General features: G+C 39.1%; 82 protein-coding genes, 3 tRNA genes and 1 pseudogene (1 of these 86 running past the window's edge). 60 read left to right on the forward strand and 26 right to left on the reverse strand.

Annotated features, from left to right (window positions below; translation table 11 throughout):
- Positions 1–867, forward strand: partial view of a class I mannose-6-phosphate isomerase gene (locus tag ABJD71_RS16095; RefSeq protein WP_348171713.1) — the 3' portion only. It extends 210 nt beyond the left edge of the window; 867 of the gene's 1077 nt are visible here — the last part of the coding sequence; its start codon lies off the left edge, out of view; the stop codon is at positions 865–867.
- 93 nt (positions 868–960) lie between these two features.
- Here ABJD71_RS16095 and ABJD71_RS16100 read toward each other — a convergent pair whose 3' ends face one another.
- From ABJD71_RS16100 to ABJD71_RS16135, 8 genes and pseudogenes are all read right to left on the reverse strand, one after another.
- On the reverse strand, positions 961–2043 hold the full coding sequence (locus tag ABJD71_RS16100) for a polysaccharide lyase family 7 protein (protein ID WP_348171716.1): 1083 nt from the start codon (positions 2041–2043) through the stop codon (positions 961–963).
- Between the two features lie 84 nt (positions 2044–2127).
- The gene (locus tag ABJD71_RS16105) at positions 2128–2616 is read right to left on the reverse strand and encodes a gluconokinase (protein WP_348171719.1); all 489 of its coding nucleotides are present in this window, start codon (positions 2614–2616) and stop codon (positions 2128–2130) included.
- A 13-nt stretch (positions 2617–2629) separates the two neighbouring features.
- A complete protein-coding gene (locus ABJD71_RS16110) occupies positions 2630–3070 on the reverse strand; it encodes a divalent metal cation transporter (RefSeq protein ID WP_348171960.1) in 441 nt (146 codons plus the stop codon).
- Positions 3071–3663, reverse strand: a pseudogene (locus ABJD71_RS16115) (DDE-type integrase/transposase/recombinase).
- Positions 3664–3917: 254 nt separating this feature from the next.
- Complete coding sequence (locus tag ABJD71_RS16120; protein WP_348171722.1) at positions 3918–4925, reverse strand: 2OG-Fe(II) oxygenase family protein; 1008 nt, start codon at positions 4923–4925, stop codon at positions 3918–3920.
- Between the two features lie 128 nt (positions 4926–5053).
- A complete protein-coding gene (locus ABJD71_RS16125; protein ID WP_348171725.1) occupies positions 5054–5836 on the reverse strand; it encodes an ABC transporter permease in 783 nt (260 codons plus the stop codon).
- The gene (locus ABJD71_RS16130) at positions 5826–6632 is read right to left on the reverse strand and encodes an ABC transporter ATP-binding protein (protein ID WP_348171728.1); all 807 of its coding nucleotides are present in this window, start codon (positions 6630–6632) and stop codon (positions 5826–5828) included. The genes ABJD71_RS16125 and ABJD71_RS16130 overlap by 11 nt, the downstream gene beginning before the upstream one ends.
- Before the next feature lie 2 nt (positions 6633–6634).
- Positions 6635–7687, reverse strand: coding sequence for an ABC transporter substrate-binding protein (locus ABJD71_RS16135; protein WP_348171731.1), 1053 nt, complete (start codon positions 7685–7687; stop codon positions 6635–6637).
- Positions 7688–8229: 542 nt separating this feature from the next.
- On the opposite strand from ABJD71_RS16135, the gene ABJD71_RS16140 reads away from it, so the two are divergent.
- Positions 8230–9630, forward strand: coding sequence for an amidohydrolase family protein (locus ABJD71_RS16140; RefSeq protein WP_348171734.1), 1401 nt, complete (start codon positions 8230–8232; stop codon positions 9628–9630).
- An 84-nt stretch (positions 9631–9714) separates the two neighbouring features.
- On the opposite strand, the gene ABJD71_RS16145 is transcribed toward ABJD71_RS16140, so the two are convergent.
- The 3 genes from ABJD71_RS16145 to ABJD71_RS16155 form a co-directional block, all read right to left on the reverse strand.
- Entirely contained in the window at positions 9715–12381 is a 2667-nt protein-coding gene (locus tag ABJD71_RS16145) for a M14 family zinc carboxypeptidase (RefSeq protein WP_348171737.1), read from the reverse strand.
- A gap of 91 nt (positions 12382–12472) precedes the next feature.
- Positions 12473–13924 carry a hypothetical protein gene (locus ABJD71_RS16150; protein ID WP_348171740.1) on the reverse strand — a complete coding sequence of 484 codons (1452 nt, stop codon included), beginning with the start codon at positions 13922–13924 and terminating at the stop codon, positions 12473–12475.
- Positions 13924–14856 (reverse strand): sugar-transfer associated ATP-grasp domain-containing protein, encoded by a 933-nt coding sequence (locus ABJD71_RS16155; protein WP_348171743.1) that lies wholly within the window; start codon positions 14854–14856, stop codon positions 13924–13926. Before ABJD71_RS16155 ends, ABJD71_RS16150 begins: the two co-directional genes overlap by 1 nt.
- Before the next feature lie 406 nt (positions 14857–15262).
- Between ABJD71_RS16155 and ABJD71_RS16160 the strand changes: the two genes are divergently transcribed.
- The 4 genes from ABJD71_RS16160 to ABJD71_RS16175 all read left to right on the forward strand — a co-directional run bounded on the left by ABJD71_RS16160 (position 15263) and on the right by ABJD71_RS16175 (position 19124).
- The gene (locus ABJD71_RS16160; protein ID WP_348171746.1) at positions 15263–16366 is read left to right on the forward strand and encodes a M20 family metallopeptidase; all 1104 of its coding nucleotides are present in this window, start codon (positions 15263–15265) and stop codon (positions 16364–16366) included.
- A gap of 527 nt (positions 16367–16893) precedes the next feature.
- Positions 16894–17259 (forward strand): response regulator, encoded by a 366-nt coding sequence (locus tag ABJD71_RS16165; RefSeq protein WP_348171749.1) that lies wholly within the window; start codon positions 16894–16896, stop codon positions 17257–17259.
- Entirely contained in the window at positions 17256–17837 is a 582-nt protein-coding gene (locus tag ABJD71_RS16170) for a chemotaxis protein CheC (RefSeq protein ID WP_348171752.1), read from the forward strand. Before ABJD71_RS16165 ends, ABJD71_RS16170 begins: the two co-directional genes overlap by 4 nt.
- Positions 17838–17843: 6 nt before the next feature.
- Complete coding sequence (locus ABJD71_RS16175; RefSeq protein ID WP_348171755.1) at positions 17844–19124, forward strand: ATP-binding protein; 1281 nt, start codon at positions 17844–17846, stop codon at positions 19122–19124.
- Positions 19125–19171: 47 nt separating this feature from the next.
- On the opposite strand, the gene ABJD71_RS16180 is transcribed toward ABJD71_RS16175, so the two are convergent.
- Complete coding sequence (locus ABJD71_RS16180; RefSeq protein ID WP_348171963.1) at positions 19172–19693, reverse strand: DUF2062 domain-containing protein; 522 nt, start codon at positions 19691–19693, stop codon at positions 19172–19174.
- 51 nt (positions 19694–19744) lie between these two features.
- Here ABJD71_RS16180 and ABJD71_RS16185 point away from each other — a divergent pair, with 51 nt between their 5' ends.
- The 16 genes from ABJD71_RS16185 (at position 19745) to ABJD71_RS16260 (ending at position 40162) form a co-directional block, all read left to right on the forward strand.
- Entirely contained in the window at positions 19745–22024 is a 2280-nt protein-coding gene (locus ABJD71_RS16185; RefSeq protein WP_348171763.1) for a DNA internalization-related competence protein ComEC/Rec2, read from the forward strand.
- A 305-nt stretch (positions 22025–22329) separates the two neighbouring features.
- Positions 22330–24102, forward strand: coding sequence for a lipid A export permease/ATP-binding protein MsbA (gene msbA / locus ABJD71_RS16190; protein ID WP_348171766.1), 1773 nt, complete (start codon positions 22330–22332; stop codon positions 24100–24102).
- Positions 24099–25106 carry a tetraacyldisaccharide 4'-kinase gene (lpxK, locus tag ABJD71_RS16195; protein WP_348171769.1) on the forward strand — a complete coding sequence of 336 codons (1008 nt, stop codon included), beginning with the start codon at positions 24099–24101 and terminating at the stop codon, positions 25104–25106. Before msbA ends, lpxK begins: the two co-directional genes overlap by 4 nt.
- 10 nt (positions 25107–25116) lie before the next feature.
- A complete protein-coding gene (locus ABJD71_RS16200) occupies positions 25117–25314 on the forward strand; it encodes a Trm112 family protein (protein ID WP_348171772.1) in 198 nt (65 codons plus the stop codon).
- A 48-nt stretch (positions 25315–25362) separates the two neighbouring features.
- Complete coding sequence (gene kdsB, locus ABJD71_RS16205) at positions 25363–26124, forward strand: 3-deoxy-manno-octulosonate cytidylyltransferase (protein WP_348171775.1); 762 nt, start codon at positions 25363–25365, stop codon at positions 26122–26124.
- A 2-nt stretch (positions 26125–26126) separates the two neighbouring features.
- Complete coding sequence (locus ABJD71_RS16210) at positions 26127–26789, forward strand: SDR family oxidoreductase (RefSeq protein ID WP_348171778.1); 663 nt, start codon at positions 26127–26129, stop codon at positions 26787–26789.
- A 317-nt stretch (positions 26790–27106) separates the two neighbouring features.
- Complete coding sequence (locus ABJD71_RS16215; RefSeq protein WP_348171781.1) at positions 27107–27724, forward strand: ANTAR domain-containing protein; 618 nt, start codon at positions 27107–27109, stop codon at positions 27722–27724.
- Positions 27725–27738: 14 nt separating this feature from the next.
- Positions 27739–28824: a CmpA/NrtA family ABC transporter substrate-binding protein gene (locus tag ABJD71_RS16220; RefSeq protein WP_348171784.1), complete on the forward strand. Its 1086-nt coding sequence runs from the start codon at positions 27739–27741 to the stop codon at positions 28822–28824.
- A 311-nt stretch (positions 28825–29135) separates the two neighbouring features.
- Complete coding sequence (locus ABJD71_RS16225; RefSeq protein WP_348171787.1) at positions 29136–30602, forward strand: NarK family nitrate/nitrite MFS transporter; 1467 nt, start codon at positions 29136–29138, stop codon at positions 30600–30602.
- Positions 30603–30694: 92 nt separating this feature from the next.
- Entirely contained in the window at positions 30695–32401 is a 1707-nt protein-coding gene (locus ABJD71_RS16230; RefSeq protein ID WP_348171790.1) for a bifunctional protein-serine/threonine kinase/phosphatase, read from the forward strand.
- Between the two features lie 324 nt (positions 32402–32725).
- Entirely contained in the window at positions 32726–34147 is a 1422-nt protein-coding gene (locus ABJD71_RS16235) for a CmpA/NrtA family ABC transporter substrate-binding protein (protein WP_348171792.1), read from the forward strand.
- 74 nt (positions 34148–34221) lie between these two features.
- The gene (locus ABJD71_RS16240) at positions 34222–35187 is read left to right on the forward strand and encodes an ABC transporter permease (RefSeq protein WP_348171966.1); all 966 of its coding nucleotides are present in this window, start codon (positions 34222–34224) and stop codon (positions 35185–35187) included.
- Between the two features lie 34 nt (positions 35188–35221).
- Positions 35222–36082, forward strand: coding sequence for an ABC transporter ATP-binding protein (locus ABJD71_RS16245; RefSeq protein ID WP_348171795.1), 861 nt, complete (start codon positions 35222–35224; stop codon positions 36080–36082).
- 125 nt (positions 36083–36207) lie between these two features.
- Positions 36208–37434, forward strand: a complete 1227-nt coding sequence (locus ABJD71_RS16250) for an alginate export family protein (protein ID WP_348171798.1) — start codon at positions 36208–36210, stop codon at positions 37432–37434.
- A 194-nt stretch (positions 37435–37628) separates the two neighbouring features.
- A complete protein-coding gene (locus ABJD71_RS16255) occupies positions 37629–39662 on the forward strand; it encodes a methyl-accepting chemotaxis protein (RefSeq protein WP_348171801.1) in 2034 nt (677 codons plus the stop codon).
- A gap of 146 nt (positions 39663–39808) precedes the next feature.
- Positions 39809–40162, forward strand: a complete 354-nt coding sequence (locus tag ABJD71_RS16260) for a VOC family protein (protein WP_348171804.1) — start codon at positions 39809–39811, stop codon at positions 40160–40162.
- Positions 40163–40194: 32 nt separating this feature from the next.
- Here the strand turns inward: ABJD71_RS16260 and rnhA are convergent, their stop codons facing one another.
- The gene (gene rnhA, locus ABJD71_RS16265) at positions 40195–40656 is read right to left on the reverse strand and encodes a ribonuclease HI (RefSeq protein WP_348171807.1); all 462 of its coding nucleotides are present in this window, start codon (positions 40654–40656) and stop codon (positions 40195–40197) included.
- A gap of 111 nt (positions 40657–40767) precedes the next feature.
- Here rnhA and dnaQ point away from each other — a divergent pair, with 111 nt between their 5' ends.
- The 8 genes from dnaQ (at position 40768) to ABJD71_RS16305 (ending at position 46713) form a co-directional block, all read left to right on the forward strand.
- On the forward strand, positions 40768–41475 hold the full coding sequence (gene dnaQ / locus ABJD71_RS16270; RefSeq protein WP_348171810.1) for a DNA polymerase III subunit epsilon: 708 nt from the start codon (positions 40768–40770) through the stop codon (positions 41473–41475).
- Positions 41476–41581: 106 nt separating this feature from the next.
- Entirely contained in the window at positions 41582–43003 is a 1422-nt protein-coding gene (locus ABJD71_RS16275) for a TIGR03503 family protein (protein WP_348171969.1), read from the forward strand.
- Between the two features lie 190 nt (positions 43004–43193).
- Positions 43194–43270, forward strand: a tRNA-Asp gene (locus ABJD71_RS16280).
- 87 nt (positions 43271–43357) lie between these two features.
- A tRNA-Asp gene (locus ABJD71_RS16285) sits at positions 43358–43434 on the forward strand.
- Positions 43435–43463: 29 nt separating this feature from the next.
- Positions 43464–43540 (forward strand) — tRNA-Asp (locus ABJD71_RS16290).
- Positions 43541–43705: 165 nt separating this feature from the next.
- Positions 43706–44770, forward strand: coding sequence for a CNNM domain-containing protein (locus tag ABJD71_RS16295; protein ID WP_348171813.1), 1065 nt, complete (start codon positions 43706–43708; stop codon positions 44768–44770).
- Positions 44771–44785: 15 nt separating this feature from the next.
- The gene (lolD, locus tag ABJD71_RS16300; RefSeq protein WP_348171816.1) at positions 44786–45478 is read left to right on the forward strand and encodes a lipoprotein-releasing ABC transporter ATP-binding protein LolD; all 693 of its coding nucleotides are present in this window, start codon (positions 44786–44788) and stop codon (positions 45476–45478) included.
- The gene (locus ABJD71_RS16305) at positions 45478–46713 is read left to right on the forward strand and encodes a lipoprotein-releasing ABC transporter permease subunit (RefSeq protein ID WP_348171818.1); all 1236 of its coding nucleotides are present in this window, start codon (positions 45478–45480) and stop codon (positions 46711–46713) included. The genes lolD and ABJD71_RS16305 overlap by 1 nt, the downstream gene beginning before the upstream one ends.
- Positions 46714–46781: 68 nt before the next feature.
- Here ABJD71_RS16305 and ABJD71_RS16310 read toward each other — a convergent pair whose 3' ends face one another.
- Positions 46782–48152 carry a dicarboxylate/amino acid:cation symporter gene (locus ABJD71_RS16310; protein WP_348171821.1) on the reverse strand — a complete coding sequence of 457 codons (1371 nt, stop codon included), beginning with the start codon at positions 48150–48152 and terminating at the stop codon, positions 46782–46784.
- 189 nt (positions 48153–48341) lie between these two features.
- Between ABJD71_RS16310 and ABJD71_RS16315 the strand changes: the two genes are divergently transcribed.
- Positions 48342–50525 (forward strand): Ig-like domain-containing protein, encoded by a 2184-nt coding sequence (locus ABJD71_RS16315; RefSeq protein WP_348171824.1) that lies wholly within the window; start codon positions 48342–48344, stop codon positions 50523–50525.
- A 65-nt stretch (positions 50526–50590) separates the two neighbouring features.
- Here ABJD71_RS16315 and astB read toward each other — a convergent pair whose 3' ends face one another.
- Positions 50591–51931, reverse strand: coding sequence for an N-succinylarginine dihydrolase (astB, locus tag ABJD71_RS16320; protein WP_348171827.1), 1341 nt, complete (start codon positions 51929–51931; stop codon positions 50591–50593).
- Between the two features lie 289 nt (positions 51932–52220).
- Between astB and topA the strand changes: the two genes are divergently transcribed.
- The 3 genes from topA to ABJD71_RS16335 all read left to right on the forward strand — a co-directional run bounded on the left by topA (position 52221) and on the right by ABJD71_RS16335 (position 56281).
- Positions 52221–54863, forward strand: coding sequence for a type I DNA topoisomerase (gene topA / locus ABJD71_RS16325; RefSeq protein ID WP_348171830.1), 2643 nt, complete (start codon positions 52221–52223; stop codon positions 54861–54863).
- A gap of 85 nt (positions 54864–54948) precedes the next feature.
- A complete protein-coding gene (locus ABJD71_RS16330; RefSeq protein ID WP_348171833.1) occupies positions 54949–55518 on the forward strand; it encodes a DUF2058 domain-containing protein in 570 nt (189 codons plus the stop codon).
- Positions 55519–55600: 82 nt separating this feature from the next.
- Positions 55601–56281, forward strand: coding sequence for a hypothetical protein (locus ABJD71_RS16335; protein ID WP_348171836.1), 681 nt, complete (start codon positions 55601–55603; stop codon positions 56279–56281).
- 45 nt (positions 56282–56326) lie between these two features.
- Here ABJD71_RS16335 and ABJD71_RS16340 read toward each other — a convergent pair whose 3' ends face one another.
- The 6 genes from ABJD71_RS16340 to ABJD71_RS16365 all read right to left on the reverse strand — a co-directional run bounded on the left by ABJD71_RS16340 (position 56327) and on the right by ABJD71_RS16365 (position 62929).
- Entirely contained in the window at positions 56327–58111 is a 1785-nt protein-coding gene (locus ABJD71_RS16340) for a sodium:proton antiporter (protein WP_348171839.1), read from the reverse strand.
- Positions 58112–58208: 97 nt separating this feature from the next.
- On the reverse strand, positions 58209–58460 hold the full coding sequence (locus ABJD71_RS16345) for a hypothetical protein (protein WP_348171841.1): 252 nt from the start codon (positions 58458–58460) through the stop codon (positions 58209–58211).
- Positions 58461–58622: 162 nt separating this feature from the next.
- Positions 58623–59390: a 3-hydroxybutyrate dehydrogenase gene (locus ABJD71_RS16350; protein ID WP_348171844.1), complete on the reverse strand. Its 768-nt coding sequence runs from the start codon at positions 59388–59390 to the stop codon at positions 58623–58625.
- A 2-nt stretch (positions 59391–59392) separates the two neighbouring features.
- Complete coding sequence (locus tag ABJD71_RS16355) at positions 59393–60391, reverse strand: prolyl oligopeptidase family serine peptidase (RefSeq protein WP_348171847.1); 999 nt, start codon at positions 60389–60391, stop codon at positions 59393–59395.
- Positions 60392–60411: 20 nt separating this feature from the next.
- Positions 60412–61572: a homoserine O-acetyltransferase gene (locus ABJD71_RS16360; protein WP_348171972.1), complete on the reverse strand. Its 1161-nt coding sequence runs from the start codon at positions 61570–61572 to the stop codon at positions 60412–60414.
- 61 nt (positions 61573–61633) lie between these two features.
- Positions 61634–62929, reverse strand: coding sequence for a GntP family permease (locus tag ABJD71_RS16365; RefSeq protein ID WP_348171850.1), 1296 nt, complete (start codon positions 62927–62929; stop codon positions 61634–61636).
- A gap of 183 nt (positions 62930–63112) precedes the next feature.
- Between ABJD71_RS16365 and ABJD71_RS16370 the strand changes: the two genes are divergently transcribed.
- Positions 63113–65443, forward strand: coding sequence for a TonB-dependent receptor (locus ABJD71_RS16370; protein WP_348171853.1), 2331 nt, complete (start codon positions 63113–63115; stop codon positions 65441–65443).
- A gap of 109 nt (positions 65444–65552) precedes the next feature.
- A complete protein-coding gene (locus ABJD71_RS16375) occupies positions 65553–66200 on the forward strand; it encodes a response regulator transcription factor (RefSeq protein WP_348171856.1) in 648 nt (215 codons plus the stop codon).
- A 24-nt stretch (positions 66201–66224) separates the two neighbouring features.
- Here ABJD71_RS16375 and ABJD71_RS16380 read toward each other — a convergent pair whose 3' ends face one another.
- The gene (locus tag ABJD71_RS16380) at positions 66225–66470 is read right to left on the reverse strand and encodes a Rho-binding antiterminator (protein ID WP_348171974.1); all 246 of its coding nucleotides are present in this window, start codon (positions 66468–66470) and stop codon (positions 66225–66227) included.
- 261 nt (positions 66471–66731) lie between these two features.
- On the opposite strand from ABJD71_RS16380, the gene dld reads away from it, so the two are divergent.
- Positions 66732–68435 carry a D-lactate dehydrogenase gene (gene dld, locus ABJD71_RS16385; protein ID WP_348171859.1) on the forward strand — a complete coding sequence of 568 codons (1704 nt, stop codon included), beginning with the start codon at positions 66732–66734 and terminating at the stop codon, positions 68433–68435.
- A 44-nt stretch (positions 68436–68479) separates the two neighbouring features.
- On the opposite strand, the gene ABJD71_RS16390 is transcribed toward dld, so the two are convergent.
- On the reverse strand, positions 68480–71851 hold the full coding sequence (locus tag ABJD71_RS16390) for a hybrid sensor histidine kinase/response regulator (protein WP_348171862.1): 3372 nt from the start codon (positions 71849–71851) through the stop codon (positions 68480–68482).
- A gap of 348 nt (positions 71852–72199) precedes the next feature.
- Between ABJD71_RS16390 and grpE the strand changes: the two genes are divergently transcribed.
- From grpE to dnaJ, 3 genes are all read left to right on the forward strand, one after another.
- Positions 72200–72817 carry a nucleotide exchange factor GrpE gene (gene grpE, locus ABJD71_RS16395; RefSeq protein ID WP_348171865.1) on the forward strand — a complete coding sequence of 206 codons (618 nt, stop codon included), beginning with the start codon at positions 72200–72202 and terminating at the stop codon, positions 72815–72817.
- Between the two features lie 154 nt (positions 72818–72971).
- Complete coding sequence (gene dnaK, locus ABJD71_RS16400) at positions 72972–74903, forward strand: molecular chaperone DnaK (RefSeq protein WP_348171868.1); 1932 nt, start codon at positions 72972–72974, stop codon at positions 74901–74903.
- Positions 74904–75072: 169 nt separating this feature from the next.
- On the forward strand, positions 75073–76212 hold the full coding sequence (gene dnaJ / locus ABJD71_RS16405) for a molecular chaperone DnaJ (RefSeq protein ID WP_348171871.1): 1140 nt from the start codon (positions 75073–75075) through the stop codon (positions 76210–76212).
- Between the two features lie 64 nt (positions 76213–76276).
- Here the strand turns inward: dnaJ and ABJD71_RS16410 are convergent, their stop codons facing one another.
- Positions 76277–76957: a Fe2+-dependent dioxygenase gene (locus tag ABJD71_RS16410; protein WP_348171874.1), complete on the reverse strand. Its 681-nt coding sequence runs from the start codon at positions 76955–76957 to the stop codon at positions 76277–76279.
- A gap of 143 nt (positions 76958–77100) precedes the next feature.
- Complete coding sequence (locus tag ABJD71_RS16415; protein WP_348171877.1) at positions 77101–79317, reverse strand: TonB-dependent siderophore receptor; 2217 nt, start codon at positions 79315–79317, stop codon at positions 77101–77103.
- A 312-nt stretch (positions 79318–79629) separates the two neighbouring features.
- Here ABJD71_RS16415 and ABJD71_RS16420 point away from each other — a divergent pair, with 312 nt between their 5' ends.
- From ABJD71_RS16420 to ABJD71_RS16475, 12 genes are all read left to right on the forward strand, one after another.
- Positions 79630–80391: a DUF3450 family protein gene (locus tag ABJD71_RS16420; protein WP_348171977.1), complete on the forward strand. Its 762-nt coding sequence runs from the start codon at positions 79630–79632 to the stop codon at positions 80389–80391.
- Positions 80388–81851: a MotA/TolQ/ExbB proton channel family protein gene (locus ABJD71_RS16425; RefSeq protein ID WP_348171880.1), complete on the forward strand. Its 1464-nt coding sequence runs from the start codon at positions 80388–80390 to the stop codon at positions 81849–81851. Before ABJD71_RS16420 ends, ABJD71_RS16425 begins: the two co-directional genes overlap by 4 nt.
- A complete protein-coding gene (locus ABJD71_RS16430) occupies positions 81851–82246 on the forward strand; it encodes a MotA/TolQ/ExbB proton channel family protein (RefSeq protein ID WP_348171884.1) in 396 nt (131 codons plus the stop codon). The genes ABJD71_RS16425 and ABJD71_RS16430 overlap by 1 nt, the downstream gene beginning before the upstream one ends.
- A gap of 5 nt (positions 82247–82251) precedes the next feature.
- Positions 82252–82659, forward strand: coding sequence for a biopolymer transporter ExbD (locus ABJD71_RS16435; protein WP_348171887.1), 408 nt, complete (start codon positions 82252–82254; stop codon positions 82657–82659).
- Positions 82656–83348, forward strand: a complete 693-nt coding sequence (locus ABJD71_RS16440) for an energy transducer TonB (RefSeq protein WP_348171890.1) — start codon at positions 82656–82658, stop codon at positions 83346–83348. The genes ABJD71_RS16435 and ABJD71_RS16440 overlap by 4 nt, the downstream gene beginning before the upstream one ends.
- A 32-nt stretch (positions 83349–83380) precedes the next feature.
- Positions 83381–84790, forward strand: a complete 1410-nt coding sequence (locus ABJD71_RS16445; protein ID WP_348171894.1) for a tetratricopeptide repeat protein — start codon at positions 83381–83383, stop codon at positions 84788–84790.
- Positions 84791–84831: 41 nt separating this feature from the next.
- Complete coding sequence (locus ABJD71_RS16450; RefSeq protein ID WP_348171897.1) at positions 84832–85416, forward strand: PepSY-associated TM helix domain-containing protein; 585 nt, start codon at positions 84832–84834, stop codon at positions 85414–85416.
- 22 nt (positions 85417–85438) lie between these two features.
- A complete protein-coding gene (locus ABJD71_RS16455) occupies positions 85439–85981 on the forward strand; it encodes a DUF2271 domain-containing protein (protein WP_348171900.1) in 543 nt (180 codons plus the stop codon).
- A 68-nt stretch (positions 85982–86049) separates the two neighbouring features.
- Positions 86050–86883 carry a DUF4198 domain-containing protein gene (locus tag ABJD71_RS16460; RefSeq protein ID WP_348171903.1) on the forward strand — a complete coding sequence of 278 codons (834 nt, stop codon included), beginning with the start codon at positions 86050–86052 and terminating at the stop codon, positions 86881–86883.
- A gap of 42 nt (positions 86884–86925) precedes the next feature.
- Positions 86926–88398 carry a flavodoxin domain-containing protein gene (locus ABJD71_RS16465; protein ID WP_348171906.1) on the forward strand — a complete coding sequence of 491 codons (1473 nt, stop codon included), beginning with the start codon at positions 86926–86928 and terminating at the stop codon, positions 88396–88398.
- A 236-nt stretch (positions 88399–88634) separates the two neighbouring features.
- Positions 88635–92441 (forward strand): bifunctional proline dehydrogenase/L-glutamate gamma-semialdehyde dehydrogenase PutA, encoded by a 3807-nt coding sequence (gene putA / locus ABJD71_RS16470; RefSeq protein WP_348171909.1) that lies wholly within the window; start codon positions 88635–88637, stop codon positions 92439–92441.
- 1 nt (position 92442) lies between these two features.
- Positions 92443–92925 carry an Lrp/AsnC ligand binding domain-containing protein gene (locus ABJD71_RS16475; protein WP_348171912.1) on the forward strand — a complete coding sequence of 161 codons (483 nt, stop codon included), beginning with the start codon at positions 92443–92445 and terminating at the stop codon, positions 92923–92925.
- A gap of 26 nt (positions 92926–92951) precedes the next feature.
- On the opposite strand, the gene ABJD71_RS16480 is transcribed toward ABJD71_RS16475, so the two are convergent.
- Positions 92952–93917 (reverse strand): integron integrase, encoded by a 966-nt coding sequence (locus tag ABJD71_RS16480; RefSeq protein ID WP_348171915.1) that lies wholly within the window; start codon positions 93915–93917, stop codon positions 92952–92954.
- A gap of 231 nt (positions 93918–94148) precedes the next feature.
- Between ABJD71_RS16480 and ABJD71_RS16485 the strand changes: the two genes are divergently transcribed.
- The 8 genes from ABJD71_RS16485 to ABJD71_RS16520 all read left to right on the forward strand — a co-directional run bounded on the left by ABJD71_RS16485 (position 94149) and on the right by ABJD71_RS16520 (position 99505).
- Positions 94149–94556: a hypothetical protein gene (locus ABJD71_RS16485; RefSeq protein WP_348171918.1), complete on the forward strand. Its 408-nt coding sequence runs from the start codon at positions 94149–94151 to the stop codon at positions 94554–94556.
- A gap of 691 nt (positions 94557–95247) precedes the next feature.
- Complete coding sequence (locus ABJD71_RS16490; RefSeq protein ID WP_348171921.1) at positions 95248–95532, forward strand: hypothetical protein; 285 nt, start codon at positions 95248–95250, stop codon at positions 95530–95532.
- A 108-nt stretch (positions 95533–95640) separates the two neighbouring features.
- On the forward strand, positions 95641–95934 hold the full coding sequence (locus tag ABJD71_RS16495) for a hypothetical protein (RefSeq protein ID WP_348171924.1): 294 nt from the start codon (positions 95641–95643) through the stop codon (positions 95932–95934).
- 143 nt (positions 95935–96077) lie between these two features.
- On the forward strand, positions 96078–96425 hold the full coding sequence (locus ABJD71_RS16500) for a hypothetical protein (protein WP_348171927.1): 348 nt from the start codon (positions 96078–96080) through the stop codon (positions 96423–96425).
- A 100-nt stretch (positions 96426–96525) separates the two neighbouring features.
- Entirely contained in the window at positions 96526–96792 is a 267-nt protein-coding gene (locus tag ABJD71_RS16505) for a hypothetical protein (protein WP_348171930.1), read from the forward strand.
- A gap of 154 nt (positions 96793–96946) precedes the next feature.
- A complete protein-coding gene (locus ABJD71_RS16510; RefSeq protein WP_348171933.1) occupies positions 96947–97543 on the forward strand; it encodes a hypothetical protein in 597 nt (198 codons plus the stop codon).
- 78 nt (positions 97544–97621) lie between these two features.
- Complete coding sequence (locus tag ABJD71_RS16515) at positions 97622–98239, forward strand: rhomboid family intramembrane serine protease (RefSeq protein ID WP_348171936.1); 618 nt, start codon at positions 97622–97624, stop codon at positions 98237–98239.
- A gap of 73 nt (positions 98240–98312) precedes the next feature.
- Positions 98313–99505, forward strand: a protein-coding gene (locus tag ABJD71_RS16520) for an IS3 family transposase (RefSeq protein ID WP_348171939.1) whose coding sequence is annotated in 2 segments (ribosomal slippage) — positions 98313–98618 and positions 98621–99505 — 1191 coding nt in all. Because the reading frame shifts where the segments join, the coding sequence is not laid out codon by codon here.
- The last annotated feature ends 36 nt before the right edge of the window (positions 99506–99541 follow it).

The raw sequence follows: 99541 nt of genomic DNA on the forward strand, positions 1-99541 counted from the left end.
CCTTTTCGTGAGCTTCTTAAAAATAATCAAGAATACTTCTTAGGAAAAAGTGGTTCAGAGGTACGTTCATTGGATGATATTCCTTTGGTCAAATATCTAGATAGCTCCACTCGTTTACATTTTCAAGCTCACCCAACCAGAGAATTTGCTAAAGAACGTTTAGGCTTACCTAGGGGTAAAACAGAAGCGTATGTTATTTTAGAAACCCGAGAAGACATAAGCGACCCTTATATTTATGCTGGCTTTCAGCGACCGCCCAGTCGCGAAAAACTTAAAGAGTGGATTGAGACGCAAGATATAGATTCTATCGAAAGTTGTTTTGATCGTATTCCTGTGAAGCCTGGTGATGTATTTCTATTACCGGGCGGCAGACCCCATGCATTAGGGGAGGGGATATTAATGTTAGAAATCATGGAGCCTTCTGATTTAGCCGTACGTTTTGAATTTGAACGTTGTGGTTACGAGATACCAGAAAAAGCAAGGTTTATGGATAGAGGCATTGAAACCGCATTAGACGTGTTTAACTTTGATCCTGTTACACCAGAAAAAACTGATGCTGAGTTCCGTTGCGAGCCAACTCTCTTGAGTTCAGATGGCAGTGGTAACAGTTTAGAAGAACTAATTGGTTCAGATAAGACGCCATGTTTTACGGTAAGAAGAGCATCAGTTAATGGCAGTTTTGAGCGAAAAGAGGAGACTTTCTTTTTCGGTATTGTGACAAACGGCTCAGGTTCAGTCAGAATTGGCGAAGACGTAATAGAGTTACAACAATGGGAGCGTTTTTTTTGCCCTGCAGGTATTACGGCTTTTGAATATCAATCTGATTCAGGTATGTCTATTTTAGAATGTTATCCAGGTAATACTTAAGGTTATTTCAACTAATAGAGTGGCTTTACTTTAGAAACGAAAAAGGGAAGTGGCATCGCCATTCCCCTTTTTGTAAAAGATTTTACTTATCAATTATTCTTTCGGTGCGGTCGCTGCACCAACTGTTAATTTCATAAACGTTACTTGGGCATAATCTCCATTTGCTTTATCCGTTTCCCAGTTACCCGTACCTAAACACGCAGGGTACCAAAATCCTGGTGCGTCTTTAATACTACACTGATCATAAGCTCCTGCCTTAAAGAAATTACCATCCCCAGTGTAACCATTTGGATGATCAAGCTCATCAACGTTACCATAGGCATCAACATTGTCAGCTAAGTTTATGGAATAGTTCACTGTGCCGTGGCGTTCTGTTGTGAAGGTTAAATACATGATGTTTTCATATACATTTACTTCATAACTGAATGTTTCATCTAAAGCGATGCCTTTTTCACCTGGTGCACTGCTATCTAACCAAGAGTTTCCCCAAACAGGGTAACTGATGTCTTTTCTATCTGGGTTCTCTTTTTCTAAATTACGCTCATAGTTCCAAAACACAGAGCCATATTTGTGGCCTGGCCATTTTTTGAAGTATATTTTTAATGGCTCATTACCATATCCGTATCCTTCACCTTCTGCCACAAAGTCTTTGTCTTTTGTTGCATGGATTTGTCCAACTACTACTGAATAAGCCGGTGCTTTTTCAATGTACTTAGCTCGCTTAGCGACGTGATTTACTTGTAGTGTTGCTTGTAAGTTACCGCCAATTTGCCCATATTTATCAGCGTCTTTATTGGCTCGAATGGTAAAATTGTTGTCGTATTTATCGCCTTTGTCTTTTAATCCTGCAACTACTTGATGTAACTCACTACGAGTATTAGAAGAATTAGGAGTAGTGAAGGCTTTATTAGGTGTAGTGAATACCAAATTTTCATTGGAATCTAAATAAAAGTAGTCTGAGTGTTGATAGGTTTGGATCGCTTGTGTGCTAACTGCATCTACCTTGCCATCATTGTTTATGTCTGTTGGAACAGTAATCTTCCAGTGAGTTAAATCAAATTTCTCAGCTGGTAATTTTGTATGTTTTGAAATATCTTCGCTAGAGTTACAACTAACAAGCGCTATTGAACTTAAGCCTGCCACTGTATACGCAATTAGGTTTTTATTGAAATTCATTATTAATACTCTGTCTATTTATATTGCAGTTAATTTGTAGGGGGTAAATAAAGCTAGTGGTGTTTTTAGCGCTTAGCCGAAAGATTATATATCTTGTAAGCGTGCTGAAACCGTATTCACTATCTCTTCTGGGGTTCCTTTTATATCAATTAACCATCCATATTCTGGTAATTCTAAAGTATTGAGTTGTGAGTCTAATAGGCTAGAGTCAAAGAAGTGTCCACTACGAGAATCTAAGCGTTCTATCAATAACTCACGGGATCCATTTAGCATAATCCAGTTTACTTGTGTATTTGTGGATGAAGCCAAAATTTTTCGGTAACTCTCCTTTAGAGCAGAACATGCTAACACGGCTCCTCCGTCAATTTCCCATGAAGCAATATGCTTAGCTAGAGACGCTAGCCAAGGTTGCCTGTCTTTATCATTTAAAGGGGTACCACTTTGCATTTTTTGAACGTTACTTTCAGGATGAAAATCATCTCCATCATAAAAAGGTAGTTCAAGCTTTTTTGCTAATTGACTCCCTATAGTTGATTTTCCAGTACCTGAAACACCACATACGATCAGGATCATTTAATTTCCTTTTTTATTGTCCAATAAGGGCGAGTACACCATTATACGAAATGATAACGGAGAAAAGAAATGCTAATCCCAATACAAAGTTGAGTAAATAACCTGCTGTGTGTTTAGCCATGATTTCTTTTTTATTTATTAGTAAAATAATACCCAAAATAACTAAAGGCAAAACAAATACGTTAAACACTTGTGTCAATATTTGACCTTTTACTGGGTTAAAGACCACCACAGGAATGGTAAGGGCAACAATGGCTGCAATACCAGTAATAATACGGAATTGTTTGGATTGAGTATCAAGTCTGCCCGAGCGGTAATCCTCAATTAAAAGAGGGGCAATTAACATACATGGGAATACAGAAGATAAACCTGCGGCAAGGGTACCAAAAAAGAACACTGTTAACGCGCCTTTACCAGCGATAGGCTCTAAGGCATTTTGTTCTGTACAAGTAATTCAGGACACTTTTCTTAATGAATTTTCCCATACTCTACTGGTAACAGATCACCATTAGTTGTATGAAGCCGCTCTAAATTGTAATAGCGCATGTACGCTGTCACATCATTTTTCATGTGCTCACGAGTTAGTTTCGGTATTTTCAATAGCCAATCGTGTTTTAAACTGCCAAAGAATCTTTCAACAACAGCATTGCCTTAACACGCCCTACATAACCCATGCTCGCTCTCATGCTATAGCTATTCAATAAATCCCAATATTGTTTACTGTTATATTGTGAGCCTCTATCGGAGTAAAAGACCAACCTTTTTGATGGTTGACATAGGTTGTTGGCTTTTATCATGGCTTTACTCACCAACTCAGTCGTCATGCGTTAATCAATATGCCACCCCACAATGCGACGAGAATGTAAATCCATCACATCGGTAACCTAAACTATTTCTGCTTTGCTCGAACAAAACTTTGGCTTTTCGATATAAATGCAGCTGCTCTACTTCGAACTTGGCTTTCCAATTATAAAGTAATTTATCAGTGATACTCAGAGAAGCCACCGCTTTAGATACGCTGTAGCCTTGGTCAATAATTAATGCCACGGCTTCTTTTTTATATTTAGCTGTATAGCTTCAGTTTGCTATTTTTGTCATTTTACACCTCAATAATTGGATTATAATCCATTATTAAAGTGGTCGGTTTAATTAGAGCAGAGCAGTATTCAACGCTGTAATCAGTGAGCAAAGTAACCGTCGTAATGCTAGTCGATACAACGGCAAATTGTTTGTTGGCAATCGCGTGGTGTTTTAACTCGCGATAGTTGTTGTTTTTTGTTGATACTAATTGTTTTGAAACTTTAATCACTAAAGTTTGCAGCAATTCGCATTTTTAAATACTCTTCTGCACTTATGGGAGGGTAGGTTTTTTTAGGGCCTTGAATTATGATATTTTTGTTGGCTTGACAGAAAAAAGCCATACTATAACGTGGAGTTTTATATTCTCCTTTATTTGGCATTCTTACTCGATGTAGTGTTGATTTGAGCTGGTCGTCACTCCAGCGCATTAACATGTCTCCTATGTTACAAGTGATCACATCATCCAAAGCTTCTACTTCACACCATGATTGATGGGTTGAAGCATCTTTTCCCGCACATACTTGCAATCCTGCTTGTCCCTTCTTTTGAAATACCATAGTCAAGCAGTCATAGTCTGTGTGCGCACCGGCACGCCATGTATTTTCAGGTAATTCAGTGTTTTCGGGTATTGGTAAGTAATGTAATAATCTTAAGGTACTTTGATAATCTGGTTGACTGCGGTCGTGGGCGTTTCTAAAAAAATCTCTTTCAAATCCAAGCTTGTAAGCAAAGCATTGTAAAACCCTCATTCCTAGTTCCCAAGATTGATGTTCTAGGGCGGTAATATTATTTTGGAAGGTCGCCATTTGATCAGTGGTAGGCCATAATCCCTGCATACGTGGGAGGGTGACTTGATATGATTCTTTTTGGTCGGCAACACCTGTAGAAGGGCGCACTTGTTCCATATATTCCCAACCCGCATTGGTTCCATTTTTTAGTGGATATTGGCTCTTAATCGGTTTTGGTAGGTCAAAAAAAGCTTTAGATTCAGCAAACCCTTGGGTGATACTAGAGTGTGGTAGGCCGTGATTCACTAGTTGAAAAAATCCTACTTCAGTAGCTGCATCCCATAATTGATTAGCTATATCTTCAAAACGATTTTCAAACTCAGTTAAATCAATTTTAGGAATGCTGACTTCTTGCATATCAGACTTTACTTGGCTAAATGCAGCTTCTAGCTGTAATTCTTGAAGCTCGTAATTAGATTGCTTTGTTTCTGTTTTTTTCATTTTTACTCTCTTAAGTTTATGTAATAAGAGCAATGCTGACCTTACCAGCGCTTCTACTCTGGTTGCCATTTATCATGGCGTGAAAATGGCTGATAAAATATATTGGTTATAAACCAATATATTTAGTGTCAGAATCTGTCTTTCGGTAAGCTCCAACGAAAAAACAAATATTGAATCAACTGAACTGTTTTAAATAATAACAAGCTTAATGTAGATAAAAGTAGCAGGGCTGCAAAAGCTTGGGGGATTTTAAAATATGAAGTAGAAAATTGTACAAAGTAACCTAGCCCTTGTTCAGCTGCGACAAATTCAGCCACCACTGCCCCGATGATCGCTAAGGTTATAGCGACTTTCATACCACTAAATATATGAGGTACAGCATAAGGTAAGCGAATATGCCACACCTCTTTTATTGCAGATGCTTTTAGAGATTTCGATAACTCTATCAACTCTTGAGGTGTTGACATCATGCCTGTAGTTGCAGATACCACCAAAGGGAAGAAGGTAATTAGACAAGTAATGGCCAGTCTTGGGGCTTCACCAGCCCCCATTATGACCACTAATAACGGAGCGATAGCAACAACAGGAGTCGATTGAATGACAACCAAAATCGGATATAAAGTTTTAGTGAGAAACTTAGACTTAACCATGAATATAGCCAGTGGCAAGCTAATGAATAATGATAAACAAAATCCCAGTATAGCAACCCTTAACGTTGCCCATAAATGTATGCCCCAACGAGAAAACTCGACGTCCATAAATGCACGGTAAATTACTGACGGTGCAGGTAAAAGAAAATTTGGAACATCAAATATTCTAACGGTAACTTCCCAGATTGGTATGAGAGCGAGTAACGTAACTACAGGAAGAAATTTACTAATGGATAAGTTGACTTTGTGTTTAATCATCATTCTCACCCGAATAAGAAGATTGAACATTGGCGTTTGGATGATAAATTAACTGACGAATATGGTCAGTGTAAGCGCTAAATCTTGAGGTGCTAATGGTATTTAACGTTCTAGGCCTAGGTAAGTTAATGGTTAAATCTTCAATTATTTGCGCAGGCCTTGGGCTCAACACTAACACTTTGTCGGCTAATAAAACTGCTTCGGATATTGAATGAGTAATAAAGAGTACTGTTTTGGGCTTTTGTCTCCAAATATCTAATAACTCAAACCCCATTTGTTCCCTAGTCAAGGCATCTAAGGCTGAAAAAGGCTCATCCATTATTAGGATTTCTGGATCCATTAGTAGTGCGCGAGCAATGCCAACTCTTTGTTGCATTCCACCCGATAGTTGATCTGGCAAATGCTCAGAAAATTCTGTTAAGCCCACCATATCTAACATGGCTAATGCAGACTCTTTATCTTTACGAGATACACGGCCTTGTTTATATTGAATAGGGAATAATGTGTTTTGTAGTACGTTTTTCCATGGCAGGAGGGTTGGCTTTTGAAACACTATACCAGTGTTGGACTGTGGCCCAGAAACGGGGTAGTCGTAGATAGAAACCTGCCCTTTTGTTGCTGTAAATAAACCAGATAATAATCTAAGTAATGTGGACTTTCCGCACCCAGAAGGGCCTAATACTGCTACAAACTCTCCTTGTTTGATTGTAAAATTTATATTTTCTAAGGCACAAACTGGCTTTCCGGCCTCTGTCTCGTAAGTATGGCCAACATCTTTAAAAGTAACGTGGGGAAGCATGTTTATTTATTCTCTACTTCAAATTCTTCTGTTGTCCCTTCACCATGTATCCCGATTGGAGCCATTGCATCCATAAAACTGCGATTAATAGCCGTTTCAGGCTCTATGGCGTCTAACGCAAAACCCTGAGATTGAGCTACGTAAGACCAAGATGTTGCCAATCGTTGTGAGTTAATAATACCTAAACCATGGGCGTCACTTGCATCGTTATACACTAGACTACGTATATTAATTATAGTGTCTAAGGCGATTTGAGTATCAACTTCAGGCACCAATTTATGCACAATGTCAGCTGATTCTTGGGGGTAAGCCCAGGTGTACTCTATGGCTTTTTGAAAGGCAATTAAAAAACGTTTAGCGACGTCTGGTTTAGCGTTTAGAAACTTATCAGTACCTACAATCACAGTGGAATAAAACTCTAAACCAGCGTCATACCAGGGCATTACATGAAGCTCTTTACCAACAGTGGCCACTTGTGATTGATACTTTACTGTATCGGTCATCCACGAAATAATTACATCGGTATTACCCGTAGCCAACATAGGCCCCAAGGCGCCAGCGTCTACTTTCATGATGCGGATACTATCTTCAGGTATGTTATTTAAATTTAGTAGCAGAGGTAAAAAAACCACAGATGAGCTAAAAGCTGAGGTAGCGACTCGTTTTCCTTTAACATCTGCAACTGAGCCAATACCGGAGTCTTTTAAAGAGAAAAATGCGTGGGGCGCTTTACTAAACACACTCATTATTGCTGAAACTGCTAACGGCTCTCTAGCTTTTGCAGCAAGTAAAGAAGATAGATCAGCGTAACCTAAGTCTGCGATACCAACACCTAATTTAGTCAGTGAGTCTGATGAACCTTTACCGTGTGAAATTTTAACTTTTATATTTTGTTCTTTGAAAAAACCTTTGCCAATGGCAACGTATAGTGGCGCTTTATCGCCACCTGGTAACCAATCTAGTTGAAAGGTGACTTCATCCATTTTTGCTCCATGAGAAGTAGCACAGAAAAAACATAAAGCTAAAATAACGCGGGGAAAATGCACTTTTTTCATTGTTGACCTCATTACAAACTAAGAAAAGACAGAGCCATGACTGTTATATGTCTGATGATAAAAAATGATTTCACGGAGGGTAAACAATGAGAGTTATAAATTATTTTATTCAACATACTCACACCCCAGTCAGTTAAATCACACTAACTAAACGTTGCGAGCAATGTCCTAGCGTAATAAAGATGTATACACACCCATATTTGTCACCTGACAGCTTCTACTCAAAGTTTATGAAATGATTTCACTACATAAAATGACCCATTTAGGGAAATCATTATCATGAGGTTTATAGCAGGTAGTGTGCCAAATACTATGTTTACTTAAATCGTTATGTTTACAGGTTATTGATGATGATTTGACTTTCATTGGTGCATTACCTTTGTGCAATTAGGGCACTTCGCCCCAAAAGTAATCATTAGTTTTGTGATTACGAATGCACTTTGCCTCTTTGCCGATATTCGATATAGTCAGATTTTTAGCTTGATACAATTTAGTCGTTAATATGTAACTAGTCGTTAGCGGTAAACCCCAAGGAATATTTTTTGAATTACCTTATTAAAAATGCGGCTGGGATTGTGGCGCTTTCCTCTGTAAGACCTGCAGATAAGCTTCAATTGCAATCACATGATATCGCGTCAGATATACGTATAAGCCAGGGCTTTATTAGTGAAATAGGGCAAGGGTTAGTGGCACGGAAAAATGAGACCCTTATTAATGCAACTAATTGTATTGCCTATCCTGGCCTAATAAACACTCATCATCATTTAGCTCAAAGTGTGCTTAAAGGAATTCCTGCGGGGTTAAATACCCGTTTGGGGGATTGGTTAGCTGCTGTACCATACAGGTTTTGGCCACATATAGATGCGCAACTTATGTACGACGCGGCAACATTGGGGCTGGCCGAGTTGTTACGCTCTGGTGCTACAACCTGTTGTGACCATCATTATTTATATCACGCATCTGTTAGCCCTGAAATTGAAGATGCACTTTGGCAAGCGGCCAGTGATATTGGTATGCGCTTGGTACTATGCCGTGGGGGAGCAACATCTATTGGGAGCCATAAGGGATTACAAGGAGGGTCTATTCAACCTGAAACCGTAACGAAAATGGTGAGCCGTCTTGATGATACTCGGTCTCGCTATCATCAAGTAGGTGCCAACGCAATGAGGCGTTTAGTGGTTGCTCCTACTAGTTTAATTCACAGTACTCAACCTGAAGATTTAAAAGTACTGGCGGCATATGCTAGAAGCAATAGTTTAAAAATGCATTCTCACTTACTAGAAGTGGATTTTGATGAGCAGCAGTCACGCACTTTATATGGTAAATCAGCGGTGCAATATGCTGAAGAGTGTGAATGGCTGGGCAAAGATGTATGGTTTGCGCATTTGGTAAAGGCCTCTACGCAAGATATTAATTTGTTAGCTAGAACTGGCACTAGTATCAGTCATTGTCCTACTTCTAATTGTCGCCTTGGCAGCGGTATAGCGCCTGTGATTGCCATGGAAAACTCTGGAATGAATATCACATTGGGCGTGGATGGCTCGGCGTCTGCTGAAAACGCCTCTATGATCCAAGAGCTAAACTTAGCTTGGTTGTTACATAGAAGTATTCATGGGCCCGAGGCTACCAGTGCAGAGCAAATAGTGAAGTGGGGGAGTCAAAATGCGGCAAAGCTTTTAGGGTTAGATGCGATTGGTGAAATAAAGGTCGGTAAAGCGGCAGATATAGTCTTGTTTGATATGAGCCATTATCGTTATTGGGGAAACCATAGCCAAACACTATCTCCTGTTATTGCTGGTGAGCCTGTGTCTGTCAAAACTGCTCTGGTTAATGGAGAAATGGTATTAAGCAACGGCGAAATTAAAGGTATTGACCTAGATAAAGTTCAAAACAGTTTGGTACATGGCTTCGCTAGGTTAAAACAAAAAGTAGGGAATTTTTAATCACTTAAGTGACATACCCAATAAGGTAAACCTTCCTTCTTCAATCATGATGGTTTTGTTAAAGAAGGAAGGAGAGCGAAACTTTTAGCTGTCTAAATAGCTCTCTAAGTCATCACCTTGTTGGCTTTCAACGTCTTCAGGATCTATTTCTATTACAGGGATGGTTTGATCCACAGTAAAGTGAACGCAACTTGGTTGAGAAAAGTTTGGTACGTTATCATAACTAAATACAGCATAATATTTAGGTTTGTTAGGGTTACCAAAGCTATCGTAGGTGTATTCATCTGGCCCACCGTATAACTTTACTCCGTCAAAAGGTGAACGCGGCGGATGAAAACAGTTTCTCACTACAAATGAGCCTACAAAATCAGGATCTTTAGGGTTATCCCAAAGGATTTTAACTTTGTTGTTTTCAATTTTGGTACGAATGTTCGTAGGTGACTCTAGCGGCGTTTTCTTGCGCTCAATATACTCTACTACTAATTTAGGTTGTAAGTTTTCACTAGGACTATTTACCCATTCAACTAATTCATCTTGGCCATCTCTAAAGCCTGAAGTTGCTCGAATTAAAAAGAAACCTTGTTTATTGTCTTGATAGAGGTTCTCTAACTCACCTCGGCTATAACTATCAAAGTCAAAATAATGGGTCTTTTTATTGCGAAGTTCTGCATTGCTGACTTCATAACCAATATATTGAATACTTTCCCTTTGTTTCATACTCTCGAAACTGAGTTCTTCAAAATCAGCCAATTCAACTGTAAATCGAATATCTTTTTTAGGGCCAAGAGAATTGTGATTAGATAACTGTAAGTAGGCATTGGTAATCACTGTTCGTTTAGGATCTGGCATTGAATGCATAGCAAACGCAAGTTGGCCGTATATTTTGTTGCCATCTTTGTCGTATCCAGTTTGTAATTTTCCGGTTACATTACCTTCAGCCATTATGGTATTGATACTAGTTGGCGATATCTCAACTTTATTTGCTTGACGGGTATAGATAATTTCAAGGTTAGGGCGGTAATGTATACCTGAACCAAAGCGGCCATAACCAATGTCAAACTGCATCATTTGAGAGTCTGCGCCATTGGGTAAAGTGGTTGGTCCGTCGATACGCATCAATACTTTCCCAGTTTTTAACTGTTCTTGCAGAATAGCGCGCTCTTTACCGTTTAAAGGCCAATCACTCCACACTCCCTGTGTTACTCTGTCAGATTCTATTGTTTGCCCAGAATGAATGACAGTCGCGTTAGCAATGTCGTTATAATCACGAATATTAGGCACACTGGACGCGTCTAAGAATGAGATCCCCCATTCACCATAGCCTTCTAATTTGGCACTGACTCGGTTCATTGGATACAAGGAGAAACATGCTTCTTTAATTTCTGCGTCGTCGGGTAACCTATCAAGAGAAAATTCGATTACCCCATAACAGGCCCCGCGAGATTTATTTACACCAATAAACAGCGAGTTTAATCCAAAGTGTTCATGGTTTTTTTCTTGGGTATACTGCCCTACGTAACCAATTTGGTTGGCTGGCGGAAACAAGGTCTTACTAAATTGCTCGTGGGCCAATAAAGTTCGAATTTTTACTTCAGGAGCGTATGGGCCTTTTATTTTGGTCTTTAAGGAAACACTACGAATTTTATAAAAATACAATTGCCCACTTTTAAGCTGAATGTCGCTAAAGCTCAAAGATTTAGTGATACCGACTAAATTATCATCAGTACAAGGGCTTTTATGATGAGTATTTCGATAGATTTCAAAATACACATTTGCATCTTCTGTGTATTCCCACTCGAGCATAATACTATTCTCGGTTACTTCAGACATATTGAAGTTATGAGGTCTACTGGGTGCGAGGGCTGAGTAATTTACTGCAGAGCGAAGGGCATGAACCAAGGCTGGTATGTTTTCGTTTACACTCTCAGACATGTTTTCCATATAGTCTGGAATATTTTTGGTACCCACTTCTACAACAGTGGCTAATATGCCCTTACTGTAATAATACTCGCGGCCACTGCCATTGATTAGGTTTGTGGGGGGCTTCCCTCTATGAATTCCGTATTTCCTGCCGGTTACTTTTTCAATTTCAAATGCCATGTTGGCACAAAGGGTATTTAGATCTGTGGTGTCGATTTCAGCTTCGTGATCAAATTTATGTGCGGGGAAAAACACATTCCCTTGGGAGTGGTAATCTAGAGAAACTGTAATATTGCTATGATCTGCTACAAAATCTCTTATAGCTTGGGTTTCTGGCTCTGAAAACGCACTTGGGCCACCATAAATGTTGGATGATGGGTCGCTTCGTTCTTTAAACCTCACACCAAAATTACGATTAAGATCTACGCCATAGGTACCGTCGCCGTTATTTCGGCGATTTTTACGCCAAAATGAAAAGTGGGTGCGGGAATATTCAAAACCATCAGGGTTTAAACAGGGCACTATATAAAGGGTATTTCTGGTTAAAGCATCTTGTAACTTAGGGTTAAACTGATAGTTATCAATTATATATTTAATAAAGCTATTGGCTAGTTCAATGCCTATCCATTCTCGAGCGTGAATAGTACCTGTATATAGTAGCGCAGGTTTCTTGTCGGCATTGTGTACGTCAAGACTAATGGTCGCCAACATAATTGGGCGTCCTTCCCATGTATTACCGATGCTTTGAACTTTTATCAAGTCTGGGTAATCCCGTGCTGCATCGCCTAAAAATGCCATAGTTTCTTTATACGAAAAATACTGTTTTTTCATCTTTTCTCTTAACTATTATTGAGCAATGCTTGGCCGACAGGCCTCATTAACTTCATAGGCGCAAATTAATGCGCCAATACTAGTTCCATAATTATTGAGGTGATGAGTGAATGTATTCTTGCCATGTTTCTAATATGCTGATTACTTTCTTCTCACCAATATTTTTTACTCTGTAAAATTCTTCACCATCACTTTGCAGTGCTTGGTGAATCGTTGGTAAATCTAATGTTTCAAATATTAGTGAAACCTGTTGTTTACCAAAGCCCTTAATACTACCAAAAAATTCGGAGAATGCCTCAGCACTAAACTCAACAGTTTCTACATTTTGCTCATTTTCTACTATCTCTGGCGATTCTTCTGCTTCGTCGGTTATTTTTATAGTCGCGGCTTCAGATGCGTCCAAGGTTCCTGTTTCTTGAGGTGGTGAAACTTTGGCCGTTGTATTCCCTTTGTTTTTTAAATAATTGTCTTGGCGGTTCCAAATATCACTTGGCCACTCTTCATCAGCCATGGCTGTGGTTGCTAATATTGGGTAGTTGTCATCACTGATTTGAGTGAATAATTCTCCGCCATCACAGCTTGGCATGACTTGTTTTCCAAAGGTTATGTGTCGCATTGTACGCAAAACATTGGAACTCATTTTGCTCAACTCTTCCCAATTAAATAATGGAATATAGGGAAGCTTGAACTGACCATTAGAAAACTTCCACATCAGGTATTGGCCAATCCAATCCCTAATGTAAGGAAATGCTGCAAAGGCTGTTGCACACTCTAGAATTCTGTACTTACCGTCTACACCCACCGCTACATCGCAAGCCCAATATTCGGCTTTTGCCGCTTTAGATACCTTAACCGATAAGTCTAATACTTCTTGAGGAACATCTTGGTAATCCATTGAGCCGCCTTGACTGGTATTGGTTAACCATTCTCCTTCCGGTGGGCGACGCCAAAAGGCACATACTGGCTTGTGACCAATAAGCATAACGCGAATGTCTGCTGCCATAGGCAAGAAGTCTTGTAAATAAACGGGGTAGTACTTTTTCTCATCAAGTAAGCTGCTGGCCTCTTTGTAACTATCTACTTTATGTACAAAGTAGCCACCATAATTTGATGGACCATAGGACTTCTTGATTATTTTTGGAAAATTAGTTTGTTTTAAAAAATCGTCAGCTTCTTGTTTTTCGTAAAATATGCGAGTTTTTGGAATAGGGATGTCGTATTTCTCACAAAATAGTGTCACATTTTCTTTTGATTTGTTTGAAAACTGAGTATCGAGTGAGGGTACAAATTGTACATTAGGCAATGCATTACTAATTTCTCTAAAGGTTTCGTAAGCAGTTGCTGGAATATTACCAATTAATATGTCTATCTTTTTTCGTTTTACTTCATTAATAAAACGCTGCTTATCCTTCCGCCAGTGATAAGTGACTATATCTATTTTGTCTGGCCAGCCTTTGAAATTTGACTTGTCAAAAAATCTCAAAACATGATCTAAATACAGCAGACCTATTTTAGGCAATGGTGCTTTTGCATTCTTTTTCATTACTGTTTCTCTTCTACAATTTTGTCGATTAAATTAACAATTTTTTCGATTTTAAGGGCATTAAAATCTAATCCTAATTTTTCTTGTTCTGGTGTAGCGAATGCTGGAATACCGTTTACTTCAAGTACGACATACTCTTCTGTGTCTAGGTCATATAAAAGGTCAACGCCAGCTATTTCTAAGCCTGTAACTTTTGCTGCTTTTATCGCCAACTCAATAATAGCGTCGTCAGGTTGACGTAATATGACAGAGCCGCCACTTGTCACATTTGTTTTCCAGTCATCTTCTGGGGCGCTTCGTCCGTAACAACCCACAAATTCGCCGTCGACCACATCTATGCGGTAATCTGTTTTGTCATAATTGATAAATTTTTCTAAATAGAAATGTTTCATATCCATTCTGTTGAGAAAAGGAATGAGAATATCTAGTGAGCGCTCGTCCTCTATTTTTACTATACCATTTCCACCCCATCCATCGGTAGGTTTATAGACAACGTGGCCTTGCCATTCACGAACTGTGTTTTTTAATAACTGAATGTCTATATGATTAATTAAACGGTAGTCTGCGGTGCGAATGCCAGCTCTGTTTAACATGTGAGCAGTAAGAAATTTGTCTTCTGTGAGGGCGAAAGCTTGGTAGTTATTAATCGTTGGGACTGAACGGCTTAAGGCATTGTATAAGTATACTTGATAGGCTGTTTGCCCCCCAGCATTGTATGAAAAGAAAGCTGATAATTCTTCCATGCAAATTCCATTGCAAACAATTTCCCCGCCATGAGCCGATGCATTAACTAAATCTAAGCTAGGAATAGTCTTTATGTTTTTTTGACTCAAAAGGTCAATGATTTGCCTTTGAATTTCATTGCCACCACTGTTTTGGTACATCCACATACCAATAGTTGGCTCAGACCCAGAACTTGTATTCGAATGCATATAAAACTTCTCCATTAAACTTAATAAGGCCCAGTCAGATTATAAAAAATGGATGTATTCACATCCTTTATTTCTGGGTTTTACAAATGCAGACCAGCAATTTTAGAGCCAAGAGAAAATATGAATTACCACCTAAGCCGTATATTGACAAATTGAAACAAAGAGAATCTAAAGTGTCATACATCATTTACTGAATTAAATTAAATCAAAATAAAATCAATTTAGTTGATAGGTACTATAAGTGTGCATCTATATTAGCCATGTCTGTACTTTGTTGGTGCGTAAACACTTGAAATTTTAACTTTCTAGATCAAAATTCCATAGCTAGCCGATGATAAGTCATGATTATGATGTTGGTATTTCAATTGCTTTACGTTAAGTGTTCACGTTTATTTAAAATGTAGGAGTGACTTTGGACTTTACTGAACTTGCACAAATAATTAACCTCAATTCTTACACTAAAAATAAGTTAGGCGTTGATGAAAATGGGAGAGTATTTACTCGGTGGATGGAGGAGATTGGTTTTAATACAGAGGTCTTTACTAGAGAGGAGATTGGAGACCACCTATTGTTTAAATCACCTATTGTTGAAGGTAAAAAACGGGTTTTACTATTGGGGCATTTAGATACTGTTTTTCCGCCAGGTACCTTTACTGACTTTTCAGAAGATAAAGATTGGGTTTATGGTCCCGGTGTCTGTGATATGAAAGGGGGGAATATTGTTGCGCTAGAAGCCTTACGTAACGTAAATGAGCAGCAAGGTTGTGTTACTAATATTGACATGTTGTTAGTTAGTGATGAAGAAAGTGGTAGTGATGATAGTAAATATTTAAGCGCTGAGTTGGGTGAAAACTATGATATTTGCTTGGTTTTTGAGGCAGCAGGTGTTGACCATGAAGTTGTTATTGCTCGAAAAGGTGTTGGGACTTTTTTTATTAACCTTGAAGGTAAAGCTGCCCATGCTGGTAACCATTATGTGGATGGGTGTAATGCGAATTTAGCGGCCGCACATATGATAATTGCTTTAACAGAATTAACGGACCTAGCAATGGGAACGACAGTCAATGCTGGGAAAATCAGTGGTGGTATAGGCGCAAATACTATTTCACCAAAAGCAGAAATAGTTGTGGAGGTTCGTTATACCCAGAAAAAAGAAAAGGAGCGGCTGTTAGCAAGCTTAGACTTAATATGTGCGAGCCCGGCGGTTGATGGCGTCAAAGCCACTTTGTCTGGGGGAATACAAAGAGATGTGATGCAAAGTTCGCCAAATCAAATGACGTTACTGGCGCAGATTGCAGGTATTTTAGGGTATCCCTTAAAAACTGAAAAGCGAGGTGGAGTAAGTGATGCAAACATTGTTTCATCTGTTGGTGTTGCAACCTTAGATGGTTTTGGTCCATTTGGCGACGGAGACCACACTGTTACAGAGCGCGCAAGTAAAGCTAGTTTTAAAAGACGTATAGATGAGGTGACTAAAATACTGTTAGGTGTGAATGTTGGCCAGTTTTAATTGCGTTAGTTAAACTCTGAGTGTTTATTCCAGTATTCAAACTCGTGAACTAGAATATTTTCTAATTGTATCCAGCTATTAAGCTGGCTACTTTGGATTTTTGGGTAAATTATGATGTGAACAATTTTTAGAAATGAAAACGATTAGGCAATATATTCAGATCTAACTGTTCTAGCTAGGTGGCAATAAGAAAGTCCAAAACATTTTAAACAAGTACAATTCATCTGTTCTTGTTGTTAAACCTTCCTAACAATTAACCTTCATATGACGATAAGGTATCAAAGCGACTCTGTTTGTATTGCTTTAATAAACATCACATGAAAGTGTATTTTTTACTTTTACTCTTCTTATTAAATCAATTCTGTTTTTCTTTTTCATTAGCTTGAGCATATCAATAATTGTTGTTTTTGTATGATATTTAGGCAATTGAACTGCATTTTTAAAAAAATTTTAAGCGTTTACTGATTTGTTCGACTATTAATTAAATATCTTTAGTTAATAATTTAAAACTTAACAGGACAAAAGTAATGGCAATACCTGTAACTATTGCAGACGACTCTGCACTCTCACGTAAAAATGTTCGACGTGCTATCCCTGAGGATTGGGATGTGACTATATCTGAAGCGACCAATGGACAAGAAGCCATTGATGCGGTTGAAGCAGGCTTAGCTGATATCTTATTTTTAGACCTTACAATGCCTGTTTTAGATGGGTTTGATGTACTTCGACATGTAAAAGATAATCATCAAAAAACCGTAGTTATTGTGATTAGTGCTGATATACAACCAAAATCAGTAGATCTCGTAAATTCCTTAGGTGCATTTCGTTTTCTTCAAAAGCCATTAAAAGCTGAGGAGTTAAAAGTGACGTTGCATGAAGTAGGTTTAATATGAAAAATATATTATTAACAGAGGACCAACGAGATGCCCTGCAAGAAATGATGAATATTTCAATGGGGCAAGCGGCAAAATCACTAGCACAGTTAATTGATGTGCAAATAATTTTATCAATTCCGACAATTAATGAAGCGAGTCCAGATGACTTAATTGAAATATTAAATCATAGTGATGACACTTGGTACGCGAGGCAATCGTTTTTAGGACAAATTAAAGGAGAGGTTCTTTCTTTAATAAGTAAAGAGGGCTGTGACGCCATGGCTGAGTTAATGGATTATGATAAACCATTGTGCGATGCCCAAACTCAAGAGTTAATTTTAGAGTTAACAAATATATTATCTGGTGCATGCTTGAGTGGCTTATCAAATCAGCTAGAGTTAAAATCTAACCTAAATATGCCGACTCTATTAACCCCCTCAACAAATGGTAAACCAAATTATAATTGGGCCACTGTGTTATTGGTTGAAGTATGTTTTAGCATCGAGAGTTTTAGTTTTAATGCAAGAGTTGTTATTTGCTTAGAAGAAAACTCAATTGTTTCATTGAAGACTAGTTTAGACGCTTTATTGAGTTGATAGTGAATGCATAAACCTGAATTATTAGAAAGTCTGTTACGTAAGTTACCCATGGGAGCTTGCATGGTAGACATAGAATACCGCATTGTCTTTCTCAATGACTTTTTTGCTGATCGAATGGATTGTGATGAAAAAGACGTTCTTGGAAAGTCCTTGTTGGAGCTCTTCCCCGAACAAGCTAGGTTTCTGAAAAAGAAAATCAATAGTGTCTTTATTTTAAAAAATGAAAGCTTTTCATACTGGGAACAGCGCCCACATATTTTCAACTTCTTGAGTTCTCGTCCAGTAACTGGCGAGGAGTCTTTGATGTTTCAAAATATGGAAGTACTGCCTCTTATGGATGACAGTAATGAGGTGCTTTATGCATGTATAACTATCCAAGATGTGACAGCACAAGCCAGTTATTACAATGATCTATCCAAAGTAGCTGATGAATTGGATTTAGAGCATAAAGCGCAAGCAAGTCTGATCAGTAAGTTGAAAAATACACAAAGTCAGTTAGTTCACTCTGAAAAGATGGCTTCTATTGGCCAGTTGGCTGCAGGTGTAGCCCATGAAATTAATAGTCCTATAGGGTTTGTTTATTCTAATATTGAAATCCTCCAAGATTACATTGGAAAGCTCGTTAAAATCACCCAGTTTTCAGATAAGTTGATAGATAAAATTGGACAAGAAATCCATCAGAAGTTGAAGAAAGATTTCTTTGAGCGACATGAGTTTGATTATATAAAAGAGGATGTAGTCGAGCTGGTAGATGAGTCGTTAGATGGTGTTAAACGTGTAAAAGTAATAGTTGAAAGTTTGAAGGAGTTCTCCCATGCAGATGCAAAACATTGGGCAGAAAGTTGCCTAGTTGAAGGTATTGAAAGCACACTAAAAATTGTTAGTAGCCAGTTTGATGCTAATGTCACGCTGCATAAAGAGTATGAAGAAGGCTTAACTCCAATATTTTGTATGGGGATGCAGTTAAACCAGGTTTTCATGAATTTACTTGTGAACGCATCTCATGCAGTAGGTGATAATGGTTCAATTTTTATAAAAGTGTTTAGCGACGGAGACTATCAAAAGGTAAGTGTAAGAGACACTGGTGTTGGTATTGACGCAAGCAACGTCTCTAAAATATTTGATCCATTTTTTACGACAAAGCCTGTAGGAAGAGGAACAGGATTAGGCCTTTCACTTTCTTATAATATCATTAAAAACCACAGTGGTAATATTGATGTTAACAGTGTGGTAGGAGAAGGAACTGAGTTCATTGTTAGTATTCCAGTTAAGAATGCAATCTAACAAAATCTGTGATTATTTTAAAATTTACTAGAGAATTAAAGATCTAATTAATTACGCTTTTTTTTGTGTTTTCGTTGATGCCATGCATTTGATACTGATAATCTCCACAAATAATTGAATACAAAGTATCCCACCGTACTAAAAAATACTGCACATATAAAACAGCCCACTAAAAAGGCTGGTCCAATAGTTTCCATACTTTGCACTACCCAGTGCCAACTTAACTCGAATGCAAACTCTTGTGTTGTGGTGCCTAGTACCGCTGATCCTACTAGGTAGGCACCATAAAAAATGGGCGGCATGGTAAAAGGGTTGGTGATCCAAACAGTAGCTATGGACAATGGTAAATTCACTCGCAGAGGGATGGCGATGCCTGCAGATAGCCACATTTGAAATGGTAGGGGAATAAAAGCAAAAAATAGCCCCACAGCAACGGCTCCAGCTGCAGAACGTCTATTTAAATGCCATAAATTTGGATCATGTAGTAATGTTCCAAAAATAGACAGTACCTTGTTTTCTTTTATTTTTTGCGGGCTAGGCAAAAATCGCTTAATTAACTTTTTCAGAATTATTCTCTATACTTATTTTAGTCAAGCAATGGAAGGCGTGATTCACCTAGTATGGACAGTAAACTTTTCAGTTTTATTGCAGCTGCAATTTCTAGTCTCGTTTGGACTAATTTACCTTCCATTTTTAGTCTTCTTTTACTTCTTGTCGTCGTTTTCTTATTTGCTAAACGATTTATTCATTTAGCTTATTTCTTTATTGGCATTATCTGGATGGCGAGTGTAGGTCATTGGCAATACTCTTTGCAACTGTCTTCAGAGCAGACCTCTAAACCAATTATTGTTTTAGGTGAAGTTATTACTCTAAATCATAAGGATCAACAGGTACGTTTCAATCTCAAAATATCACAAATAAATGCCAACAAACTTAAATTGACACGGATTATCAGAGTGAGTTGGCGTCATCCGTCTTGGCTAGTGCAGCAAGGTCAAGTCGTTAAACTTGAAGTGAAACTCAAACCACCAAATGGGCTAGCAAACGAAGCAGGATTTAATTATCAACAATGGTTATTTAGTAAAGGGATTGTTGCTACAGGGTACGTAAAAGAAAGCAGCGAAAGTGAATTGTTGCAAAATGTTATTACTAGCCGTCAAGCTTTGTTAAATAAGTTACTTAATTTAGATTTACATCATATTTCTTGGGTATCCGCTTTAACTGTGGGATATAGAGGGTTGTTAAAACAAGAAGATTGGATGTTGGTGCAGCAATCTGGTATCGCACACTTAATTGCCATATCTGGGTTACATTTAGCTATGGTTGCTAGTGCTAGCTATTTTTTATTTGTTTGGGTTTCTGCAGGCGTTGTTAGCCGGATATATAGGCTACACAAGGTAAATTTACATATAGTGGCTATGACTTTGACTACATTGGTTACTTTTTGGTACTCATCCTTAGCAGGATTTGGTTTACCCACACTCAGAGCCTGGTTGATGCTAACTATTGCAGCTTTGTTATTCGTAAATAATAGAAACATAAGGGTATCTAGGCAGTTATTGATTGGGTTCAGTATGTTTTTAATTTTATTTCCTCTGAGTATATATGGCTTGAGTTTTTGGTTGAGTTTTACGGCTGTTGCTATCATTAGTTTTATATTTTGGCGTTGGCCAGTTAAAAAAGCTGATTTTTCGATTACAACCGCGTTTTTCAGTATGTGGCGGATACAACTTTGCTTAACATTTTTAATGTTACCGATTGTTGCGTGGCAGTTTTCTTATGTCTCGATTATTTCCCCTTTTATTAACCTTATCGCGGTTCCTTTTGTAACTTTATGTTTATTGCCTCTTTGCTTATTGGCGACACTGTTGCTCTGGGTGTATCCAGATTTGGCAAAAGTACTATTTGGGTGGGTTGATTATTTAATTGGATTAAGTTTAGGCACTTTAAACAAGGTTGTAGTATTTCCATGGTCCTCAATAGATTTACCTGCTATGCCTTTTGTTGTCTGGGGATTGCTGTTTATTGCCATGATTTTATTGCTCCTACCTAAGTTTGGTGTATCTAGAAAATATATTTTTTTGTTATTTCTACCCTTTTTTAGTTATTTATTGGAGAGTAGAGATACAGACTGGAAAGTTGATGTTTTAGACGTCGGGCAGGGAACTTCTGTACTCATAACGAAAAACCTGAAGGCAATTATTTATGATGTAGGTGCAAGTTATCCTAGTGGTTTTAATATGGCAGACAGCGTGTTGTTGCCTATTTTAAAGTCTAAAGGTATCAAAGAGGTTGATGTGGTCATCGTCAGTCATGGTGATAATGACCACGCTGGTAGTTTATCGTTTTTGCTTCAAGGAGTCGCTGTAAAAAAGGTTATGACCACGGCTGATTTATGCCGAGAAGGTTATCATTTCAAATGGCAAGGTCTTAACATTGGGGTGTTTTGGCCTGATGACCCCGTTAAATACGATGACAATAATAGCTCTTGTGTGGTTAAAGTTTCTGATGAAATCCATGCAGTGTTATTACCTGGGGATATAGATAAGACTATAGAACGTGTCTTAGTTGAAAAATATGGCGATAATCTTAACGCAGATATATTGTTAGCCCCTCACCATGGAAGTAACACATCTTCTTCTGTTGCATTTATTGAAGCGGTTAATCCGCAATATGTGATTTTTAGTCAGGGGTTTATGAATCGATGGCAATTTCCTCGCAAAGAGGTAATTGAGAGATACCAACATGTATTTCAGGACAGTCAGATGCTACCACAAGAGGTTTTTGCTACTTCTGAAACAGGTCAAGTGTCTTTTACATTGAATTTTAATTCAGCTAGCCCAATAAAAACGAAAACTCACAGGCAAGACATGTACCCCTTTTGGTATGCTAATATGTAAAGTGGGAAATATAATTGTCGCTAAAATTGCAGTGCCAATAATATCGAAAATCGTGCCTTTTTAACCATGCCTTAAGCGCTTGCCCATTTAGATCTTTGATTGTTTAAGCGGTACTTCTACGTTACCTGAAAGCTCAAAAATCACTATATCTTGGTTATTTGGCGAAATAGTACCGATATTACATTTACTGTGACTAAGCTAAACTATGTATTAGCTAATTATTAATGACTGATTATTTGGGGATTACCGTTCTACCAGTTACAATGGCTTGGTTTTCCTAATTGAGTTCGAATAATTACATTTTCATGAGTAAAAACACCCCCGCAAATCTTGATTTAACTTCTAGTGTATTTAAGCGCTTTCGTGGCTACCTTAAAAATTTCAAACTGGCCTTCTTACTTGCTGTTTTTGGAATGATTGGATATTCCGTTATAGACGTCATGGTCGTCGCACAATTAAAGCCTATTGTAGATGACAGTCTAGGTAATGGTGATTACGGATATTTACGTTTAGCTGCATTTTTTATTGTGCCTATTTTTGTATTAAGAGGAATATGTAATTTTCTTGGGACGTACACAGTGGCATGGATTGGCAATCATGTGGTGATGGAAATGCGTCAGGAGCTGTTTAGTCGATATACTCACTTGCCTGTTGAGTTTCATGATACTAACGCTACAGGTCAACTTATATCTAAAGTGACTTATGATACAGAGCAAGTGAAAGTTGCTGCAGCTAAAGCATTATTAACTCTTGTACGAGATGGCGCTTTTGTTGTGGGTTTATTGATTGCCATGTTTTATTACTCTTGGCAGTTGTCGCTAATTTTTGTACTTATCGGGCCATTGGTGGCCGTGATTGTATCTGTGGTGAGCAAACGTTTTAGAAAGGTAAGTAAAAAGATTCAAGAAGTGATGGGGGATTTGACGTCATCTGTAGAGCAAGTAATTAAAGGCCATAAGGTGGTCTTGATGTTCGGTGGGCAAGATCTAGAAGCAAAACGCTTTGCTAGTAAAAATAACTACAACCGCCAACAGAATATGAAGCTTATAGTAGCTAGAATTTTGAGTGTTTCGTCAATTCAGGTCATCGCCTCTATCGCACTTGCTGTTGTTTTATATGTTGCCAGTTTTCCAAATTTAGTTGAATCTCTTACTCCAGGTGTGTTTGTAAGCGTTGTGGTATTTATGACTATGTTGCTTAAGCCATTAAAGCAACTCACCACAGTGAATAGTGAGTTTCAAAAAGGCATGACTGCATGTGTTAGTATTTTTGAAGTATTAGATCAGCAGCCTGAGCAAGATAATGGAACGGCTGTGGTTGAAAGGGTAGCAGGAAAGATCGCATTTAAAGATGTGAGGTTTAGCTATCCAGGCAAAGATACGCCAGCATTAGAGAACATTACTTTTTCGGTGAAGTCTGGTCAAACTTGCGCTCTAGTCGGCCGTTCGGGAAGCGGTAAATCTACCATTTCTAGTTTGTTGACTCGTTTTTACAATCATCAATATGGGGATATCTTAATTGACGATATACCTATTCAGGATTTGCCTCTTAAATGTTTACGAAAACAGTTTGCCTTGGTTTCGCAACATGTGGTGTTATTTAACGATACCATAGCAAACAACATTGCGTATGGGTCTGAAGGTGTTGTTAGCCGTGACCTCGTCCTCGCTGCAGCTAAAACTGCACATATATTAGAGTTTGTAGATGAGTTACCAGATGGTTTAGATACTATGATAGGTGAAAATGGTTTTATGTTGTCTGGTGGTCAACGTCAACGTTTAGCCATTGCTCGAGCGCTATTGCTCGATGCACCTATTTTAATCTTAGATGAGGCGACCTCTGCGTTGGATACCGAATCTGAACGGTTAATTCAAGATGCATTAGAGAAACTTCAACAAGACCGCACCAGCATAGTAGTAGCTCATAGACTATCAACTATCGAAAATGCCGATACTATTTTAGTAATTGAAGGTGGAAAAATATTTGAGCAAGGTAATCACAAAAGTTTAATGGCGCTCAATGGGCATTATTCTCAACTATATCAAATGCAATTTAGTGAGGAGCCAAAGGGAGCGTGAGTTTCATAGATAAACTTTGGTATGCACCTAGTTGGTACCATTGGCCTTTAATATTGTTACTTTTGCCACTAACTCTATTGTTTTGGGGGTTGTCTGCCAGTAGAAGGCTTGCTTTTAAAACAAGCATAAAACAGTCAACACTTGTGGCTGCCCCGGTAATTGTGGTTGGCAATATAAGTGTAGGAGGGAATGGTAAAACACCACTGGTTGTATATTTAGCAAAGCGCCTCAGACAAGAAGGGTATCAGCCTGGGGTACTGAGTCGGGGGTATGGTTCAAGGCAAGCTACTTTTCCCCATTCAGTTACTGCTTCATGTAAGGCCCAGAGTGTGGGTGATGAACCAGTTTTAATGCGCCAACATATTAATTGCCCGTTAGTGATTGATCCTATTCGTGCGCGGGGGGCCAATAAATTAGTGAAAGACCACAAATGTGACGTGATTATTTGTGATGACGGTCTGCAACATTACGCCTTAGAACGAGACATTGAAATCGCGGTTATGGACGGGCAACGGCTAACAGGAAACCGTTTATTGCTTCCTGCAGGCCCTCTACGTGAAGGTAAGTGGCGCTTAAAGTCAGTAGATTTTGTGGTCTTAAATGGCGGTTTGGCAAACAATGGTGAATTTTTAATGGCTCTGGTGTCAGGCAGGTTGGTGAATGTCAGAAATCCAAATAAAAGTTTGTCAATACATGCTTTAAGCCAGGGGGTGAGTGCCATTGCTGCAATTGGTAATCCACAGCGATTTTTTACAATGTTAGAGCAAAAACAGGTTAAACTTAATGCCTGCATCAGTTTTGTGGACCACCATCAATTTACCGTAAAAGATATCCCTCATGGTACGGTAATAATGACAGAGAAAGATGCTGTTAAGTGCCGTGATTTCGCACATAAGGATTGTTGGTATTTACCGGTAAATGCCCACTTACCTCAACAGTTTGATACAAAACTAATTCAACAGTTAAAACAAATTCTAGAGAACAAAAAGAAAGACGCTAAATAAAGGAATCCTTATGGCTTTTGATAAAAAATTATTAGAAATATTGGCCTGCCCTGCATGTAAAGGTAAGTTAATATATCAGCCTCATGATAATCAGTTAATTTGTAAATTTGATAGGTTGGTATTTCCTATTCGTGAAAATATTCCAGTGTTGCTTGAATCTGAAGCGAAAGAAGTTTCAAGTGATGAGATAGATCAGCTCTTAAAGTAGCTATTATCTTTGATTGTAACCATATCAAATAAGTAACGAGATAGCCCTATGCAATTCAGTGTCATTATTCCTGCTAGATACGCATCAAGCAGATTCCCAGGTAAACCTTTGGTAAAAATAAAGGGTAAGCCTATGGTTCAGCATGTTTATGAAAGGGCAATTGAATCAGGTGCGAGTAATGTTGTGGTTGCTACAGATGATGTAAAGATAGCCAATGCCGTTGAGGCGTTTGGTGGTAAATACTGCATGACAGGTGAACACCATGAATCAGGTACTGAAAGACTAGCTGAAGTGGTAGAACTACAGAATATGCTATCCCATGAAATAGTTGTTAATGTACAAGGAGACGAGCCTTTTATACCTGCAGAGAATATTCAACAAGTTGCAGAAAACTTACATCAACATCAATTAGCTGAAATGGCTACATTGGCTGTCAAGATAACAGATGTAGAAGAGGCTTTTAACCCAAATACTGTCAAAGTTGTAATGGATAAGCTCGGGTATGCTATGTATTTTTCTCGCTCTACTATTCCCTATGACAGAGCGCGTTTCTTGGATGCAGAGTCGATTGATGAAATTGGTGATTTTTATTTTAGGCATATTGGGATCTATGCTTATCGTGCCGGGTTCATAAAGCAGTACATTAATATGTCTCCGTCAGGGATAGAGCAAGTTGAATCTTTAGAACAATTACGGGTGTTATGGCATGGCGAAAAAATTCATGTTGAAGAGGCAAAAATGCCACCGCCAACTGGAATCGATACCCCAGAAGACTTAAAGCGTTTATTGCAAACTATTAATAAGGATTGAATGTGTTAAATGTAGTTATCACAGGTGCAAATAGAGGCATAGGGTTAGCGTTAGTAAAGCAATATATAGCGATGGGGCATATAGTGTATGCCCTTTGTAGAAGTAGTAGTAATGAATTAAATCAAACTAGAGCAGTTGTTATTGATAACGTTGATGTGAGTAATGTTGAGGCATTACAGCATAACTTAGAAAAAGTCTTAGCTATTAACATTGATGTTTTAATTAATAATGCCGGAGTCTTAGCTGATGAAAGTTTGCATAGTATGTCGGCCATTACTATTGAGTATCAATTTAAGGTTAATGCTTTGGGGCCTTTACTGATAACACACATTTTAAAAGAGCAATTAAGTCATGGGGCAAAGGTAGCCTTAATTACTAGCCGAATGGGTTCTGTTGCTGACAATACATCAGGTGGCCGATACGGTTATCGTATGTCAAAGGCTGCTTTAAATAGCGCTGGGGTTTCATTAGCTCATGACTTAAAGCCTTTAGGTGTGGCCGTAGCTCTTCTACATCCTGGGTATGTACAAACTGAAATGGTCAACCATAATGGCGATATTTCAGCTACCCAAGCAGCGAGCCGATTGATCAAAAGAATTGATGAACTTAACCTCGATAATTCTGGATCCTTTTGGCATGCAAATGGTGAGATTCTTCCTTGGTAGATAGTTACTTTGAGATAAGTAATATAAATACGAAAATTTACCTTAGCACGTCTTCTCTTGCGCACAGCTTTGGTTACAACACCTGCGTTTTATCTCATCCTAATCAGTAAAAAATAACGTTAAATTTTTCATCTAAGTTGTCAATACTTTATTGGCTGTTGTTCCAATTTGGTGCGGTTGCACTTCTTTGGTTTTTAGCCTGTGGCGTATAGAACCTCAGAGCCCTATGAATACTCGACCTAACTTAAATTATAAATTGGCTCACGAATTGCTATTCCAAAGGTATAAGATTTTACCGTCAAGGTTGGAGTATCAACTTGCGACACAGTGTTTTAACTAATGATAAAGAGGTAGGGACACCTGAGCTACGCATCTTGTTGATTGATGATGATCAACTACGGGCAAATTCGCTCACATCTGCATTAAACAATTCTAGATATAAAGTTATTCATTTGGCGAGCCCTGATATGGCTTTATTAAAACAAGTAGATGACATTAAGCCAGATATAATCGTTATTGATATTGAGTCTCCTAGCCGAGATATATTAGACAGCTTAAGTACCATTTCTGACTACAACCCGAAACCAGTTGTCATGTTTTCAGCTCAAGAAGATACCAATACTATTAATCAATCTATTGCATCTGGTGTCAGTGCATATGTGGTTGGGGATTTAGAACCAGAAAGAGTCAAACCCATTTTAGATGCAGCAGTTGCACGTTTTCGGGAATATCAAAAGATAAAGACTGAGTTAAGTGATACTAAGCAACAGCTAGCATCACGGAATACAATAGATCAAGCAAAGCGGTTGTTAATGAAGAAAAAGAACCTGTCTGAAGATGAGGCATTTAAAACCATGCGTAAGACTGCCATGGATACAGGTCAAAAATTGGATGACGTCGCTAAAACATTAATATCCTTGCTAGATAATTTTTAAGGTTCTTATTTATAATGATTACACCCGAACAAACTAAATTGACATTGGGCTTTATCCCGTTAACAGACTCAGCTCCCCTTATTGTTGCAAAAAATATGGGGTTTTTTGAGCAGTGGGGCCTTGATGTTAAATTACAAAAACAAAACTCTTGGTCAACTTTAAGAGATAAGTTACATGCAGGGCTCTTAGATGCAGCTCAAATGTTAGCCCCTATGCCACTCGCTAGTTCTTTAGGGTTGCGGTGTACGCCTACAAAAGTCATTACTCCTTTAGTACTTAGTTTAAATGGTAATGCAATAACCTTATCTGAAAAGCTACATCAAGAAGTGTTAAAAGATAACGGGATATCAGAAGTAACCTTGCCTTTAGCCGCTTACTTATTACAGAAAGTTATTAGTGTTAGAAAGCAACAAAATAGGCCTAAACTTAAATTCGGTACGGTATTTCCTTATAGCTGTCATTATTACCAGTTAAAAGACTGGCTTGCATCTGCAAATATAACTGAACTTGATGTTGATATCATGGTTGTACCTCCTGTTAATATGGTTGGTTTTTTGGAGAGTGGAGAAATCGACGGTTGCTGTGTCGGTGGTCCTTGGAATGCTAAGGCGGTAAGGGCTGGCATTGGGCTTACGGCATTAACATCTTTTGATATCTGGCAGGACTCACCAGAAAAAGTGTTAGGACTTTTGGAGAGCTGGCAAAGAAACAACCCTACTACTGTTTTAGCATTAACCGCTGCGCTAAAGCAAGCTTGCAATTGGTTGGAATCAATCCCTAATAGGTTTGAAGCTGCTCGACTTTTGAGTGCTGAACAATATCTGGATGCTTCGACAGATGTAATAGCTCCTTCCTTAATAGGAAGTTGCTTAACCCATGCAAACTTACCCCCAAGGGCAATCCCATCTTACAACCAATTCTCAAAAGCAAATAATGGCTCAATTAATGTCCCTGAATACATTCGAGGAGAGTGGTTGCTTAGCCAGATGCAGAAGGCGGGGCAACTTGCAGGTATCAAGGTGCCTAATGACTTGGTTAAAAATGTATTTAGGCCTGATATTTATCAACAGATGCGCTTACATTTAGAGGACATCTCTTAAACTGTTATATAAGGTAACTAAAGTGAAGTTGCACTTTTTAGGGGCTTGTTGCACTAAATATTCTTATTGTAATTGCTCTTTATATTTTTGTTTTTTATAAGTTATTGATATATATGCTTGGTTTTGTGGCTTGGAAATTGATAATCTAATTTCAAGTTGGGCTGTAACATGGCGTTGACAGCCCTTAAAATTAAAATCATGTTGTAGTAGATAATACTGACAACAGGCAATGTAGCCCATTTAAATAACATAGAATTTATGTTGTTTTATGGGCTTTTTTTTGTTCGTAATTTCATTAAAAGAGTACATTCATGAGCGCTGAAAAATTTAATATTTTGTCATTTACCGGGAAAATGAAAACTCTACATCTTTCATGGGTGGCATTTTTTATTACCTTTATGGTTTGGTTTAATATGGCGCCTTTGAAAGGTGCCATAGTTGACGGTGTTGGCTTAACGCTTAGTGAATGGAAAACGTTGTTGATCATCAATGTGGCCTTAACTATTCCTGCACGAGTTATTATTGGGGCCTTAACTGACAAGTTTGGTCCTCGTGTGATTTACTCGAGTCTATTGGCTATTTGTTCTATTCCATGTTTTGCCTTTGCGTTAGCAGATAGCTTTACGCAGTTAGTTATTGCTCGGTTTGCCTTAGGTTGTATTGGTGCCGGTTTTGTTGTTGGTATTAGAATGGTTAGTGAGTGGTTTCCCCCTAAGGAGTTGGGGACAGCTGAGGGTGTATACGGTGGGTGGGGTAATTTTGGATCGGCTGCTGCGGCATTTACGCTACCTACTCTTGCCTTGCTCTTCGGTGGCGATGATGGATGGCGCTATGCGGTGGGGCTTACTGGGTTAATGAGCTTACTGTTCAGTGTTGTTTATTATAAGAACACTACAGATACACCTAAAGGTTCAACGTATTTTCGACCCAAAAATTTGGGCGGCATGGAAGTCACCAGTGTAAAAGACTTCTACCTTTTGTTAATAATGAAAACACCTATGTATTTGGCTCTGGCATTGCTTAACTGGAAGCTATCTCCTGAGGGAGTTTCGTTGTTAGGTGAGAACGTCGCCATAGCATTATATGTGGCTTTGGGAGCTCTGTATATTTATGACTCTTTTGTCACTTACAAGGTAAATAAAGATATTTTTGTTAACCCAGTTCCTGAAGTCCATCAATACCAATTTAAGCAAGTTGCAGTTTTGAACATTTTATACTTTGCGACTTTTGGTTCGGAATTGGCTGTAGTTTCAATGTTACCAGCTTTTTTTGCTGAAACATTTGAGTTAAATATGGCAACTGCAGGGCTATTAGCGGGTATGTATGCATTTATGAATTTAATGTCTCGCCCTGGTGGTGGGTGGTTGTCAGACAAATTTGGTCGTAAAAAAACTCTATTAATATTAACAGCAGGTTTGGCACTAGGGTACTGGTGCTTAAGTTTGATTGATGCTTCTTGGCCTATTTGGTTGGCTGTAATAGCGGTAATGGCCTGTTCTTTCTTTGTGCAGTCAGGTGAAGGTGCAGTATTTGCTGCAGTACCGTTAATTAAGCGCCGTTTAACAGGACAGATTGCGGGTATGACAGGGGCCTATGGCAACGTTGGTGCTGTAGTTTACCTTACAGTGTATTCGTTAGTGGATACAGCAACTTTCTTTATGGTTATTGCCGCTACTGCAGTTTTGGGATTTGTGACTTTGTTATTTATGAAGGAACCAAAAGGTACTATGACTGAAGTTCGAGAAGATGGTAGTGTGGAACTCATAGATGTTACCTAATTTACAGCTGCATTTTAGTTAATCAAAAAGGATAGCAATCAATTGTTATCCTTTTTTGTTTTTAACCTATAAAAATAGATGACATATTTACCATGGAAAAATTACGTTTAGAATTTGGTGGATTTTCTAGCCAAGGTGTCAAAGGAGAAAATCAAGATGCGTTTGCGGCTTATCTTCCAAAAGATCATTATGCAGAGTCTAAAGGTGGTGTAGCGGCACTCGCTGATGGTGTAAGTGTATGTACAAGAGGGCGAGAAGCCGCCATTACTTGTGTTACTAACTTTATTCAAGATTATTACCAAACCCCCCCTACATGGACTGTAAAACGAGCCGCAGGCAAAGTACTTCACGGATTAAATCGATGGTGTCATGGACAGCATGATTATGAAAACGACGGTCATAGCCAGATGATTACCACTTTTAGTGGCATGATATTTAAGTCTACCTCTGGCTTTATTTTTCACGCAGGTGATAGCCGAGTTACAAGGTTTCAAGGTGGTGAATTAGAGCAGCTCACGAAGGATCATGTATCACGCCAAGGTGGTAAAAACGTACTGACCAGAGCGATTGGTATAGAAGCTCATCTGGATGTTGATTTTACAAATGTTCAGTTACAACAAAAAGACTTATATGTGTTTACGTCCGATGGTGTCCATGAGTTTCTATCTAATAAAATATTTAAACAACTTTTGACTGAAGCTGGCTCTCTCGAAGAGCGGGCCACGCGTATCGTAAATAAAGCGCTTAATTTAGGGAGTAACGACAACCTTACTTGTTTGATAGTTGAAGTTAAAAGCCTACCGTTAGCAGATTTAGATGAACATTCTAAACAAATAACTCGCTTAGCTATGCCTCCTGCTTTAGAGGTGGGTATGAAGTTAGAAGGATATAGGGTATTAAAAACTGTATTTAATGGTACTCGGAGTAGCTTATATAAAGTCGTTAATGAAGAAGATGGCAAAGTATATGGTTTGAAAACACCATCTCAACACTATGCTGATGATGCGGTGTTTTTAGCGGGGTTTTTACGGGAAGAGTGGGTAGGGCAACATATAAAGCACTCAAACGTAATGAAGATTTATAAACGTAAAGAAAGTGCTCGATTTATGTATCACATTTGCGAATACATTGAGGGACAAACGTTACGTCAATGGATGGTTGATAACCCCACCCCTAATCTAGAGCAAGTTAGGGCCATTATCAGTCAGGTCATAACAGCACTTAGAGTGTTACAGCGTAAAGACATGGTGCACAGAGACGTAAAACCCGAAAATGTTATGATAACCCATCAAGGAGAAGTTAAATTAATTGACTTTGGAACCGTATTAGTGAAAGCCTTAGCTGAGACTAATTCGTTACCTTTAGAAGAAGTAGTGGTTGGCGCAGTACATTATATTGCCCCCGAGTATTTGATTAAACATATAAGTTCACATCAGAGTGACATGTTTTCTTTGGCTATGGTGACTTACGAAATGCTAACTGGGAATTTACCCTTCAAAGCGTTTAGTTATCAGGATTATATACCTGTTTCTTACAGTGAGTGGATGTATCAACCTGTTAATAAATATCGAGCTGACTTACCCCCATGGCTCGATTTAACTTTACGAAAAGCATTACAGCCTAACCCAGAGTTACGCTATCAAGCTTACTCTGAATTTTTACAAGACTTGTCGCAACCAAATAAAGGCATGTTGCGTGCTGTGGCGCGGCGCCCTCTATTAGAGCGCGATCCATTGTTGTTCTATAAAGCGTTGTGTATTGGGCAGTTTGTGATAATTTGTTGTTTGTTGGCATATTAACTATTGAACTAGCACTTGATGAGTGCATCGATGCACTTATTTGGAAAGAGTAAGCAGCTTTGTAATTCAAGTTGTTTTTTTAAGTGTATGAAATTAAAGGATTTTAAAAGTTGGCACTATTGATGCAAACGTTGTTGTATGCGGTATCATAATACTTAAAATATTAACCGTTATATAATTAGAAGCGTTCAGCGCTCTAAAAAATTTATTTGTAATCTTTCTTGCGATGAAGCAAAAAAGTTTACATGGCAATGTAGCCCGCAAAGACTTTCCATATTCTGAAGTCTTTGCGGGTTTTTTTTTGGAAAAAATTCGGAGTCGACAATGGCAAGTCTTAAAGTATTAAGTTCATTAAAAACAGCGGTTAAAGTACTTCGGGTTAGTGCAGTTTCTGCTGTGCTTACAGGGTCTTTAATCGGTACAGCGTCTGCAGAAAAGTTAGGCTGGCCTGAAAAAGAAGAGTTAAAGTTTGGTTTCATTAAATTAACAGACATGGCACCACTAGCAGTAGCTTATGAAAAAGGCTATTTTGAAGATGAAGGTTTGTACGTCACTATAGAAGCACAGGCCAACTGGAAAGTACTATTAGACCGCGTTATTGACGGTCAGTTAGATGGTGCTCATATGTTGGCTGGCCAACCTCTTGGTGCCACCATCGGTTATGGTACTAAAGCAGACATTATTACTGCTTTTAGTATGGATTTAAATGGTAACGCTATCACTGTTTCTAACGATATTTGGAAAGAGATGAAAAAGCACGTTCCTCATGAAGATGGAAAGCCGGTTCATCCTATTAAAGCTGATGCATTAAAACCCGTTGTTGATGACTTTAAAAGTAAAGGTAAGCCTTTCAACATGGGCATGGTGTTTCCAGTATCTACCCATAACTATGAGCTACGTTACTGGTTAGCCGCCGGCGGAATTCACCCAGGTTACTATGCGCCACTAGAAGGCTCTGTTAAAGGGATTAGCACAGATACCAAAGGGCTATTAGATGCAGATGCTTTGTTATCTGTTACACCGCCACCACAAATGCCAGCTACTATGGAAGCTGGAACAATATACGGATATTGCGTGGGTGAACCATGGAATCAGCAAGCTGTATTTAAAGGTATTGGTGTGCCAGTTGTAACAGATTACGAAATTTGGAAAGACAACCCTGAGAAAGTGTTTGGCGTAAGTAAGACATGGGCTGAGAAATATCCTAACACTCATATTCGTGTTGTTAAGGCCATGATCAGAGCTGCAATGTGGTTAGATGAGAACAATAATGCTAACCGTCCTGAAGCTGTAAAAATATTGTCGAAAAGCCAATATGTTGGTGCAGATTATGAAGTCATTGCAAATAGTATGACAGGTACTTTTGAATACGAAAAAGGTGACAAGCGTTCGGTTCCTGATTTCAACGTATTTTTCCGTTATAACGCTACTTATCCATTCTATAGCGACGCTATCTGGTATTTAACACAAATGCGTAGATGGGGACAAATTGCCGAGCCTAAGTCTGATGAATGGTACAAAGATATTGCTAAGCAAGTCTATCGTCCTGATATTTATGCTCAAGCGGCTAAGTCTCTGATTGCTGAGGGTAAAGCTAAAGCTTCTGAATTTCCTGAGTTTGCTACAGAGACTGGTTTTAAACCTGTTCAGAAACACTTTATTGACGACATAGTATACGACGGTACTCAACCTAACGCCTACTTAGAGAAATTTACTATTGGACTCAAAAACGATAGCAAGTTCTAAGTGGCTTTTCATGTAGGTGAGAATTGCCTCACCTACTAGGAGTTTTAAAAATGTTTAAACAACAAGCGGTTCCCATGATTTTTAGTCAAGTAAAACAAATTCGTATTCCTTCAATCAATGATATTTTGAGGGCTACAGCATTACCTCTTATCGGTTTAGTTATATTTCTTGGCCTGTGGAGTGTTATGGCTAAAAACATTGATACTTCTTTGGGCCAGTTCCCAGGGCCTACAGCAGTATGGGAACAGGCTGTGTCCTTAATTGACGAACATAGTGCGCAAATGGATAAAGCTGATGTGTTTTACAATCGTCAAGAAGAGCGAAATGCAGCTAGGGTAGCGCAAGACCCAACATACCAGCCAAAGATTAGGGCCTTTACGGGGGCACCGACTTTTTTTGAGCAAATATGGACAAGCTTGTATACGGTTTTAGTTGGATTTGTAGTTGCCTCTTTGATTGCAATACCAATCGGAATTATCTGTGGATTGAGTAAAAATGCTTATACCGCTATTAACCCGCTTATTCAGTTGTTTAAACCTGTATCACCTTTGGCTTGGTTACCACTTGTTACTATGGTGGTCAGTGCTGTGTATGTCACTTCAGATCCTATGTTTTCAAAGTCATTTATCACCTCAGCTGTAACTGTATCTTTATGCTGTTTATGGCCGACCTTGATAAATACGGCTGTTGGTGTATCTAGCATAGAATCAGATTTGATAAATGTGAGTAAAGTCTTACGTTTAAATGCTTTATCTCATGTTACCAAGATTGTCCTTCCATCTTCTATACCGGCTATCTTTACCGGTCTCAGATTGTCCTTAGGGATAGGTTGGATGGTACTTATTGCCGCAGAAATGTTGGCTCAAAATCCCGGATTGGGAAAATTTGTTTGGGATGAATTCCAAAACGGAAGCTCAGAATCACTAGCTCGTATTATGGTTGCGGTTCTTACCATTGGTGTGATTGGTTTTATTTTAGACAGACTAATGTTGATGCTACAGAAACAAGTTAGTTGGGACAAAAGCGCTGTATTGCGTTAATTCCAGTCACTAAAAACGATTTTAAGGAAAGGTAATGAGTAATAAACATCATTTAGAACTAACCCAAGTAGGAATTGATTTTCCTACTCCTAAAGGGCCATTTACAGCTCTTCAGAATGTAAATTTACGCATTGATAAGGGCGAGTTTATTTCACTGATTGGACACTCTGGTTGTGGTAAATCTACGGTGTTAAATATAGTGGCTGGGTTGTACCAAGCTACCAATGGCGGGGTGATTTTAGATAATCAAGAAGTGAATGAACCTGGTCCAGAGCGGGCAGTAGTGTTTCAAAATCATTCATTATTACCTTGGTTAAGTGCCTATAAAAATGTGGAGTTAGCGGTTAAACAAACCCCAAATGGACGCTCTAAGAAAGAAATGAAAGAGTGGGTTGAGCATAACCTAGAGTTGGTTCATATGAGTCATGCAGCAGATAAGCTGCCCGCAGAAATTTCTGGGGGTATGAAGCAAAGGGTAGGGATCGCTAGAGCATTAGCCATGGAGCCTAAAGTCTTATTAATGGATGAACCATTTGGCGCTTTGGATGCTTTGACTCGTGCTCACTTACAAGATTCGGTTATGGAAATCCATGCTGAACTAGGGAACACAGTTATTATGATCACCCATGATGTAGACGAGGCTGTCTTGTTATCAGACCGGATAGTGATGATGACTAATGGGCCTGCTGCAACGATAGGTGAAATATTACCTATTGAATTAGCCAGACCAAGAAACCGGATTGAATTGGCTGATAATCCTCAATACAACCATTACCGTCATGAAGTGCTGAAATTTTTGTATGAAAAACAACGTAAAGTTGAATCAGTTGATGAACACCGTAAAAAATTAGCTAAGCAGAATAAAGCGAGTTCCAATGGAGCCAGCGTAGCTTAAATACAGTCTATATTAATCAGTTATATAGATTTAAATATTGTTCAATAATTTATAAAAATAGCGGTATTAGATCGCCGGTTCTTATCGGCGAACTCTACAGCTGCGCCTAAAATTAGAGAGAAACCATGAAAACATTAAATAGTAAACCTCAAAAAACGGCCCTTAATATTGCTTTAGGGTTAGCACTAATTGGTACATCTAGCTTTGCTGTTCAAGCAGACAGCATTACTGAAGCGTTAACGTCAGGTAAAGCTAGTGCTAATTTAAATCTACGTTATGAAAGCGTTGAGCAAGATAATGCAGCAAAAGATGCAAGTGCTTTAACATTACGTACTCTGTTATCTTATGAAACTGGCTCATTCAACGGATTTTCAGCAAAAGTAGAAATGGAAGATACTCGGATAGTGCTAGGTCAAGGTGACTACACAGTCGGGCCAAGTGGATACAACCCTGGTGTTTATTCAGTCATTGCAGATCCAGAACACACTGAGTTGGACCAAGGCTACATTCAATATAAGAATGATGTGCTAATAGCAAAAGTTGGACGCCAAGTGATTACTATGGATGGCCACCGTTTTGTTGGTCATGTAGGCTGGAGACAAGATAGGCAAACTTTTGATGCTGCATCTTTTAAGGTTATTCCAAACAAAGATTTAACCCTACAGTATGCTTATGTAACACAGCGCAATCGTATTTTTGGCGAAGATGCGGACTTTGATGCAAAAGATCATCTTATTAATGCTTCTTATAAAACATCAGTGGGAACATTAACAGGGTATGGGTATTTACTTGAAGTAGATAACGATACTGACAATGCTTTAGATACGTTTGGTATTAGTTTTGCTGGTGCAACTAAAGCTGGTGATACTAAAATTGTTTACCGAGCCGAATACGCAACACAAACAAGTGAGTCTGCAACTGTTGAATATGATGCTTCTTATTTGAATTTAGAAGCAGGCGCTGTATTTAGTGGAATCACTGCTAAAATTGGCTATGAAGTATTAGGGTCAGACGATGGAGTTTATGGTTTTTCTACACCTTTAGCAACACTGCATAAATTCAATGGTTGGTCAGACCAATTTTTAGCGACTCCGACTCAAGGCCTTGTTGATACTAATGTTTCTTTAGCAGGTAAGGCGCTTGGTGGAGGCTGGAAAGTTGCTTATCACGTGTTTGATGCTGATGACGCTGCTGATTCAGGTATTGATGACTTAGGGTCTGAATTAAATGTGTCTTATGCTAAGGCATTTGGAAAACACTTTAACGCAGGCATTAAATATGCTGCTTATTCTGCAGGTGATACTAAAGTCGATGCGGATAAATTGTGGGCATGGGTAGGGGTTAAATTTTAACATCTACAGATTGATTTAATCATTAAGTTAAATGTTCGATTATGAGAGCTGATATTTTTATATCAGCTTTTTTTTTGTTTAATTTAATTTTTTGGTAAAAAAATACTCTTAATTTTTACCACCTTGTATATAAGTTGAGTATAATTGTAATGAATATATGAATTCTATTAACATGTTTAGATAAGGACGTTTTTATGCAAGCTATATCTCGCTATGTTTCCGTTTTAATTGTAATTCCCTCATTATTATTATTTCTTATTGTATTGACTGAGTTTTTAGTTAAAGCGCAAGACGTTCAAAATGCGTCAAAAGGCTCTCATTTATTAACATTAGCTGATAATGCCGCAGCTTTAGTTCATGAATTACAAAAAGAAAGAGGCATGTCTTCAGGTTTTTTGGGGTCGAAGGGGGTTAAGTTTAAAGCTGAATTGATTACTCAGAGAAAGCTGGTCGACCAAAATCTCCAACAATATCGTGATTTTACGACGCAATATAATGATGATCTGGGTAAGGATTTAAACCTTGATATTAGTGCAGTATTGAGTCACTTAAAAAACCTGTCAGACATTCGACAAAAAATAGATACACAGACTATTAATTTAGCTGATGCTCTAGGCTTTTACACTAAAATAAATAGAGAGCTTATTAAACAGCCACTTGCTTTAATAGAATTTGTTGATTTAAATGGAGTAGTCCAAGGGCTGATTTCTTCTTATAACTTAATGCAAGTTAAAGAGAATGCCGGTATTGAAAGGGCTGTTCTCACCAATGTTCTAGCGGGACAGTCGTTATCAGAAGACAACAAAAAAAGAGTATATTCTCTGATTGCTAATCAAAACTCTTATCAGGACTCTTATAATAAATCTATGCCTGATAATCTGGAGTGGTTTGAGCGATATAATAGATTCAATACTAGTAAAGAAAATAACTCGATTATAAAGTTACGGCAACAAGTTATATCTGAAGCGTTAACAGGTAAGTATACCGTTCTGCCAGAGACCTGGTTTGATGCTGCGACAGCGCGTATAGGTGAGTTAAAAAAATTGGAGTTTGAGAGTATCAAAGCGCTGCATGTGGAGATTGATACCATGTACTTCAATTCGTTTGTATTCATTCTGGTAATGATAGTGTTTTTAATTGTGGTGTTATTGTTAACTTATTTAGTATTTATCACGATTCGAACTATGGGCAAACAAGCAACAGAAATAAAAAATACATTGAATGTTATAGATAGAGAACACGATTTAACTAAGCGTATTGCTATTTTATCGCAGGATCATTTAGGTCAATCAGCTGTTCGCTTCAATCAATTATTGGAACAAATCCGTTTAGATTTTGTCACAATCGCAAAAACAGCCTATGAAGCGGTGTCGTCAACTCACGATACCGTTGTCTCTGTAGTAGACACCGACATAAATATTGAAAGACAACAAGTAGCGACAGCCAGTGCTTCAGCTGCAGTTGAAGAGATATCTGTCAGTATGGGGGATATTGGTAGACAAATTGAAGAGTCGACTTCATCAGTCATGAAAGTTGTCAAAGACTGTGACAAAGGGAGAACTTCAGTATCAAATGCACTGACCAGCATCGAAGGGGTGGCATCTGAAGTTGAAAATTTGAACGTTATTATTGGTGCGGTTAATGAAGGAGTTGTAAACATATCAGTTGTTTTAGAGGTTATTCAGTCTGTTGCACAACAAACTAATTTACTGGCACTAAATGCTGCTATTGAGGCTGCCAGAGCAGGAGAACAGGGGCGGGGCTTTGCTGTAGTTGCAGATGAAGTTAGAGCTCTGGCTCAAAGAGTACAAAGTTCAACCGAAGAGATTTCTGACATTATTGCATCGTTGCAAAGTGATTCTAAGCGGGCGATGGAAGGTATTACTGAAGGGAGAGAAAAGGCTAGTGAGACAGTTGAATTATCAAGCGTCATAGACCAGGCATTTAGTCAAATTTTAACAAGTATGAAAACTGTAGAGTCTATGAGTACATCTATTAGTACTGGTGCAGTTGAGCAAATATCCGTAGTTAGAGAAGTAAGTGAAAATGTTAGCGATATTGAGGTTATGTCAACTGAGAACATGAAAGGAGCGCAAGATATTGGCCAATCGGCTAGTAAATTATCAGAAGTGACAATGTCTTTACTCGATGTCATCAACATATATAAAATAGAAGAGTCAGACCGGTTTATTATGCCAAGTGAATGGAAATATGGCTCCAGTAAATAACGGGAGCTGCACACTCTATTTTTCGCTAAATTTTTGGCGGTCTGATACTTATTGTGAAAGTTAACATTAGTAAAGGTTAGAAGCCTTAAGTAACTTGTTTGCTAGCAAATATTCAAAATACAAATAAAGTATTGAAGGAAAACAGTATGAGCCAACATCATAAAATTAATTATATAGAAATACCTGTAAAAGCACTTGCTTCGAGCAAAGCTTTCTTTAATAAAGTGTTTGGTTGGGAGTTTGTTGACTATGGTGATGATTATGCCGCAATTATTGGGGCAGGAATTGATGGGGGCTTATATGTTTCTGAAAAGTGTGTGTGTGCAGATAAGGGCAGTGTTTTAGTTGTATTGTTTAGCGATGATTTGGCAAAAAGCGAAGTAGATATTGTTGCTGCAGGTGGCAGTATTAAAACGCCTACATTTGATTTCCCTGGAGGGCGGCGCTTCCATTTCCTCGATAAAAATAATAATGAATATGCCATGTGGAGCGATAAGTAGTGATAAGGATTTTCCTTATCACCAGTTAATAGTTATTCTGAAAACTCATTATCATCAATTAAAAACTTACCTTCTGCGGCTTTTCTGGCTAGTTGGTCGCAAGCTTCGTTTTCCGGATGACCAGAATGACCTTTAACCCAAAACCAGCTTACCTTGTGACGATTGACCTCTTCATCTAAGCGTTTCCACATATCTACGTTCTTAACTGGCTTTTTAGCTGCGGTCCGCCAACCATTTTTACGCCAGTTATTTATCCATTGGTTAATTCCATTTTTTACATATTGACTATCAGTAGTTAGATTGACTGCACAAGGCTCATTCAATGTTGCCAATGCTTCTATGGTAGCTAATAATTCCATTCTATTATTGGTAGTATGTTTAAAGCCTTGGCTAAGTTCTTTACGATGTTTGTCAAAAATTAATACGGCACCATATCCACCAGGTCCTGGGTTACCTAAGCATGAGCCGTCTGTATATATGTCTACTTGTTTCATAAGTGCCTATTAGTTTAATTAAATAGTAATAAGATAAATTTCAAGAAATTAAAATTTAGCCCAGTATAATACCAGAAAGCGAAACCAGCTACTCAAGCAAAAGAGAGTGAAATGCGTCAAATAGTATTAGATACAGAAACCACAGGTATAGATCCTAAGCAAGGGCATCGAATTATTGAAATTGGGTGTGTAGAAATGATAGGCCGAAAATTAACGGGCCGAACCTATCATGTTTATATCAACCCAGAACGCTTAGTTGAACAAGAAGCAATTGAAGTACATGGTATTACCAATGAATACCTAGCGGATAAACCATTATTCAGTCATATTGCAAAAGATTTCATAGAGTTTATTGACGGGGCAGAATTAGTCATTCACAACGCGCCCTTCGATATTGGCTTTATGGATCATGAGTTTCGAAGATTACTGGGTAATCAAATTAAAGAAACCTCACAAATTTGTACTGTCTTAGACACGCTAGATTTAGCTAGAAAGATCCATCCAGGTCAAAAGAATAACCTTGATGCTCTATGTAAACGTTACGGTATTGATAACTCTCACCGAGAGAAGCATGGCGCTTTACTCGATTCAGAGATATTAGCAGATGTTTACCTAATGATGACTGGTGGACAAACTGATTTAAACCTAAGTGGGAAGTCCAGTGGTGATTCAGGCTCGCAGGTAGAAGTGATTCGCCGTTTACCATTTGATAGAAAACCGCTAAAGGTTGTAAAGGCAACTGCCGATGAATTAGAACAACATGAAAGCCGTATAGACTTGGTTGTCAAAGAGGGTGGTGCCAGTTTGTGGCGCCATTAGTCGCCGTTTTATTATGAGTTGAAAATAAATGTCAAAAAGGCTGATATCCGCTTACCTATTATCAATAGTTACATTGCTAAGTTTATATGGTTACGCTGCGGATGAAATGGCAACGCCTGTTTCCCAACCTAACCATTCTCTGTTATCCATGCCTAAAGAGCCACCACTGACGCAATTAGGAAGTGAATTTCACAACAATATTGAGTTATTGCAAAACCGCTTTAGGATTGATTACGAAGTGGACGAAGTCACTATGATTTTCTTCCGAGAGTATGGTTCAGCACCTATTGTATTGGTAAAGCCTGATGGTTCAAAAATTTTTCAATCTAGTGCCAATGGTGAAGATATATTTTGGTTTGATACTGCTACCTACGACATGATTAGTTTAAAAAATCCGACGCCTGGTCCTTGGCAAGCAGTTGGGCAAATTCAAGATGGCAGTCGTGTGATGGTTATTAGTGAATTAGCTTTACACGCGGACCCCTTGCCTAGAATAGTTTTCTCAGGTGAAATTTTAAAGCAGACTGCTTATCTAACAAATAGTGGTGTACCCATTGACTACGCTGCGTTTAGAGACGTCGTAGAGTTAACCATTACACTAGCAAGCACTAATAATCCAGATTTTAATAATTTTGGGGCCAAAATCGAAACAGTTGCAACCTTTGAAGATGATGGTCAGGGCATGGATGAAGTACCTTTAGATGGTGTATTTACGGGACAATTTAATTTAGCTATTGCAGATGGGGAATGGATACCTATGTTTAAAGTGTCTACGCCTATGTATTCAAGGGAGCAAATCGATGCTCCTATTAAGTTGTTTGCTAATCCTATTAAAGTTGATGTTGAATTAGATGGAGGGGGTGATGGATATCATAAGCTAAAGGTAGACGCTCTTCGAGAACATGTTGATATCTCAACTTTGCTTATTGATGGTAAAATTCGTTTTCCAAATGGGGACATTCAAAATTTTTCGATTACCGATATGTCTATGGATATACGGGAGTATTTAATTGTTAACTATGATTATGGGGTGTATCGCGTCAAGTTAACAGCTTACGGAAATACTATAGATGGTAGAGAGTTTATTTTAGATGTACCAGAATATACATTTTTATCAGAAGAACCAGAACCAGAAATAGTAGTGAAACCAATTTCCACAGATAGCCCTGATGGTAAAACAGTAAACAATAATGAGCTGGAACAACAGTTACTTGAAGACCAAAAGATGTCAAAGGTCAGTTTGTATTCTTTAGTTATTGGTATAAATGCGCTAGTGATTGTCGTTGGTGGTGTTTTAATTTATTGGTTTATATTGGGCAAGCGACCAAATCTTTTAGTTAAAGAGTTTTTACAAAAGTTAAAACCAGCACCAAAACTTAATATTAAAGAAGAAAGCGAAACAGAAAAAACTGCTGGTTTTTTTGCGAAAATATTTAAACGACAGCCAAAAGTTGTTAAAAAGGTTGTTGATGAATCTAAAGAGCAATCTAAACCAGCTAACGAAGGTTTTAAAGATTTAAGTATTTAAATGCTTTTTGAGTCTCTCCCCGCTGTAGATTTGGACAAATTGTTCAATCCTGCAGCAATCAACGATTTAAAGCGTATTTCATGCTAAAAACCTGTTGACTAGTACGATTTGAACCCGTATTATCTGCGCCGCGGTTGAGGAGGGATGTTGGTTAATTCTTATCTAACCGTTTGATAATATTGAAGATTGTGGAGTGGTAGTTCAGTTGGTTAGAATACCGGCCTGTCACGCCGGGGGTCGCGAGTTCGAGTCTCGTCCACTCCGCCAATTTCAATTTTATCTTTATTACGTGTTTAGACATATTGCCCTTAGGGGAATTAGATGTGCTTAAACAGTAATGTTTTGATTACGGCTGGAGTGGTAGTTCAGTTGGTTAGAATACCGGCCTGTCACGCCGGGGGTCGCGAGTTCGAGTCTCGTCCACTCCGCCAACATCAAAACAAATATACAGTTTATATGCGGAGTGGTAGTTCAGTTGGTTAGAATACCGGCCTGTCACGCCGGGGGTCGCGAGTTCGAGTCTCGTCCACTCCGCCAATAAACTTGTTAGTGGTAAGTCATCTTTGTACATTCTTATTTAAAAAGTTCTCCATAATTCATATAACTAGAACTCTCTCTAACCTAGCTTGCAGTTCAATGTTTTGATAATATTTATCTCCTAAATTTACTAGCTTTTACATACCTTCCAGAGAAGTCATCAACATGCTTTTGTTGTTATTATATATTTTTATTGCATTAGGTTTTTCGTTCATCTGTTCAGTTGCAGAAGCAGTTATTCTAAGTGTTTCTTCTGCTTATATTTCAGTTCTAGAAAAAGGTAATGGTGCTGCAGGCAGTTTATTGCGGTCACAAGTAACGGATATAAATCAACCGTTAGCTGCTATTTTAAGTTTGAATACTATAGCGCACACTATGGGGGCTGCTGGAGCTGGAGCTCAAGCGGCTGTTGTTTTTGGTGATGCTTATTTAGGTGTTGCATCTGCTGTTTTAACTTTATTGATTCTAGTCTTTTCTGAAATTATTCCTAAAACCTTAGGTGCAACATACTGGCGCCAGCTGGCACCTGCTACTGCTTATTTTCTAAAGTACTTGATCATTATACTTTGGCCTCTGGTGAGACTTGCCAATATGTTGACGTCTAGAATGCATGACGAGTCACCCTTAAAAGGTTTAAGTAGGGATGAATTGTCGGCTATGGCAGCGTTGTCTCAAGAGGAGGGACAAATTGCGGCTACAGAAGCCACTGTCATGCAAAATCTACTCAATTTGAAAAATATAAAAGTTCGAGAGGCGATGACTCACCGGACGGTGGTGTTTTCGGTTCCTGAACTTATGACCGTAGCAGAATTTGTAGATAAGCATGGTGAGGTTACATTTTCACGGATTCCAATTTATGAATTCAATGAGCCAGAAAATATTAATGGTTATGTACTTAAATCAGATTTGTTATTGGCCTTTTCTAAAGGGCAAGGTGATAAATTAGTGAAAGGGTTTGCCCATGAGATGGTGACCATATTAAGTACTATGCCATTAGCAAAAGGATTTGAATTATTACACTCTAAACGTAGTAATATGTTGTTGTTAGTTGATGAATATGGAGGCCTTGAAGGAATATTAACCGTGGAAGATCTAGTAGAAAGCCTATTCGGAATTGACATTATTGATGAGAAAGATCAAGTCGTAAGTATGCGCAAGTTGGCAAAAATTTTATCTAAAAGGCGAGAGCGAAAGCGGTTAAGTAATTTCAAGGGCCAAAAGTTTGATTAGGAATAAATGTTGATTATGGAAGAGTTATTGTCTTGCGTGTCATTAAGTAAAGAATACAACGAAGCTGAAAATAGCGTCACGGTTTTGAATAAACTTAACTTTGCAATTAACAGAGCGGAACAAGTGGCCATTGTGGGAAGCTCAGGATCTGGTAAAAGCACCCTGTTACACCTACTAGGCGCATTAGATAAACCAAGTGAAGGTGAGGTGTTATTTGAAGGTAAAAACATATTTGAATTTTCGCAACGTCAACAAGCACAGTTTAGAAACCAGTCTCTAGGGTTTGTTTACCAATTCCATCACCTACTTCCTGAGTTTAATGCCCTAGAAAACGTAGCTATGCCGCTAATGATCGGTAAAGTATCTATCAAAGATTCTAACCAACGAGCCATGGCTATGTTGGAGAAGGTTGGTTTAGAAAATAGAGCACTTCACAAACCTGCAGAATTGTCTGGTGGTGAACGCCAGCGAGTTGCAATAGCAAGAGCTTTAGTCACAGAGCCAAAGTTAATTTTGGCAGACGAGCCCACGGGGAATTTAGACCAAAAGACGGGCGAAAGCATTTATCAATTGTTAAATGATTTACGAATACACATGCAAACCAGCTTTGTGGTGGTAACCCATGATATTAAATTGGCAAGCCGATTAGACCGTTCATTCAATTTGGTTGAAGGTACATTAACTACCAGTGATATGAGTGGATTTTAATGCGGTTAATTTGGTTGTTGGCGTGGCGTTTTCGTTCTAACAAACGGCAAAATGGTTTTATTTCATTTATTTCAGCCTCATCAACTTTTGGAGTTGGTTTGGGCTGTTTTGTATTGATTTTGCTGCTATCTGTTATGAATGGATTTGAAAATGAGTTGAAAGAGCGACTCTTATCTATAATCCCTCATGCTGAGTATAAGTCTGTTTATCGTCAAGGTATTGATGATTGGAAAGATGAAATTGCGCTACTGAAAGCCCACCCTAGAGTGACGTTTGTTGAGCCCTACGTAAAAGTAACTGGCATGCTACAAAAGGGTAATAAAATGAAAGCTGTGGATATGACAGGGCTCGAACTTTCCTATGCAGCAACCGGTTTTTTACCGGAGATTGTTTCCACTATTGAATGGCAAGAGTTTATGGGTAACACCTCCGGTGTGATATTGGGAAAAGGTTTACTGGAAAATCTAAGCCTAAATGTTGGGGATAAAGTACAAATACTCTTACCTCAGTTAACAGATGATTTAAGTTTGAGGGCACCTAAGTCATTAACACTTGAGGTGGTGGGGAGTATAGAACTCGGAGGGGAGTTAAGTAATCATACAGGTTTTATGCATATGTCTTTAGCGGCCGAAACCCAAAATATCACGAATGGTGCTCAAGGCATTCGCTTGAGGTTTGATGAGCCCTTTGAAGCGCAGAGCTTAACAAAAGAAATTGGATATGGATTACAATCTGAGGTCTATATGTCTAATTGGACAATATCTGACGGTAATCTGTATCAAGATATTCAATTAGTTAGAGCTGTCGTTTATATAGCTTTGACTTTAGTTATCGCGGTTGCCTGTTTTAATATTGTTTCTAGCTTGGTTATGGCGGTGAATGAAAAGCAAAGTGAAATCGCAATGCTTAAAAGTATTGGTGCTGATAACGGGTTGATTATTCTGGTGTTTATGATGCAAGGTACATTGAATGGCGTGATAGGCACACTATGTGGTGCAGTATTAGGGGTTATATTTTCTCTTTATTTGGCTGATATTTCATTGTTTATAGAAAATTTATTTGGTGTGCAGTTTCTATCTGGGGATGTATATTTTATTGATTTCTTGCCCTCAAAATTAGAATGGCATGACGTATATCTGACTGTCTTTATTGCGATGGGCTTAAGCATATTAGCAACCATTTATCCTGCGGTTAAAGCTGCAAAGGTAAACCCAGCGAAAGTGTTAGGTCATTAGCTTAAATTCTATTTATTAAAAAGGCTTCAAAATGGAATGTTGAAGCCTTTTTTTTCAATCTACCTTAATTAAGATTTAGCGTTTATATCTTTCAAGTTAACGTCTTCTTTCAACCCTGCTTCTAAATCATTGTATGTATTTGTATCAAGCTCATTTTCACTTTTCCCAACAATACAGGCCACCATACAGTCACCAGTTACATTGACTGCTGTTCTAGTCATATCAAGTAATCTGTCAACACCAATTATAAGCGCTATGCCTTCTACAGGTAAATTAACTTGCTGTAATACCATCGCGAGCATAATCAGCCCTACACCCGGCACACCAGCGGTACCGACAGACGCTAGTGTGGCGGTTAGTATCACCATCATATAATCACTAAGGCTCAAATCTACAGCATAAACTTGAGCAATAAACACAGTCGCCACACCTTGCATAATTGCAGTGCCATCCATGTTAATGGTTGAGCCTAGTGGCACGGTAAAAGAGGCGACAGATGATTTAACTCCTAGTTTTTTAGTGGCTGTCTCCATAGTGATAGGTAACGTAGCGCTACTACTGGATGTACTAAATGCAAACAACGCGGCATCTCGCATTTTTCTGAGCAAAATAAGAGGGTTTAGACCGCTTAGTAATTTTAAAATTATCGGATAAGAGACAAACGCATGGACACCCAGCACAAACATTACTAACGCAAAGTACTTAATTAGACTTTTTATTGTGTCAAAATCAACAGTTGAAAATAATTTCGCCATTAGTGCAAATACACCGTATGGCGCTAAGTTCATTAATATCGTAACTAATTTCATAATAACCACACTTAAATCATCAAATACTGCAGTTAAGCGTTTACCCGTTTCACCTGTCATTGTCATTGCTATTCCAAATAAAACAGCAAATACAATAATTTGTAACATGTTGCCTTGAGCCATAGCATTGATTGGATTGGTAGGCATCATGTTAATAATAACCTGACCCAATGAAGGTGCTTCTTTTGCAACATACGATGCATTCGTTTCAAGGTTTAGACCTTCTCCTGGTGCAATCAATAAAGCAAATCCTACAGCCAAGGTTATGGCGATAGCAGTAGTGCCAATATAAAGTAGAATAGATTTACCGCCCAAACGCCCAAGTTTTGAGGGGTCTGATAAGCTTGAGGTGCCGCAAACTAATGATACCAACACCAGAGGTACAACAAGCATTTTTAAGCTGGCAATAAATATTGAACCAATTACGTTAAATATACCGTCGACTAAAAGTGCATACGTAGAAACATGGATCCCCAATACACTAAACGAAAAATCTCCGCTATCATCAAATAACTTATTTAGTAATGCTCCGATAACTATTCCGGCGATCATGCCGATAAAGATACGAGCGGTGAGACCCATTTTAGGGGTTACTGATTTTGGTGGTAATACATGATTCGATTTGGTCATGAAAATCCTAAGCTTTTGTTTTTGTTAGTTGACGCTGTGATTAAATGTTTATCGTAAACATTAATACACGAGCCATTTAATTAGCTTTCGTAAAGTAATCGACAATAGATTAGCAAGTTTGTTCGCTAACCTGAATAGTAAAGTGCATGAGTTGCAGACTCAAACCTTATAATTGGATAGGAAAGGTATATGATTTCACGTTTTAAAACTCTTTTTAGTGTCTTGGCTTTAGTTAGTCTTTTTTCCTGTGGGGGCGGAGGGAGTATTTCTAGAGATGATGATGACAGTTCAATAGGTACAGATACAGATGTAACTGTCACTACAACTATTGAGTTAACGTTAACAGATGCTAACGGCAATGGTTCATCGGAATTAGCAGAAGGTACACCTTTGACTTTAACCGCATTAGTATTCGACTCTAACGGAGACCCAGTAACAGATAGTTTGTTAACCTTGTCTTTTCAACCTGAAGGGCTCGCAGAGTTTGGAAATGATGCTGGCACGGCGTCTACTAATAGTAATGGTGTAGCTACGATTGAAATTTTAGTGGGTGAAGGTTCTGGAGCTGGTTTAATAACAGCGTTGCTTGAATCTGGTGAAACTGCCACTACTACTTATAACTCAACAGGCACGACCCAAGTTAGTGAACAACCTGCGTCATTAGATCTATATGCGAGTACTATTCAACTCGCATCGAGCGGTACTGATGAAATTGAACTGATTGCCTTAGTTAAAGACGCAAATAATGTGTTACTTGAAGGTATAGATGTGACTTTCTCTGCTGATTCAGGTGCAAGTTTACAAATTATACAAGGTACGACTGAAGCAGACGGAACGGCTAGAGCTACTTTGACAACTCAAAATAATCAAGAAAACCGCACTATTGTTGTTTCGGCTCAGTCATCAGTTTTTACTAAATCAATTGAGATTGATGTTGTTGGTACAGAGGTGAACGTTGATGCTGCTTCATCAGCAATTGTAGATGCACCTATTACCGTTACTATTAGTTTAGTAGACTCAGACGGTAATGGAATTGAAAACGAAGCCTTATTCGTTTCTGCAATAAACGGAACTTTGAGTTCGTCATCAGTAACCACAAACACTAGTGGACAGGCTTCGATTCAATATTCATCAAGTATTTCTGGTGCAGATACTATCACAGCGACAGCACTTAATGCTGAAGGTAGCTTTGATATTATAATTCAAGAAGATGATTTCTCTTTTACTGCGTTACCAGCGAGAGAAGTGACGCTAAATGAGCAGGTGACTCTTACGCTGACATGGCTAAAAGACAGTAGTGCTTTTGCTGGGGGAGATGTGTCCTTTACAACCTCCAGAGGTAATATTATAAACTCTGATTCAGTTACCGATGTTAATGGGCAGGTCACTGTCACCCTTGGGTCTGATAATGCTGGCTTTGCTTCTTTGTCCGCCACTGGTATCGACGGAGAAGGTAATCAAGTTAGCGCATCTACAGAAGTAGAATTTATTGCTGCCGAAGCCAATAGCATCATTGTGGATGCCACACCTGACTCAGTCGGGCCTGATGGGCAAACTAGTACAATCACTGCAGTTGTTAGAGATGAAGAAGGAAATTTAGTTAAAGGAAAAGTGGTTAACTTCTTGGTTGACGATGTAAGTGGAGGCAATATTTCTGTAAACCAATCTACTACTGATAGCAGTGGAATCGCAACTACGGTTTATACATCAAATGCCGTAAGTACGTTTGAAGCAGTTAAAGTTTATGCTACTGTTGACGGTTCATCACCAGAGGTGTCTGAATTTGTTAGTTTAACGGTAGGTAATCGAGCATTTGATATTTCTATAGGTACAGGTAGGCTGATCGATATCCCTACAGACTCATCTTACTCAAAGGAGTTTTCTGTATTTGTTACTGACCCTAATTCTAATCCTGTTGAAAATGTAGATTTAACGTTTTCAGCAACCCCAGAAAAATATAATCAGGGTGGGGTTTTTCGTAAGGGATATTGGATTTTTGATGACGACTTAGATGTCTGGTATTCATTTGTTACGGCAACTTGCCCAAATGAAGATATTGATGGTAATGGAATATTAGACGATGGCGAAGACCTTAATGGTGATGGGCAACTTACTCCAGGTAACGTAGCGACTATTCCAGCTTCGGGATTGAGTGATGAAAATGGTCAAATGCTAATTGAAGTTAGTTATGCTAAACAGTTTGGTGCTTGGGTAGATATAACTATAGCGGTAAATGGTGAGTCTGCTGGTAGTGAAGATTCTGAAACGCAGAACTTTAGTTTAACAGTGGCTGCAACTGATTTAACAGATGAAGCATCGCCGCCGCCAAGTAGTCCATATGGAAGAAGCACCTCATGCTTTGATATTGATTAACAATTGATAGTTTACATTTAAAAAAAGCTCGGTTTATCCGAGCTTTTTATGTTTGGTTCATATATTTAAACTTGTTGGAACGGGTATACTGAGCCCAGTTTTAATAATTGAGTGAGCTCATCCAAAGCTGTTCTTGATTCAATTAATAATTGTGGGTCAGCTAAATCTGCCACAGTTAAAGTATCTCTATAATGATTATCTATCCAAGTGTTTAAGCGTTCAAATTGAGCATCATTCATTAGGGTATGCTGATTTACGGCTTGGTGCTCTTCTGCTGTCATTGCTACTCGTAACCGCAGACAAGCCGGGCCACCGCCATTACGCATACTTTCCTTAACGTCATAGTAACGAACATGTTTTATCGGGGTGTTTTGAGTAGAAATTTCGCTTAAATACTTAGACACATTAAGGTTTTCTTGGCAGTTTGTTGGAGCAATAATGGCCATTTCACCATTTGCTAGGGTGATAATTTGGGTATTAAACAAGTAACTTTTTATTGCATCTTGAACACTTACTTCTTCTGTTTTGACGCACAGTAAGTGTAGGTCGTTCTGACCAAATTTTCGTTTGATTTCATCTAATTTTGAAGTTGAATCAAGAAAAGCTTGTTCGTGATAAAACAGTACATTTTGGTTACCTACTGAAATGACATCATTATGAAACACACCTTGGTCAATTACGTCAGGGTTCTGTTGAATATACACAACATTTTCTTCTGACAAACCATGCAATCTGGCCACAGCTTGGCTTGCTTCAAGAGTTTGCCTTGCTGGGTATTTTTTTGGGGCTTGCTTACTATGATCAAATGCGTGACGGCCATAAACAAATAGTTCAACTCCTGACTTACCATATTGAGAACATAAACGGGTGTGATTAGCTGCGCCTTCATCACCAAAATGTTCATTGTCTGGTAAGTGAGTGTGGTGACTAAAATAACGACTATCGTTAAATGTAGCTTTCAATATATTGCCGGTTACTTGCGGCTCCAATGACCTGTGATATTTATTAGTTAGATTTGCTGGTGTAAAATGAATTTTTCCATCGGCTGTGTCAGCACTGGGTGATACAGTAGCAGCATTGGCGGTCCACATACTTGACGCAGAGCAACATGCTTGAAAAATGGCAGGTGCTTGTTTGGCTGCAGTGGCTAAAACGTTAGCATCGTTGCCTGTGAAGCCCAAACGACGTAAGGATATGACATCAGGGCGCTCCTGTGGGGCGAGAACACCTTGAACCATGCCTAGGTCAGCTAATGCCTTCATTTTTTGTAACCCTTGCTTAGCGGCTTGTTTAGGGCTGCTAGAAGAACTTGCATTACTTAAAGATGCAACGTTCCCAACTGATAAACCTGCATAATTGTGAGTTGGACCAACTAGACCGTCAAAATTAGCTTCAAATTGTTTCATAAATATCTCTCATCAGGTAGGTTTTGTTCATAATTAAGCAAAGGTTTTAGTTAACTTATCGGCTTTTGCGGGGCATTATACTGCTTTTGTTTGCGCTGCCAATCCGTATGGTTGAAAAGTGAACAGTATTCACGGGTTTTCAAAAGACATAAATAAATAAGTATGAAGAAGAACTTGTTTTCTATTCATTTTGTCGATATATGTTAAAAAGCATTTTAAAGAGGCATAGACTAACTTTAGTCTTGCTTATTATTAAAAACCTATAAAAATCAAAGGTTAAAATCAATTTATGGCAAAATCATTGGTCATTGTCGAATCACCGGCAAAGGCAAAAACAATTAATAAATATCTCGGCAAAAATTTTATTGTTAAATCTAGTGTCGGACATGTAAGGGATCTTCCTCACAAGGCTGTTGGGAAAGTTGCGCCTAAAAAACCAGCAAAAGAATTAAAACTATTATCAGAAAAGAAACGCGAAAATTACCTTAGAGATTATGAATATAAAAAGCTTGTAGATCGTATGGGGATTGATCCAAAGCATGATTGGAAAGCTCACTACGATGTATTAGAAGGTAAAGAAAAAGTTGTAAATGAATTAAAAAAATTAGCTAAGAACGCAGATACCGTTTATCTCGCAACGGATTTGGATAGGGAGGGAGAAGCCATAGCATGGCACCTTCGAGAACTAATTGACGAACCAGGAAAAGAGTTTCAAAGGGTTGTGTTTAATGAGATTACCCAAAATGCTATCCAAGAAGCGTTTGCTGCCCCGGGTGAGTTGAATATCGAGCGCGTTAATGCACAGCAAGCTAGACGATTCTTAGATCGTGTTGTGGGCTTTATGGTATCACCTTTGTTATGGAAGAAGGTCGCTAGGGGCCTTTCTGCTGGGCGAGTGCAATCAGTTGCTGTGAGGCTTGTGGTTGAACGAGAAAGAGAAATTAAAGCATTTGTTCCCGAGGAGTTCTGGGATGTGCATGCTGACTTAAATACCGCACAAAAAACCAAACTTAAAATGCAAGTGGTTAAAGAAAATGGCACTGCATTTAAACCAACTAATAAAGCGCAAACTGATGATGCAGTAAAATTTTTAGAGCAAGCTAATTATCAAGTAGTAAGTAGAGAGTCTAGACCTACACAAAGTAAGCCTTCTGCTCCGTTTATTACTTCAACTTTACAACAGGCAGCGAGTACCAGATTAGGCTTTGGCGTAAAGAAAACCATGATGATGGCACAACGGTTATACGAAGCTGGTCACATTACTTATATGCGAACAGATTCCACTAACTTAAGTAAAGACGCCGTTGATAGTTGTCGTGATTATATTACAGATAATTTTGGCAATAAATATTTACCAGAAAACCCACTTAAATACGGCAGTAAAGAAGGAGCACAAGAGGCACATGAAGCCATTCGCCCTTCTAATGTTCTGGTTAAATCAGAATCTCTAGGTGATGTTGAACGTGATGCCCAGCGTTTGTATGAACTTATTTGGCGTCAATTTGTAGCGTGTCAGATGACACCTGCTAAATATGATGCAAGTACTATACGGGTTAAAGCTGGGGAGTTTGAATTAACCGCTAAAGGCCGCGTATTAAAGTTTGACGGGTGGACTAAGGTTCAAAATCCTCAACGTAAAAAAGGCGATGAGGATTTATTATTACCCGACGTAAAAGAAGGTGAAAACCTTACTCTTAATAGCTTAGATCCTAAGCAACACTTCACGAAACCCATTGCGCGATTTAATGAAGCATCTTTGGTAAAAGAATTAGAAAAGCGAGGAATAGGGCGGCCATCTACTTACGCTAGTATTATTTCTACTATTCAGGATAGAGGCTACGCTAGAATAGAAAATAAACGCTTTTACGCTGAAAAAATGGGTGAAATTGTCAACGATAGGTTGTTAGAAAATTTCGATGATCTCATCAGTTATGATTTTACCGCGAATATGGAACAACAGCTGGATGAAATTGCTGATGGAAATGCATCGTGGAAAGGTGTGTTAAACGAATTTTATGAAGACTTTGAGGAAAAGCTTCATTTGGCAGAAAAGCCACCAGAAGAAGGCGGAATGCGTTTAAATCAGGCCGTTCCTACTGATGTTGAATGCCCTAAGTGTGGACGAGAAATGAATGTGCGTACTGCTAGCACTGGAGTATTTTTAGGTTGTTCAGGCTACAACCTGCCGCCCAAAGAAAGGTGCACTGGTACCAGAAATCTAACTTCCGGTGACGAAGTTGTAAAAGTAGAGGATGAGGAAGAGTTAGAAACCGAAGCATTACGATCCAAGCGTCGCTGTCATTTATGTGGTACCGCTATGGATAGTTATCTTGTTGATGAAACTCGAAAATTACATGTTTGTGGTAACACGCCGACCTGTGAAGGTGTTCATGTAGAAACTGGAACATTTAAAATTAAAGGATACGAAGGTCCGATTTTAGAGTGTGATAAATGTCAATCTGATATGGAGTTAAAAAGCGGTCGCTTTGGTAAGTATTTCGGTTGTACTAATGAAGAGTGTAAAAATACCCGTAAGTTACTTAGAAATGGTGAAGCAGCGCCACCTAAAGAAGACCCAACAGATTTGCCTGAACTACCTTGTGTTAAATCAGATGCTCACTTTGTGTTGCGTGATGGTGCATCAGGTATCTTTTTGGCTGCACATAACTTCCCGAAATCTAGAGAAACTCGAGCACCGCAAGTTGCTGAGTTAGCGCGATTCAGAGATCGTATTTCACCTAAGTTCTATTATTTAGCAGATGCACCAGATAAGGATCCAGATGGTAATCGAACTATCGTTCGTTACAGTCGAAAAACAAAGCAACAATATGTCATGTCTGAAAACGAAGAAGGTAAAGCAACGGGTTGGTCTGCTTGGTGTACAGATGGAAAGTGGCAAGTAGAAGATAAACGCAAAAAACCTAAAAAATAAACTAGCTTATCTTGCGATAAATAGCATGGCAGCGACTTTGGTCGCTGCCATATTTTTGTAACTTTGTTAAAAATGGCAAATCAAAATGGCCCTATCTCTTCAAGAACAATTACTTAAAGCTGGTCTTACTGACAAGAAAAAGGCAAAACAAGTTAGGCAGCAGAAACACAAACAAGCAATAGCACAAAAGAACAATAAACAGATAATAAATACTAATGAAGCCAAACTATCTGCCGAAAAGCTAATCGAAGCTAAAAAAGCTAAAGACCGCGAGCTTAATCAAAAAGCAAAACAAGAAGCGGATAAAAAAGCAATCTTGGCGCAAATAAAACAACTTATTGAGGTTAATTTACAACCAAAATTTGCAGGCAAAAATGGTGAAGACTTAGTATGTAATTTTACTGATGGCACCAAAATTAAACGGATGTATGTTAGTCAGGTTACTCACAAGCAAATCACCCAAGGAAAGTTAGCAATTGTTAAACTTAATGATGGGTATGAGCTAGTGCCAATGCCCGTTGCAAATAAAATTGCAGAGAGAGATGTAAACGTAGTTGTATATCGTGCAGATACAATTAGTGAAAGCGATCAAAAAGATAGTGAAAATGATGATTGGTATGCGGATTATGACATTCCAGATGACTTAAACTGGTAGGTAATGTGGGTTCTTAAATAACCAGTTTATGTACCTCAATTCTTTAAATAAGTACTCTAGTATACGGTGGAAACTTTTAAGCATGCTTGTTACAAAATCTCCGGCTTTTTATATTTTATTGATTGGGTTTGTATTTAACTTTGCCGAATCTAAAGAAACCATTATTTTTTCATCTCCGATTGAAAATAATACTGCTCGCATAGTGTGTGAGCAAAAGTTATTGGCCGCGTTTAAGCAAATGGGGTACTCATTCAAAGTCGATTTAATGCCTGCTGCTCGTGCATTATCTATGTCAAACCAAGGTATAACTAGCGGTGAAGTTGCAAGAATGAGTGGTCTCAGTAGTGAGTACACAAATTTAGTGCAACTTAAAGAACCATGTTACGAACATTGGGTTTATTTTTATGTAGAGTCAGGTAAAGAATTCGTTGTAAATGGCTGGCCTAGCATCCCAAAAGAATATTTATTAGGATATAGAAAAGGCATTAAATTTATTGAGTTTGCTGCTGAAAAATATGGCTTTAAATTATACGCGATGGATACGTTAGACCAGTCATTAGGCATGTTAATGATGGATAGAATCGACATCCTAGTAGGCTCTAGTACATTTCTAGTGGCATTGAGTGCTGAAATAGATGTCGGTCAAATTATAAGGCTAGAGCCTGCAGTAGAAAAGCATGAGCTCTTTCCATATATTCATAAAAAATATGAAACATTGGTTCCTGAGTTAACTGAAAAATTAGTGGCATTAAATCTACACTAATTGATTACATTTTATAAAGTTTATATACACAGTGAAGAACTAGCACTAATGAGATTTAATTAAACTTACCAATCGCCAATCAGATTTGACTTTTACTTTGTTTAACAACGTGTACATATGAACGCGGCCATTTGGTTCAATTGCACACAATAAAACCATTCGGTCACCATATTCTTTTTCATAACTATCAAAGGTAAACTCATCAGACATGCGAGTTGTTTTAATGATAGCACCTCTAGCCACATAACCTGCTAGTTTTCCATATGTACTGTCTTCAGAAAAAAGCCCTGAGTTTTTAGAAAAAGAGTCAGAAACTTGATGACTCGCTAACTTGCTAGAGTCATTTGAGTTTAAAGCGAGTACAGATCCTTTTCCAATTTGATGTTCAAAATGGTGAGTTATAAGTGGATTAAGCTGTTTGTAAGGTGACAAGATTAGCACTTTGCCAAATATCGAAAGATCCATGTGTCGTGAAGCGTGGTCTGACATAGGGTTTCCAAAATATGTTGGGATACCTTCCATACGCGCATTACTTATCGCCTCCCAGTTTGTATCAGCAATACTGACAATCACCTTTTGTTTTATTAACTCCTTTGCAAGTAAACGAGAAAAAGCACATGCACCAAATATTAAAAAACCATAAGGGGCAGGGGCACGAAGTCCCAAATATGTTGCTACTCTAACAGAAGTTAAACTTTGGATGACAACCGTTACTATTATTACTAAAAATACCATTGGTACCAATAATTCAACCTGAGCGTAATTTAATACTTCAAGCTTTAGAGCAAACAGAGCTGATACAGCCGCGGCAACAATCCCCCTGGGAGCAATCCAACTTAACAACGCAAGTTCTTGCCAAGATAATTTACTACCAGTAGATGAAATAAGTACTGAGATGGGTCTGGCGACAAACATAATGACAAGTAAGACTACACTTGCTCCCCAACCTAAATTTAGTATGGCATCAAGTTCAATTCTTGATGCCAAAAGTATGAACAACCCAGAAATTAACAAAACACTTAGGGTTTCTTTGAATTCTAAAATACTCTCTACTTCGACACGCTTCATATTTGCCAACCACATCCCCATTATGGTGACTGTTAATAAACCTGACTCATGAGCGATAAGATTTGAACCTTCGAATGCGCCTAACATTAAAGTAAGTACTGCTGTATTCACAAGGTAGTGAGGAACCAAATTGTTGCGAAGCACTAGCCCCATAAAATATCCTGACAAGACACCAAAAACAGAGCCAACAACTATAGTTTTTGCAAAAGCATAAAAGGTATGAGTTAACGCATTTTGAGTTGAAACAATAAATTCAAATACTAGTACGGCCAGCAATGCACCTATTGGATCAATGACGATGCCTTCCCACCTTAATATGTTTGATATCTTAGAACTCGGTCTTACTGTACGTAACATTGGGACTATGACTGTGGGGCCAGTTACGGTCACAATTGCTCCAAATAAAAAGGCCATTTCCCATGACATCCCTAGGGCAAAATGAGCGACAGGTGCAGCGATTAACCACGTTATAATTGCCCCTATTGTACAAAGATTACGAACCATTGAGCCATGGCCACTTAAGTCTTGAATTTTAAGAGTTAATGAACCTTCGAAGAGAATAATTGCAACTGATAAAGACACTATTGGGAATAACAAATCACCAAACAGTAAATCGGCATTTAACAGGCCAAGGATAGGGCCTGCAACAATCCCCGTAATTAAAAGGGGTAAGATTGCGGGTAGTTTAATTTTATATGATAAAAACTGGCAGGCAATGGAGAACAACCCCACCGCAACTAGTGAAATAATAGGATCGCTCAAGATTAGTCCTTTATGATTGAAGCAAGCTTACTTGCTGGCTATTATCACATGTTACTCGAACGATTTGTATAGTTCTTAAATTGAAACCAGCAGAGAGCTAATTTACCGATTTTAAATCACTTAACTCTTGATTTAGTTGGTATTTTTTATCAGTAACTATTGCTTCAAGAACTTCTAGCCTGCTTTTCACAGCCATTAATTCATTTTTTAAATTTTCTTTTTCAGAATCATTTAAGCTAACACTTAATTTGGCCATGTCTTTTTTATGGGTGCTCCAAGTTCCGTAAATAACTATGGGTAACACAAATGCAAATAAAATAATTAATGTAAAAATCATCCCAATATCCATACAAATTTCCTAACGTTTATAAGTTATCTTACAAAGGTAAAAGCATAGTGTGTGCCATAATTTAAATATGCAATATAAACAACTGGTTAGGGTGTTTCTAAGGTTTTTTGAAGGTGATGATTCTGTCAAACTCACTAATGTTTAGCCAAAGTAGCTTTAAATTTATCTAGCAGTCCATCCCCCATCAATTACTAATGCTTGTGCTGTGATGTTTTTAGCGGCATCTGTTAGTAAAAAAGCAGCCAGAGCGCCAACCTCTTCAATGTCAATAAAGGCCTTTTTAGGCATTGGCGCTAACATAATTTTATCAACCACTTCTTGTTCACTTATGTCATTTTCAATAGCCTGTGCTGCTATTTGATTTTCTACTAGAGGCGTTTTTACATATGCTGGGCATAATGTATTCACCGTCACATCACAATCGCCTGTCTCTAATGCTAAGGTTTTGGAAAAGCCTAACAATCCATGTTTTGCTGCAACATAGGCAGATTTAAAGGGGGAGGCAATAACAGAGTGTACTGAACCTATATTAATTATACGGCCGTAGTTTTGATGCCGCATTGCTGGTAAAAGTGCTTGGCTCAACAGTGCTGGTGCGACTAACATTATATCTATCAACTGCTGCCATTTATGTGATGGAAAGTCTTCCAGTTTACTAACGTGTTGAATTCCAGCATTGTTAATCAATACATCTATTGTTATCGGAGCTAAGGTTTGGGGTAAAGAAGCAACGTTTATTGCATTAGTGACATCTAACTCAAGTGCAGTAGCTTTGATATTTTCCTTATGCAGTTTGATTGAGGCTAATTCTGCCGCAGCTAAATTAATATCGGCAATTATTATATGGTGACCTAAGCGCCCTAAATGCTCTGCTATGCCAAAACCAATGCCGCTTGCGCCTCCGGTTATGAGAATGTTTTTGTTTTCCATTATTATTCTCCTAGTTTGATTTTAGCGGCAAAAGAGTTCACCATATTTTTTATGGCCTTAACTTGCTGTCCTTTTTTTGTTGCATATTTTTTGTCAGTGTAGCCCCACCAGTCCCAGCAACCTTGAGGGTTTAAGGGCATAAACATCGAATTTTTAGTTTGTGGATAAATGACTATCAGATGGTTGTTGTCAGCCCAATTATTGATGCCATTTTGAGTAACATATTGCGTGCCTATGGTTTCTTCGTTTTGTTGACAACCATGAAAATGAATATGAACTTTGCACATTTCGCCTTGTAGGCAGGTACTTGGAATGTATGCGAACCCATTTTTAGCCAATGATTGAGCAGAATCTCCCCCCAAGTTATGTTGGTCAAACTGCTGTAGTTTTCCAGTTGTTTTTGTTACTCGCGGAGCTAAAGAGTCATATAAATAGTTGAGCATTTCACCGGCCCCATCATAGTTGCAGTTACCAATAAAAGGCGCTTCAGAAACATGACATTTTGTGCCGTTTGCTAGCGTGGGAAAGTGATGTCCAAAAGGTTGGTCTGTAACAAATTTAAGTTGGTCTTCATTTAACCAGTTTTTATATTGAGTAAATAAAGCTTTACTAACTGCAGGGGCAATTGTTGTATCTTTATTTCCCCTTAGTAACCAAACCTTGCTATTTGCTATATTTTCAAGAGGATCAATATCGCCATTTTTTGCATATATATTTGCTTGTCGGTGAAGGTCTTTGTCGGTATTTTCAGTACTCTTATTAACACATTTTTCAAGGGCTTCTTTAATACTATTGTTAGCACAATAATATGGGCCAGCGGCCATAATTCCCACTTTATCAACCCACTTAGAATGGGCTATATGAAATTGATTCGCCATATATCCACCGCTAGACAAACCAGACACGGCAATTTTCTGGGTATCCAAGGTTAACGGTGTAGCATCTAAGTTTGTAATGACAGAAGTTAAACTGCCCAGTATCAATAAGGTTGTTTTTTTCATAGTTAGTCTCTAATTAGGTATCACTCTTGTTCAATAAAGTTTTTTATTTTCTCTGCTTTTTCGGTAATTTTTGCAACCCCATTTAAATGCCCTAGATTACCAGTCAGAGTATCAAGTTGGCTTGACTTGCCTTGCTCTTTTAGGCTCAGATGTACATTTTCACTGAGGTAGGGCATGAGTAATAAATCATTTGCTGATGGTATGAATAACGTTCTAGCTTCTATGCCAGAAAGGGCAGTATCTAAATTGCTGTTGTGCCCCGCTACAAATAATTGAGAAGCTCTTGCGAGGTAGAGTAGATGATTTGCGTCAAAGGTTTTCGCCCTTGCGGTAGCTGTTGTTCTCAACCATTGTACTATTCTATGAGAGTGTAATATTGAAGTCATAGGTTTGGCTTCTAAAGGTTGATGATTTACGGCAGATGAACTGCCAATATCGTTAATAAACTCTGGTGTCAGTGCATCCTGAGTGATAAACATCAGCGCGGCAATCAAGCCTTCAGTAGGCGGGGTACTATCATAGTAGTTTCCATTGTTCCAATTAGGGTCGAGCTTGATTGGAATAGTCCACTGCTCAATGAGAGCAGTAGTCCAAGCATCACTTTGAGCGCTCCCTATAATTGAAATCATTCTAGGTACCCATTTAGGGTAAGTTGTAGCCCAATCAATTGCTTGCATCGAACCCATTGAAGGGCCTATTACCGCATGTAACTTTTTAATCCCTAAGCTCTCTAGCACTAACTTTTGTATATTTACAAAATCTCTAATGGTTACAACGGGAAAAGAAAGCCCGTAGGGTTTACCTGTGTCAGGATTTATAGAAGCGGGACCGGTGGTAATCACATGTTCATTGTATGCGCCTAAGTTAGCTAAACTATCTACACTAATTACAAAATACTTATTGGTATCTATAGCTAGATTTGGACCAATTAATGCGTCCCAATAACCAGAAGTTGGATCATCATCTGAGTACTTTCCCGCTGCATGTGAGTTCGCAGAAAAATAGTGTGTAATTAAGATAACGTTATCTTTATTAGCGTTTAATGTTCCGTAACTTTCCCAGCCCACAGCGACCTGTTTAATGACTTGGTTATTAAAGGTTTTAAAATTTTCAGTCTCAAAACGCTGCTTTATTACAAGAGGTTTAGCAATTAGCGCCGAAGACATACTAAGCCAAGTCATGAAGATTGAAATTTTGGCTATAGATAGTAATGATGACATGAAAACAAATTCCTATAAGAGTTTAAAAAATGCAAAAAAGAGTGATAGCTAATGCTACACCACAAAGCGGAACTACAACTGTTAACGCTCCCAGTGGCCAGTAAGCCCTTTGATGTGTTTCATGGCATATCGCTCTAATAGTTGTAACAACATAACCATTATGAGGCAATGAATCTAATGCTCCTGATGAGATGGCAACAATGCGATGTAACTCTTCAGGATCGACGCCTTGGTCTACATAATGAGGGGCAATAAGGGGTAGGGCAATTACTTGCCCGCCAGATGCTGAACCAGTAAGGCCAGCAATGACACTAATTGCGATGGCTGCACCAATAAGTTCATTTCCAGGGATTTGTGTCATTATTTCTACTGCAGAATGAAATGCTGAAGTAGATTTAGCTATACTACCAAACCCAACAACTGCTGCGGTGTTACCTATAGCAATGAGTGCGCTTGTTGTGCCTGCTGTTATGGCATTTTGCAAACTATTAAAATAGTTACGATTTACCAGCATTAGACATAAAACCCCGCCGCCTAAGGCCACAATTAATGCCATTTGCTGTAAATGTTGATGTAAAGTGAACGACAAAATTAATACCACTAATAAAGGTAAAATCCCTGTAAATGGGTGAGGGTAATTTCGTGCCTCTATTTTTGGGTCATGGTCTCGCACTTCAAAGCACTCTCCGTTGGCTAACGCTTTGTTAATCATGCGTCGTATCCACCAAAAGCCAAAACTAGCCATAAATATGGCCACCACTAAACTCACTTCCCAACCTGCGAAAGGAGAGGTCCCTAGGTATTTTATGGGGATCCAATTTTGAATTTCTGGTGAGCCTGCAGATGTCATAGTAAATGTGACCGAGCCAAAGGCTAAAGTTGCCGGTATAAATCGTCTAGGCAAATTAGCATCTTTAAATAAACTAATTGCCATAGGATAAACAGAGAAAGCCACTACAAAAACACTTACTCCACCATAAGTTAAAACAGCACAAGCTATTACCACTGCTAAAACCGCTTGTTTTCTTCCTAACTTGTTAATTATCCATTGAGATAAAGCGTCAGCTGCCCCAGTATCTTCCATGAACTTCCCGAATAGTGAACCAAGTAGGAACATGAAAAACCAAGCAGCTATAAAAGCAGAAAACCCCTGCATATAGGTTTCAACAAAGTTATTTTCACCTATGAAAATAGGTAAACCGCTGGTTATCGTGACAAACAAAGCACAAAGTGGTGCCGCGATAAATAGGTTCACTCCACGAACAGTTAAAACTATAAGCAGAAATAGTCCACCTATTAAGCCAATTAGACTAAGCATATGATATGTTTCCTTAAATTAAGTCTGAGACCGCAGACCAACAGAAAGGATGGGTTGAAGTGTGTGTCATAGTGTAAAAAAAGCCCATAGTACTATGGTACTAAGGACGAATTGATTGTTCTAGATTAAGGTAGTTAAGACCGCAGCATTCAGAATTATATAAAACTGATATTCGAGGAAATAATGAAAACTATAAATTACACACCCCGTATTACAGGTGCTACCAAACTGTTCAATCAATCACTTTGCGCAATAGCCGTAGGAGCCATACTTAGCACTAGTGTTTATGCTCAACAAGAAAGCAAAGGTCTTGAGCGGATTGAGGTTACCGCTCGAAAAACAACGGAAAGCTTACAAGAGGTACCTCTTGCTGTTACTTCAATTGGAGAGTTGGAGCTAAATGCATTAGGTATTGCTGTTATTACCGAGATTCAGCAGTTTTCTCCCAATACAACTCTTCAAAATAGTCGGGGAACTAACTCTACGTTAACCGCTTTTATTCGTGGGGTAGGGCAACAAGACCCGCTTTGGGGCTATGAGCCTGGCGTAGGAATTTATGTGGATGATGTATACATTGCCCGTCCACAAGGTGCTGTACTAGATTTATTAGATGTCGAAAGAATTGAAGTATTACGTGGCCCACAAGGATCTCTTTATGGCAAAAACACCATAGGCGGTGCCATCAAATATGTTACGAAACAAATGTCTGGTGATACTGCGTTCAACTTGTCTGGAACCCTTGGTAGCTACGCTCAGCGAGACATTAAAATAACGGGTCAATTACCTGTTATTGAAGACAAATTATACATTGGAGTAGGCTATGCTGATTTAAGTCGAGATGGATTCGGCAAATATTTAGAGTCGGCATTACCTAATCAAGATTTAGAAAACTACAATAAAGATCTTTGGGCAGCTCGGTTTAACGTTGAGTTCCACGCGAGCGAAGATTTATTCTTTAGAGTTAGATGGGATAAAACAGAAGATACTTCAAATTCAAAGGGGGGCTATCGGCTTTTACCTAGTCGCTTAACTGATGCTCCTGTTCCAAGCAGTGTGTTCGACTCTTATACTAGTTTACCAACATACAATCGTGTTGAATTAGACGGCTATAGTTGGTTAGCTCAATATGATGTGTCTGATGCTTTACAGGTCAAATATATAGGCTCACATAGAGAAGGATACTCAGCGACAAACATAGATTTTGATAATACAGCTTTGGATATTTTTGATGTGCCTGCTGAGTATGATGATAGTAATGATACACATGAAGTGAACCTTAGTTATGGAGTCGATGGTTTATCTTTTGTAGCTGGTGTGTATTTTTATGAAGGCGAGTCATGCGGGAATTTTGATGCTATTTTAGGGTTTTTAGGCAGGGCTGCGTTCGGTACGCCAGGCCTCACTAGAGAAGTTTCTGGTTGTAATAATAGTGAAAGCCAAGCCGTGTATGGGCAGAGTAGTTTCGATGTGTCTGAAAATTTATCTATGTCAGTTGGCCTTCGGTATACAAAAGAAGAAAAATTAGCTTACGTAAATAACGGCCTAATATTCGATAATGTTTACCCTTATTCTAACTGGGTACCCGGTTATGTGAGACCTGATGGCGACATAGTGCCGCAAGTATTAGGAACTGACAGTAATGGTGACGGCGTGTTAAATGCGCCCGCAAAAGAAGACTGGTCAAGGTTGACTCCTAGCTTTAGTGTTGAATACCAATATGCTAAAAATATTATGTTTTACGCCAGTTATGCTCAGGGCTTTAAATCGGGGACATTCAACCCAAGGGCTACCATAAATGAGCCATCAGTGGATCCTGAAGTAGTTGACTCGTTTGAAATTGGGATGAAAAGTGACTGGAATGATAAACTAAGAGCTAATGTCACTTTGTTTGCTTTAGACCATAAAGATCGCCAATACATTTCTGTGCTACCTGTTAGCTCTCCTGAAGACTTACAGCAAATTTTGGGTAATGTAGGCAGCTCAACCGGGCAAGGGGTTGAAGCAGAGTTTACGTATGCTGCCACTGACGATTTAACCTTTGACCTAGCCCTAGGTTATATTGATGCTGAATTTAGTGAAGTGATCCAAGAAACAACAGACGGACCAGTTGATATATCTGATTCATTTGCCATTTCTAACACACCAGAATATACGGCAAATTTTGCCACAAACTATGTATGGTCTTCTGATATTGGTGATTTGGTATTTAGTGCTAATTATTATTATCGAGATGATTATACTATTACAGAGACTGCAAATAGCTTAATCACTCAAGATGGTTATGGTTTACTTAACATGAGTGTATCTTGGACCAGTGTTGAAGGTGATTGGTATGGAGGTATACATGCTAAAAACCTTACGGATGAAGAGTATGTAGTAGGGGGCTATCAATTTGTTACAGAAAATCCAGACGACCCAACAGGTTACACCGCTGGTACCGGTGGCGATAACACTCTAATTGGCTATTATGGTGATCCGTTGACATTTAGCTTAACGTTAGGATATAGGTTTTAATTTCCATACTTCTTACACAGGCAGCTAAGGCTGCCTTTTTTATTGCTTTTAATACACTATCTATTTTACTCTTTAGGTTTTATTGTCAGTGCTCTTCAAGGATTAACCCATGCCAGCTCGTGCTATTGTAGCAGATGACCACCCGATATTTCGAAGTGCACTAAAGCATGCCGTATTTGAAAGCTTGGGGGATAACATTTTAGAGGCATCTAATTTTAGCGAAACTGAAGCTCTACTCTCGGTAAATGCAGAAATTGAACTGGTATTTTTGGATCTCAATATGCCAGGCAATATGGGATTAACTGGCTTAACTACTCTGCGTAATAATTACCCAGATGTTTTGGTCGTTATTGTGTCTGCCGAAGAGCGCCCAGAAATTATCAAGAAGGCTATTGATTTTGGCTCTAGTGGATATATTCCAAAATCAACGCCTTTGCCTCTCATTACCTTTGCGGTGACACAAATTTTGGATGGTCAAATTTGGATGCCTGAAGACATGATGAATGATGTTCAAGAACATGATAATTCAGAATATAAACGCTTTGCGAATCACTTAGAGTTACTTACACCTCATCAATTTCGAGTATTACAAATGATGGCTGACGGATTATTAAATAAGCAAATCGCTTATGAATTAAAAGTTAGTGAATCCACTATAAAACAGCACGTTTCAGCTGTTCTCAATAAATTAAATTTTAACAACCGGACGCAAGCCGGAGTGATGTTTAAAAGTGTCATGAATACAACGGAAGGGTAATGTATTTGTCATATTTTTGAGTGATTATTTAAAGTTCACGAACTTAAATTGAGCATGATTATTTAGAACTTCCATTGTAGATATTGAATTTAACACTATTAGCACATCCATTTTGTCGATTTTCATTTTTATACACTCGTCTGACTGTTCATTTCGATTGGTATTCATAGCCTTTCCAAGTAAAATTGTACCGGAATCTAACGTTAGCTTAAGTGTGTAGCCATGCATACAAGCCAGTTCTATATAGTCATAATGCTCACAAGATATCATCAATATAAACCTTCTTAGTTTGTCAGGACATTTAAAATAAAGTGTAGATGTGAGTCGAGGTTACTTTATTTTTTAGTACAGCCTTAGATTAATTGCTTTAAGCGATTAAGATACCCGTTGAGCCAAATTTTGATAATAAGTATAAAAATATTTTTGTATTTATGTATCCGCCAGATTACCCTCTTCAGCAGCATGTAATAACAATGTTTGGTTGACCATAGCCTTAGCTTCTATAGTCTCAAGTTTAATTAGGATAGTTTTATGTCACCACACCCACTTATTGGTGAGTTAGTTTCCATTTTAACGATTGATAATGTCGCTGTTGGTGCGCGTAATACCGAATACTATCGCAAGGGTTGGCGTTCTGGTGGAGGCTCAGCACTTGCTGTGGCTTTTCCTCAAACCTTAGTTGAGTTTTGGAGGGTGTTACAAGCTTGTGTTAAAGCTGATTGTATTATTGTGATGCAAGCGGCTAAAACAGGCCTAACTGAGGGCTCGACCCCAAGCGGTCATGATTATGATCGAGAGGTGGTCGTAATTAATACACTCGCAATGGACACACTTTTGATGTTAGGGGCGGGAGAGCAAGTTATCGGTTTGCCAGGCACAACCTTACACACTCTTGAGAAAACTCTAAAACCCTTAAACAGAGCACCTCACTCTGTGATTGGCTCTTCATCTTTAGGCGCTTCTATAGTGGGAGGTGTTGCTAATAACTCAGGCGGTGCCCTTGTCAAAAGAGGCCCAGCATATACCGAGTTGTCAATATTTGCATGGGTAAACGCTAAAGGTGAATTACATTTGGTTAATCACCTTGGTATTGAATTAGGTCAAGAACCAGAAGAGATTCTGGCGAACTTAGAATCTGGAAATTTTGATGCTAGTAACTTTGCCTCCGACAAAAAAGCATCCGCCACAGACTATGTTGAGCTCATTCGCGATGTTGAAGCGGATACACCTAGCCGCTTTAATGCCGATCCTAATCGTCTTTTTGAATCCAGTGGTTGTGCCGGAAAAGTCGCAGTATTTGCTGTGAGATTAGACACCTTCAGTGTGGCTAAAAAAGAACAGACTTTTTACATTGGCACTAACGACCCTAAAGTACTGAGTAAAATACGTAAAAATATGTTATCTCAATTTAAGAATTTACCTGAAGTAGGGGAATATTTACATAGGGATTGTTTCGATATCGCTAACCATTACGGTAAAGATACATTCTTAAGCATATTGCACTTAGGAACTGACGATTTACCTAAAATGTTCGCCATAAAAGGACGCATTGACTCAGCCCTTAACAAAGTGCCATTTTTACCAAAGTACTTAACCGATCGCGTTATGCAAGGAGTGAGTCATATATTTCCTAATCATTTGCCAAAACGGATGCTGGATTATAATGAAAAATATGAACATCACCTGTTATTGAAGATGAGTGATGCAGGTATTGCTGAAGCCCATCATTACTTGAGTGACTTTTTTACGCAAAAATCAGACGTGGGTGACTATTTTGTATGTGATGAAGATGAGTCTTCTAGAGCATTTTTACATCGTTTTGCCGCAGCAGGGGCTGCTATCCGATATCAGACCTTAAAATCTAAAAAAGTGGGAGACATTTTGGCTTTAGATATTGCCCTTCGTCGCAACGATATGGAGTGGGTTGAAGAGTTTCCAGAGAGTATTTCACAATGTATCGAGAAAAGCCTTTATTACGGTCACTTTTTTTGTCATGTGTTTCACCAAGATTATGTACTTAAAAAGGGTACAGATGCCAAACAGGTGAAAAAGCAAATGTTAGCTTTACTTGATTCAAGGGGGGCCAAGTACCCTGCAGAGCATAATGTTGGTCACCTGTACGAGGCGGAGAGTGAATTACAGAAGTTTTATAGAAAACTAGACCCAACTAATACCTTTAATCCTGGAATAGGAAAAATGGAAAAAACCAAGCGTAATTGTGCTTGCTGTGTCTAATAGTATATTTAGTAAACTTGGCTTTGTGATGACTTTTAATCTGACTAGATGCCCGCTTGTATAATGAACCTCTTTAACGCTGCGGGTTTGATGGGTTTAGGTAAATACTGAAGCTGTCCTTCAATTGCTAAGTTTCGGACGGCTTCGGTACGGTCTGCACTACTCAGTACCGCAGGTATAGTTTTTTGCCATTTTTGCCTAATTAGGTTTGCGGCCTGTATACCTGTCTCATTGTTATTCAAGTGATAATCTAGAAACAATAAGTGAGGACAGCTTGGGCTGTGTTTTAGCGCCTCTGAAGCGCTGTTAAAAGGGTATACTGAAGCCCCCCAACTCAGAAATAGATGGCGAATCGCTTCAATGGTATCTAAGTCATTTTCAATAATCACAACTACTTTATCACGCATTAATTCTGATGAATTTGATTGAATGATAGTAGGTGTAGATTTAATGGTTTGGGCGACAGACGTGCTGGGTAAAGTGATGTGAAAACAACTCCCTTGTTCCAGTTTTGATTCAACGGCTACAGAATGATGAAGTAGTGCACTAAACCTGTCTACTATGGTCAGTCCTAATCCTAGCCCCTGATTTTTATGATGTTCATCTAGTTGATTGAACTCTTCAAAGATAGCCCCTTGTTGACTTTCTGCAATCCCTTTGCCTGTATCATAAACTCTAATATTAAGTTGTTGTTTGAGGCGTTTGGCCACCACTAAAATTTTTCCTGAATCAGTATATCGAACCGCGTTAGAGATCAAATTTTGTAAAATACGCCTTAGTAATTTTTTGTCCGAAGTCACTACACAAGTACAGGCTACATACTTCAACGTTAACCCTTTGTGAGCAGCTAAAACCGAGAAATCTTTGATCAAAGGGGTCAGTAGTTCACTCAGCGGAAAATTTTGTAGTTTAGGAATAAGTACTCCAGAGTCTAACCGCGTCATATCGAGTAGGGTCGATAGTAACTCTTCAGCATTGCCTAAAGATTGAACCAAGCTTTGGCTCATTTCTTTTAGCTCTTTATTGGGCGCTTTTTCTTTAATTAAAGACGCAAATAAACTGGCAGCGTTAAAGGGTTGCATAAGGTCATGTCCAGCAGCGGCTAAAAATTTACTTTTACTTTCATTCGCTTGTTCTGCCTCTTGCCTTGCTTCATCAAGGGCAATATTGGCCCTTTCTAATTCTGTGGTGCGCTTTGCAACTCGGGATTCTAGGTGTTGTTTCGATTGTTGTAATTGTTGCTGAATACTAATGTAGTCTGTTATATCACTATATGTAGTCACAAACCCGCCTCCAGGGAGTGGACTGCCATTTACTTCAATTGTCTTACCATTTTTTTGCTCTCGAACATATTTGTAAAGACTTCCTTCTCGCATAAACTCCATACGCTTTTTAATTTCTGCATCGATTTGTTGCTTATTGCCAAATAAGCCTCTTTGAGCATTAAAAATTAACAAGTTTTCAATAGGTATACCCACAGTGACTAAACCTGAAGGGTAATTGAACATTTGAATATAGCGTTGATTCCATGCCAAAAGGTTTAAGTTCACATCTACTACGCATATACCTTGTTGGATATGCTCAACCGAAGACTGTAAAACTTCATGATTAAAGTGAAATGTTTGGCTGGCTTCTTCAACCAGTTCAACTAATTCGGCAAGCGCTACATCTTTTTTTTCTGCGATAGCAGACAGTAGAATTCTGGCGCTGACATTACCTACTTGATTGGCTATTTCATTTTCAAAATTTGCGAGCAACTTAGGGCTGGCATAGGCCGATGTTTGTTCTGAGGGTAAATTATTCAATAGATATTGGTGTCTGTCTTTGTCTAACACTTTTTCTGTAATCGCTAATAATCTAGAAATTTTAGTGGCTTTATTTTGGGCTGAAAAGCTTTGCTTGGCTAAAGATTTAGTTGGTTGTGTTTTGGTGGCAGGAAAAATAAAACTAAACAAGACAAAGCAACTTAAATTAATTATTAAACTTTTTACAAAGCCAAAAGCAAGCTGCAAATCGCTAGGAGGTGGTTCAAAGTAGTAACTTGCTGTGATGCTAGGCCACAGTAGCCAGTAGGCCCAACATGTTGCACCAGCTATTAAGGCAATCATAGCCGCATTTTTATTGCGCTCTCGCCAATATAACCCGCCAATAATAATAGGAAACGTTTGCGATAATAAAGCAATTGCAATTATGCCACTTTTTACTAATGGGGCAGTTTTACTGATATCAAGATGGTATAAATAGGCTATTCCCATAACTAGAAGCACAGTTACGCGACGAGTAAATAGCATTGCTTTAGGAGTCAGGTTATGTTGATGCAATCTTTGTAATTGAATTTTTAGTCTAAGTGGTGTGACTAAATTATTCGAAATCATAATCCCCATCGCTAAAGTGGCAATTATCACCATACTGGTCGCAGCTGATAATCCACCAATAAATGCAATTAACGCAAGACTCTGGTTTTTATCATATAAGGGTAAGGCTAACGCATAGGTATCAGTACTGACTGTTGTGGTATCAAAAATGATATGACCGGCTACACCAATGGGTAACACAAATACGGTCATTAAGCATAGATATAGGGGGAAAAACCAACGGGCTGTTCTTAGTTCTTCTGTGCCATTATTTTCAACAAAATTGATATGAAATTGCCTTGGTAGGCAAAACATTGAACATACGCCAAGTAACATGTGGCTTAAATAAACCCATATGGCCGAATCTGCCTGTATGATAGTTTGACTTTTGGGGTGCAATTGGGCTTGTCCAAATAAGTCTAACACCCCATCAAACATGACATAGCAAATATACCCGCCCACAATGCATAGTGCGCCTAATTTAACTATCGACTCAAAAGCGATAGTAACCATCAAACCAGGGTGTTTATCGCTTGCACTTAAAGATTTAAGCCCAAAAAGAATAGTAAACAGTGCCATGAATATGGCGACATATGCGCCTATATTAGTGCCCCAGCTCACATCGTTACCCACTAGCAATGAAACACTTTGGCTAACTGAATCTAGTTGCAGTGCAATATAAGGAATAACACCGACTAGGCATAACAAGGTTACGATTGCTGCTAATAAATAAGACTTTTCGAAGCGCAAACTAATAAAATCAGCCAGTGAATTAACTTGGTGTTGATGACACAAAGAGCTTATTTTTCGTAACACTGGGTGACAAAATAAAAATACACAGATTGCCCCCAAATAGGTAGGTATAAACGCCCATCCATATTGGGTTGCTTGTGTGGTTGTGCCAAAAAAAGCCCATGATGTGCAGTGAACACCCAACGCCAAGCTATAAATAAATGGGTGTTGCTGCTGTCCTTTGTAGCGCTTTTCAGCCCAAAACGCTATACCAAACAATACAAGTAAGTAACAAATTACAACGGCTGATACTGTCCATACGTTAATCATTATTATCTAATTTTGGTTCTAGTGTTAAGGGGCCGTTTATCTGTTGTACTGCATGCATACTGCTGCAGCTCACATTGAATTAGCACAACTACATTATCATCGTTCTTGACTCTATAAATAGTGCACAGATTGCTTTAAAAATATTCACCAAAGGTAAACCGCCTAAATTAGTTGATATACTCTACCTGTAGCGCAATCAATATAAAAGTCGACTTTAAAGCACTCAAAAGCAGCTTATTTAAGATAAATCAAAAAAACATCAAATATCTGCCTTGAAGCTTGTAAATATAACCCCATTAAAAGTGGCAGTTATAACTTTGCTAAAGAAAACAGTATACGGAGCTAAGCATGTCAAATGAACAAACACCTCAGCAAGGTGAAGAATTAGAAGCGGGTGTGGAAATTGAACAACAAGCCGCAGAAAAAGTGTCTGACGAAGAAGTCGTTGAATTAACAGAAGACCAACAACGTATTGTTGAGTTAGAAGCTGCCGTAGCTGCTGCCGAGGCTAAAGTTGCTGAGCAAAAAGACTCAGTAATTCGCGCTATGGCAGAGTCTGATAATGCACGTAAGCGTGCCCAAGGCGAAATTGATAAGGCTCGCAAATTTGCATTAGAAAAATTTGCCGGTGAACTATTGCCTGTAGCTGACAACTTAGAACGTGCTTTACAGGTTGCTAACCCTGAAGATGAAGCGATTAAACCTGTTGTGGACGGTGTTGAACTAACACTTAAATCTTTTGTTAGCACAATAGAAAAATTTGGAATGTCAGTGATTGACCCACAAGGACAACCTTTCAATCCAGAGCAGCATCAGGCCATGTCAATGCAAGAGAACGCAGAATTGCCACCAAATACAGTCATGGCCGTGATGCAAAAAGGTTATGAAATCAATGGCCGCTTGTTAAGACCTGCCATGGTTATGGTTACTCGTGCACCAGAGGGTGGCGTAGATACTCAAGCTTAATGGGTTCTTTAGTTAGGGCATTCCCCCAACCAAGAGCTATTGGCGAAATTAATTACAGTTTTGTGAAGGTTTTTTTAATTAAGATGTTGAAAAGCTCAATAATAACCCCACAAAGTGTACAAGCTTTTAAGAACAATTTTTTGGAGAAAAACTAATGGGTAGAATCATTGGAATAGATTTAGGTACTACTAACTCATGTGTTGCAGTACTAGATGGCGACAGCGCTAAAGTTATTGAAAATGCAGAAGGGGATCGTACAACTCCCTCAATTATCGCATATAGCCAAGACGGTGAAACGTTAGTTGGCCAACCTGCTAAGCGTCAGGCTGTTACTAACCCACAAAACACCTTGTTTGCAATTAAACGTTTAATCGGTCGTCGCTGGGAAGATAAAGAAGTTCAACGCGACATTGACATTATGCCTTTCAAACTTGTCAAAGCCGATAATGGCGATGCATGGGTTGAAGCTAAAGGCGAAAAAATGGCTCCGCCACAAATCTCTGCTGAAGTTTTGAAGAAAATGAAGAAAACAGCAGAAGATTACTTAGGTGAAACAGTCGATGCTGCGGTTATTACAGTTCCTGCTTACTTTAACGATTCTCAACGTCAAGCAACTAAAGATGCAGGCCGTATTGCGGGTCTTGAAGTTAAACGTATTATCAACGAGCCAACTGCCGCTGCACTTGCATACGGTATGGACAAGAAAAAAGGCGATAGCGTTGTTGCAGTATATGACTTAGGTGGTGGTACATTTGATATCTCTATCATCGAAATTGACGAAGCTGACGGCGAACATACATTTGAAGTATTAGCGACAAATGGTGATACGCACCTAGGTGGTGAAGATTTCGATAATCAAGTTATTAACTATTTAGTTGATGAGTTTAAGAAAGACGCAGGTATGGATTTACGTAAAGATCCATTAGCTATGCAACGTTTAAAAGAAGCGGGCGAAAAAGCTAAGATTGAATTATCTTCTGCACAACAAACAGAAGTTAATTTACCTTATATAACTGCTGATGCATCTGGTCCTAAGCACCTTACAATCAAGCTTACTCGTGCAAAATTAGAATCACTTGTTGAATCTATGGTTAAAGCGACTCTAGAGCCACTTAAGCAGGCGTTATCTGATGCAGACCTATCTGTAGGTGATATCAACGATATCATTTTGGTTGGTGGTCAAACACGTATGCCTCTAGTGCAAAAATATGTGACTGAGTTCTTTGGAAAAGAGCCACGTAAAGATGTTAACCCTGATGAAGCAGTAGCAGTCGGTGCGGCGATTCAAGGTGGTGTATTATCTGGTGATGTTAAAGACGTATTGTTACTCGACGTAACGCCTCTTTCTCTAGGTATCGAAACAATGGGCGGTGTAATGACTGCTCTAATCGAGAAAAATACCACTGTACCCACTAAAAAATCTCAGACTTTCTCAACAGCTGAAGATAACCAGTCAGCGGTAACTATCCACTGTTTACAAGGTGAGCGTAAGCAAGCCGCAGGTAATAAATCATTGGGTCAATTCAACCTTGAGGGTATACGTCCAGCACAACGTGGCGCGCCTCAAATTGAAGTAACCTTTGATATTGATGCTGATGGTATTTTACATGTATCTGCTAAAGATAAAGATACAGGTAAAGAGCAAAAAATCACTATTCAAGCCTCTTCTGGTTTAAGTGAAGAAGAAGTTGAGCAAATGGTTCAAGATGCTGAAGCCAACAAAGATGCTGATGCTAAGTTTGAAGAACTTGTTCAAGCACGTAACCAAGCAGATGGCATGATTCACGGTACACGTAAGCAAGTTGAAGAAGCAGGCGATGCGTTAAGTGAAGAAGACAAGACTCAAATCGAAGCTGCGGTTGTAGCCCTTGAAGAAGCAGTGAAAGAAGGCGACAAAGAAGCCATCGACGCTAAAACTCAAGAGCTAATTCAAGCATCAGCTAAATTGATGGAAGTTGCTCAAGCTAAAGCGGCTGCTGAAGGTGCTGAAGCTGGCCCAGAAGCAACAGATGCGGGCGCAGCTCCACAAGATGAAGATGTAGTTGACGCTGAGTTTGAAGAAGTAAAAGAAGACGACAAAAAATAATTGTTGTTAGACATACTGACTGCCGAGTTTGCTCGGCAGTACAACTCGGCGCAGCAAGTCACATTGTTTGCGCCTTGTTTGTTTTAAGAATTATCAAAAATAGTAGTCATACAAGTTAGCAATTTAGCTACTTTGTGATCATACATAGACCGCAGGATACCGAATCGAGATGTCGAAGCGAGATTATTATGAAGTGTTAGGTGTGAGTAAAAGTGCCACCGAACGCGAAATAAAAAAGGCCTATAAACGCCTAGCCATGAAATATCACCCTGATAGAACTCAAGGTGATAAAGCAATGGAAGAGAAATTTAAAGAAGTGCAAGAAGCACATGAAATGCTGACCGATTCGCAAAAACGTGCGGCCTACGATCAATATGGCCATGCTGGGGTTGATCCAAACCGCGGTGGTGGCGGTGGTCAAGGTGGCGATTTTGGTGATATTTTTGGTGATGTTTTTGGTGATATTTTTGGCGGTGGAAGAGGAGGCGGTGGACGTCAATCTCGTGCTCGTCAAGGATCAGACTTACGCTATAACCTAGAGCTTTCTCTTGAAGAAGCGGTGAAAGGCAAGAGCGTAGAAATTCGCGTTCCTACATTAGTAGAATGTGAAGTGTGCGATGGCTCTGGTGCTAAAAAAGGGTCTAAGCCAACGACTTGCCCAACCTGTCATGGCCAAGGCCAAGTACAAATGCGTCAAGGCTTTTTTGCTGTTCAGCAGACTTGCCCAACGTGTTCTGGTAAAGGACAGATTATCTCCGATCCATGTAAAGCATGTCATGGTGAAGGTCGAGTTCAAAAAACCAAAACCTTATCGGTTAAAGTACCAGCTGGTGTCGACACTGGCGACAGAATTCGCCTAACAGGTGAAGGTGAAGCCGGAGAAACCGGTGCACCACCAGGTGACTTGTATGTACAAGTTCATGTACGTGACCACAAAATATTCACCCGTGAAGGTAATAACCTATATTGTGAAGTACCTCTAAGTTTCACCCGTGCTGCACTTGGTGGAGAAATTGAAGTACCAACACTTGAAGGCAAGGTTAAACTTAAAGTCACGGCAGAAACACAAACTGGAAAAATGTTCCGTTTACGTGGAAAAGGTGTGAAATCGGTACGTAGTGGCAGTGTAGGTGACTTAATTTGTAAAGTGGTAATCGAAACTCCGGTTAACTTAAGCTCTCGTCAAAAAGAACTGCTTAACGAATTAGAAGAATCTATGGGTACTGGCAAGGATGTCGCTAAGAACCGTCCTAAAGAAAGTGGTTTCTTTGATGGTGTTAAAAAGTTTTTTGATGATTTGACCCATTAATTACTTAAAAGCAAAAATTTGAAAGCCGCTCTTGTAAGCGGCTTTTTTGTGTTTAAACCTAATATTAGGTTTGTGCCCATTGCCTTAAAAGGTTGTGGTAAACACCGGTCAACTGAACAATTTCAGGGCTGTCATGAATACTCTGCCTTAAACCTTGAATGGCTGTATCCATATCAAATAAAATTCTACGTTTTTCATCACTGGCGATCATACTTTGCAGCCAAAAAAATGAAGCTAACCGCCTACCTTTAGTCACAGGGGTAACATGATGCAAACTAGTGGATGGATATAACACCATATCACCTGCTGCAAATTTCACAGTTTGTGAGCCATAGGTGTCTTCTATCACCAATTCGCCCCCTTCATATTCATCGGGTTCAGAGATAAACAAGGTCATTGATAAATCGGTACGCACTTTAACAGGGGTGCCCGGCACTTGGCGGATGGCATTATCCACATGGGTACCAAATGACTGCCCCCCCTGATAGCAATTAAACAAGGGCGGGAATATCTTATTAGGCAAGGCTGCCGACATAAAAACATTACTTTTAGACAATGCCAGTAAAATCATATCACCTAGCTGACGGGCAGCTTCAGAGTCTTCTGGCAGTTGTAAATTATTTTTTGCTTGGGAGCTTTGGTATCCAGCTGTGACATTACCATCGGTCCAATCGGCATCAAGCATGATCTTTTTGGCTTGCCGCACTTGCTCTTGGCTTAATACGTTTGCAACTTTTATTAACAAGGCTTTATCCTCATGATATACAACAAAAACAAAACCAGAAAAATATCCGGTTTGTTTTAAATAACTTGAAACTTGCAGCTTAAGAATACATCCCTGTATTCATATTTCTGCATACGTACAATTCGCTTACGGTTAACAGCTTACTAAAACGAATAAGTCGCTGTTACGCTAATGTAACGACCTTCACCTGGTAAGAAGTGGCCACCACCAAGTTTGTCAATATACTCTTCGTCCGTTAAGTTACTACCATTTAATTGAGCGCGAAGTTTGTCAGTAATTTGGTAAGACACCATCATGTCAAAAATTAAATAATCTTCAGCCAATTCACGGCCTGTAAGACTGGTGCTATTGTAACGTTCTCCCATATATTGCGCACCTAGCCCAAACTCTATACTTTCTGACACCTCATAACTGCCCCATATGCTAAACGAATGCTCTGGAGTTCGGGGTAATTCAAGTCCCATTTGGGTTGCATCAGCGCCTTCAGCATTAACGACTTCACTTTTTTGGAATGTATAAGCCGCTGAAATTTGTAGTTCATCAGTAACTTGTCCGGCTAATCCTAACTCTAACCCGTCAACTTTTTGCTCACCATTTAATGTGTCAGCACGGGTATCATCGCCATCAACACCATCAAATGGGTCATCGGTTAATGCATTGGTTTTCTCATTGCGGAAAACTGCGGCGCTTGCTAAAACATTGCCATCGAGTAGCTCCCACTTAGTCCCAACCTCGTAACTGACATTTTTCTCTGGGTCTAGATCAGCAGCGTTACCATTCGTTGATACGGTAAGATCCTCTGCAGCGGGAGTGAATGAGGTACCAGCGCCAAAGTAAATTGAGCCATTGGTGGCTGGTTTATACACTGCTCCAATATTCCAAGTGAACTCTTTATCTGTTGTTTCAAGTTTAACGGTAGGGTCATCGCCATCTAGGTCATTGAAATATTCAGTTTCAAAGATGTCATAACGTAATCCTGCTGTTAATTCCCACTGTGAATTTAAGGTGACAGTATCAAAAATATAGATACCTGTGGTATCACCCGTCGCCTCTTGGCTTTTTCCAGTACGGGCATATTCACCAGTAAATTCAACAAAAGAGTCTGGATTGTATAAATCAACTAATTCAGGGGTATCATTTAAGTTATCAGCAACAACCGCGGTATAATTCCAACGTTCAAATTTCTCATTCGCGAATTCAGCACCTGTAACCAGATCGTGAGTAGTTTTTCCTAGCTGATAACTGCCAATTACATCAAACTGAAATACGGTCAAAGAATCTTTCGTATCACGAGTTTTCTCATCACTTAAACGCACATCAGTAGTGGTTGAATTATCAATAAAACGAGGTGCGGTCACAATATTTAAACGCTTAATAGACCCCGTACGAGCTAATGCTCTTAAAGTAGTGTCAGAACTTAAATCATATTCATATTTGGCCGTTAAGGATTTAGCAGTAATCTCTTCAAAATCACGATGAACATTTCCGTAAAAATTACTGAAGTCTACCGGTGGCGCAGAACCAACATAATCCACTAATTCAGCTACTGGCGTAGAGCCATTTGACACCCAAGGAATGCCATAATCTGGCATATTATCTTGTTTTTGATATTCAGTATTAACAGTTAAACGAGATGTTGTAGTTAGGTTAGTTACCAATGAGCCCGCAATAGCTTGTTTTGAGTTGAATACTTGATCACGGCCAGCAACATCACCATCATCAGCTAATAAGTTAATGCGGAGAGCTGTATCGTCACTAATCATTATATTAGTATCTAATCGTGCACGATAATCGCCTTCTGTGCCAACCCGTAGACTTACGTCGGTAAAGTCTTCCAGTTTGGCTGTCTTACTTTGTAAATTAATGGTGCCACCAGCAGAGCCTCTGCCTGCAACAGCAGAACTAGGGCCTTTCGCCACTTCTATAGATTCAAGGTTATACGTGTCACGAGAATAACCGGCGATATCACGCACACCATCAACTAAAATACTGTTGTTCGTGCTAAAGCCACGAATAGACATGCTGTCACCTGGAGGTGCACCACCTTCACCCGCTGCTAAAGAAATCCCGGGAACACCTCTCAAAGCATCTTGTAAACTATCAACGTTACGATCTTTCATCATTGATTCAGGGATAACAGTGATCGTTTTCGCAGTGTCTAGTAACGGTTGGGTATATTTTACGGAAGTTGAGTTATCTACTTTATAGCTATCTTCAGTTTGCACCGTCGCTTTTGCAGTAGGCAATTGCTGGGTTTCTTGCGCAACAGCAGTGCCTAGGGGGAAAGCCGCTGCGATAGCAAGGGTAATTGCACTACGCTTTACGCCAATATTCGTAGGCATGCAAGTCAGGTTTCTCATTTAAAAATTCTCCATTTGTTATGTGTTGATTGCTTTTTTCGGGGCGCAGATTAACACTTAATAATCTAAATGCAAGTAATTATCATTTGCAATTGTATTGGTTGTGTGGATAATTACGACCTGTTGAAATAGAGCTATTAACACCAAACTAAAAAGCTCATCGTTTGTGACTAGTAAGAGAGATTAAAGTTGAAAGATGTAACAAGGTTAACCGGCATAACATTAGACAAGACAAACCAAGACAAGAGATGCATTAGTTTTAAAAACTTAATAAAGTTTAATAAATTCAGTTTGTTAGCTTTACGTCCATTGATGTTGGTTAGCTTTTTATGTAGCGCAATAACAATGCCGTCGGCGTTAGCTACAAACGTTATTCAGATAGATAGACTTACCCAACAATGGTTAGAAACTCAGCGTCAAAGCAGTCATTTATTGGTCGACTGGCAAGCCAATAAGCCTATTTTAAATCAAAGGTTGACCTTACTCAGCGTTGAAAAAAAGCAGTTAGAAGACATTCTTCAGTACAGCACAGATAGCCAAGAAGATGTCACTAAGCGTCGTACTGAATTATTAGAACAACAATCAAAGCTTGAGCAACAACAGACGGCATTAATGAATAAATTAAGCTTGTTGCTTAATCAGGTAGAGCACCTTAGTGAGTTATTACCGCCTCTGTTAAAGAATGTTTGGTTACAACAACAAGACGAATCTTCTGACGATAACCAAACCTCTAAAAGTTTGCAGGCTGTTTTGGCTAAGTTGAATAGTCTTATGGATTTCCAAAACCGTATTTCTGTCCACGAAGGGCCAATCTCTGTATCTACGACTGATGAGGTTATGGTTAAGCAGCTGTATCTTGGGGTCAGTGCTGCATGGTTTGTTAGCGCCGATGGAAAACTTAAAGGGCGAGGGCAGGTTCAAGATAATCAATGGGTTTGGATTGAAGATGAATCTATAAGCGCTAATGAAATCAAAAACGCTATAGATATATTTGAGAAACGTAAACAGGCCGATTTTGTAGAGCTACCAGTCAACGTAGTAGCCTCAAAAGTAACCGTAGGCGGTTTACAATGATTAGCATAATAAATGTACGAAAGATTACAAAAATCAGTGTATTTGCCTTGGCGTTATTCTTGGTAATCAATGTTTCTGTAAACGCACAAGAGCAACTAGTAGAGAATCTATTAAACAAAATAAGTACTGCCCAAAAAGAATTAACAAAGGTCGAACAAAACATATCAAAGCAACGCCAAACATTGGTAGGCAAGTTATCTCAATTAGAATCAGAGGTTTTAGTTTTACGTGAAAAAACCGCAGCAATAAGACGTTTATCAGACGAAAAAACCTTAAGTTTATCTCAACTAGAAGAGCGCTTAAAAACTTGGAACCAACAACAAGCTTATCAGCAAGGATTATTGAGCCGCTTTATACAACAGCAAGGTGGTAATAGTGACCCATCAATTATCGATAACAGTTCTTTGGCAGAAAAACTGGATAAAGTCTTAACCACCAGTTACCAATTTGAAAAAAACTTTGCACCTAGTTGGCAGCAATCTAAGGTTATTTTACCCAGCGGTGATATTACCCAATTGGCGACGTTAACTATGGGGCCAATCACTTGGTATTGGAATGAGACTAGCGGCTATGCGGGTCTTGCCAGCGCCCATCATGGTCAAACTGATTTGTTAAAAAGTAACGTGCAGTTTAAAGGCGCAGCTAACCGCACAATTGGTGATTTACATAAGCAGACCGAAGGTTCAATTGTATTTGATCCAACTATGAATCGCGCTATGGCATGGCAAGAACATTCCGAAAGCTTTTTTGAGCATGTATTAAAAGGTGGTAAATGGGCTATTCCAATCGTATTTTTTGCTTTATTTGCATTAATTATTGCCTTAATTAAAGTTGTGCAATTAGGTCGTTTATCAAAAGTTATTCGCTTTACCCCATCAATCTTGAGCAATGCTTTAGCTAAAAGCACAGATGCCGCACAGTCTCACATCATGAGTAAAGTGAAGGGTATGCAAAAACGTTTATTAGATATTGCAGTAACAGCCAAGTCTACAAATGAGCGTGACGATCAACTATTTATGCAGTTACAAGATGACAAAACCCGTTTAGAGCGTTGGATTGGCGCTATCGGTATGACCGCTGCGGTGTCTCCTTTATTAGGTTTACTTGGGACGGTTAGCGGTATGATAGAAACCTTTAAAATGATGACCTTGTTTGGTTCGGGCGATCCTGAGGTCGTATCTGGTGGTATTGCACAAGCGTTAGTCACTACCGAGCTTGGTTTAGTGGTAGCCATTCCTGCACTGATATTAAATGCTGTATTGTCACGCAAAGCTAAGTCTTACTACAACGAGTTAGAAAGCTTCGCTATTTTAATCAGTAAGTCTGATGGACAGGCAGACACTACTGAAAAATCTAAACAGATTAATAAACCTAAAGTCGCAACCCAATCTAAAGAAAAAACCGCTAAACAAACGCCTAGTGTTGCTCAATTAACTTTAGAAGAGTCGAGTGCTACATAATGCTTGAGCAAATATATGGTAACTGGGTTTGTTGGGGCATTCTGGGTCTAGCGTTGATTTGTTATTACCAAATATCTATGAGTTACATTCTTTCTTTTAGTGCCTCTGACCGCGGCGCTATTGATGCTGAAAATATTCAAATTCAACAAAGATCTACTGGTGTTTTGATTGGAGCACTGCCATTACTCGGGCTGTTAGGCACCATTATTGGATTACTAGATTGCTTTATTGGTATAGCTAGCCAAGGGGCTAGTAGTGAATTAGTGAGTGCAGGTATAGCTGATGCACTACTGACTACCCAACTAGGTCTAGTTTGTGCCATTCCAGCATGGTTACTGCACTCTTATGTACGTTCTGTACATGCCTCATTAGTGCCTAACGGAATATCGAGATAATAACAATGCCAACTAGATTACAAAGACGCTTAGAGCAACAATCAGAACAAGGTATAGACATGTCGCCGCTATTAGATGTGGTGTTCATTTTGCTCATATTTTTTATTGTCACTACAGTATTTGTTAAAGAAACAGGTGTTGAGGTAGACAAGCCTCAAGCTATTTCTATTCAGAAGATGGAACAAACAGCAATTTTATTGGCTATCACAGATAACGGTGAGGTGTTCTATGACGGCAGTAATGTGGGAGTGGCCGGGGTTCGTGGCATAGTTGAACAGCTGCAGCGCCGCGAGCCAAGGCCTGTGGTTATTCAAGCTGATAAAACTGTACCTACAGAATTACTGTTAGAGGTGATCGATGGCGCTAAACTTGCTGGTGCAAAAACTGTCAATTTGGCAGCACTTAAAGGATGACTTCAGTCGCTCAACCAAATGGTAATAATGGCAAGGTCAACGGGGCATTTTTGTTTAATAATGTTCGATTGGTTTCAAAACCTCAAGCCATAGCGAGTGTCGCCAGTTTCATCATTTTGGTATTGGCGTTATTAACGCTATGGGTAGGTCATGGGTTAAGCCAAATGCCAGAAGACACCGTTATGGTTAGAGAAATAACAATAGCGACACCTCCTCCGCCGCCACCTAAACCTGTGGTACAGCAACAGGCAATAGATGCGCCAATTACTGTGCAGATTGAAGGAGCGGGTGCCAGTATTCAAATGGTTAAAGTTGTGCAAGATATCACTATTGATAAGCCCGATATGCCCGACTTCAGTCCTCAAGAGACCCAGTGGCAATCGTTAGAAGTTGATTGGGATGCGTTTGACTTAAGTGAATTAGATGGATTACCAACGCTACTCACTATCCTAAAAGTGACATTACCAAAAAGCCTCACTAGACAAGGTATTAAAAAAGTAAAAGTTGCATTTGAATTGGTAATCGACGAACAAGGTAAAGCCACGTTAGTCAAAATCGTTACCAATCCCTACCCACAGCTAGAAAGTGAAATTAAAAATCTAGTGCGTCGCATTAGATTCACTCCCCCACTAAAAGACGGACAGCCAGCTAGGGTGAAATTTGTATTGCCTGTAGATATTGGCTCATGAGAAATTTACTAATGTATAAGACTTATAATTTGATGATTAAAAACCTCACTGTTTGCACAGTGCTATGGACGAGTTTATCCTCACATGTTTTTGCCACCCTAGGTGGCACCACTGATATTACCGTAAAGCTTACTGCTCCAAAGTGGGAGTTTTTGTTGAAAAATATAGCCTCGGGTGAAACTCAGGCACAATTAGATTCGTCTGAAAGTAGCTTTGCTAAAGAGCTCCAACCTTTATTAGCCGCGCAAGACCATAAGGCAATTGAGCAAGCCTTTAGCGAAAGAGATATTGAGCAAGACAGTGCGGCTCTAAGACAACTGCGGGGCCAGGTCTTAATTAGTTTAAAGCAATACTCTGATGCTGAAGTTGCCCTTAAATCAGCCTTGCAATTAATGCCAGACTTAGCCTTGGCACACCGTAGTTTAAGCATGGTGTATATGGTAAGTAAAGATTACCTAAAAGCCCGAAATCATCTAAAGAAAAGTATTGAACTTGGTGTGGCAGACGCCCAAGTCTATGGTCAATTAGCCTTTGTTAATTTGCAATTAAAACAAGGTGCTAGTGCCATAGCGGGTTATCAATATGCATTATTTTTAGAACCAGACAACTTGCAGTGGAAACAAGGCTTACTGTACGCCTTGATTAACGCACAGGCTTTTAGCCAAGCTCAAGCCTTACTTGAAGGCATGCTAATGTCTAGCCCTGATAATGCTGAATTATGGTTACAAAGAGGCCAACTAGCCTTTAAGCAGGGCCAATCATTACAAGCACTTAGCAGTTTAGAAAGTGCGCTATTGTTAAATCAAGTTGCTAATACTACTACCGACCCAAACAACATAGTTACCCTAGCTCAACTACATATTCAAAGTGGTAGTGCACAGCGGGCCGTTGAATTACTAGATAATAACCTGTCGCTATTTTTAGCTAAAAAGTCCAACCAACAGGACAGCAGCCGCTTTGAGGTACAGCCCATTGATCAAATTTGTCAATGGTTGGTTTTCAACCATCGCTGGCAACCACTAGAGCAGCTGCTTACAGCGCTAGCGTCTTACCGTAAGCACACTTCGAGCTATTTTTTATCCCGCTTTGATGTCTATCGCAGCAAATTAGCCTTACATAAAGGCGACTCAATGAAAGCTGAAAAAAACCTAATGGGGAGCGTTAAAGCCGACCCAACTAATGGCGAAGCCTTATTAACACTCGCAAAATTAATGCATAGCAAAAAGAGGTCAGCGCAAGCTGTTCAATATTATGTACGTGCCCAAGGGTTAGCTGCATTTAAAGAGCGTGCACTGCTAGGCCAAGCCCAATTAGAAATTGATCGTCAAAAATATGCTGACGCTTTGAGGTTATTAAGAAAAGTCATTGAATTAAACCCTACGAGACAAGACATTTTAGCGAATATTCAGTCTTTAAATAACCTAGTTAGAAATGAAAGCTAGGGTTATCGAATAATGAGTAGGGTGTAGTGATGGTGATTTCGATGGGATCAATAAGACAGTGGCATTGGATCAGTGCGTCTTTGTGTATGGCGGGAATGTTTTTGTTTTCTATAACGGGCATTACTTTGAATCATGCAGCTGATATTTCTAGTACCCCTCAGCATATAAGTATTGAAGGCGAAGTACCTAATACTTTGCTGCAAAAATGGTTAACCGACGACACACCGAGCTATTTGTCAGCACTGTTACAGCAGTGGCTTAAGCAGGTCCACGATATCGAAATCTATAAACGTGCAGTCGGAGAATGGGAAGACGGTGAATTTTACCTGCCACTTGCAAGGCCAGGCGGTGACGCGTGGTTAGCTATTGATACTGAGAGTGGTGAATTTATATATGAAGATACTGACAGAGGTTGGGTCGCATTTTTTAATGATTTACACAAAGGTCGAGATACTGGCTCAGTCTGGGCATGGTTTATTGATGTGTTTGCCGGTGGCTGCGTTATTTTTAGCATTACGGGGTTAGTTTTATTGTGGCGTCAGACGTCTAGTCGCCAATCTACGGGGCCATTAGCGGCGTTAGGTGTGCTAATTCCCTTGGTCTTGATTTTATTATTTGTACATTAACAAGCGTATTAAAGAGAGATATATGCAAAAGCAGAAAAAGCGAATTATGTTAAGTGTTTTGGCTGGAGCCATAGTAACTGCATCTGCAGTCAGTCAAGCATACGCCAAAGCTGATACCTTGGCATTGACTGTAGAAATCCCACAGTTAGATACAGCCGAGTATCATAAACCTTATGTAGCAGTTTGGCTTGAAGACTCAGCCCGACAATCCACACAAATAGCCGTCTGGTATCAAATTAATAAAAAGAATAATGAAGGCCTAGAGTGGCTCAAAGACTTACGCCAATGGTGGAGACGTGGTGGCCGTAGCTTAGACCTACCTTATGATGGTTTAACCTCGGCAACTAAAGGTCCTGGTAGCCACCAAGTCAGTATTGATCTATCAAAGGGAGATTTTAAAGATTTAACACCAGGTAACTATAAATTACGAATTGAAGCTGTACGTGAAGTTGGTGGCCGCGAGAACGTAGTTATTCCGATTACTCTGCCACTAGAGACTTCTTTATTACCTATCGCTAAAAACGGTAAAACCGAATTAGGTAACATTCGCTTAAATGTTCAATAACACAACTTTATTACTCATCTAACACTGCTATTTTTTTGGCAGTCATACATTCTTTTGGGAGAAACAATATGAAATCTAAATTATTACTTAAACTCATTGCTGCAGGTGTAATAGCCAGTTCTGTCACTATGCAAGCCCAAGCTCACAAAGCTTGGATTCTACCAAGCTCAACTGTACTTTCGGGCGATGCCCCCTACGTAACTTTTGATGCAGCTGCGTCTAACAGTATTTTTTCTATTGATCATGCTGCGTTAAATATTCAAGGTGTGACTGTGGTTGATCCAAAAGGAAGCCCTGTTGAATTAGAAAACACGTCAAAAGGTAAATACCGTAGTACCTTTGATATTCAACTAAAGGAACAAGGCACCTATAAAGTCGCTACTGCCAGCGGTGGTTTGCGCGCAAGGTGGGAAGATGAAGATGGCAAACGTCAAAGATGGCCTAGACGTGGACAAAACACTACGGATGCTGATTTTGCTAAAGCGGTGCCAAAAAACGCTAAAAAATTGAAAGTTAGCCAAAGCTATCGCCGTATCGAAACATTTGTGACACTAGGTGCCCCTACTGACTCAGTTTTTCAACCAACAAACCAAGGTTTAGAAATGGTACCTGTGACTCACCCCAACGATTTGTTTTCTGGTGAAGAAGCGACGTTTACATTACTGATTGATGGCAAACCTGCTAAAGGTGCTAGTGTTGAAATTATTCAAGGAGGTTCGCGCTACCGTGATCAGCAAAATGAAATCAAGGTAACGGCAAACGACAAAGGCGAATTTTCGGTTACTTGGCCACAAGCTGGTCGCTACTTTGTAGAAGCATCTTACGAAGACGAGCAAGCTAAGGCTCCAGCAACAAAGCGCACCGGAACCTATGTTGCTGTGTTTGAAGTGTTACCAATGTAATGAATGTTGCTAAAAATGTGTCAAAGGGTAGGTGAATAGTCGGTGAGTGAATTGAACCGGATTAGTTTAGCAGTGTTTTTAGTAAGCGCATGGTGTGTGTGGTGTCTTTGGCTATTGGTGCGTCAAAGACAAAACAAACCCAATGCTGATACCCTAGCTCGAATTTTAGTGGCTTATGCTAGCCAAAGTGGCACAGCGGCTACTTTGGCAACTAAAAAAGCGGAAGAGCTAGAGTTATTAGGTAAGGTTAATTTACTGCCGTTAGATAGTGTTTGCCGAAAAACGTTAGGTAATACCCAAGAAGCACATTTTATAGTTAGTACCTATGGTCAAGGCGAGCCACCAGACAATGGCCATAGGTTTTACACTGAGCTATCCAAGAAGGATGCATTTTTTGATCTTTCCCATTTGCGGTATTCGGTAACTGCTTTAGGAGATAGTAGCTACGAGCATTTTTGTGCTTTTGGTCATAACCTCAATAAACGATTGGCTACTTTGGGGGCACAATCAGAAGCCGCTGTTACAGAAATAGATAGCCAACAGGATGGTAGCTTTAGCTCCCAAGTGGCATCGGTGGCGGCAGTCACTAATTGGAAACTAATCCATCGAGAATGCTTAAATCCTAATAGTGCCAATGCACCCCTTTATTTACTGACGTTTTCAACAGAGGCCACTAAATCAGTAGATATGCCAAAGTGGCGTGCAGGTGACGTAATTTCAATTCAACCTAAACATAACCCAAAAAACATACAAGATTGGCTGCAAGCTAACAAGTTAGATGGTGAGCGGGCTATTGCTAAAGGTGGCCTAACTGTCACCCTCAAAGAATATTTAACTGAGTATGCTTTGCCAGAACATTTGCAGGTCTCTGCTAGTGAACCACTAAACTGGCTAGATTCACTTAAGCTATTGCCAAAACGAGAGTATTCGGTGGCATCGGCCCACCATGAAAACCATCTTAAGTTAATTGTAAGGTTACAAAAACAGCTTAATGGTCAAGCAGGTATTGGTTCTGGATGGTTAACTCAGTTTAGTGAGTTGAACGATATCACCCAAGGGCATATTCGTAGTAATAAACGGTGTCATATCACTGACGTTAATCGCCCATTGCTTTTAATAGCCTCCGGAAGTGGCCTAGCTGGCTTACGAGCGCAACTTGCAGAGCGAGCCATAAACCCGAAAGCCGGTAAAGTGTGCATGTTTTATGGAGAACGAAGCCCGCATCATGATCAAATGCTTAAAGACGAATTGCTACAGTGGCAACAACAAGGTGTAGTCACTGATTTATTTTTTGCCTATTCAAAGCACCCAGAAAGCCCAACGTATGTGCAAGACGTAATGGCGCATCATGCAGATAAAATACAAGCAATTGTTCATCAAGGAGCAGATATATATGTTTGTGGTAGCAAAGCAGGAATGGGTGACGGCGTGCATCAGGTATTGAGTAAACACCTAGGCCAAGAAAATGTATCAGCTTTGCTAAGCTCTGGTCGTTATCGTAGAGATCTATATTAGTTCAGCTACCCTAATAAAATTTAGAAACATGCAAAAAAACTCCTGCTGCACTACAACCACCTAAACACTAAATCATGACTTAACGTTCATATTATAGTGATATGTATCGTATGTTTTTAATAAAATAGATTAATATCTTGTTTTGTGAGTGTTTTTAGAGTCATATAAAATTATTCCTGTCTACAATGTCGTCAATCAAATCATGAATTTATTTAACGAACCCAGAGTGACAGCTCATGCAAAATACAACACAACAGACAGCAAAATTAGAATCGATTAGACAGACTGTACGCGAAAACATCGTAACGGAAGAAGAACAAAGTGTAGAACATTTACTGCAACAGAATCCGTTGAGCGCAGATGCTCAGAGTCGTGTAGAAGAGAGTGCCTTGAAATTTGTTGAAGCGTGTCGTGCTGATCCAGACAATCAAGGCTTGTTTGATGTATTTTTGCAAGAATATAGTTTGTCTAGTCAAGAAGGCGTAGTGCTAATGTGCCTCGCTGAAGCGTTACTACGTGTGCCTGATAGCTTTACAGTAGATAAATTAATTGCAGAAAAAATACACATGGGTGAGTGGGATACGCACATTGGGCACTCATCTGAGTTTTTGGTGAATGCTGCCAGCACCGGTTTGTCACTGACTCGCAAGATCTTAGATAAAAGTAATGATAAATCTGGTGAGTCAAGTACGTGGTTTCGTAAATTTATTGGCCGTGTGGGTGAGCCAGTTGTACGCAGAGCAACGTTACAAGCTATGAAGTTTATGGGACAACAATATGTCTTAGGCAGAGACATAAATGAAGCGGCTAAAAGAGGCCGCAAAGGTAACCCGAAAGGAACACGTTTTTCTTTTGATATGTTAGGTGAAGGTGCAAGAACCTACGAAGACGGCGAAAAGTACTTTCAATCATACTTACATGCTATCGAGAGCATTGGTATAAACAATAAAGAAACAGACATTTATGCCGCTGACGGTATTTCTGTTAAGTTAAGTGCATTACATCCGAGGTATGAATTTAGTCACCATGAGTTGGTATTAGAAGAGTTGTTACCTAGTGTCTTAAAGCTGGCGATTCGGGCCAAGGAGTTGGGAATAAGCCTGACTATAGATGCCGAAGAAGCAGCCCGATTAGACATTGAATTAGATATATTTCAAGCCTTAGCGTTTGCACCAGAATTACGGGGCTGGGACGGCTTAGGGTTTGTTCTACAAGCTTATCAAAAACGTGCCATTTATGTGGTTGATTGGTTAATAGAGCTTGCCAAGTTATCACATAAAAAACTCATGGTAAGACTAGTTAAAGGGGCGTACTGGGATGCTGAGATTAAGCATGCCCAAGAAATGGGATTTGATGAATTTCCAGTGTTTACCCGTAAGGTCAATACCGATTTAAGTTACCAAGTGTGTGCTGGAAAATTATTGGTAAATAAAGAAAATATTTTCTCTCAATTTGCCACACATAACGCCTATACCTTAACACTCATTATGCAGTTAGCTGGCACTAAGAGCATGGGCACATTCGAATTTCAGCGACTACATGGTATGGGTGAGCTGCTTTACGCTCAAGTTAGCAAGTCAACAGGCATTGAGTTACCGCTGCGTGTGTATGCCCCTGTTGGAGTACATAAAGATTTATTGCCATATTTAGTGAGGCGATTATTAGAAAATGGTGCAAACGGCTCGTTTGTTAATCAATTTTTAGACGGTAAAGTACCTGCTCAAAATCTAGTGCAAGGCGTTGAAGCAGTTATCGAAAATATGCCTGGTAATCGAAATACTCAAATTCCAGTGTCTAAAGATTTGTTTGTTGACTATGGTGAGCAAAGGGATAACTCGACAGGCCTAGATTTAGACGATCCATTGGTTTTCTCTGATTTACAAGACCATGTCAAGAATGTCTTAAAGCAAAACTGGACTGCCGGCCCCATCGTTAATGGTGTAAAACGGACTGAGCCAAGGTACAGGATTTATTCTCCTGCAGATGCCAATCTAAAAGTAGGGCATTGCACAGATGCAACCTCTGAAGATATTACCCATGCGTTGCAAAGTGCGGCTTTGGCCCAAGTAGAGTGGGGAGCTAAAAAAGTTGATGATAGAGCAAAAACTTTAGAAAAAACGGCTGACTTATTGGAACATTACACCCACACACTCACCGCCTTAATTAGTTATGAAGCTGGCCGTACCCTAGGTGACGGTATATCTGAAGTTCGAGAAGCAGTAGACTTTTGTCGCTATTACGCTTTACAAGCAAGGTTGTTAAAGTCTGAGTTTGGCAGCAATACCGGTTTGGACGAAGGTAAAGGCGTCTTTGTTTGTATTAGCCCTTGGAACTTCCCGCTGGCCATATTTGTGGGCCAAGTGGTGGCCGCGTTAGTGACGGGTAACAGTGTGATTGCCAAACCTGCAGAGCAAACCCCATTAGTGGCAACGTATGCAGTAGAGTTAATGCACCAAGCGGGTATTCCAGTAGAGGCATTGCAGTTATTGACGGGCACTGGAGCTGATATTGGTCCTAAATTATTAGCAAGCCCGCTAGTTTCTGGTGTCGCATTTACAGGATCAACAGAAACTGCAAAGCGTATTCAAAATGATTTAGTGCAACGAGGGACTAGCATGCCTCCGTTTATTGCTGAAACCGGTGGTCAAAATGTGATGATAGTAGATTCGACGGCACTACCAGAACAAGTGGTAGATAGCGTTATTCAATCGGCATTTTTAAGCGCTGGGCAGCGTTGCTCGGCCTTACGGGTTTTGTATCTGCAAGAAGACGTTGCAGACAATATGTTAAGTATGCTGCAAGGGGCTATTAAAACCTTAAAAGTCGGTTGCCCGTGGCAATTAAGTAGTGACTTAGGCCCTGTTATCGACGGCAAAGCCCAGCAAACCCTGCAAGCACACAGTGCAAACATGCTAAAAGAAGCCAGTTTGATTACTAAAGGTTCGTTGGCTGTAGAGTGCGTAAATGGCGCGTTTGTCGAGCCACAAGTATATGAAATCCAACATATTAATCAGCTTGAACGAGAAGTCTTTGGGCCAATATTGCACGTTATTCGTTATAAAGCAGCTGAAATCAAGCAAGTAATTCAAGACGTAAATGACACCGGATATGGCTTAACACTTGGTGTGCATAGTCGTATAAAACAATTTGCTGACAAAGTATTCGAGCAAACTAAGGTAGGTAACACCTATATCAATCGTAATATTGTAGGGGCTGTGGTAGGCGTAAATCCATTTGGTGGTCATGGGCTTTCTGGGACAGGGTTTAAAGCAGGCGGGCCTCATTACTTATTGCGCTTTACCGATTTATGGCAAAGTGTAGATATTGGCGACAACTCAATAGCAGAAGCGCAAACCTCACAATCACTCTCTAAAGGTTGTCAGCAATTTTTAGATAATGTCAGCGACATACAGCACACTTGGGACCAAACTCCCGTTGCTACCAGATGTGATGCCCTAACAAAAGCCATAGATATGTTAGAAGCAAGTAACCAACTCGATAAAGCAAACGTTGCGCTGGGTCAAAATAGACTCGCCCAAGCCAATACCCTGTTTAGTGAGATAACAGAGTTACCCGGCCCAACTGGCGAAACCAATGAGCTTAGCCTACATGCCAGAGGTGTCGCCTTATTAATTGTTGATACCGAGTCGTTAACGAATGGGCACTCAATACTGCAGTTTATCAGTGCATTAGTTTCTGGCAATGGGGTGGTTATAATAGGTCGAGATAACGCGAGTCATGACCTTATCTCTAGCATCGCCAGTATCTTTCAAGGTCACATTCCTGCTGGGTTAGTGCATGTAGCAGGCGAGTTTGACGATATGGGCAAGTGGTTGCTCCATAACCAAATTGCTTTAATCGCTTGCCGTGATACAAAGGGCCTTTGGCCAGTGTTAACCAAAAGAGATGGGGCAATTGTGCCTGTGATAAACCATGTTCAAAGTCAATTTGCGTTATTGCCTTACGCCATTGAAAAAACCAAAACCAATAACATTGTGGCAACAGGTGGTAACGCCATGTTGCTTAATTTAAAAGAAAGTTAATATGAAAAAATACTCAACCGAGCTTGACCGGATAGACCAAAAAATTCTTGATATGCTGCAAAGTAACTGCCGCATATCAAATGTTGAGCTTGCTAATCAAGTTAATCTAAGCCCAACTCCCTGTTTAGAAAGGGTTAAACGCTTAGAGAAAAATGGCTACATAGACAAATATGTGGCCCACCTCAATGCTAAAAAACTAAATGCCAAACTAACAGCCTATATGCAGGTGTCGGTAGAAAACTCCAGTACCCAAGCACTGAACCAGTTTAATCAACAGGTTAGGAAGTTAGACGAAGTAATAGAATGTTCATTAGTGGCAGGGGGCTTTGATTATTTGCTTAAAATACGGGTGCAAGATATGGAAACCTACAGAAAGTTTTTGGGCGAAAAATTTGCAGATATCAAAGGGGTAACCCAAACATTCACTTATGTGGTAATGGAAGAAATAAAATCTACCCACATAGTGCCAGTTGAGACTAAGTAGTTTACTAAAAGTCTATGGGGTAAAGACTAAAGCCTAGATAAAGGGCTGACTACAGAATTGCCGCCACGTTGTAATATATGTGTGTATATTTGAGTGGTGCGTAAGTCGGCATGGCCTAATTGGTCTTGTACTGTGCGAATATCCGCACCAGATTGTAATAGGTGAGTGGCAAAGCTGTGGCGCAGAGTGTGGGGTGTGACGGTTTTCGGTATGTTGGCTTTTTTGGCGGCAGTCCGTACTGCTTTTTGTACCGCAGACGCATCAATATGGTGGCGCCTTAATGACTGGTCTTCAGGATCTGTCGATAATCGACTAGAAGCAAACAGATATTGCCATTGTATCGAACGATTGGCCTGCTTGAATTTATGCCTTAAACGATGAGGTAAATAGACGCCACTGTATTCAGGGTTAAGCAGATCCGCTTCCAAATATTGTTTTACTACAGTGATTTGTTGTTGCAGAGGAGGTATAAGCTCTTCTGCTAATGTAACTACTCTATGTTTACCGCCTTTGCCATTCCAAACTCGAATAGATTTGAAGTCAAAGTCTATATCTTGGACTCTCAATCTAATACATTCCATTAAGCGCAAACCACTAGCATATAAAATGGATACTGCTAGCTTTTGTTGAGCGTTTACAACCGCTAATAAGTGCCGCATTTCATCAGTAGTTAGTACGATTGGAAGTTTTTGTTGTCGAGTACTTTTAACAAAATTTAGCTTAAAGCTTAAAGGCTGATGAATGATATCCCGATACAGAAATACCAAGGCATTTAGTGCTGATTTTTGTGTTGCTGCAGCCACATCTAACTCTAATACTAAATGTGAAAGGAAAGTTTCTACCTCTCTATCATGCATTAAATTTGGGTGTTTTTTCTGGTGAAAATGTATATAGCTACTGATCCACTTGAGATAAGCTTCAATCGAGCGTTTAGAATAACGTAATTTAAACATTTCATCTTTTATCATATTCAAGAACATTGATTTAGGCACAAAGTATCCTTACTAATTACATGTTTATTTATACAGTTATAGTTAATAATCCGCATAACAGCAAGATCTAGGAAATATTCCGTATTTCTCCATGTGCTAGATCCATAGAGGGCAATAAAGTTAACCTGTACAAAGGGTTAGAGGTTATGGTAGAAATGGAATATGTAGAAAGGCGGAAAAATTCCGTGTTTAAACACGGAATTTTTCCGCCTATTAATATTGTTAAATGCCATGGACACATTAGAGAAACTCGCACAGAAAAATAAAGCTCATCAGAAGCATTTGAGCAATGATCGATTTTCAACTGTCGTTATGATCTTGGTTTTAGTTCCATTTTTATTTGGAATTGCCATCGATGTAGGGGCTATTAATTCAACCGCAGATTTTAATCTCTGGTTATATGGCTTAGGAGCACTTTGCTTTGGTCTACCCTTGGCAGCCATGGGAGATCTCATGCTTTTCTCTCGATGGTTAAAAATGACAGTGCTAATTATTGCTCAAGGTTGGTTTATTTACTTTTGGGCTTTTGAAATGCAATCTTGGCTAGCTTTTGTCCCTTTGTTACCAGCGTTTATTTTGGTAAAGGTACAGTCTTCCAAAATTATTCAAAAAGCGGAGGCAGAGGAAAATGGCAATTAACAAGTGCATCATGGTGGGAATTTTACTCGCTGTAAAAGCGCTCCTAAAATCCCCATATGCAAAGCGTTAGCTGCCAATAGAAACTTATGATTACCGTTCATCTACCTAAAATACTATTCTTAATGCGCTGGCTTTTTCCATGTTCGTTTCTTTGGTTTCTTCTTACCGCTTCTGTAATTCCAACTTATGAGGGGCAAGTTAACTATATTGTTTCTATTTCTGCTTTGTTTTTTACTGTTCTAAACGCTTTTTTTGCTTGGGCAGCTGGTATTTATTTATCCGTAGCTTTTAGCGAGGGGCTTAGTATTAAAAAGAAAACTATTAATGTTGTATTAGTTTTATTGTTCAATGTGTGGGGGCAGTATCATTTTCTGCGAAAAGTTAATAACGTAGGCGCTCGCAAGGAAATGTCCCCTTACGACCTTTTTTATTTGTTTTTCCTGTTCATTATATGTGTCGTTTCGTACATGATGTCGGTTGGGGTTGGCAATGGCAGCTAACAAAACAATAAACCACATTCGCTTCGCTCATTGGGAAAAAGCCTCGCTTGCACTTCGTGCCAAAGCACTCGGTTTATCCCGTTATCGTAAGCGTTAGGTGTAAAGGGAGTTACGAGTTGTTCGAATGGTTCAGGAGGCGTAAAAAACCATATAACGAGAATCAAATCCTAAATGATGGTTTGGATTACGCTATGGAATTTGGGTCTAATTGGCTACAGCCAGTACAATCTCGGCTCGTGAAGTTATACCCTGAACTATCAGAAACTGAGTTAGAGAATTACAATTCAAAGTGTAAAACAGCGATGACAACAGGTCACGATCATGTTTATGCTTTGGCGGAACAATCTGGCAAAGATGCATCATTTGATATTTTTGCTACAAATTACATTAAATCGTACCCTTGGGTAAATGATAAAAACTTAAAGCATATCTTTTCTCAAGGCATGTATTACGCTTGGAAAGATATTGGGTGGTAATTTACACCTAACAAGCTAATTAATAAGGACAAAAAACAGTTGGCTGTTTTCGTTCCTCAACATTTTAGCCAACAATTTTTTGCCCATTATTAGGGCGTTAGGTGATAAGTGAGCTTTAGACGAGATCCATACATAACTTATATGAACGCAGCAGGCGTAGCTGTAGCTTGGATTGGTTCTGTGTTAGGGCCACTTTTTATCTTCTCAACATTCGGTGATTTTTCACATCCAAACACTTATATTGGTGCTGCATTAATTTTAGTAGTTTTGCTCTCAATTAAAGATGGTATAAAAGCTAGGAAAAATAGAAATATATCTGGGTTTGTTGCAATGTGTTTAGTGCCTTTAATGCTTCCATTTGTAGTAATAATTTCTTTTTATATCTTTTGGAGTCAGCAATGAGCAGTTTATCACCTAACAAAAACATCATGTTCATTCGCTACGCGAATTGGGACGCCTACTCGCTGGCTTAGGCTCGTTCCTCGCAAGTATAGCCAGCAAGTCTGCTCCGTTTAATAGGGGCGTTAGGTTTCAAGGAGAATGTTGTGAAATTGGTTGGCTCTAAAACTGAAAAGGAAATAAAGTCGGAGCTTTTAAAAAATACTTCATCCGTATTTTCAAAATCAGTTGAGTCTCACGTAAAAACTTTCTTTTTAGAAAATGACTTGGATACAACTAAAGTCATTGTTTTAGACTCCTTTCCGGATGACAGAATTGTTTATTATTGGTTACTTATTGAATCACGGATGATTGGTAGAGTAGAAGTCGAGCTAGATTGTCCTGAATGTACAGGCATGGATACTTTTACTCTTCTAGAATATCGCCATAAGTTAAGTAAGATCCAACAAATAAAGCTAGGTGTCGCAATGGAGTTATTAGCAACAGAAACCTAACAAGTTTATTAAATTTCGTTACGGCCAAAAAACGGCCTTCACTGGACGCGCAAAAAACGCGCGCCATTTATAAAAAGCGTTATGTTTCAGGAATATAATTATGAAATCAACTGTAGATAAGGATGGAGTAACAGTAATTGTCGGTGATAAAATATTGGTTAAAGAAATAGACAGTAGGATTACTGAGTATTTAGAAGCTGATGAAGTTGAAAGTTTGAATGAATTTATTGGAAATGTATTCGAAGTAAATTCAATTAATACCGATGGTTCAATGGTTGTAACTAAAAGTACGGTAATTGAAGAGATCGGTGAAATATATGGAACTGACTTAGGGATTTTTCCAGTTGGTGCAGTTAAAGTTTCGTAGCTCTGCAAACATAACAAAACTAATTAAAACCGACGCAAAACACTCCGCTTTCATTGTATTTCGCTTCGCGGATTATACACAATGAAAGCTCCGCGTTGTTGCGGGGTTTATTAGAACGTTATATGCCAGCACAATCAAAAGGATTTGTCGTAATATGAGACTATGTATTTTTTTATTCATTTCCCTTGCAGCGTTCATTGCAAATGCTGACGACAACATTCCTGAGTATGTTGAAATCAATGGGAAGTTTCAGTTCAACATTAGAGATAGCTTAGGAGAGTTGCAATTCGGTAGTTACATTGAATCACCATCTGAATTGGTTTCTGCTTCGATGTGCACGTTGAGAATATCGGCAGATGATGACTACTACAATACTTATCCTATAGAGTTAAACTTAAATGTTATTGATGGCCAGATAGTTTCGTTCATCCATGTAAAATCATTGTACATAGATGAAAACAGTAGGTACCGGAACAAATCAATTCTGAATTTTTCATTCTCTGTAGCAGATCTAATTGCAAATAATGAAACTTGGCTGCAAGACACAATTGAAGGCAATTATATTCTTGTTAGTCCCAACTTAGATTCGGGGCAATTAGCGTTTCATCATTTAACTATGGGGCAACCACTAATGATTGAATTAACTAAACAAGGTAAGCCCTCTCAAGTAACTATCAACGTACCACCATTATCAGCAAAGTTAGCTTCAGTTGCTCGTAAGTGTATGAAATTAATAGATGAAAGTGTATAAGGCATATAACAAACAAATCATGTCCGACGCGCAAACAGCGCGCGGCGTATATTCGAAGCGTTAGCTTTCGGAAATAGTATGCAGATTAATCACAAACCTGTCGTTACCTTTTTAATATGTATAGTTACTGTTTTCATATCGTTTTATGTCGCTTATCAAATTAGTGGCTCGGTGCTCGGTAAATCAAGAATAACGGAACTTGCCAATTTTGGTGGCTTAACTTTAGAGGGTATAAAGAGCCTTGAAATATGGAGGTTAGTATCTTCTCAATTAATCCATGTTCATCAAAAGCATATGATTTACAATGTATTGTCTATTTTATTCTTGGGTATTATTATTGAACGAGCCGTTGGTTCTAAATACACCTTAATTATTTGGCTTTTTGCTGGTTCTATTGGAACGTTGTTTAGCACTCAATTTACACCTCCACCATGGAATGTAGGTACAGGTGCATCACAAGCTGCTTTTGGTTTGGCAGGTTTTGGTTTGTTTTTAGTTTTTAGTAAAATTCAACGTGGCTATATATTCTTATTTGCTATCGCTTTTGCGCTTATACCAGCGTTATATTTAGATTTTAAATCCGTAGGTTATCCAAAGGCAGGACACTCTCTAAGTTTTGTTATTGGTTTAGGTCTGGCTATCTATTATATCTATAGTATTAAACAGAAGCGCGTTCAAGTGGCACCAGAAAGCTAACAAGTCAATCAAGCGGGACTGTGCTCTTCCCCCGTTTTAGTGGACACCTCCTCATCACTTTGAGGAGGCTACAATGCCCAAATATACCCAACCTAGAAGGACATGGTTTTACCCTGTTAATTTCAAAATCAAAGCCGTCGAACTAAGCTTACGAGACGATGTTATGTCAAAGGACGTTGCCGAGGCTCTCGATATTCATCCGTTAATGCTCAGTCGTTGGCGAAAAGAATATAAAGAAGGTAAGTTTAAAAAGACACCACGCTATCAAAGTAACGACGAAATAATGAGTAAACCCCCAACCAAAAAAGAATTGGATAATATCCAAAAGCTTAAGAAAGAAAACGAGCGTCTTAAGCAGGAGAATGACTTGCTAAAAAAGTGGCAACGGTATCTGGCGGAAGTACATCAGAGCGATTTGGATTCATCCAAAAGTTCGGACAAGCCTTAGGCGTCAAATACCTATGCTCATGGCTGAACGTCTCACGCAGTGGTTATTATGCTTGGGTAAAACGACCTTTATCAGCTCGAGATATATCCGATGCGGATTTATTGTTGAAGATTGAACACACCTTTAATGCGAGCCACCAAACCTATGGTAGTCCCAGAGTATTTCATGCGCTTAAAAAACAAGGTGTTAAAACCAGTGAAAAACGTGTCGCCCGCTTAATGCGAGAAAACGGGTTGAGAGCAAGAGCGTTAAAGACTTACAGCAAACCTGCGAAAGTTAAATTCTTCTATAAAGAGATAGAAAACAAACGTAAAGATATGGAAAAGCCAACGGCAATTAATCAACAGTGGTCAGGTGATGTGACTTACTTAAAAGTCGGTGCTCGTTGGCACTATCTTGCTGTGGTCATCGACTTGTATTCACGCCGAATAATAGGTTGGGCGTTTGGTAAAAACAAGACAACGGAGCTTACGCTAAAGGCGCTCAGGCTAGCAATAAAGAAACGACGACCAACAGACAGTGTGTTATTTCACACTGATCGAGGCGCAGAATACCGCGCCCACGTCGTACAAAAGTATTTAGCTAGTCATAACATCAAAGCCAGTATGAATAGGCCTGGATGCTGTACCGACAATGCTGAAGTCGAGTCCTTCTTCCATTCACTTAAGGCGGATTTAATTCGAGGCCATAAGTTTGAAACGAGTAATAAATTACATTCAAAATTAAAGGGTTACCTAAACTATTTTTACAATAGACAGAGATTGCATTCGAGTTTAGGATATAAATCACCTGCTGAGTTTGAATCGGCAGTTATTTGAAACGTGGAAGGTGTCCATTTTATCGGGTGAAGATCA

It is taken from the genome of Paraglaciecola sp. (genome assembly GCF_039943935.1).
Classification (GTDB): Bacteria; Pseudomonadota; Gammaproteobacteria; order Enterobacterales; family Alteromonadaceae; genus Paraglaciecola.

Bases quoted from the DNA above. Each gene is read 5' to 3' on its own strand.
- ABJD71_RS16415 (WP_348171877.1), bottom strand. From the start codon at position 79,317: ATGAGAAACCTGACTTGCATGCCTACGAATATTGGCGTAAAGCGTAGT.
- ABJD71_RS16175 (WP_348171755.1), top strand. From the start codon at position 17,844: ATGCATAAACCTGAATTATTAGAAAGTCTGTTACGTAAGTTACCCATG.
- ABJD71_RS16135 (WP_348171731.1), bottom strand. From the start codon at position 7,687: ATGAAAAAAGTGCATTTTCCCCGCGTTATTTTAGCTTTATGTTTTTTC.
- ABJD71_RS16335 (WP_348171836.1), top strand. From the start codon at position 55,601: ATGCTTGTTACAAAATCTCCGGCTTTTTATATTTTATTGATTGGGTTT.
- ABJD71_RS16445 (WP_348171894.1), top strand. From the start codon at position 83,381: ATGATTAAAAACCTCACTGTTTGCACAGTGCTATGGACGAGTTTATCC.
- ABJD71_RS16455 (WP_348171900.1), top strand. From the start codon at position 85,439: ATGCAAAAGCAGAAAAAGCGAATTATGTTAAGTGTTTTGGCTGGAGCC.
- ABJD71_RS16120 (WP_348171722.1), bottom strand. From the start codon at position 4,925: ATGAAAAAAACAGAAACAAAGCAATCTAATTACGAGCTTCAAGAATTA.
- ABJD71_RS16165 (WP_348171749.1), top strand. From the start codon at position 16,894: ATGGCAATACCTGTAACTATTGCAGACGACTCTGCACTCTCACGTAAA.
- ABJD71_RS16505 (WP_348171930.1), top strand. From the start codon at position 96,526: ATGAAATCAACTGTAGATAAGGATGGAGTAACAGTAATTGTCGGTGAT.
- dnaQ (WP_348171810.1), top strand. From the start codon at position 40,768: ATGCGTCAAATAGTATTAGATACAGAAACCACAGGTATAGATCCTAAG.
- ABJD71_RS16305 (WP_348171818.1), top strand. From the start codon at position 45,478: ATGCGGTTAATTTGGTTGTTGGCGTGGCGTTTTCGTTCTAACAAACGG.
- ABJD71_RS16485 (WP_348171918.1), top strand. From the start codon at position 94,149: ATGGACACATTAGAGAAACTCGCACAGAAAAATAAAGCTCATCAGAAG.
- ABJD71_RS16315 (WP_348171824.1), top strand. From the start codon at position 48,342: ATGATTTCACGTTTTAAAACTCTTTTTAGTGTCTTGGCTTTAGTTAGT.
- msbA (WP_348171766.1), top strand. From the start codon at position 22,330: ATGAGTAAAAACACCCCCGCAAATCTTGATTTAACTTCTAGTGTATTT.
- putA (WP_348171909.1), top strand. From the start codon at position 88,635: ATGCAAAATACAACACAACAGACAGCAAAATTAGAATCGATTAGACAG.
- ABJD71_RS16360 (WP_348171972.1), bottom strand. From the start codon at position 61,572: ATGACTTGGCTTAGTATGTCTTCGGCGCTAATTGCTAAACCTCTTGTA.
- ABJD71_RS16310 (WP_348171821.1), bottom strand. From the start codon at position 48,152: ATGACCAAATCGAATCATGTATTACCACCAAAATCAGTAACCCCTAAA.
- ABJD71_RS16185 (WP_348171763.1), top strand. From the start codon at position 19,745: ATGGACAGTAAACTTTTCAGTTTTATTGCAGCTGCAATTTCTAGTCTC.
- ABJD71_RS16370 (WP_348171853.1), top strand. From the start codon at position 63,113: ATGAAAACTATAAATTACACACCCCGTATTACAGGTGCTACCAAACTG.
- ABJD71_RS16250 (WP_348171798.1), top strand. From the start codon at position 36,208: ATGAAAACATTAAATAGTAAACCTCAAAAAACGGCCCTTAATATTGCT.
- ABJD71_RS16220 (WP_348171784.1), top strand. From the start codon at position 27,739: ATGATTACACCCGAACAAACTAAATTGACATTGGGCTTTATCCCGTTA.
- ABJD71_RS16225 (WP_348171787.1), top strand. From the start codon at position 29,136: ATGAGCGCTGAAAAATTTAATATTTTGTCATTTACCGGGAAAATGAAA.
- ABJD71_RS16515 (WP_348171936.1), top strand. From the start codon at position 97,622: ATGCAGATTAATCACAAACCTGTCGTTACCTTTTTAATATGTATAGTT.
- astB (WP_348171827.1), bottom strand. From the start codon at position 51,931: ATGAAACAATTTGAAGCTAATTTTGACGGTCTAGTTGGTCCAACTCAC.
- ABJD71_RS16295 (WP_348171813.1), top strand. From the start codon at position 43,706: ATGCTTTTGTTGTTATTATATATTTTTATTGCATTAGGTTTTTCGTTC.
- ABJD71_RS16490 (WP_348171921.1), top strand. From the start codon at position 95,248: ATGGAATTTGGGTCTAATTGGCTACAGCCAGTACAATCTCGGCTCGTG.
- ABJD71_RS16425 (WP_348171880.1), top strand. From the start codon at position 80,388: ATGATTAGCATAATAAATGTACGAAAGATTACAAAAATCAGTGTATTT.
- ABJD71_RS16355 (WP_348171847.1), bottom strand. From the start codon at position 60,391: ATGAAAAAAACAACCTTATTGATACTGGGCAGTTTAACTTCTGTCATT.
- ABJD71_RS16440 (WP_348171890.1), top strand. From the start codon at position 82,656: ATGACTTCAGTCGCTCAACCAAATGGTAATAATGGCAAGGTCAACGGG.
- ABJD71_RS16200 (WP_348171772.1), top strand. From the start codon at position 25,117: ATGGCTTTTGATAAAAAATTATTAGAAATATTGGCCTGCCCTGCATGT.
- grpE (WP_348171865.1), top strand. From the start codon at position 72,200: ATGTCAAATGAACAAACACCTCAGCAAGGTGAAGAATTAGAAGCGGGT.
- ABJD71_RS16510 (WP_348171933.1), top strand. From the start codon at position 96,947: ATGAGACTATGTATTTTTTTATTCATTTCCCTTGCAGCGTTCATTGCA.
- ABJD71_RS16275 (WP_348171969.1), top strand. From the start codon at position 41,582: ATGGCAACGCCTGTTTCCCAACCTAACCATTCTCTGTTATCCATGCCT.
- ABJD71_RS16245 (WP_348171795.1), top strand. From the start codon at position 35,222: ATGAGTAATAAACATCATTTAGAACTAACCCAAGTAGGAATTGATTTT.
- ABJD71_RS16235 (WP_348171792.1), top strand. From the start codon at position 32,726: ATGGCAAGTCTTAAAGTATTAAGTTCATTAAAAACAGCGGTTAAAGTA.
- ABJD71_RS16330 (WP_348171833.1), top strand. From the start codon at position 54,949: ATGGCCCTATCTCTTCAAGAACAATTACTTAAAGCTGGTCTTACTGAC.
- ABJD71_RS16430 (WP_348171884.1), top strand. From the start codon at position 81,851: ATGCTTGAGCAAATATATGGTAACTGGGTTTGTTGGGGCATTCTGGGT.
- dnaK (WP_348171868.1), top strand. From the start codon at position 72,972: ATGGGTAGAATCATTGGAATAGATTTAGGTACTACTAACTCATGTGTT.
- rnhA (WP_348171807.1), bottom strand. From the start codon at position 40,656: ATGAAACAAGTAGACATATATACAGACGGCTCATGCTTAGGTAACCCA.
- ABJD71_RS16390 (WP_348171862.1), bottom strand. From the start codon at position 71,851: ATGATTAACGTATGGACAGTATCAGCCGTTGTAATTTGTTACTTACTT.
- ABJD71_RS16130 (WP_348171728.1), bottom strand. From the start codon at position 6,632: ATGCTTCCCCACGTTACTTTTAAAGATGTTGGCCATACTTACGAGACA.
- ABJD71_RS16230 (WP_348171790.1), top strand. From the start codon at position 30,695: ATGGAAAAATTACGTTTAGAATTTGGTGGATTTTCTAGCCAAGGTGTC.
- ABJD71_RS16155 (WP_348171743.1), bottom strand. From the start codon at position 14,856: ATGCATTCGAATACAAGTTCTGGGTCTGAGCCAACTATTGGTATGTGG.
- topA (WP_348171830.1), top strand. From the start codon at position 52,221: ATGGCAAAATCATTGGTCATTGTCGAATCACCGGCAAAGGCAAAAACA.
- ABJD71_RS16255 (WP_348171801.1), top strand. From the start codon at position 37,629: ATGCAAGCTATATCTCGCTATGTTTCCGTTTTAATTGTAATTCCCTCA.
- dld (WP_348171859.1), top strand. From the start codon at position 66,732: ATGTCACCACACCCACTTATTGGTGAGTTAGTTTCCATTTTAACGATT.
- ABJD71_RS16475 (WP_348171912.1), top strand. From the start codon at position 92,443: ATGAAAAAATACTCAACCGAGCTTGACCGGATAGACCAAAAAATTCTT.
- ABJD71_RS16380 (WP_348171974.1), bottom strand. From the start codon at position 66,470: ATGATATCTTGTGAGCATTATGACTATATAGAACTGGCTTGTATGCAT.
- ABJD71_RS16365 (WP_348171850.1), bottom strand. From the start codon at position 62,929: ATGCTTAGTCTAATTGGCTTAATAGGTGGACTATTTCTGCTTATAGTT.
- lolD (WP_348171816.1), top strand. From the start codon at position 44,786: ATGGAAGAGTTATTGTCTTGCGTGTCATTAAGTAAAGAATACAACGAA.
- ABJD71_RS16350 (WP_348171844.1), bottom strand. From the start codon at position 59,390: ATGGAAAACAAAAACATTCTCATAACCGGAGGCGCAAGCGGCATTGGT.
- ABJD71_RS16345 (WP_348171841.1), bottom strand. From the start codon at position 58,460: ATGGATATTGGGATGATTTTTACATTAATTATTTTATTTGCATTTGTG.
- ABJD71_RS16450 (WP_348171897.1), top strand. From the start codon at position 84,832: ATGGGATCAATAAGACAGTGGCATTGGATCAGTGCGTCTTTGTGTATG.
- ABJD71_RS16460 (WP_348171903.1), top strand. From the start codon at position 86,050: ATGAAATCTAAATTATTACTTAAACTCATTGCTGCAGGTGTAATAGCC.
- ABJD71_RS16125 (WP_348171725.1), bottom strand. From the start codon at position 5,836: ATGATGATTAAACACAAAGTCAACTTATCCATTAGTAAATTTCTTCCT.
- ABJD71_RS16105 (WP_348171719.1), bottom strand. From the start codon at position 2,616: ATGATCCTGATCGTATGTGGTGTTTCAGGTACTGGAAAATCAACTATA.
- ABJD71_RS16170 (WP_348171752.1), top strand. From the start codon at position 17,256: ATGAAAAATATATTATTAACAGAGGACCAACGAGATGCCCTGCAAGAA.
- ABJD71_RS16145 (WP_348171737.1), bottom strand. From the start codon at position 12,381: ATGAAAAAACAGTATTTTTCGTATAAAGAAACTATGGCATTTTTAGGC.
- kdsB (WP_348171775.1), top strand. From the start codon at position 25,363: ATGCAATTCAGTGTCATTATTCCTGCTAGATACGCATCAAGCAGATTC.
- ABJD71_RS16420 (WP_348171977.1), top strand. From the start codon at position 79,630: ATGTTGGTTAGCTTTTTATGTAGCGCAATAACAATGCCGTCGGCGTTA.
- ABJD71_RS16100 (WP_348171716.1), bottom strand. From the start codon at position 2,043: ATGAATTTCAATAAAAACCTAATTGCGTATACAGTGGCAGGCTTAAGT.
- ABJD71_RS16260 (WP_348171804.1), top strand. From the start codon at position 39,809: ATGAGCCAACATCATAAAATTAATTATATAGAAATACCTGTAAAAGCA.
- ABJD71_RS16375 (WP_348171856.1), top strand. From the start codon at position 65,553: ATGCCAGCTCGTGCTATTGTAGCAGATGACCACCCGATATTTCGAAGT.
- ABJD71_RS16240 (WP_348171966.1), top strand. From the start codon at position 34,222: ATGATTTTTAGTCAAGTAAAACAAATTCGTATTCCTTCAATCAATGAT.
- dnaJ (WP_348171871.1), top strand. From the start codon at position 75,073: ATGTCGAAGCGAGATTATTATGAAGTGTTAGGTGTGAGTAAAAGTGCC.
- ABJD71_RS16435 (WP_348171887.1), top strand. From the start codon at position 82,252: ATGCCAACTAGATTACAAAGACGCTTAGAGCAACAATCAGAACAAGGT.
- ABJD71_RS16150 (WP_348171740.1), bottom strand. From the start codon at position 13,924: ATGAAAAAGAATGCAAAAGCACCATTGCCTAAAATAGGTCTGCTGTAT.